Annotated in this window: 92 protein-coding genes (2 of these 92 running past the window's edge); 64 read left to right on the forward strand and 28 right to left on the reverse strand. The window is 69.8% G+C overall.

The window, feature by feature from the left end:
• Positions 1-54, reverse strand: the 5' portion of a protein-coding gene (locus tag LR394_RS13630; protein ID WP_269329099.1) for an FAD-dependent monooxygenase. 1,722 nt of this gene lie to the left of the window's left edge; the window shows 54 of its 1,776 coding nt (coding positions 1-54); the start codon lies at positions 52-54; its stop codon lies off the left edge, out of view.
• Between the two features lie 115 nt (positions 55-169).
• On the opposite strand from LR394_RS13630, the gene LR394_RS13635 reads away from it, so the two are divergent.
• Together LR394_RS13635 and LR394_RS13640 are read left to right on the forward strand one after the other, a co-directional pair.
• Positions 170-832 carry an IclR family transcriptional regulator gene (locus LR394_RS13635; RefSeq protein WP_407937052.1) on the forward strand — a complete coding sequence of 221 codons (663 nt, stop codon included), beginning with the start codon at positions 170-172 and terminating at the stop codon, positions 830-832.
• Positions 833-907: 75 nt separating this feature from the next.
• Positions 908-1,318, forward strand: coding sequence for a TIGR03618 family F420-dependent PPOX class oxidoreductase (locus tag LR394_RS13640; protein ID WP_231441665.1), 411 nt, complete (start codon positions 908-910; stop codon positions 1,316-1,318).
• 116 nt (positions 1,319-1,434) lie between these two features.
• Here LR394_RS13640 and LR394_RS13645 read toward each other — a convergent pair whose 3' ends face one another.
• The 3 genes from LR394_RS13645 to LR394_RS13655 form a co-directional block, all read right to left on the reverse strand.
• Positions 1,435-2,190, reverse strand: a complete 756-nt coding sequence (locus tag LR394_RS13645) for an SDR family NAD(P)-dependent oxidoreductase (RefSeq protein WP_231441668.1) — start codon at positions 2,188-2,190, stop codon at positions 1,435-1,437.
• 187 nt (positions 2,191-2,377) lie between these two features.
• The gene (locus tag LR394_RS13650) at positions 2,378-3,271 is read right to left on the reverse strand and encodes a zinc-binding dehydrogenase (protein ID WP_231441670.1); all 894 of its coding nucleotides are present in this window, start codon (positions 3,269-3,271) and stop codon (positions 2,378-2,380) included.
• A gap of 3 nt (positions 3,272-3,274) precedes the next feature.
• Positions 3,275-4,627, reverse strand: coding sequence for a DHA2 family efflux MFS transporter permease subunit (locus tag LR394_RS13655; protein WP_231441672.1), 1,353 nt, complete (start codon positions 4,625-4,627; stop codon positions 3,275-3,277).
• A 58-nt stretch (positions 4,628-4,685) separates the two neighbouring features.
• On the opposite strand from LR394_RS13655, the gene LR394_RS13660 reads away from it, so the two are divergent.
• Entirely contained in the window at positions 4,686-5,183 is a 498-nt protein-coding gene (locus tag LR394_RS13660; RefSeq protein ID WP_231441674.1) for a MarR family winged helix-turn-helix transcriptional regulator, read from the forward strand.
• A 23-nt stretch (positions 5,184-5,206) separates the two neighbouring features.
• Here LR394_RS13660 and LR394_RS13665 read toward each other — a convergent pair whose 3' ends face one another.
• Positions 5,207-5,917: a DUF6308 family protein gene (locus LR394_RS13665; protein ID WP_231441676.1), complete on the reverse strand. Its 711-nt coding sequence runs from the start codon at positions 5,915-5,917 to the stop codon at positions 5,207-5,209.
• A gap of 158 nt (positions 5,918-6,075) precedes the next feature.
• Between LR394_RS13665 and LR394_RS42925 the strand changes: the two genes are divergently transcribed.
• On the forward strand, positions 6,076-7,971 hold the full coding sequence (locus LR394_RS42925) for a DUF5635 domain-containing protein (RefSeq protein ID WP_231441678.1): 1,896 nt from the start codon (positions 6,076-6,078) through the stop codon (positions 7,969-7,971).
• 30 nt (positions 7,972-8,001) lie between these two features.
• Here the strand turns inward: LR394_RS42925 and LR394_RS13675 are convergent, their stop codons facing one another.
• Positions 8,002-8,868, reverse strand: coding sequence for an alpha/beta fold hydrolase (locus LR394_RS13675; protein ID WP_231441680.1), 867 nt, complete (start codon positions 8,866-8,868; stop codon positions 8,002-8,004).
• Positions 8,865-9,323, reverse strand: a complete 459-nt coding sequence (locus LR394_RS13680; protein WP_231441682.1) for a MarR family winged helix-turn-helix transcriptional regulator — start codon at positions 9,321-9,323, stop codon at positions 8,865-8,867. The genes LR394_RS13675 and LR394_RS13680 overlap by 4 nt, the downstream gene beginning before the upstream one ends.
• 69 nt (positions 9,324-9,392) lie before the next feature.
• On the opposite strand from LR394_RS13680, the gene LR394_RS13685 reads away from it, so the two are divergent.
• Entirely contained in the window at positions 9,393-9,815 is a 423-nt protein-coding gene (locus LR394_RS13685; RefSeq protein ID WP_231441684.1) for a VOC family protein, read from the forward strand.
• 89 nt (positions 9,816-9,904) lie between these two features.
• On the opposite strand, the gene LR394_RS13690 is transcribed toward LR394_RS13685, so the two are convergent.
• Positions 9,905-11,053, reverse strand: a complete 1,149-nt coding sequence (locus LR394_RS13690) for an acyl-CoA dehydrogenase family protein (protein WP_231441687.1) — start codon at positions 11,051-11,053, stop codon at positions 9,905-9,907.
• Between the two features lie 24 nt (positions 11,054-11,077).
• Positions 11,078-11,911, reverse strand: a complete 834-nt coding sequence (locus tag LR394_RS13695; protein ID WP_231441689.1) for a helix-turn-helix domain-containing protein — start codon at positions 11,909-11,911, stop codon at positions 11,078-11,080.
• Between the two features lie 9 nt (positions 11,912-11,920).
• Between LR394_RS13695 and LR394_RS13700 the strand changes: the two genes are divergently transcribed.
• Together LR394_RS13700 and LR394_RS13705 are read left to right on the forward strand one after the other, a co-directional pair.
• Positions 11,921-12,118, forward strand: a complete 198-nt coding sequence (locus LR394_RS13700; RefSeq protein ID WP_231441691.1) for a hypothetical protein — start codon at positions 11,921-11,923, stop codon at positions 12,116-12,118.
• Between the two features lie 136 nt (positions 12,119-12,254).
• Positions 12,255-12,551, forward strand: a complete 297-nt coding sequence (locus tag LR394_RS13705) for a hypothetical protein (protein WP_231441693.1) — start codon at positions 12,255-12,257, stop codon at positions 12,549-12,551.
• A 246-nt stretch (positions 12,552-12,797) separates the two neighbouring features.
• Here LR394_RS13705 and LR394_RS13710 read toward each other — a convergent pair whose 3' ends face one another.
• The 4 genes from LR394_RS13710 to LR394_RS13725 all read right to left on the reverse strand — a co-directional run bounded on the left by LR394_RS13710 (position 12,798) and on the right by LR394_RS13725 (position 15,970).
• Positions 12,798-13,505 (reverse strand): TIGR03943 family putative permease subunit, encoded by a 708-nt coding sequence (locus LR394_RS13710; RefSeq protein WP_231441695.1) that lies wholly within the window; start codon positions 13,503-13,505, stop codon positions 12,798-12,800.
• Positions 13,502-14,512 (reverse strand): permease, encoded by a 1,011-nt coding sequence (locus LR394_RS13715; RefSeq protein ID WP_231441697.1) that lies wholly within the window; start codon positions 14,510-14,512, stop codon positions 13,502-13,504. The genes LR394_RS13710 and LR394_RS13715 overlap by 4 nt, the downstream gene beginning before the upstream one ends.
• 36 nt (positions 14,513-14,548) lie before the next feature.
• Entirely contained in the window at positions 14,549-14,845 is a 297-nt protein-coding gene (locus tag LR394_RS13720; RefSeq protein ID WP_231441699.1) for an ArsR/SmtB family transcription factor, read from the reverse strand.
• A gap of 207 nt (positions 14,846-15,052) precedes the next feature.
• Positions 15,053-15,970 (reverse strand): DUF4253 domain-containing protein, encoded by a 918-nt coding sequence (locus tag LR394_RS13725; RefSeq protein ID WP_231441700.1) that lies wholly within the window; start codon positions 15,968-15,970, stop codon positions 15,053-15,055.
• Positions 15,971-16,180: 210 nt separating this feature from the next.
• Here LR394_RS13725 and LR394_RS13730 point away from each other — a divergent pair, with 210 nt between their 5' ends.
• Positions 16,181-17,257 carry an alpha/beta hydrolase gene (locus tag LR394_RS13730; RefSeq protein WP_231441702.1) on the forward strand — a complete coding sequence of 359 codons (1,077 nt, stop codon included), beginning with the start codon at positions 16,181-16,183 and terminating at the stop codon, positions 17,255-17,257.
• Between the two features lie 25 nt (positions 17,258-17,282).
• On the opposite strand, the gene LR394_RS13735 is transcribed toward LR394_RS13730, so the two are convergent.
• Positions 17,283-17,579 carry a CBU_0592 family membrane protein gene (locus LR394_RS13735; RefSeq protein ID WP_231441705.1) on the reverse strand — a complete coding sequence of 99 codons (297 nt, stop codon included), beginning with the start codon at positions 17,577-17,579 and terminating at the stop codon, positions 17,283-17,285.
• Between the two features lie 123 nt (positions 17,580-17,702).
• On the opposite strand from LR394_RS13735, the gene LR394_RS13740 reads away from it, so the two are divergent.
• From LR394_RS13740 to LR394_RS13810, 15 genes are all read left to right on the forward strand, one after another.
• Positions 17,703-18,623: a LysR family transcriptional regulator gene (locus tag LR394_RS13740; protein ID WP_231441707.1), complete on the forward strand. Its 921-nt coding sequence runs from the start codon at positions 17,703-17,705 to the stop codon at positions 18,621-18,623.
• Between the two features lie 24 nt (positions 18,624-18,647).
• On the forward strand, positions 18,648-19,583 hold the full coding sequence (locus LR394_RS13745) for a hypothetical protein (RefSeq protein ID WP_231441709.1): 936 nt from the start codon (positions 18,648-18,650) through the stop codon (positions 19,581-19,583).
• A gap of 87 nt (positions 19,584-19,670) precedes the next feature.
• A complete protein-coding gene (locus LR394_RS13750; protein WP_231441711.1) occupies positions 19,671-21,737 on the forward strand; it encodes a HelD family protein in 2,067 nt (688 codons plus the stop codon).
• Positions 21,738-22,012: 275 nt separating this feature from the next.
• Positions 22,013-22,570: an RNA polymerase sigma factor gene (locus LR394_RS13755; protein WP_231441713.1), complete on the forward strand. Its 558-nt coding sequence runs from the start codon at positions 22,013-22,015 to the stop codon at positions 22,568-22,570.
• Complete coding sequence (locus LR394_RS13760; RefSeq protein ID WP_231441715.1) at positions 22,563-23,594, forward strand: hypothetical protein; 1,032 nt, start codon at positions 22,563-22,565, stop codon at positions 23,592-23,594. The genes LR394_RS13755 and LR394_RS13760 overlap by 8 nt, the downstream gene beginning before the upstream one ends.
• A gap of 450 nt (positions 23,595-24,044) precedes the next feature.
• Entirely contained in the window at positions 24,045-25,031 is a 987-nt protein-coding gene (locus LR394_RS13765) for an ABC transporter substrate-binding protein (RefSeq protein ID WP_231441722.1), read from the forward strand.
• Positions 25,032-25,159: 128 nt separating this feature from the next.
• Complete coding sequence (locus LR394_RS13770; RefSeq protein WP_269329153.1) at positions 25,160-26,662, forward strand: sugar ABC transporter ATP-binding protein; 1,503 nt, start codon at positions 25,160-25,162, stop codon at positions 26,660-26,662.
• Positions 26,659-27,684 (forward strand): ABC transporter permease, encoded by a 1,026-nt coding sequence (locus LR394_RS13775; protein ID WP_231441726.1) that lies wholly within the window; start codon positions 26,659-26,661, stop codon positions 27,682-27,684. The genes LR394_RS13770 and LR394_RS13775 overlap by 4 nt, the downstream gene beginning before the upstream one ends.
• Positions 27,685-27,713: 29 nt before the next feature.
• On the forward strand, positions 27,714-28,718 hold the full coding sequence (yjfF, locus tag LR394_RS13780; protein ID WP_407937053.1) for a galactofuranose ABC transporter, permease protein YjfF: 1,005 nt from the start codon (positions 27,714-27,716) through the stop codon (positions 28,716-28,718).
• A 119-nt stretch (positions 28,719-28,837) separates the two neighbouring features.
• Positions 28,838-31,510 carry a glycosyltransferase gene (locus tag LR394_RS13785; RefSeq protein ID WP_231441729.1) on the forward strand — a complete coding sequence of 891 codons (2,673 nt, stop codon included), beginning with the start codon at positions 28,838-28,840 and terminating at the stop codon, positions 31,508-31,510.
• Between the two features lies 1 nt (position 31,511).
• On the forward strand, positions 31,512-32,948 hold the full coding sequence (locus LR394_RS13790; protein ID WP_231441730.1) for a radical SAM protein: 1,437 nt from the start codon (positions 31,512-31,514) through the stop codon (positions 32,946-32,948).
• Between the two features lie 215 nt (positions 32,949-33,163).
• Positions 33,164-33,715, forward strand: a complete 552-nt coding sequence (locus tag LR394_RS42930; RefSeq protein WP_231441731.1) for a peptidase inhibitor family I36 protein — start codon at positions 33,164-33,166, stop codon at positions 33,713-33,715.
• A 262-nt stretch (positions 33,716-33,977) separates the two neighbouring features.
• Entirely contained in the window at positions 33,978-34,337 is a 360-nt protein-coding gene (locus LR394_RS43630; protein WP_407937044.1) for a helix-turn-helix domain-containing protein, read from the forward strand.
• Entirely contained in the window at positions 34,337-35,635 is a 1,299-nt protein-coding gene (locus LR394_RS13805) for a type II toxin-antitoxin system HipA family toxin (protein WP_231441733.1), read from the forward strand. Before LR394_RS43630 ends, LR394_RS13805 begins: the two co-directional genes overlap by 1 nt.
• A gap of 146 nt (positions 35,636-35,781) precedes the next feature.
• On the forward strand, positions 35,782-36,273 hold the full coding sequence (locus tag LR394_RS13810) for an META domain-containing protein (RefSeq protein WP_231441734.1): 492 nt from the start codon (positions 35,782-35,784) through the stop codon (positions 36,271-36,273).
• Here the strand turns inward: LR394_RS13810 and LR394_RS13815 are convergent.
• Positions 36,228-36,896, reverse strand: a complete 669-nt coding sequence (locus LR394_RS13815; RefSeq protein ID WP_231441735.1) for a GNAT family N-acetyltransferase — start codon at positions 36,894-36,896, stop codon at positions 36,228-36,230. The genes LR394_RS13810 and LR394_RS13815 overlap by 46 nt on opposite strands.
• Before the next feature lie 143 nt (positions 36,897-37,039).
• On the opposite strand from LR394_RS13815, the gene LR394_RS13820 reads away from it, so the two are divergent.
• Positions 37,040-38,029 carry a lysylphosphatidylglycerol synthase transmembrane domain-containing protein gene (locus LR394_RS13820; protein WP_231441736.1) on the forward strand — a complete coding sequence of 330 codons (990 nt, stop codon included), beginning with the start codon at positions 37,040-37,042 and terminating at the stop codon, positions 38,027-38,029.
• Here the strand turns inward: LR394_RS13820 and LR394_RS13825 are convergent.
• Positions 38,026-38,181 (reverse strand): hypothetical protein, encoded by a 156-nt coding sequence (locus LR394_RS13825; RefSeq protein ID WP_231441737.1) that lies wholly within the window; start codon positions 38,179-38,181, stop codon positions 38,026-38,028. The two genes, LR394_RS13820 and LR394_RS13825, sit on opposite strands and share 4 nt — an antisense overlap.
• 113 nt (positions 38,182-38,294) lie before the next feature.
• On the opposite strand from LR394_RS13825, the gene LR394_RS13830 reads away from it, so the two are divergent.
• A complete protein-coding gene (locus LR394_RS13830; RefSeq protein ID WP_231441738.1) occupies positions 38,295-39,248 on the forward strand; it encodes an AraC-like ligand-binding domain-containing protein in 954 nt (317 codons plus the stop codon).
• A 56-nt stretch (positions 39,249-39,304) separates the two neighbouring features.
• Positions 39,305-39,736, forward strand: a complete 432-nt coding sequence (locus LR394_RS13835; RefSeq protein ID WP_231441739.1) for an SgcJ/EcaC family oxidoreductase — start codon at positions 39,305-39,307, stop codon at positions 39,734-39,736.
• On the opposite strand, the gene LR394_RS13840 is transcribed toward LR394_RS13835, so the two are convergent.
• From LR394_RS13840 to LR394_RS13870, 7 genes are all read right to left on the reverse strand, one after another.
• Positions 39,733-40,392 (reverse strand): ThuA domain-containing protein, encoded by a 660-nt coding sequence (locus LR394_RS13840; protein WP_231441740.1) that lies wholly within the window; start codon positions 40,390-40,392, stop codon positions 39,733-39,735. The two genes, LR394_RS13835 and LR394_RS13840, sit on opposite strands and share 4 nt — an antisense overlap.
• On the reverse strand, positions 40,389-41,069 hold the full coding sequence (locus tag LR394_RS13845; RefSeq protein WP_231441741.1) for a DUF624 domain-containing protein: 681 nt from the start codon (positions 41,067-41,069) through the stop codon (positions 40,389-40,391). Before LR394_RS13845 ends, LR394_RS13840 begins: the two co-directional genes overlap by 4 nt.
• Positions 41,066-41,947, reverse strand: coding sequence for a carbohydrate ABC transporter permease (locus LR394_RS13850; protein ID WP_231441742.1), 882 nt, complete (start codon positions 41,945-41,947; stop codon positions 41,066-41,068). The genes LR394_RS13845 and LR394_RS13850 overlap by 4 nt, the downstream gene beginning before the upstream one ends.
• The gene (locus LR394_RS13855; protein WP_231441744.1) at positions 41,947-42,864 is read right to left on the reverse strand and encodes a carbohydrate ABC transporter permease; all 918 of its coding nucleotides are present in this window, start codon (positions 42,862-42,864) and stop codon (positions 41,947-41,949) included. Before LR394_RS13855 ends, LR394_RS13850 begins: the two co-directional genes overlap by 1 nt.
• Before the next feature lie 21 nt (positions 42,865-42,885).
• Positions 42,886-44,184 carry an ABC transporter substrate-binding protein gene (locus tag LR394_RS13860; protein ID WP_231441746.1) on the reverse strand — a complete coding sequence of 433 codons (1,299 nt, stop codon included), beginning with the start codon at positions 44,182-44,184 and terminating at the stop codon, positions 42,886-42,888.
• A gap of 79 nt (positions 44,185-44,263) precedes the next feature.
• Positions 44,264-46,138, reverse strand: a complete 1,875-nt coding sequence (locus LR394_RS13865) for a DUF2264 domain-containing protein (RefSeq protein ID WP_407937045.1) — start codon at positions 46,136-46,138, stop codon at positions 44,264-44,266.
• Positions 46,126-47,136 (reverse strand): hydroxyacid dehydrogenase, encoded by a 1,011-nt coding sequence (locus LR394_RS13870; RefSeq protein ID WP_231441751.1) that lies wholly within the window; start codon positions 47,134-47,136, stop codon positions 46,126-46,128. The genes LR394_RS13865 and LR394_RS13870 overlap by 13 nt, the downstream gene beginning before the upstream one ends.
• A gap of 238 nt (positions 47,137-47,374) precedes the next feature.
• Between LR394_RS13870 and LR394_RS13875 the strand changes: the two genes are divergently transcribed.
• The 8 genes from LR394_RS13875 (at position 47,375) to LR394_RS13910 (ending at position 58,056) form a co-directional block, all read left to right on the forward strand.
• On the forward strand, positions 47,375-48,466 hold the full coding sequence (locus LR394_RS13875) for a substrate-binding domain-containing protein (RefSeq protein ID WP_231441752.1): 1,092 nt from the start codon (positions 47,375-47,377) through the stop codon (positions 48,464-48,466).
• Between the two features lie 48 nt (positions 48,467-48,514).
• On the forward strand, positions 48,515-50,377 hold the full coding sequence (locus LR394_RS42935; RefSeq protein ID WP_231441754.1) for a heparinase II/III domain-containing protein: 1,863 nt from the start codon (positions 48,515-48,517) through the stop codon (positions 50,375-50,377).
• Positions 50,378-50,621: 244 nt separating this feature from the next.
• Entirely contained in the window at positions 50,622-52,250 is a 1,629-nt protein-coding gene (locus tag LR394_RS13885) for an ABC transporter substrate-binding protein (protein ID WP_231441756.1), read from the forward strand.
• Between the two features lie 3 nt (positions 52,251-52,253).
• Complete coding sequence (locus LR394_RS13890) at positions 52,254-53,210, forward strand: ABC transporter permease (RefSeq protein ID WP_231441758.1); 957 nt, start codon at positions 52,254-52,256, stop codon at positions 53,208-53,210.
• Complete coding sequence (locus LR394_RS13895) at positions 53,207-54,076, forward strand: ABC transporter permease (RefSeq protein ID WP_231441760.1); 870 nt, start codon at positions 53,207-53,209, stop codon at positions 54,074-54,076. Before LR394_RS13890 ends, LR394_RS13895 begins: the two co-directional genes overlap by 4 nt.
• Positions 54,073-55,860 carry a gamma-glutamyltransferase family protein gene (locus LR394_RS13900; protein WP_231441762.1) on the forward strand — a complete coding sequence of 596 codons (1,788 nt, stop codon included), beginning with the start codon at positions 54,073-54,075 and terminating at the stop codon, positions 55,858-55,860. Before LR394_RS13895 ends, LR394_RS13900 begins: the two co-directional genes overlap by 4 nt.
• A gap of 5 nt (positions 55,861-55,865) precedes the next feature.
• The gene (locus tag LR394_RS13905) at positions 55,866-57,410 is read left to right on the forward strand and encodes a dipeptide ABC transporter ATP-binding protein (protein ID WP_231441764.1); all 1,545 of its coding nucleotides are present in this window, start codon (positions 55,866-55,868) and stop codon (positions 57,408-57,410) included.
• A 1-nt stretch (position 57,411) separates the two neighbouring features.
• Positions 57,412-58,056 (forward strand): GntR family transcriptional regulator, encoded by a 645-nt coding sequence (locus LR394_RS13910; RefSeq protein WP_231441766.1) that lies wholly within the window; start codon positions 57,412-57,414, stop codon positions 58,054-58,056.
• Here LR394_RS13910 and LR394_RS13915 read toward each other — a convergent pair.
• The 5 genes from LR394_RS13915 to LR394_RS13935 form a co-directional block, all read right to left on the reverse strand.
• Entirely contained in the window at positions 58,032-60,116 is a 2,085-nt protein-coding gene (locus tag LR394_RS13915) for an iron ABC transporter permease (RefSeq protein ID WP_231441768.1), read from the reverse strand. The genes LR394_RS13910 and LR394_RS13915 overlap by 25 nt on opposite strands.
• Positions 60,113-61,171 carry an iron-siderophore ABC transporter substrate-binding protein gene (locus tag LR394_RS13920; RefSeq protein WP_231441770.1) on the reverse strand — a complete coding sequence of 353 codons (1,059 nt, stop codon included), beginning with the start codon at positions 61,169-61,171 and terminating at the stop codon, positions 60,113-60,115. The genes LR394_RS13915 and LR394_RS13920 overlap by 4 nt, the downstream gene beginning before the upstream one ends.
• Entirely contained in the window at positions 61,168-62,019 is an 852-nt protein-coding gene (locus tag LR394_RS13925) for an ABC transporter ATP-binding protein (RefSeq protein WP_231441771.1), read from the reverse strand. The genes LR394_RS13920 and LR394_RS13925 overlap by 4 nt, the downstream gene beginning before the upstream one ends.
• Positions 62,020-62,096: 77 nt before the next feature.
• The gene (locus LR394_RS13930; RefSeq protein ID WP_231441773.1) at positions 62,097-62,948 is read right to left on the reverse strand and encodes a helix-turn-helix domain-containing protein; all 852 of its coding nucleotides are present in this window, start codon (positions 62,946-62,948) and stop codon (positions 62,097-62,099) included.
• A gap of 15 nt (positions 62,949-62,963) precedes the next feature.
• Positions 62,964-63,578, reverse strand: a complete 615-nt coding sequence (locus LR394_RS13935) for a TetR/AcrR family transcriptional regulator (RefSeq protein WP_231441774.1) — start codon at positions 63,576-63,578, stop codon at positions 62,964-62,966.
• A 107-nt stretch (positions 63,579-63,685) separates the two neighbouring features.
• On the opposite strand from LR394_RS13935, the gene LR394_RS13940 reads away from it, so the two are divergent.
• The 30 genes from LR394_RS13940 to LR394_RS14085 form a co-directional block, all read left to right on the forward strand.
• Positions 63,686-65,803: a 2Fe-2S iron-sulfur cluster-binding protein gene (locus LR394_RS13940; RefSeq protein ID WP_231441776.1), complete on the forward strand. Its 2,118-nt coding sequence runs from the start codon at positions 63,686-63,688 to the stop codon at positions 65,801-65,803.
• A 281-nt stretch (positions 65,804-66,084) separates the two neighbouring features.
• Positions 66,085-66,477, forward strand: a complete 393-nt coding sequence (locus tag LR394_RS13945; protein WP_231441778.1) for an MmcQ/YjbR family DNA-binding protein — start codon at positions 66,085-66,087, stop codon at positions 66,475-66,477.
• A gap of 111 nt (positions 66,478-66,588) precedes the next feature.
• Positions 66,589-67,224, forward strand: coding sequence for a hypothetical protein (locus LR394_RS13950; RefSeq protein WP_231441780.1), 636 nt, complete (start codon positions 66,589-66,591; stop codon positions 67,222-67,224).
• Between the two features lie 538 nt (positions 67,225-67,762).
• Positions 67,763-70,195, forward strand: a complete 2,433-nt coding sequence (locus LR394_RS13955) for an AfsR/SARP family transcriptional regulator (RefSeq protein ID WP_231441782.1) — start codon at positions 67,763-67,765, stop codon at positions 70,193-70,195.
• Between the two features lie 64 nt (positions 70,196-70,259).
• Complete coding sequence (locus LR394_RS13960) at positions 70,260-70,754, forward strand: DUF1203 domain-containing protein (protein ID WP_231441784.1); 495 nt, start codon at positions 70,260-70,262, stop codon at positions 70,752-70,754.
• 104 nt (positions 70,755-70,858) lie between these two features.
• Positions 70,859-71,605, forward strand: coding sequence for a 3-oxoacyl-ACP reductase FabG (gene fabG, locus LR394_RS13965; RefSeq protein ID WP_231441786.1), 747 nt, complete (start codon positions 70,859-70,861; stop codon positions 71,603-71,605).
• A 28-nt stretch (positions 71,606-71,633) separates the two neighbouring features.
• The gene (locus LR394_RS13970) at positions 71,634-72,590 is read left to right on the forward strand and encodes a beta-ketoacyl-ACP synthase III (protein WP_231441788.1); all 957 of its coding nucleotides are present in this window, start codon (positions 71,634-71,636) and stop codon (positions 72,588-72,590) included.
• A 53-nt stretch (positions 72,591-72,643) separates the two neighbouring features.
• On the forward strand, positions 72,644-72,889 hold the full coding sequence (locus LR394_RS13975; RefSeq protein WP_231441790.1) for an acyl carrier protein: 246 nt from the start codon (positions 72,644-72,646) through the stop codon (positions 72,887-72,889).
• A 32-nt stretch (positions 72,890-72,921) separates the two neighbouring features.
• The gene (locus LR394_RS13980; protein ID WP_231441792.1) at positions 72,922-74,265 is read left to right on the forward strand and encodes a condensation domain-containing protein; all 1,344 of its coding nucleotides are present in this window, start codon (positions 72,922-72,924) and stop codon (positions 74,263-74,265) included.
• On the forward strand, positions 74,262-75,266 hold the full coding sequence (gene sbnA / locus LR394_RS13985; RefSeq protein ID WP_231441794.1) for a 2,3-diaminopropionate biosynthesis protein SbnA: 1,005 nt from the start codon (positions 74,262-74,264) through the stop codon (positions 75,264-75,266). Before LR394_RS13980 ends, sbnA begins: the two co-directional genes overlap by 4 nt.
• The gene (gene sbnB / locus LR394_RS13990) at positions 75,260-76,267 is read left to right on the forward strand and encodes a 2,3-diaminopropionate biosynthesis protein SbnB (RefSeq protein WP_231441796.1); all 1,008 of its coding nucleotides are present in this window, start codon (positions 75,260-75,262) and stop codon (positions 76,265-76,267) included. The genes sbnA and sbnB overlap by 7 nt, the downstream gene beginning before the upstream one ends.
• An 11-nt stretch (positions 76,268-76,278) precedes the next feature.
• Positions 76,279-81,237, forward strand: coding sequence for a non-ribosomal peptide synthetase (locus LR394_RS13995; protein ID WP_231441798.1), 4,959 nt, complete (start codon positions 76,279-76,281; stop codon positions 81,235-81,237).
• Positions 81,237-82,133, forward strand: coding sequence for an ornithine carbamoyltransferase (locus LR394_RS14000; protein WP_231441800.1), 897 nt, complete (start codon positions 81,237-81,239; stop codon positions 82,131-82,133). The genes LR394_RS13995 and LR394_RS14000 overlap by 1 nt, the downstream gene beginning before the upstream one ends.
• Positions 82,112-83,434: an MFS transporter gene (locus LR394_RS14005; RefSeq protein ID WP_231441802.1), complete on the forward strand. Its 1,323-nt coding sequence runs from the start codon at positions 82,112-82,114 to the stop codon at positions 83,432-83,434. The genes LR394_RS14000 and LR394_RS14005 overlap by 22 nt, the downstream gene beginning before the upstream one ends.
• 84 nt (positions 83,435-83,518) lie before the next feature.
• Positions 83,519-84,448 carry a TauD/TfdA family dioxygenase gene (locus LR394_RS14010; protein ID WP_231441816.1) on the forward strand — a complete coding sequence of 310 codons (930 nt, stop codon included), beginning with the start codon at positions 83,519-83,521 and terminating at the stop codon, positions 84,446-84,448.
• A gap of 14 nt (positions 84,449-84,462) precedes the next feature.
• Positions 84,463-85,485, forward strand: coding sequence for a TauD/TfdA family dioxygenase (locus LR394_RS14015; protein ID WP_231441817.1), 1,023 nt, complete (start codon positions 84,463-84,465; stop codon positions 85,483-85,485).
• A 118-nt stretch (positions 85,486-85,603) separates the two neighbouring features.
• Positions 85,604-86,893 carry a sensor histidine kinase gene (locus LR394_RS14020; protein ID WP_231441818.1) on the forward strand — a complete coding sequence of 430 codons (1,290 nt, stop codon included), beginning with the start codon at positions 85,604-85,606 and terminating at the stop codon, positions 86,891-86,893.
• The gene (locus LR394_RS14025) at positions 86,881-87,558 is read left to right on the forward strand and encodes a response regulator transcription factor (protein WP_231441819.1); all 678 of its coding nucleotides are present in this window, start codon (positions 86,881-86,883) and stop codon (positions 87,556-87,558) included. The genes LR394_RS14020 and LR394_RS14025 overlap by 13 nt, the downstream gene beginning before the upstream one ends.
• Positions 87,555-88,334: a DUF4097 family beta strand repeat-containing protein gene (locus tag LR394_RS14030; RefSeq protein WP_231441821.1), complete on the forward strand. Its 780-nt coding sequence runs from the start codon at positions 87,555-87,557 to the stop codon at positions 88,332-88,334. Before LR394_RS14025 ends, LR394_RS14030 begins: the two co-directional genes overlap by 4 nt.
• A gap of 94 nt (positions 88,335-88,428) precedes the next feature.
• A complete protein-coding gene (locus tag LR394_RS14035) occupies positions 88,429-89,211 on the forward strand; it encodes an ABC transporter ATP-binding protein (protein WP_407937054.1) in 783 nt (260 codons plus the stop codon).
• The gene (locus LR394_RS14040) at positions 89,205-91,700 is read left to right on the forward strand and encodes an ABC transporter permease (protein ID WP_231441825.1); all 2,496 of its coding nucleotides are present in this window, start codon (positions 89,205-89,207) and stop codon (positions 91,698-91,700) included. The genes LR394_RS14035 and LR394_RS14040 overlap by 7 nt, the downstream gene beginning before the upstream one ends.
• Before the next feature lie 218 nt (positions 91,701-91,918).
• A complete protein-coding gene (locus LR394_RS14045; protein WP_231441830.1) occupies positions 91,919-92,119 on the forward strand; it encodes an MbtH family protein in 201 nt (66 codons plus the stop codon).
• A gap of 41 nt (positions 92,120-92,160) precedes the next feature.
• Complete coding sequence (locus LR394_RS14050; RefSeq protein WP_231441832.1) at positions 92,161-103,116, forward strand: non-ribosomal peptide synthetase; 10,956 nt, start codon at positions 92,161-92,163, stop codon at positions 103,114-103,116.
• Position 103,117: 1 nt separating this feature from the next.
• Positions 103,118-105,844: a non-ribosomal peptide synthetase gene (locus LR394_RS14055; protein ID WP_231441834.1), complete on the forward strand. Its 2,727-nt coding sequence runs from the start codon at positions 103,118-103,120 to the stop codon at positions 105,842-105,844.
• Complete coding sequence (locus LR394_RS14060; protein ID WP_231441837.1) at positions 105,841-106,638, forward strand: hypothetical protein; 798 nt, start codon at positions 105,841-105,843, stop codon at positions 106,636-106,638. The genes LR394_RS14055 and LR394_RS14060 overlap by 4 nt, the downstream gene beginning before the upstream one ends.
• Positions 106,635-107,351, forward strand: coding sequence for a thioesterase II family protein (locus tag LR394_RS14065; protein WP_231441839.1), 717 nt, complete (start codon positions 106,635-106,637; stop codon positions 107,349-107,351). Before LR394_RS14060 ends, LR394_RS14065 begins: the two co-directional genes overlap by 4 nt.
• Before the next feature lie 205 nt (positions 107,352-107,556).
• Positions 107,557-109,932 carry a hypothetical protein gene (locus tag LR394_RS14070; RefSeq protein ID WP_231441841.1) on the forward strand — a complete coding sequence of 792 codons (2,376 nt, stop codon included), beginning with the start codon at positions 107,557-107,559 and terminating at the stop codon, positions 109,930-109,932.
• 3 nt (positions 109,933-109,935) lie between these two features.
• Entirely contained in the window at positions 109,936-113,325 is a 3,390-nt protein-coding gene (locus tag LR394_RS14075) for a hypothetical protein (RefSeq protein ID WP_231441843.1), read from the forward strand.
• A complete protein-coding gene (locus LR394_RS14080) occupies positions 113,322-114,359 on the forward strand; it encodes a hypothetical protein (RefSeq protein ID WP_231441845.1) in 1,038 nt (345 codons plus the stop codon). Before LR394_RS14075 ends, LR394_RS14080 begins: the two co-directional genes overlap by 4 nt.
• On the forward strand, positions 114,349-115,343 hold the 5' portion of the coding sequence (locus LR394_RS14085) for a protein kinase family protein (protein ID WP_231441847.1). It continues 844 nt past the right edge of the window; 995 of the gene's 1,839 nt are visible here — the first part of the coding sequence; the start codon lies at positions 114,349-114,351; the stop codon falls past the right edge of the window. Before LR394_RS14080 ends, LR394_RS14085 begins: the two co-directional genes overlap by 11 nt.

The following is a 115,343-nucleotide window of genomic DNA, read 5'->3' on the forward strand; positions in this document are numbered from 1 at the left end:
AGCCGGCTCCACGCGGGGATCACCAGACACGTAGCCGCTGTGATGAAACTGCATCTCTGAGTACTCGCCGCCTTTGGCTAGTTCTATAATCGAACACTGAGACCGATTATTGAGACGTTGTGGAGACGGTATGTTTCCGCGAGATCGCGCGCAAGGGTTCGGAGGAGTTTTGGTGACCGACGGCAGGCCGGAAGCCCCTTTACAGACGCTGTCGCGGGGGATCACCGCGCTGGAGGTGCTGGCCGCAGCCGACGAAGCGCTGTCCATCGGCGAACTGGCCACCCGCCTCGGGCTGCACCGCTCGATCACCTACCGGATCGTGCGCACCCTCGAAGGGCACGGCCTGGTGGCCCGGGATGCGGCCGGGGACCTGGTGCTCGGCGCCGGGCTGGCCACGCTGGCCCGCAACGTCTCGCGCGACCTGCAGACCGCGGCGCTGCCCGAGCTCACCGTCATCGCCAACGAGCTGGGCATGACCGCGTTCGTCACGGTCCTCGATGCGCAGGAGATCGTCACCCTGGTCAGCGTCGAACCCCGCGCCGCTGTGGCCACCGTCGCCCAGCGTCCGGGTACCCGCCACGCCCTGGAGCGGGGAGCCCCGGGCCGGGCCATTCAGCGACTGGTCAAGCGCGAGGCCGGCGAACTGCCGTACGAGACCAGCCACGACGAGGTGACCCCGGGCCTGTCCTCGGTCGCCGTTCCTCTCGACATCCCCGGCCACCCGGCCGCCGCTCTGGCCGTGGTCTACCTGACCGGGAACGCCGTTGACGTTGCGAGCATCGGCACCCGCCTGTTCGAGGCGGCCGAACTGATCCGCAAGGACTTCCGCTAGAGCCTGTCAGCGCAGGTGTTCCTCGGCGAACCGTGATTTCATCCGTACACGCTTTACCGAACCAAGGAGATCACCATGCCCAAGGGTCAGCTACCGCCCGAGGTCGCCCAGATGTTCGCCCGCCCGAATCACGCCGTGATGGGCACGATCCATCCCGACGGATACCCGGTCACGGTAGCCACCTGGTATCTCCTCGAGGACGACGGCCGGGTGCTGCTGAACTTCGACGCCGCCCGCGCCCGGCTCAAGCACATCCAGGCCAACCCGCAGGTCTCCCTGACCGCGCTGGACCCGGACAACTGGTACACCCACGTCAGCGTGCAGGGCACGATCACCGAGTTCCGCGACGACGAGGGCCTGGCCGACATCGACCGCCTCTCCCAGCTCTACCAGGGTCAGCCCTACGGTGCGCGGGACCGGCCGCGGGTCAGCGCCTGGCTCACCGTTGACCGCTGGCACGGCTGGGGTGCCGCCGCTCGTAGCTGAAAGCTGAAAGCTGAAAGCGCACGAGGACGAACGCCTCGGTAGGGGGTTCGTCCTCGTTGTTGCCACCCGGCGGTCGTAGCAGTCCGCAGGTCGGATGCTCAGGTACCCGACTGCCGTCAGTGGCCCAGCGAGGCGCCGCCGTTCACCTGAATGATCTGCCCGGTGACGTGACGCGCGCCCGCAGAGGTCAGCCAGCGCACGGTCTCGGAAACATCGTCCGGCATGCCGGCCCGTCCTATCAGGGTCTGCCCGACCAGCGTCTCGTGCCGTTGCTCGGACATCTGGCCCTGGAAGAAGTTCGTCTCGGCGATGTATCCGGGCGCCACGACATTCACCCGGATTCCCTGAGGCCCGAGCGCGGCCGCCAGGTCGTAGGCGTACGGATGCAGCGCAGCCTTGCTGCCTCCGTACGATCCACTACCGGAACCGCGATACGCGGCAATGGAACTCAGCAGCACGATGCTCGCGCCCTCGGCCAGGGCGTCCAGTTCGCGCAGCCCTTCCAGCAGGGTGACTGCGCTCAGCACATTGGCCCGGAAGTTGGCCTCCCAGTGCCAGGCCGCCCACGCCATTCCTTTCAGATGGGTCTGGGCGTCCGCCGCCAGCGCCGCATTGGCCCCGGCCGCGGCCACGACGACGTCAAAGCGACCAGCCTGCTCGAGCACCGGCCGAACCTGCTCCGGCACCGTCAGGTCCACCGCCAGTGGTGTGACCGAGGTGGCACCGGCCGCCCGCGCCTGCTCGGCGACCTCGTCCAGCAGATTCTGGCGCCGGGCCAGAAGAGTCAGGTGATGACCTTCCCGCGCCAGGTCCACGGCGATCCGTGCGCCGATACCGCTGCTGGCGCCGGAAATGCAGATCCGCCGGGTCATGTGAGGTGCTCCGTTCGCGAGGTCAAACCTGCTGGTGTCTGTGGGTGGAAGAACGCGAACATTCTGCCGTATGCCCCACCGGACGAGTCGGTCCACGCTCCTGCTGAGTCTTCGCAGATCGTTCATGGAACGTCCCGCAGATCGGTCACGCTGTGGTTCGCAGATCGTTCACCTCCAAGTGCGCCGGTCAGGGCAACAGCAGGGATTTTCCGACGGCTGTTCGCTGCTCGATGGCGGCGTGCGCCCGGGCCGCCTCGTCGAGTGGATAGATCTGGCCGATCAGTGGTTGCAGCCTTCCCTCGGCCGCCCGGGCCAGGGCCCGCTCGGTCAGGTCGAAGCTGTCGCCGAGCTGGTCCAGCCCGATCACCTCGATCCGCCGACGCCGGGCCTGATCGGCGTCGATCTGGCCGAAGCGGCCGCCGGCGGCGCCGTGCTGCAGGTAGCGGCCGTGGTCGTTGACCCGGTCGAAAAGCTGGGGTGCGAGGTCGGCCCCGATGCCGTCGAAGACGACGTCGGCCTTCCATCCACCCTCTGAATAGGTCATTTTCGACTCGGCCTGCACGTGGCGAAGCTTGGCCGGGCTGCCGACCAGTCCAATCACCTGGGCCCCGGCCTCCTGCGCCAATTGCACCAGCAGGCTGCCCACGCCCCCAGCCGCTGCGGTGACCACGACCACCTCTGCGGGCTGGATCTGGGCCGCCTCGAACAGTCCCAGAGCCGTTCTCCCGTCGGCCAGGAGCGCAGCCGCAGTCTGAGAATCGACGTTGTCGGGGATCTCGTGCAGATCGGTGCGGTTGGCCAAGGCCATACTGGCGTAGCCGCCAGAACCACCGGTGCTGGTGACAACCCGCTTTCTGCCGGTGGCCAGGTTCACCAGGCCGGCAACTCCGTTGCCCAGAACCAGGGGAAACTGTGCCGGTGGCGCAATCGGGCTGCCGGAACGCCGCATGACGTCCATGAAGGTGATGGCGGCCACCTCGACCTGCACCAGCACCTGGCCTTCGCCGGGCCGCGGATCAGGAAGGTCGACCGGCTTCAGAACATCCGGACCGCCGGTGCTTTCGGCGACAACTGCGCGCATTGGCTATTCCCTTTTCTCGACCGGACTGGAAGGCAAAAAGCGGGTGACGACGAGAACAGCGACAGTGAGGACCAGGATCGCGGTGAATGCGGGGCCGAAAGTGGTTCCGGTTGCTCCGAGAATCAGCGCCGCCACCACCGTTCCCAACGATGCCCCGATGCGTTGTACCACGCTCAGCAGACTGGCTGCTCGGGGAATTCTGTCCTTCGCCACGTCACGGTAGCTCGCCGTCGAGGTCCCCGCCCCGATACCGCCGAACCCGGCTCCCATGACGAAGAGCGCACAACCAAGGACGCCGGTGGGCGCCTCATCGAACCAGGCGAACAGGGCCAGCCCGCCCACCAGGGCGGCAGCGCCGAGCGTGGCCACGATCCGCGGACCCGAACGATCGGCCCAACGTCCGGCGAACCACAACGCGAGCATCAGGCCAAGACCTTGCGGGGCCAGGAGCCAGCCCACCTGATCGACCTCGAACCCTCGAGCGCGCTGAAAGAAGAGCGGCATCAGCAGCATCGGGCCGTAAAGGCAGGCTCCGCTGAGGAAGACCAGCAGCGCGGCGATCGCGAACGACCCCTTCCGCAGCAAAGTCAGATCCACCAGCGCCTTTTCGCCCTGTGCCCGGGCGTGCCCGATGAAGGCGACCACCAGCACCGCCCCGATCGCCGCGAGACCCGCTGACATCGTCCATTGCTGGTCCGCGATCGAAAGCCCGGCCATCAGAAGGATCACGGCCGGTATGAGCAGAGCCAGCCCTCGCCGATCCAGCCGGGTGTCTGTCCTGGTGCTGTTCGGATGTAGGTGCCGATGGGCGAGCAGGATCGCGGTGACGCCGATGGGCACATTGACCAGGAAGATCCACCGCCAGCCCAGCGACGCCACGATGACCCCGCCGGCCACGGGCCCCAGCATCGGCGCCAGTTGCCCCGGTATCCCGACCAGCCCCATCGCCCGCCCGACCCGCCGCGGCCCAGCCTCGGCAGCCAGGATCGCCAGCACCAGAGGAAGAATCAGCCCGGCTCCCAGTCCCTGGACCACCCGGAACGCGATCAGGCTCTCGATCGACCAGGCCATCGAGCACAGGACGGATCCGGTCAGGAAAAGGCTCAGGGTCGCCAGCCAGAGCCGTCGCGTCCCGAAACGCTCGCTGAGATAGCCCATGGCCGGAATCACCGCGACCATGGCCAGCAGGTAGGCCGTGCCGACCCACTGTACCTGCGAGACTCCGGCCCGGAACGCCCGCGTCAGATCGTCGTAGGCGATGCTGACGATCGTGGTGTCGAGCAGCGCCGCCATCGCCCCGAGCAGCAGCACCCCGACCAGTCGGAGCAACTCGCGCTCCGAGGCTTCCGTTGGCATGCCAACAAAGCTAGCGACTTTTTGGTGGCATGCCAACAAACATTGCTAGCCTGACCAGGTGACCAGCTCAGAGGCGTCTTCCCGCCACGTCGGCACCTCCATCGCCGGCGCCCCGATCGGCTCCGCCTTGCTCCAGGCCCTGCGTGCCCACGCCCGCGTCGGAACCGAACTCCTGACCGCCGCCGGCGTCACGCCACCCCACGAGATCGTCCTCCTGTACCTGGCCGAGCACGGCCCCGTGCCGCAGACCGAATTGGTGCACTACCTGGCCCGCGACCGCTCCACGGTGACCGCCACCCTGCAGGCCATGGAACGCTCCGGCCTGGTCACCCGCAGTCCGTCGCCGACCGACAAACGCGCCATGATCGTCTCGATGACGGCCGCCGGGGCTGCGGCTGCACCCCAGGCCCAGGCCGCGTGGGAAGAACTGGAGCAGCGGACGATCGCCGGCTTGAGTTCCGCTGAGCAGCAGGAACTTCTGCGGCTGCTCAACCTCGTTCGCGATGCCCTGAACGCTCCGGCGACGGCCCCAGCGGCTCGATCTGTCCCTCGGTGATTGCCTGCGCCTGGCGTCGTGAGTCAGTCGGCTGCAGCACGGGGAGTTGGCAGGGCCCGTTGGCGCTGGACTGCCAGGCGCCGGCTCCGATCCGGGTCCTTGCCGTGCATCCAGGTCACGACGTCGATCGCGCGCAGCGGTGAGACCCGATGCGCAAGCCTGCCTTCGCTCACCAAGCCCAGCGCCCGACGCCACAGCTCCCCGTCGTTCGCGGTCAGTTGGTCGCGCAGTCCCCGCCAGTAGCCCTGGCTGCTGCGCAGACCGTATTCCTGCGCGACCACGGAATCCCAGATCGGTACCAAGGAGGGACGTTTGCGGGCCAGGAGTTTGCTGGCGAGGGTGCGGCCGACGCCGGGATAGTCCCGCAGGGTTTGCCAGATGCCGACCAGGGGTGAGCGCTGCCCTTCGAGTAACTCGTCGTCGGCATCGGGCAGGGCCAGGCTGTTGTCGATCTGGATCAGGTAGGAGCCGAGCAGATGGGCGTCGGTCTGGAGAATGGTGATGGCGGTCGGGGGTGGCACGGTGACCGAGAGCAGGCTGACGGCGACCAGGTCGAGGGCGGTGAACCGGAACGGGTCGGGGTCGGGCCCGCCCAGAGTCTGGAACAGGGCGCCGCTGTAGGGCGGGACACCTCCTGCGTCTGCTGGGCCGAAGTACGCCGTGAGCAGGGCGGCGGCGATCCTCTCGTTTCCTGCGTGCAGGGGCCAGGGCACGGTCAGCGCAGCGGTCCGCATACCTGCTGATGTCGACCTGGTACCGGCCCGGCTGAAGGTCCTTCACTTTCGGCGGGATCGAGAACGGACTGATGCTGGGGCGGTGTGGCGCTGGATCCGGAACTGGTCTACCCAATGGCTCTCCGGCTCGAGGGTCTGCGCTTGCTGAGGTACCGGGTGTGTCGAAGCGAGCCCAGTGGTCCCTGAAGCGGTCGGATGCACGCTGGATCGTCCTAGACTTTCAATTGGATGGTGCTTCAATTGAAAGTCTGGGAGTGGATGTGACCCTGCAGTCAGATGAGGAAGTCGTCGAGGATCGACGCCGACTTGTCGAGGCAGTCGAGCGAACTCTCGCGATCCTCAGCGCTGGGGCAGCGGCCGACAGTCTCGAGATCGAAGGACTCAACTTCAAGGAGGAGGCGGGCCGGCGCGGGCGTGGTGGTGTGCTCTTGCCCGGGCAGGAGCGGAGCGAGGCGGTTGCCACTCAGTTGGCCAACGAAGTCGCCTGTCTGGCCAACACTCCGTCCGGTGGCGCTCTCATAGTCGGCGTGGCCGACGACGGTACGGCGGTTGGTGCTACCTCCGATCGTGACTGGTTGCGCCAGCGAATTCATGAACGTGTCGACATCGCCCCAGCGATGGAAGAACGGTGGCTGCCTGATCGCACGCGCCTGCTGGTGCTCCTGGTGGCTGCGGCCCGCGAGCCCGTCGAGAACGTGTCCGGCAACCTCCGATGGCGGGTAGGAGCACGGTGTGCGCCGGTGGACCGGTCGGAATGGTGGCAGGAACGCTTGCGTCGGCAGGGTGCTGACCCACTGGCCAGCCGTAGCGACCGACGGGCTGGTGATGTCTCCAGCGATGCTTTTGCAGCTCTGCGGCGGCTGATCCGGGCCACGGAGGGCGCTGGGGGAGACTTGCTGGATCTGCCGCAGCGCGAATTCCTCACTCGCGTCGGGGTGCTGTTGCCCGATGGCCACCTGACGGCCGCTGGTGTTCATCTCCTGCTGCCCGCACCGAGGACCGTCATCGAGTTGGTAGCGCTGGACGTTCCGGGCGGGGACGTCACTGTGACCATGCCGGACCTGAGCGGACTCAGCCTGGTTGAGCAACTCGCCGACGTGGAAGCCCGATTGGAGTCGCTGGACCGCTCGGTGACTTTGGCACGGGGGTTGCGCCTGGGGACGGTACGTCAGATTCCCTGGCTCGCGGTTCGTGAGGCCGTACTGAACGCGGTGGTCCATCGTGACTGGCTGCCACGTGAACCGATCCATGTCTCGTGGGTGGAGGAAGACGCCAGCCTGGATGTCGTCTCGCCCGGGGGGTTCGCCGGCGGAGTCACTGATGCCACCGTTCTGTCGGCCCGGTACTCCCGCAATCCGGCGCTGGCTGACTTCGCCAGAGCACTTGGTCTGGTCGAGCGTCAGGGAGTGGGCGTTGACCGGATGTATCGCGAGATGGTGGCCCTGGGCCACCGCGCGCCCGTCATTCGGCAGGAACCGGGACCCCAGGTGCGTACCCGCTTGGTGGGAGGCCGTCCCCTGGACGCGATCCTGGCCGTGACCGGCGCCGTTGAGCCAGCCTCGCGCCGTCGTGATGTGAGGGTGTCACTGGCCGTGCATGCCTTGCTGCGTGATGGTTTCGTCGGCCCGAACAGCTTGGGTGAACTCCTGCAAGTGCCCGCGACGGAGGCCGCCGAAGCGCTGGACGTCGCCCTGGAGAGTTCGATCGACGGGGAGACACTCATGGTCAGCGGTAGCGGGGCAACCTTGCTGCCGGCAACCGTGGTCAGTCGCCGAGCTACCTCCGATCCCACAGCCCTGGCCCTCGCCCAGCGGCGGGGGCTCTTGCGGTGGTACCGCCCTGGCCCGGAAGACGCTCAGCGGCTGGTTCTGGCGTTCCTGGCCGAGGCGGCGCGGATCTCCAGCAGCGATCTCGCTCAGATCACCGGTCTGACCCAGCAAGGGGCCCTGCAGATGCTGACCCGCATGGCCAATGACGGTTTGCTGGAACGGGGCTCGGCCGCTCGCGGGCGGCACGCGCACTTCGTGCTCAGCTCGTCTGGGGACCGGTCCTGAGCAGGTAACGGGTTGGCTGTCGCAGGGTGCCTAGCCGGTGAAGAAGTCTTTCAGCTGGGACGCGACGCGCTCTGGTCCGTCACCTCGGGCCGAGTTCCAGGATCCCGCGTGGTCGAGGCCTTCGAGTTCGACAAGCGTTGCCTGGGGGAGGGTCTCGGCCAGGTCCCGGATCGCCTGTCGCAGGAATGCTGGGCTCTTGGTGCCGCCCAGCAGCAGCATCGGCGCCTCGATCGATGCGAAGGTGGACATTCGGCCGTCCTGACCGGCGACCGCGTTGAAGTCGTAGCGGATCCCGGGCAGAAGGTCCTGCAAACGCTGTTCTGAAGGTGCTTTCCGGGCATCCACGGCTAGGACGAGAGCCGCCAGTGTTCGTGCGGCAGGTCGAGGTAGCAGGCGCAATGGGGCCGGGGCGGTGCCCGAGGTCAGCAGTGAGGTGACGAGGGCGGCGGGCAGATCGCCCCGCTCGATCTCGGCGTTGAGTCGGCGGACCCCCTCCAGGGAGATTCCGTCTCGGTAGAAGGGCGGTTCGTAGACCGCGGCCCGGGTGATGCGTGGCAGTGTGCGCGTGGCCTCGAGTGTGATGACCGCCCCGGAACTGAGGCCGTAGACGAAGCTCGAGCCGGTGTGCTCGAGAAAGACGTCGATGTCTTCGACGTCCCGGGCGATGGTGTGCTGCTGTTCGTAGGGCCTCGGGCTGAGACCGCGACCTCGGCGATCGAGCGCATAGACCGTGAAGTGCGACGAGAGGGCCTGTGAAAGTTGGTCATACGTGTGGGCGGTACCCATGGCCCCCTGAACCAGCAGAATCCCGGGCCCTTGTCCTCGGCGCAACGCGCCGATCCGGGTGCCGTCCCGCGAGGTGACGTACACATCGTCCGCTGCTGTGGGCGTTCTCACTGAGGATCCTCTTCCCGCACGTACGTCTCGGTGGCGTCGCGAAACTGCTCAAGGACGTCTTCAAGCAGGTCGAGTTGCTCGGCGGTGCAGTTCTGGAGGATCGCGTTGAGTTGCTCGGCCAGCGGCGAGAAGAACGCGTTGGCATCGGTGTGCACAGCGGGTGCCGAGCGCAGCGTCACCAGGCGACGGTCGGCATGCCCACGTTCCCGGGTGATGTGCCCGGCACTCTCCAAACGGTTCAGCAGAATCGACGTCGCGCCGCTGGTCAGGCCGATGCGCTCGCCCAGGCGCGCAGGGGTGAGCGGGGCGCCGCGTTCCTCGGCGCGCAGGATCTCCACCACCGCCGCCGAGTCGGTCAGATGCATACCCATGCGGCGGGCGAACACGCGTCCGAGTTCGCTCTGGGCAGCCCCGTAGGCGCTGAGCCCTGCCACGATCCGTTCAGCCTGTTCCACCACGTACCTCCGCCATCTGCATGACAAGAGACTATGTCACAAAGTGTCTTTGTCGCATAGGCTTATGGCGTGAAGCTCAACCACGTGAATCTCTGTACCAGCGACGTCATCGCCCTGACTCGCACGCTCGTAGAGCATTTCGGCTATCGGCTCGTGGATTCGGGCATCGTTCACGGCTCGGACGACGCAAGCCGATTCGCTGCGGTCCTTGGCCCCGACGGCTCAGAACTGGTGATCACCCAGATCGCTCCCACTCCGGACGGTAGCCCGGCGTACCCGAAGGGCTTTCATTTTGGCCTGATGCAAGAGTCCCGGGAGGAGGTCCTGGCCAAGCACCGCGATCTCGACGCTGCCGGGTATGCCCCGGGGCCGATCAGTGACGGTTTCGAGGTCTGGGGTGCGACGTGGACGGCCTTCTACTGTCCTCTCGGTGACGGCTTGGAAGTTGAGGTCAACTACCGTACGCATTCCGTGCTGCTGGACGGAGAGTGAAGCGGGTCAGAGTCTTTCCAAACATCCGAGTGAGAGCCTTGATTCGCGTTCTGCGGCTGCCGAGCGCGAATCAAGGCCCATCGTCCATTTCAGAGGGCGAGCGAGACGGTGGGGGTCACGTCGAACGTGAGCCGACCGTAGTCCTCGGCCAGGATGTAGGGCGTGAAGAACGGGTGCCGGGTGCCAACGGCGATATCCCGCCAGAAGCGCTGCAAGGGATTGTCTTCCGCGAACCCGCTGGCCCCGTGCAGGTCGAGTAGTAGTTCCATGGCTTCGCGGCATTCCCGGGCGGCCGTCGTCAGCTCGATGCGCAACTGCGCCCGTTCCGTGACGGACATTTCGTCACCCTGAGGCAGGGCGTCGAGGACGTCGGCGACCCAGAGCGTGCGCCGCATCGCCGAATCAGTGCGTTGCAGGGCCTCGGTGAACCAGTACCGCCCGAGTGGGGAGTCAGCGATTCGGGTGTAGGTGGTCATGTACGGTGCCCGGCCGCCGGCGATCGCGTCCGCCACCAGGTCGCGTGCTCCGTGGGCGGCTCCGATCATCGGGGCGAGTGTTGCGAGGCCGCCCACGAACATCGCTTCCGGAGAGAGCGTTTGAGCCGGGCCATCAGCGTCTGGGTAGGCCACGAAGTGGTTGGGTACGAAAACGTCCTTGGCCACCAAGGTATGGCTACTCGTACCGGCAAGGCCGGCAGCTCGCCAGGTTCGTTCCACCGTGAGGTCGGAAGCCGGAACCAAGACCATGGCCACCGCCGACGTCGTGTCGGTCGGCAGGGGCACGGGGACCATGGCCAAGGACGCCACCTCGGAACCGGACGCCATCGCCCACCGCCCAGAGATCCGCACGCCACCCGGAACGCGGACCGCGTTGCTGTCCCGTGACATCACGTTGGAAGCGCAGAACACCGCGTCTGGATCGGCCAGAACAGCGTCTTGGGCTGCGGGGGAGAGCATCAGTCGGGCGCCACTCTTGTTGGCCGCGTTCAGGCCGACTACCCAGGCGGTTGACGGGCATCCCTTGCCGAGTTCGGCCAGAATCGCTACCAGCGTGTGCAGATTGGCTTCCTGCCCACCTGCGGCGCGGGGCACCGTGAGCGCGAACAACTGGGCGGCCCGCACTGCCGCCACACTCTCCGGTGCGGGCGTCAGGTCGCGTTCGGTACGTGCCGCGTTCGCCGCCAGCGTTGAGACCGTCTTGCGGGCAGCATCGAGCAACGCGTCGTTCATGCCGGTCATTTCGTCCTTCGTTGAGAGGAGAATTCAGCCCAATTGGCTGGGCTGAGTCAGGGTGGCGGCCAGGCGGATGGCATCGATCGAGCCGGGTTCCGCGGTGTAGACGATGGCGCGCAGGTCGCCTTCGGGGATGGTCAGGACGTCGCAGTCGACGGTGAACTCGCCGACGAGCGGATGGTTGGTGGTGGCCCGGTGGCGCCGATCGGGGTATTCCACCCGGGATTCCCACATGGCAGCGAACGTTTCGCTCACTGCCTGCAGATCAGCGACCAGGTCGGCCAGCCATTCGTCCTTCGGGTACCGCAAGGCCGTAGCCCGAAGGTCAGCGACGATGGCCTGTTCGAAACGCTTTTCGGTCAGGGCGGTGGGCCGGTTGTGCGCTGTATCGGCGGTGAAGGTCTGCCAGGCCAGATTGCGTTCGCGCCCGTCGGCTCTCATGGCGACCCCGCACATGGCCTCGCAGGCTGCGTTCCAGGCGAGCAGTGTCCAGGCGGCGTCCAGCACACAGATAGGCACGTCGCCGAGCCGGTCGAGCAGATGACGGGCGCCGTGGCCGATTTCGTGGGGTACCCGGCCTTCCCGGGTGGGCACGTGGCCGGCGAGTGAGCAGAGATACTCGTATTCGGTGCCGGACAGGCGCAGACTTCTGGCCAGGGCATGCAGTACCTGCGGCGAGGGCCGGCCCTGCCCTTGCTCGATGCGCTTGACGTATTCGGCGGAGACGCCGGCCTCGGCGGCCAGTTCGTCGCGACGCATCCCGGGGGTACGCCGGGGAGTGGTTGAGCCGATTTTGCCGGGCGGCGGTGTGGCCCGCTCACGCCAGCGCCGGAGCGCGGCTCCGAGTTCCTTGCCTGGTGTCACCCAAGAAGGATGACCGATGTCCGCATTTCCCGCCTGCCCCTAAAAGTACCAGCCTGGCTGGTCCGGGAGGCGTGGGTGGGCGGAAGTCTCAGCGTGAACGTGGCTGCGTCGCTGAGTTCGGCGCTGGTCGAAAGTCTTTGCCGGGCGGCCGGCGCCTCGGTGGCCTGGTCCTCGGAGACTGCCCTGGCCGCAACCGTCCGTTATTGAGAGCGACTCCCAGTTGCATGTTCATATTGCAATATCGACATGCGTCTGGTGAACTGTTGCCTCGCGCCGCGCATCGAGTCGGCGTCCGCCCCGGTTGTCCGGGGTGAAAAGCCGTACGACGAGAGGAAACGGTCCGATGAGCGTCACCGAGACCCACGCCGAGCACAGCATCGCCGAGCACCAGCACGGCGGCGACTGCGGCCACGAAGCCGTCCAGCACGGTGACCACGTGGACTACCTGCACGGCACGCACCGTCACGCCGAGCACGGCGACCACTACGACGAGCACGAGTCCGTGGCCGAGCACAGCACCGCCGAGCACACGCACGGTGGTGACTGCGGGCATGAGGCCGTCCAGCACGGTGACCACACCGACTACGTGCACGAAGGCCACCGCCACGCGGTGCACGAGGACCACTACGACGAGCACTAAGAAGCTCGCTCGGAGAGGATCCGGGATGGCGGCGCCGGCTGGACCATCGAGGCCTCGAGTTGAGGCGGGGCCGCCGTCCCGGATCCAGGCACCTCCGCCGTCCATTGATCGGGCGTAGTGCGGCCTTTAGCTCGCAGCTGCATCAGCGGCAAAGACATCGCCGCGGGGCACAAGCGACGTGACGTCTGGGATATTTACATCGGGTTCATGCGGCCTCGGTGGTGTCTGCGAGCCGGTCCGGTCGGCTCACTCGTAACCGTTGCGGGGAGCGGGGATCGCGGTCACGCGGGTGGCCGCCAAGGTGGGCGGCTGGCTCCCCGGATCGATCGAGGCGTCGTCCGGTTGCCACACGCCTTCGACCTCAACCCACTGGTCCCTCGCCGGCGAGGCCTGCCCGGTGACGGTGACGAGAATGGCGGCCGCATCGGCCGCGCAGCACTGCATCATCATCCGGGCCAGTTCCCAGTCCTGCTCTCCGGACCGGGACACGAAACCCACCAGCCGCACCGTGCGGCCCTCCAGGGACTTCGACTCGTCCCAGTAGGCCCGTTCGTTGAATTCGGCCAGGGTGAGTTCCAGGACATCGTCCTGGGCCAGTGCCTCGAACCCGGCCTCGATCTCTTCGTCGCTGCGGTTGTCCACCGCCGACACGTCGACCGCCCGCTGAGCCGAGTACGAGCCCAGCGCTGGTGGGGTGAGCGCCCCGATGCACAGCACGGGCAACAGCAGCAGCCACGTCGTCCGGGGCGCCGCCCCGTGCCCCTGCTCGTGGTGACCGCGGCGCAGGGCCATCAGCAGATCGGCCAGCCCGAGCAGCACGAGAACTGCTCCAGTGACGATCAGGGCCGGGCGCATGAACGGCTGCACGTAGCGTAGGTGCAGATCGGTCAGGCCCACGTGCGCAACCACGCACCCGAGCGTGACCAGGACCAGCCACTGCAGTTGCCGCCTCACAGCAGCACCGTACCGATGGCGACGGCGCAGGCCACGGCGACCACGAAGGTGGCCGGCGCGAACCGGGCCGCGAAAGCCCGTCCGAACGTCCCGGCCTGCATCGAGGCGAGTTTCACGTCGACCATCGGGCCGACCACCATGAAGGCCAGCATGGCGGTGGGCGAGAACTGGGTGAACGAGGCGGCCACGAAGGCATCGGCCTCGGAGCAGATGGCGACCGCCACGGCCAGCAGCGACAGCACGATCACCGACACCACCACCTGCCCGCCCAGGGTGGCCAGCCAGTCGGTCGGCACCAGCACGTTCACGGTGGCGGCGAGCATCGCGCCGAGCACCAGGAACCCACCGGCGTGGAGCAGATCGTGCTGCATCGCCTGCGCGAACGCCGAGGCCCGACCGTGCTGGTGGGCATCCTGGTTCAGCGAGGGCAGCCGTAACCATTCCGGGCGCCCGAACCGCAGCCACAGCCAGCCCATCGCGGTGGCGGCCAGCAGTGAGGCCACCAGTCGGGCCACCATCATCTCCGGTCGCCCGGGAAAGGCCACTGCCGTCGCCACCAGCACGATCGGGTTCACGGCGGGAGCCGCCAGCAGGAAGGCCAGGGCCGGGGCGGCCGGCAGGCCCTGGCGCATCAGAGCACCGGCCACCGGCACAGAGGCACATTCGCAGCCGGGCAGGACCACCCCGGCGGCGCCGGCGACCGGTACAGCCAGAGCCTGACGGCGGGGCAGGGCCGCCTGCAGCCATCGGGCCGGGACCAGCACGCTGATCACCGCGCCGAGCGTGACGCCCAGCAGCAGGAACGGCAGCGACTGCAGGGTGATCGAGACGAACACGGTGACCCAGGCCTGCGCGGCCGGGTGGTGCTGCCCCCAGTCCGCCAGCCAGAAGCGCCCCAGGGCGAGGGCGGCGAAACCGGCCACGACCAGGAGAGCGAGTAGGCCGGCCGGCTCACGGTACGGGGGCGCCGGAGCGGGACGGACCTGGGCCGGGTGCTGCTGGGGCATGAAGAATCCTGACGGGCGGTTCGACGGTCAAAGGGCCTACGGTTTGCTGCCTTCCAGGACGTGGGCGACGGCATCGGCGACCACATGGGTGACGTGGGTGTCGGCGATCTCGTAGGTGACCTCCTTGCCGCTGCGCACGGCGGTGACCAGGCCGCCCTGGCGCAGGGTGCGCAGGTGCTGCGAGACCAGCGGCTGGGACATGGCGGTCCGCTCGGCCAGTTCGCCCACGGTGCTTGGTTGCGCGCTGATCAGCCGCAGCAGCCACAGCCGGGACTCGTGGCCGAGGATCTTGAACAGCTGGGCGGCCTCCGCCAGTCCGGGTTCCGCCTGCACCGCAGTCACTCCATCGCATAAGCAGTTTGCAATGTGTCGCACTCTACCGGCCCGGCGACGCCGTGGGGAGAATGATAACGGTTCCCGATGGGATGCTGTGGAGAAGACGGGAAGTCCGCCGTGGTCGCTCGTCTGCTGGTGCGGCGTGGCACCCATGCCGAGTTGGCCACCGCACGGGCACACCGTTGCGATGGCGCAGGACAGTCCCTAAGGGCGGTCGTGGAGGAACCAGGCGTTGGTGTGGGCCAGATCCCAGGCCAGGTGGATCTGGGGCATGTCGAGGTTTCCGGCCAAAGAGAGCTGCTGCCGGGCGAGTTCCAGAGCTTCGGGCCCGAAGTCCGGGCGGCGTGTGGTGGTGAACTGGAGCATGGTGTCCCAGGACGCGACGAGTTCGGCGCCCCACCTCTCGTGCCAGTGCCGCAGGCAGGCGACCAGGGTGGCGGTGTCGTCCTCACCGAAGTAATACAGCCAGGCCATCGCGAGCCAGGGGCTGGTGGTGGGTAGCAGCGCCAACTGCACCCGACCGGGAACGTACCAATCGAGCGCGCCGGACGTCTTGAGCACCTGATCGCTGTGCAGTGGTGTGCTCAGGGCAGGGTCGCTGGTGATCTTCTCCAGCAGGTGGCGCTGAATGACGTCCAGCGTGGCCGAGGGCGTGATACCGGGGAGCAGGTCCCGGGCCACAGTTCGGGCGTCCCAGTCCGGTCCGGCCTGGTAGAAGTCCAGGAGGTGTTCAACGGTCTCCAGGTCGAGAGGTTCCTCGGGCTCGTCGGTGTCCCAACGGTTCAGCGGCGGCCACGGGTCCGGGTTGAGCGACGCTGCCTCAAGTTCGGGCAGTTCGTCCGGCCCGGGGCCGAAGAACTCAAGGTTGCAGTCATGGAGAACGTCGTCACTGACATCAGAGCCGTCGGCATGGATGCCGTAGTCGTCTCCGCTGACCGCGACCGGCCGCCGCCCCGTCACGGCCATGACGTCCCGGGCCGCCCGCCAGCCGGTGAGCAGGTCTTCCGGCTCGGGCCATTCGATCACCAGCACGTCGTCGCAGTCCGGCACCCGCTTGACCGGCAGTCCGTCCAGCGCCGTCCCGCGGAAGGCGGCCATGAGTTCGGCAGGGCTGTTCAGCACAGGCGGCACGGTACCTACTGGTCCAGGAAAACGTCCGTTCGCAACACGCAGATCAGCCTCGTGCAGCGTCCCGTCCTCGGCCGCGAGAATCAGCGTCAAGCGCTGGCATGGCGCGTATCACAGGCCCTTGTCCGAGGTGCGGACAGGAAGCGAGTAGTGGCGCAGCAGAACGCTTCCGTGAGGCTCGGTCTTCTCCAGGCGTCCGCCCCAGTGCTCGCGAGCAGTCCGGTGCGCTGCTCCAGCGACCTGCTGAAGCAACAGCCCTCGCCGCTGATCCGCAGCCAGGCCGAGTTCAAGGCCACCAAAGTCTTCAACCAGAAGCTGGCCGCGAACTGCCGTCGCCACACCGGGCCGGTGTACGACCACCTGGACACCCTGAGCACAGTCCGGGACCTGGACGCGCTCCGGCAGGCCCTCGGCGAGCAGAAGCTGACCTTTCACGGCAGCTCGTACGGCACCCTGCTGGGTCAGCAGTACGCGCAGCAGTTCCCCCGGCGAGTGCGGGCCCTGGTGCTGGAAAGCGTGGTCGATCACAGCCTCGGCACCCGGGCGTTCATGGACACCCAGGCCGGCACCGAGCAGGAAGCGTTCGAGCAGTTCGTGGCCTGGTGCGGGCGTACCGAGTCGTGTGCCCTGCACGGGCAGGACGTGAACGCCGTGTGGGACCGGCTGCTGGCCAGGGCTGAGGCCGGTGAGCTGGCGGGCCTGAGCGCTTTTGCCCTGACCGTGCAGGCCCAGAAGGCGTTCTACGAACCGGACTGGGCCGAGTTCGCCCAGCAGCTCGCCGATCTGAATCAGCCGGCCGTCACCAAGGCCCAAGCCGACGCCGAACCCGGGCCAGAACTCCAGACGTACCCGATGGCGGTGTTCTGCGAGGACTGGTCCCTGCCGGTGCGCGACCACGCCCAGTACGCCCAGCTGATGGAACGTATTGCCGAGCGGGCCCCGCAAATGCGTTACCCACGTTCGTTGCTGGCGCTCTCGACCTGCCTGGGCTCACCCCAGCCGGTCCGTAACCCGCAGCGGGACCTGCGGGTGAACGGTGCTCCGACGATCTTGCTGACCAACGCCCGCTACGACCCGGCCAGCGGCTACAACTGGGCCACCCACGTCGCCGAACAGCTCGGCGACCAGGCTGTGCTGCTGACCTACGACGGCTGGGGGCACGGCACCTACAACAGCAGCCCGTGCGCCCAGCAGGCGATCGACGACTACCTGATCAGGCTCCGGGTACCGGCGCCGGGCACGCACTGCCCGGCGATCGAACCCGCTGTGCCGCAGCGGTAACGGCCAGGAACCAGGGCCGGGGGGATCAGGAGGCCGGGACGAAGTCGGTGGCGTTGCAGCTGAGCTGCTGCGTCGCCAGCTTCGCGCGGCGGCGCTCGAGCAGTTCAACGACCACGGCGTGCAGGCCGATCGCCGCCCAGACCAGGTTCGAGGCGACGCTGGGCCAGGCCCCGTACATCGCGCTGCCGAGCGCACCCACGGTGCCGCCGATGCCGTTCAGAAGGGAGTAGCGCAGGGAGGTGGCGCTCCAGCGCCCCCGGCAGAGGAGGACGTAGGCCCCGAGGGTGCCCACCGTGCCCAGCCAGCCGAGCAATGCCGCCATTTCAGCAGCCCTTTCAAGCGTGAGGGAGGAGACCGGACCGCCGATCCCCGCCGATGACTATGAGGCTTCGCGGACTTCAGCACAATTGCAAATCACTGCACCGGACGTTTAGCGTTTCTGAACATGCGGATCGACCCCCGGCGGCTGAGGTTCCTCCTGGCCATCTCGCGTGAGGGCGGCGTGCTCGCGGCCGCCGACGAGTTGGGCCTGACGCCCTCTGCCGTTAGCCAGCAGTTGGCCAGACTTGAGTCCGAGACCGGGTTCGCCTTGGTGACGCGCACCACGCACGGGGTGCTGCTGACCGAGGCCGGGCATGCCCTGGTGGAGGCGGCCGAGGAGATCGAGCGGGCGCTGAACCTGGTGCGGGCCAAGCTGTTGGAGGACGAGATCGATCCGGTCGGAACGGTGCGGATCGGCATCTTCCAGACCTTCCTGCGGGTGGCGCTGGCCCCGAACCTGCCGGAGTGGAAGCGCCGGCATCCCCGGCTGCGCTTCGAGGTCTACGAGGAGGACCAGGAAGAGCTGCTGCGGATGCTCCGTTCAGGTGACCTGGACATGGTGACCCTGGAATTCGACGCCCAGCAGGCCTCGCCGCGCCTGCCCAAGAACATGACCGAGACCCCGCTGCTGGACGAGCCCTGGCGGCTGGTCGTGCCCTCCAACGTGGCGCTGCTGGACACGGTGGACATCGGCCGGCTCTCGCTGCCCTGGCTGGGGCTGGTCTCGGGTGCGGCCGGCGCGGAGGCCACGCACCGGGTGCGGCGGGCCCTGAACATCTCCACCCCGATGGTGCACACCTACCAGGACATCCAGACCGCGCTGGCGTTGGTCGGTGCGGGTGAGGGCATGGCGCTGGTGCCTTCACTGGCGCTGCTGGACGTCTCGCACCCGAACATCAGCCCGCTGGAGGTGCCCGGCCTGGGTACACGCCGGATCGTCCTGCGCCGCTTCGAGGGCCGCGGCGTCCCCGAGGCCGTGGATGTGGCGGCCTCCCTGATCCGGGAAGCTGCAGCGGCGGTCAGCCTGGACCACGCCGTGGTGTGACAAATGGTGCAATAGGCTCCAGAAGTGGCTTACTCTCAGCGGTTCCATTCAGCGATCGTCGACGGCCGACTATGCGCCTACCGCCTGACCGACGGCGTCGAAGGTGTCCTTGAGCCGGTACGGAGTTGGCTCCTGCCCGAGGCCGATACTGCGCTGGGACATGCCGTCACCGTCGATCTGCAGCGCGCCTACTACGTCACGCTCGATGAGATCGTCGCCCTGTCGGCGGACGGTGGGCAGGTGTGGCGTTCGAGCTTCGAGCCGAAGGCGACCAGCAAGTTCGGGCACTGGCCGGGCTGCTTGCTCTCACTGGGCGAGAGCGCGATCTGGGTCTACCGGCCTGACGCCATGGCGGGTCGCGACCGTTCCGACCAGTGGGTCGTCCTGGACAGCAGGACCGGTGCCGTCATCGCCCAGGCCGACCTGGAAACGGCCGGCCATGGGGGTGGGCAATTCCTGCATCGGGGTGATGGCAGCGTTCTGCTTGATGTCGGTGAGGGGCAGGACGGTTCGGCGCTGTACCGGGGATCGCTGACCGAGACGGGGATGGACCTTTTCGTCTACCCCTGGCGCGACCGCGTCCTGGTGGGCTTTTCGCCCGACGGTCAACGGTTCCTGACGGTCGAACATGGACAGGTCGACCTGAAGGTCCATGCCTACCCCCAGGGCGAAGTTCTGCTGTCCCTGTCGCTGGAGGATTTCGGGCACGGCGACGAGGAGGAGGTGTACGTGGACTGGAACGGCGGCTATCTCGACTCCGAGACGGTGATCCTGACGGTCACCGGGGAGGACGAGGAGAAGGAGTGGTTCCAGAGCTACCGGGTGGATACCCGCACCGGTGAGGTGAGGGGGGCGTTCGACACTCGCACCGACAATGCCGACGGCATCAAGTTTCTCGGCGACGGTACCTGGCTCACCGTGGGCCCGTCCGGTCACCCGGTCCGCCATTCGGATCGGTGAGCAAAGCACGCAAGCCGGGGCAGCGTCCCCCATTTTGCTCTGACCGTATGGCCGGGAATCTCAGCTGACGTGTGATACCTCAAGGGGATGCAGCCCACCGCCGTCACCGAAGAACAGCGCTTCCTCGACGCTGCCCTTGCCCGTCAGGCCCAGATCCTCCGGCAGATCGAGCAGGAGATCGGGGACGCGGCGCAGGAGCGCACGGAAGCTGTTCGGGTGCGGGGGCTTCAGCAACGTCACAAGGAGATTCTCCGGGCTCAGGACGGGTTGATTTTCGGACGTCTGGACGCTCTGGACGGCGTGGTCCGGCACATCGGCCGCCTGGGGGTGCGCGAAGGCGACGAGGATGCTGAGCCCCTGGTGCTGGACTGGCGGGCGCCGGCAGCGCGAGCGTTCTACACCGCCACTCCGGTCGACCCCCAGGGGCAGGCCCGCCGTCGGCATGTTCGCACCAGTGGGGCAACGGTTCTCGACGTCAATGACGAGCCTTTGGACGGCGGCGCGCAGACGGATCTGGTGGGGGAGGGCGCTCTGCTGGCGGCGCTGGGTCAGCGTCGTACCGGGCAGATGAGCACAGCCATTGCCACGCTGCAGCGTGAGCAGGACGACATCATCCGGGCCGACGCCAGTGGTCCGCTGATCGTTCAGGGCGGTCCGGGTACCGGCAAGACGGTCGTCGCACTGCACCGGGTTGCCTACCTGCTGTTCACCTACAGCCAGATCAGTGAGCAGGCCGTGCTGGTGCTGGGCCCCTCCGCGCGGTTCCTCGACTACATCGCGCAGGTGCTGCCCGCGCTGGGCGAGACCGCCGTGGTCTCGGCGACCTGCGACACCTTGCTTCCGGGGGTGGTGGTCGGGCGCGAGGAGTCACGGCGGGTCTCGGAAATCAAAGGACGGGGTTTGTGGCAGTCGGCGCTGCAGGCTCACGTTGCGTCGCTGCAGCCGGTGGAGCGGGACCTGACGGTGCGCTGGGAGGGCGAGGAGTACACCCTGGGCACCGCCCAGGCACTGCGCGCTTCGTTGCCGGGGCGCTCGTATCACGCGGCGCGGGCGGTCTTCACCGAGCACGTGCACCGGCTGCTGACCGACGCGGTGGTGCACCGGCGGGAGGCGATCATGGCCTCGATGGAGGACGGCTTCGAGGACATCCTGAGCGGTCTGGACCGGAAGAAGGGGGCCGAGCAGGACGTCGGCCCGGCTACCCGCGCCTCCAGCCAGGACGTGGACGGAACGCTCTCCGAGGACGAGGTCGAGGAACTGCGCGACCGGATCAGTGCCAGCCCCCAGGTGACGGACGCGGTGGTCCAGTGGTGGCCGTCGCTGGATGCGGGGGAGGTGTTGCGGGAACTGCTTGAGGACGCTTCCCGCCTCACCTTCTTGCCCGCGGGGGAGGCCGCGCTGGTCGCCGCGGAGCCCTCCGGCTGGGCCTCCAGCGACATTCCCCTCCTGGATGCTGTGGCCGACCTGCTGGGTGACGTGGCCGTGGAAAGGCTGCAGGGGGAGTTCGTGGCGGACCGGGCGCGGCGGCAGCGGGGGTGGATCTACGGTCACGTGGTGGTGGACGAGGCCCAGGAACTGTCAGAGATGCAGTGGCAGATGGTGGTCCGACGCTGCCCTGCCCGTTCGATCACCGCGGTCGGCGACATCGACCAGGCCGAGGCCTCGCACCAGCACACCAGCTGGGCTCAGGCGGTCGAGAGTTCGTTCGGTGAGCGCTGGAGCGCAGCCGAGCTGACCATCTGCTACCGCACCCCCAGCGAGGTCATGGACCTCACGGCGCCGGTTCTGCAGAAGGCCGGCAGCCACAACACCCCACCCCGCGCCGTCCGTTCCTCCGGCGTTGCTCCCTGGCAGAAAACAGTGGACGCGCAAGACCTGCCCACCGCCGTCAAGAACGCCGTCCAGGAACTGCAGCACCGTTGGGCCGGCGGCACGGTCGGCGTCGTAGCCCCGGCCGCCCGCCTGGCCGAGCTCACCGCGGCCGCCCCCACCGACGTCCCCTGTTTGAGCGCGCCGCAGGCCAAAGGTCTGGAGTGGGACGCCGCGCTGGTGGTCGACCCGGACGGCATCGCCGCCGAGCCGCGCGGCTGGAACGGGCTGTACGTGGCGCTGACCCGGTGCACCCAGGAACTCGGCCAGATCGTGCTCGGCTAGGGCCTGTCCTGTGGATCTTTGCCTACTGCGGGGCACCCGGGACGCCGTCTGGACGCGTCCGGCGTGGCCCCACGCAAAACCATTGCGAGGGGCCCCACCGGCCACGCCCAGCCGACGCCCCGGGCACCTCCTCGCTACGGCCATGATCCACAGGACAGGCCCGAGAAAAATCCGGCTCGGGCCGTAACACCGGGGCCGGTGCCGGACCTTGACCGGTGACAAGGGACGCACCGATGGCCAGGAAAGGCAGTTGTCTACCGTGAGCAAGACTCGTCATGGGTGATCAGGACGATTTCGAGGAACTGTTCCAGCGGCACTACCCGAAGGTGCTGGCCTACGCCTCCCGCCGGACCGAGGCGTCCCGGGCCCATGACGTGGTGGCCCAGACGTTCACCGCGGCCTGGTTGCACTTCGACCGGTTGCCGCCGGAGCCGTTGCCGTGGCTGTACCGCACGGCTGCCAACCACCTGGCCAACGAGAACCGTTCCTCCCGGCGGCAGGAGCGCCTGGCCGCCCGGCTCCGGGGACGCCGTAGCACTCCGGTGCCGGACCCGGCCGTGCAGGTCGTGGAGGACGATCACCTGCGTGCTGCTCTGCGCGCCCTGGACCCGGTCGGCCGCGAGGCACTGCTGCTGATCAGCTGGGAAGAACTGGACTACGCCGACGCGGCCGCCGCCATGGGCTGTTCGGTGGCCACGTTCCGGGTCCGGGTGCACCGGGCTCGCCGAAAACTCGAACAGCTGCTGGCGATGGACCCCATCGGCCAGGAAGCAGCCGATCTCGCTGTTACGCCAACGATTCCCGCGCATCCCGGAGGAGCGTCCGATGCCTGACCCGAACGTCCTCGATCGTCTGCGGGCAGCCAACCCGTACCAGGAGCTCCCGGCGCCCGACCTCCGGGCCGACGCTCTCCTGCACCGGATCGTCTCCTCACGGCGTTCCGAAAAGCGTTACCGTCCGAAGCTCTGGCGGCCGGCCGTCGCCGGCCTGATGGCGGTCGCGCTGCTGTTGACCGTGCTGCACATCTCGGCCCCGGCCGAACTCCCGGTGATCCGGACCGGTGACGCCCACACGGCCCTGATCGCCGCCGCCGAGCGGGCCGGTGACAACGAGGCCAGGACGGAGTACCGCGTCGTCGCCGAAAGCTCCGTCGTCCTGCACCACGCCAACGCCGGGCGCGAGTACGACGTGCGCCTCACCTATCCGGTCACCACTCAGGTCGACGACGGCGGTAACCACCGGAGCCTGAGCTTCGGGACCATGAAGCTCACCCCGCTCACCGCTGCGGATGCGCAGGCCTTCCAGGCCGACGGTTCTCCCGAAGTGGACTCCGGTCCGGACGCCCCCGCCAGCCCGGGCAACGAGCAGATCCTGCCCGGATTCGACGAGAACCTCATCTTCGAAGGCGATCTCGAGCAGATGCCGACCGATCCGGTGGCTCTGCGGGAGGCCATGCTGGACTGGGTCGCCGACCACGGTGAGTGGTGGACCCACCTGCCCGGCCTTGCCCAGCGTCCCCAAGATCCTGCGGCCTGGCTGTTCCGGGAAGGGACCAAGATCCTGAGCAACGACTACGATCTGGAACCGGCCCGCCGGGCCGGCATCTATCAGATGATGGCCGGGCTCCCGGGCGTGCGGACGGTCTCCGGTACCGATCCGGCCGGGCGTGAGGCGATCGGCCTGGTGATCACCGAGAAGACCGGTAGGTACGGGACGATGGAATGGCAGCTCTACCTGAACCCGAAGCGGGACGAGGTGCTGGCGATCCAGTCGGTGGTCAAGGAGCCGGGCTCGGAGAACTTCTACCTCACGGCCGGAACCGTCTACTCCAGCTACGTGGTCAAGGAACTCTCCTGATCTGAGGAGATCGGTCGGTGCGGATCGCGCACCAGACCTGAGCGAAGTCCCGGTCCTGCGGAGCGGTCCGGACCGGCCGATCCCCGGCCGCTCTGGAGGGCCGGAAAGCTGAATGCTCTGCGCGCCAATACTCCTGGGTCTCGGGAAGGGCAACCAGAATGCCGGATGTTGCGCCGTGCGGTCCGGAACCGATATTTCCAAATAACACTCCCGACCGGGGTGAGGCGATACCCAGGTCCGGCTCTAGGTGTTTCAATTCGGCCATTGACGCAGCTGCACCGAGCGACGACACTCCATGAACGAACCGGCCGATGGCCGGGGAACGGGGGACCCGGTCATCGGCCGGATTCAGTCGCCGAAAAGTTTTCGAACGCCATCGTTTCCCACATCGCCGCGACCAAAAGTGTGAACGTTAACAACGATGTTGACGTGGTCCCCAGGAGGTAGGGAATGTTCAAGAAGCGGGCCGGTGCCCTGCTCGCGGCGGCGCTGCTGGTGTCGGCGCTGGCTGCCTGCGGTGACGACGAGGGCGGCGACGCCGGGGGCGGTGGCGGGGACGGCAAGCTGGTCCTCGGGTTCGCCCAGGTCGGCGCCGAAAGCGGCTGGCGCACGGCGAACACCAAGTCGATCCAGGAGTCGGCCGCCGAGGCCGGCTACGAGCTGAAGTTCTCCGACGCCCAGGGCAAGCAGGAGAACCAGATCAAGGCGATCCGCTCGTTCATCACCCAGCGGGTCGACGTGATCGCCTTCTCGCCGGTGGTGGAGTCGGGCTGGGACACCGTCCTCAAAGAGGCCCAGGACGCCGAGATCCCGGTGATCCTGACCGACCGGGCGATCGACTCCCCGGACGAAAGCCTTTACGAGAGTTTTATCGGATCGGATTTCGTTCTCGAGGGTGAGAAAGCCGGGGAATGGCTCGTCGAGGAGTACAAGGACGAGACCGAGCCGGTCAATATCGTTGAACTCCAGGGAACGCCCGGGGCGGCCCCGGCCAACGACCGCAAGGCCGGATTCGCCGAGGTCATCAAGGCCGACCCGAAGTTCAAGGTGATCGCCTCGCAAACCGGTCAGTTCACCCGGACCGACGGCAAGCAGGTGATGGAGACGTTCCTGAACTCGAACGACGACATCGACGTGCTCTACGCCCACAACGACGACATGGGCCTGGGCGCGATCGAGGCGATCGAGGCGGCCGGGCTGGAGCCGGGCAAGGACATCAAGATCATCACGGTGGACGCGGTGAAGGACGGGATGACCGCGCTGTCCGAGGGCAAGATCAACTTCATCGTGGAGTGCAGCCCGCTGCTCGGGCCGCAGCTGATGGAGCTGGCCCAGACCGTGGCCGACGGCGGCACGGTGGAGAAGCGGGTGCTCACCGAGGAGACCACCTTCACGCCCGAGCAGGCGAAGGAAGTCCTGCCCGAGCGCCAGTACTGATCCGGATCCCGGTATGAGCGTGCACGGCCGGCGGATCACCGCAGGCCGTGCACGCTCATGACCAGGTCCTGCGAAGGAGCATGGCTGTGGTTGAGCAGAGCCCGGTGACCGGCGTCCCGGTGCTGGAGATGTCCGGCATCCGGAAGGTATTTCCCGGTGTGGTGGCGCTGGACGGCGTGGACCTGCGCCTGCAGCCCGGCGAGGTGCACGCGCTGATGGGTGAGAACGGCGCCGGGAAATCCACCCTGATCAAGGTTCTCACCGGGGTGTACGACATCGACGGCGGGCAGATCCGGCTGGCCGGGCAGGACGTGCACTTCTCCGGGCCGCTGCCGGCCCAGCAGGCCGGGATCAGCACGGTCTACCAGGAGGTGAACCTCTGCGCGAACCTCTCGGTGGCCGAGAACATCCTGCTCGGGCGCGAGCCCCGGCAGTTCGGCCGGATCCGCTGGGGCCAGACCCGCCGCCGCGCGCGAGAACTGCTCCAGCGCCTGGACCTGGATCTGGACGTGTCCGCCCCGCTGGGCGCCTACTCGCTGGCCATCCAGCAGATGGTGGCGATCGCGAGGGCCGTCGACATCGATGCCAAGGTGCTGATCCTGGACGAGCCGACCTCCAGCCTGGACGCCTCCGAGGTGGCCCAGTTGTTCGCCGTGATCCGGCGGCTGAAGGCGCAGGGGGTGGCGATCGTGTTCGTGTCGCACTTCCTGGACCAGGTGTACGAGATCGCCGACCGGATGACCGTGCTGCGCAACGGCCGGCTGGTGGGGGAGTACCGCACCGCCGAGCTGCCGCAGATGGAACTGGTCGCCAAGATGATCGGCAAGGACCTGGCCACCCTGGAGGACCTGGAGCAGCAGCCCCGGGAGACGACCGCGAGGATCGAGCGCGGCGAGGCCCTGGTGCAGGCCGAGGACCTGGGCCGCAAGGGCGGCATCGAGCCGTTCGGGCTGAGCATCCACCCGGGTGAGATCGTCGGCCTGGCCGGTCTTCTCGGCTCGGGCCGGACCGAGCTGGCCCGGCTGCTGTTCGGCGCTGACCGGGCCGACGAGGGCCGGCTGAAGGTCGACGGCAAGGCCGTCACGTTGCGCAGCCCACGCGCGGCGATGAACCGCGGGATCGCCTTCTCCTCGGAGAACCGCCGCACCGAGGGCATCGTCGGCGACCTCAGCGTCCGCGAGAACATTATCCTGGCCCTGCAGGCCTCGCGCGGCTGGATGCGCCCGATCTCCCGGCGCCGGGCCGACGAGCTGGTCGGCAAGTACGTGAAGGCGCTGGACATCCGCCCGGCCGATCCGGACCGCCGGGTGCGCGACCTCAGCGGCGGCAATCAGCAGAAGGTGCTGCTGGCCCGATGGCTGATCACCGAGCCCCGGCTGTTCATCGTGGACGAGCCCACCCGGGGCATCGACGTCGGGGCCAAGGCCGAGATCCAGCGGCTGGTCGCGGAACTGGCCGACGGCGGGATGGCGGTGCTGTTCGTCAGCGCCGAGCTGGAAGAGGTGCTGCGGCTCAGCCACAAGATCGAGATCCTGCGCGACCGGCGGCTGGTGGAGGAACTGGAGAACACCGAGGCCGTGGACGCGGACCGGATCATGCAGACCATCGCCGGAGGGCAGTCCCCGTCATGAGCAAGAACCTCCTGAGCCACCGGCTGTTCTGGCCGTTCGCGGTGCTGGTGCTGCTGCTGGTGCTCAACATCTTCTTCTCCAACAACTTTTTCCGGATCACCGTGCACGACGGCCACCTGGTCGGCACCCTGATCGACATCGCCCGCCGCTCCGCCCCGCTGATCCTGGTCGGGGTCGGGATGACCCTGGTGATCGCGACCGGCGGGATCGACCTGTCGGTGGGCTCGGTGATGGCCGTCTCCGGCGCCCTGGCCTGCCTGCTGATCGGCGACCTGAGCGATCCGCACAGCGTGGCCGGGGTCCTCGGCGCGGTGCTCCTGGCCCTGCTGCTGTGCCTGGTCCTGGGCGTCTGGAACGGGTTCCTGGTCTCGGTGATCGGGATCCAGCCGATCGTCGCCACCCTGATCCTGATGGTCGCCGGGCGGGGCCTGGCCCAGCTGATCACCGACGGCCAGATCCTCAACGTCAGCTCCGACCCCTACCGGGTGATCGGCGCCGGGTACTTCCTGGCCCTGCCGGTCTCGGTGCTGATCGCCGCCGCGGTGGTGCTGATCGCCTCACTGCTGACCGGCCGCACCGCGCTGGGCCTGCTGCTGCAGGCGGTCGGCGGCAGCCCGGCCGCCAGCCGCCTGGCCGGCATCCAGGCCCGCGGCCTGACCTGGCTGGTCTACGTGATCGCGGCGGTCTGCGCGGGCATCGCCGGGCTGATCTACAGCTCCAACGTGGCCAGCGCCGACTCCAACGCCGCGGGCAACCTGATCGAGCTGGACGCCATCCTGGCGGTGGTGATCGGCGGCACCGCGCTGACCGGCGGGCGCTTCTCGCTGTCCGGCACGGTGCTCGGCGCGGTCCTGATCCAGACCCTGAACGTGACCACGGTCAGCATGGGCATCCCGGTCGAGGCCACCCTGCTGTTCAAGGCGATCGTCGTGGTCGTGCTCTGCCTGAGCCAGTCCCCGGCCTTCCGCGAACGGGTGTTCAGCCGACGTAAACCCGCGCTCACCAAGGAGGCCGCCGCGTGACCGAGACCAAAGGCGACCCGGACATCGACCTGGGCGCACAACCGTCCTCAAACACGGGCCGGACCCGCAGCCTGAACCGGCGGCACGTACCCGTCCTGGCCACCCTGAGCCTGCTGGCCTTCATGTACGGCCTGGGCGTGATCAACTACGAGGGCTTCGACCACCCCCAGGTGGTGCTGAACGTCTTCGTCGACAACGCCTTCCTGCTGGTCGTGGCGGTCGGCATGACGTTCGTGATCCTGACCGGCGGGATCGACCTGTCGGTGGGCGCGGTGGTCGCCCTGACCACCACCCTCGCGGCCACCCTGCTGGAAGCGGGCTGGCCGGCCGGTGTGGTGCTGCCCCTGGCCCTGCTGCTGGGCACCGGCCTGGGGCTGTCGATGGGCGCGGTGATCCACTACTTCAAGGTCGAGCCGTTCATCGCCACCCTGGCCGGGATGTTCCTGGCCCGCGGCCTGGCCCTGCTGATCGACCGCAACTCCATCCCGATCACCAACGAGTTCTGGGTCAGCGTGGCCCAGCAGCGCATCCGCTTCGACCGCGGCGTGTTCATCTCTTCCAGCGTGATCCTGGCCCTGGTGGTGGTGCTGATCGCGGCGATCGTGCTCACCTGGACCCGGTTCGGCCGCTGCGTCTACGCGATCGGCGGCAACGCCGACTCGGCCCTGCTGATGGGCCTGCCGGTGGCCCGCACCAGGATCGCGGTGTACGGGATCAGCGGGTTCTGCGCCTCGCTGGGCGGCGTGATCTACAGTTTCTACACCCTCTCCGGCTACAGCCTGCACGGCAACGGCCTGGAGCTGGACGCGATCGCCGCCGTGGTGATCGGCGGGGTGCTGCTGGCCGGCGGCTCGGGCTACCTGTTCGGCACCGTGCTCGGCGTCCTGGTCCTCGGCCTGATCCAGACCATCATCACCTTCGAGGGCACGCTGAGCAGTTGGTGGACCCGGATCGTGGTGGGCGCGCTGCTGTTCGCCTTCATCGTGCTGCAGCGGGTGGTGACCGGGGTCAGCGCGGTGCGCTCAGGCCCCTGAACCCGGAGGGCGGAACCACATCCGGCCCGATCCGGGCATTTCGATATGCCAAAGAGCTCACAAACAGGTTAAAAAGGATCTCCTAGGGTGACAACGATGTGGCCTTGAGGAGACCGGCGATGCCTGAACCTGTGCTGTGGTGCGTGTCGTTCGACGGGGCGCCGCTGTCCGGTGTCGTGGTCGAGTCGCTGAAACTGGCCGACGCCTTCCGGCGCCGAGGCCACCGGGTGCTGCTCGACATCGGCTACGACATCAAAGCCGACAAGGGACGCTTCTTCTCGCCGTACACCGACGAGGCCGCCTGTCTGCCGGGCTGGGTAGAACTGGTCCGGATCGACGGGATCGACCGGATCCCCTGGTACAACCCCGCCTTCGTACGCTCCACGCTGGCCGCGATACCCGCCGGCCACCAGCCCGACGGCTGCTACGAAGCCGTGGTCGAGGCGCTGACCCGGCGGATCGTGGCCACCTGGCAGCGCCACCAGGTCACCGCTGTCCTGGTCGAGAACGGCACCCTGCCGGAGAACATCGCCTACACCGAGGCGCTGTACCAGGCGATCGAGCGCTACGGCCCCACCCTCGGAGCGCCCCGACCGTACGTGCTGTGGCGCGATCACGACCTGATGTGGAACAGCGAACCCTCCTCCGGCAAGTACGGCCAAGCCCCCTACGCCCTCACCCCCAAGCCCCGCAACTCCCCGTACATCCGCTACCTGGCCCTGCACGAGGAGGCCCGCCGCCGCACCCTGGAATGGGCCCCGCACCTGAACAACCTGCAGGTACTGCCCAACACCTTCGACTTCGAGCACACCGCGGTCGGCGCCGGCTTCCGCGAGAGCTACGGGGTACCGGCCGAGGCCGCGCTGATCGCCCGCTGCACCCGCCTGATCCCGCAGAAACGCGCCGACCGCGAGATCGAGTTGCTGGCCCGCCTGCGCCACCGGATTCACGACCGGCCGGTCTACCTGTTCCTGGCCGGCGACACCGCCGAACACCCACCCACCGTCATGGCCCTGCGCGCCCAGGCCGAGCGACTGGGCGTGGCCGACCGGGTCATTTTTGGCGGCCGGCTGGCTCCCCGCGACCTGCCCGCCGGCGACGGGTACACGGTGGCCGACCTGCTCGCCGAGGCCGACCTGATGTCGTTCCTGACCTCCTACGACTACGAGAGCTACGGCAACCCGATCGGCGAGGCAGTGGCATCCGGCGTGCCCTACCTGAGTACCCGCTACGCCCTGTACGACACCGTCTACGGCCGAAAAGGACTGCAGGCGCCGGTCCTCGAGATCACCCCCGACGATCACGCCCCGCTCACCGGCGCATTCGTCGACGAAGTCGTGGCGCTGCTGACCAACCCCCTGCTGCGTAGCCGCGTCGTCATGAACAACACCGCACAAGGCGCCCGGTACTTCGCCCAGAGCAAGGCCGCCGAGGTGGTAGATCAACTGCTAACTGGGGACGTTCACGGCGCCGAACGCTCGCCGGTGTACGGAGTCGCTGGTCAGCTTTCTGTGCCACCTCTGGGCGCCACCACCCGGATGACGGTGGTGATCCCGGTCCGCGACGAGGCCGCCAACCTGCCGGCGGTGATCACCTCGCTCGCCGGACAACAAGGACCCGACGGACCCCTGGACCGTTCGCTGTTCGACGTCCTCTTGGTCGACAACAACTCGCGCGACCAAACCGTCACGCTGGCCCAGGAACTCGCCGCCCATCATCCCGGATTCCGGCTCTGGGTGATCGGCGAACCTGAGCAAGGAGTCTCCTGCGCCCGCCGCACCGGCATGCACCTGGCCGCCCGACGGGCCCAGGAACGCGACGGCGACGACACCACGCGCCGCTTCTACCTGGTCTCGGCCGACGCCGACTGCCGGGTGGCGCCGGACTGGCTGTGGGAACTGCTCAGGGCCATGGACAGCGACAAGGCCGCCATCGGGGTGTGCGACTACTACTACGACGCAAGCCACTTCGTCGGACGTCCGTTGCTGTGGGACGCGATCGACCGCACCATCCGCAGCCGCCGGGTGGCCTGGTCCAGATTCGGCGGCTTCCCCGACGGCAAGGGCTTCGCCGTGGACCGGCGCTCCTACCAGCGGGTGGACGGCATCGAACTGTCCTACCAGCTGGAGAACGGGCGCTTCGTCAGTCATCTTTCGGACGACTGGGACTTCGGCATCCTCATCCGGGCCACCGGCGACGACATCGTCTATGTGCCCGGCTCGCGGGTGGAGATCAACCCCCGCCGGGTGGACCATGCCATCGACGAGGTGGTGGCTGGGCAGGCGTACGGTTCCGGCGGCATCATCACCATGCGCGACATCCGGGTGGCCGGACCGGGTGGCCGGGACCTGACCCAGGCGGAAGCGCTGCAGGCATGGGAGTTCTCGATCAAGGACTTCATGCCGAAGAACATGATCCTGGCCGCCGTCCTCACCCCCTCGCTGCTGGACGACGAGGGGGTGATCGACCTGCTCTCACCGGCGCTGGCCAAGGCGATGGCCGCCCGTATCCCGCAGATCACCGCCGAGACCGGCCTGGTCGACTACACGCCCATCCACTCCTACAAAACCCCCTGTTTCCGGCTGTATTTCGAGTTCGCCGAGGAGCTGTTCGCCCGGCTGCGGGCCAAGGTCGGCCCGGAGATCGGTTACCCGCCCCCGCTGCCACCGTGCCTGCAGGAAATTCGCGACACCGGCGACGAGGAACGATTCCGCGAGTTCGTGCGGCACTACTGCGAGGACCGCGAATCCGGCGAGGCGCACGACTACTTCGGCAACGGAGGAGTTTTCTGATATGGACGCCCTGGAATCGCTCGCCCACCTGGACCCCGCCTACCCTCGGCCGCTGGTCTCGGAGCTGCTGGCCGCCCCCGAGAACGAACGGCTGCTGGACTACGTGGCCAACGACCCGTTCGGCGCCCACGTCTTTCCCGGTGACATCCCCGACGTCTCACCCGAGGCGTTCCTCGACGACCTGGACGCCCAACTCGCCGACACCCGTCCGATCCATCTCTGGTCCTACATCCCGACCTGCAGCTACCGGTGCCGGTTCTGCCAGTACCCGGTGGTCATCGTCAAGGGCCCGGATGACGTGACCAGCGAAAAGGTCGACCACTGGGTAGAACTGAACATCCGCGAGGCGCAGATGTGGCTGCAGCGGGTGCCCCACCTACGAGAGGCGCCGGTGGGGGAGTTCAACGTCTTCGGCGGAACCCCCTCACTGATGGGCCTGGACTCGGTCTCCCGGCTGCTGACGTTCTACCGCGAGAACTTCGGCTTCGGGCCCTCCACCACGATCCGTTTCGAGGGTGACCCGACCACCCTCACCCCGGACCTGCTGGCCCGGCTGCAGGACCTGGGCTGCGACAAGGTCTCCTGCGGCGTGCAGTCTTTCGACGACCAGGTGCTGAAACTCAGCGGGCGCGAGCACACCGAGGCCGAGTGCCACGCCTTCCTCGACGCCACCCGCAAGCTCGGCTACGACTGGGTGACCATCGACCTGATGTACGGCCTGCTCGACCAGAGCGTGGCCGGTGTGGAACGCGACCTGGAACAGTTACGCCGCCACCAGGTGCCCGGCGTGGTCTGCACCAAGCTGCACCTGCGCTCGTACACCGACACCCGCACCGGCGTAGCGGGCGACCGCCCGGCCGCCTGGCAGTTCCCCGCCTACCGCAACCGCCTGGCCGAGGCCGGTCACCACTGGCCCAGCCTGGGCGAGCAGTACCAGATGCGCGAGATTCTGGCCTCCGGGCTGCGGGCCGACGGCTACGGCGAGCACCCGACCATGTACTTCCACCGCGGCGACAAGCCCCCGGAGACCTGGAAATCCATCATGGTCGACCAGGACCGCCAGGACGCCGAGGTCGCGATCGGCCTGGGTGGCAGCTCCAGCTGCCGCCGATCGGAAGCGATGACCGAGGTCAACGCGGTGAAGTACCGGCAGATGGTCGAGGCCGGCCGGCTGCCCCTGGCCTCGGCAACCCGCTTCGGACCTACCGCCACCGAATCCCGGGCGATCAAGATGGCCCTGTCTACCCTCCAGCCCGTGCGCGACGACCTGCACCGCGAGAGGTTCAACGGACGTTCGTTGTTCGACGACCCCTGGTCACAGCGCTGGGACGACCTGCAGCGCCGCGACCTGGTGACGGTGGACCGGGCCGAGGGAATCGTGCGGCTGACCGAACCGGGTGAGGTGCTGGTCGAGGGCATCATGAACACCGAATTCTGACCATCTCGACCCGGTTTAGTGGTGTTGACCGGTCGAACCGGGGCATTGTTCGACTTTCCGAACGCACTATTGAGACTGGGAGTTTCTGTAATTGAGAAGTTCCCCTTCGGGCAATTCTTGGTATTGGCCAGGGGTTCTTCATTTGCGCGCCGGCGCGGTCTCCAGTACTCCTTGAAGGGCGTCAAAAGACGGCGCTACTTCTTGAGGGGGAACACGTGAACATTCATCGATTCGCACGTCGTTCGGCCAAGATTGCAGCATTGGCAGTGACTTTCTCGGCGACCGTGGGTGGGGGATTCGCTCATGCTTCCACGTCTGCCGCTTCGAAGCTTGACCGTGAGGTTCAGGCCGTGATTTCCGAGTTCGGGGGAACGAAACTGTCGGCGAACCAGGTCGCCTGGGACGACGGCGCCGTGGTGATGACGCTGCCCAGGCCGGGGGAAGAGCGTGCCCTGGCCGATGGTGAAAAGCGGTCGGCGGCCGGTGAGGCGAATTGCTCCGACGGCTATTCCTGCCTGTACGAACACGCCAACTGGGATGGCCGCAGACTGCAGTTCTTCACCTGTCGGTACGAGAACCTCTCGGACTACGGGTTCCAGGATCAGACCTCGTCCTGGCACAACAACCAGAACACGAAGGCGTCCGTGGTGGAGAACTTTCTGGCGCTGGGGATCTACGAACCGCTCTGGACCGCGCAACCGAAGACAGCCAGTTCCCAGGTCGCAGATGCCCAGAACGAAAAGGCAGACCGTCTGCTCGTCTGTTGACCACTGGCTGACGACACTCCAGATCCCGTCCACCGTGGTGCGAATTCGTCCCGCACGCGGTGGGCGGGATCCTGCCTGGTGCGTGGACAGCCTGGAGATAGAAATTGGAGAACCGCTGGTCTCATTCATGCTGTCGGTCCGCGCTCAAATGTCGGCGATCGACCACATCACGAATGTCGGAGTACGACAACTTTCCAGAGTGTCGGCGAACGCCTACACTGGCCACGCCTGAAGACAACGTCTGCGTGTGAAGGATCCATCGATGCGCGTCGCGACCGTACGAGACGTCGGTGTGCTTGCGAGGAGGTTCCGGCGCGAGCAGGGCCTGACACAGGCAGACCTCGCTGAACGGGTAGGCGTTGGGCGCGAGTGGATCGTGCGCCTCGAGAGCGGACATCCCCGCCTGGAAGCCCAAAAGGTTCTGGACACCCTTTTCGTCCTTGGTCTTGTCCTCGATGTAGGTCAACCATCCCTCGCCGCTGAAGCCGGAGGGCAGTCGGGCGCCCCGAGAACACCGCGAACGGATCGCGAAGCAACGGCGTCGGCCGTTCATCCTCTCCGTAGTCCCAAGGAGGATGCCCTCGACCCGTTCGAGGCACTGTTCTCGCGACGGGCACGTTGATGGCAGGCGACCAGCAGCTACGGGTCTTCCTCGACGGGGCCCTGATCGGCGAGGTGCGGCAGACACCGCAAGGAGCCCTGTCCTTCGCGTATGACGAGGAGTACCGGGCCGAGCCAACTGCAACGCCACTTTCGTTGTCGATGCCCCTCGACGCCGAGAAGCACCCGAACAAGGTGGTCAGCGCTTATCTCGATGGCCTGCTCCCCGACTCCGAAGCAGCCCGCCGACGCTGGGGCCAGCAGTACGGAGCGAACCCGAGGAACCCATTTTCGCTCCTGCGACACGTCGGTCGCGACGCCGCGGGTGCGGTGCAGATTCTTCCGCCTGATGCAGAAGCATCCGACGCCGCCGATCAGACCGGCGATATTGAATGGCTCAGCGACGACGATTTCGCCGCGCTCGCACATGATCTCGCCGCGCACGGTGAAGACTGGGATCCAGGTCGATTCGGCGGCCGATGGAGTCTGGCCGGCGCGCAGCCGAAGATCGCGCTGTTCCAGGACCCAAAGACCGGTGCCTGGGGTATCCCCCGGGACTCGACGCCCACCAACTGCATCATCAAGCCCGCCCTACGCGCCTTCCAGCGTCACCACGTCAACGAGGCGTTGTGTCAGCGAACTGCCCACCATGCAGGGCTCCTGACCGCCGAAGTGAGCTTGGTCGAGGTTGCCGATGTCCACGCCGTCATCTCGCACCGCTACGACCGTGACCAGGACAGCACAGGACGGTGGCACCGGGTTCACCAGGAAGACCTTTGCCAGGCCCTCTCGGTTCACCCCAGCAAGAAGTACCAGTCCGACGGCGGGCCCGGCGTAGGCGCCGTCGGCAGGCTGTTTCAGAAGCTTTCCGTCGACGACCGAACCGTCTCCGCAGAGCGCTTTTTCAAAGGGTTGGCTCTCAATGTCCTCATCGGTGGTACCGACGCTCACGCCAAGAACTACTCGCTCGTCCTGATCGGTAGCCGCGCCCAGATCGGCCCCCTGTACGACGTGGCCTCCGCCGCTTGCTACCCACAATATGTCGGCCTGGACTCCTCCATGAAGATCGGCGAGCACTGGCGGTTCCTCGACATCGGGATCGCCGACTGGAAGCGAGCAGCCAAGCAACTCGGCCTGCCGGGCGATCAAGCCATCAACTGGGTCGAGGAACTACGCACCAACCTGCCTGGGGCGCTGGAGCGTGCTGTTGCTTCACTGCCCCCGAACGTTCAGGTCGAAGCCAACGCCATGGCCGAACGTATCGCCGAGCACGTCGCTGGAACCTGGCGCCCCGACCAGACCGTGATTCGCCCCACCTGATCCGGCTTGACGGGCAGTCGCCCAGGCCATCGATCAGATCCACGTTCTGGAACTCGATTTCCGCAGTCGGGTCTCGGTCCTGGCCGGCTGCACGGAACCGGGCCCGGGTCGGCTGCGTCCAAGGGCGGCGAACACGGGAGGATCTGATGAAGAAGACCTGGATGGTCATGCCGGCGCTGCTGGCCGTGGTGCTGGCCGGTTGTGGTGCGGACAGTTCTGGTGATGCGGTGACGCCGCAGGATGCTGAGCCGGCGCTGGAGGAGCAGATCCTGGGCGTGTGGTACCCGTGGGACATTCCCTCGTACGAGCCCTCGAAGTTCGGGGTGCAGACGTTCGGGGAGGCCTCGGTGGAGTTCAAGGACGACGGGACCTGGTCGGGCAGCGACGGCTGCAACGGGCAGAGTGGTGAGTACGAGGTCGCTGCGGACGGGAAGTTCTCGGCGTCGGAGCCGGGGGTGCAGACCATGATCGGGTGCGCCAACGTGCCCAACGCTTCGGTGCTGCATTCCTCGTTCAAGGCCGAGATCGTGGACGGTGTGCTGGTTCTCAGCAGCCAGAGCGACCAGGTCAACGGGCGTTACGTGCGTGAGCCTCAGGCCGGGCCGTCGCCGACGGCTTCGGCGGTTGCGGAGAGCTGAGCGTTCTCGGCCCGGTCGGCAGCCGGGCGGAGCATGACCTGGGACTGAGCGCCGGGCAGCAGGTTCACGGTGGCGACGGTGACGAAGCCGTGGCGGGCGTACAACCGGGCGCTGCCGGTGGTGGTGGCCTCCAGCGCCGCGGGGGCTCCGGCCTGGTCGATCTGGGCCAGGCGGTAGCGCAGCAGGGCCGAGCCGATGCCCTGCCCCTGTCGTTCCGGGTCGGCGGCGACGTCCTGCAGGTACCAGTGCGGCTCGCGCGGCCGATGCGCCCGGACCGCCCGCTCCTGCTGCAGGCCGCGGCCGAGGGAGCCGCCCAGCAGGTTGCCCAGCGCCCAGCCGATCCGGGCGGCCTGGCGGCGCCACCACGGAGTGGGGCCCTGCTCGATCCGGGGTGCGGACCAGCGCAGGGCGCCGACCACACGCCCGTTCTCGTCCACCGCGACGTCCAGCGGCCGCGGGCCCGGGCCGGCCAGGTCGGCGTGCATGATCCAGCGGATGGTGCGGGCGCGGTGCCGGGTCCGGGGCATCAGGGCGACCCAGACCGGGTCGTGCTCGAAGGCCCGGGCGAAGAGGTCGGCGGCGGCAGCGATGTCATCGGTGGTGGCGGGTCTGACGTGGACCATGCGAAGAGTCTACGAACCGTTCGGTCGGCTGAGCAATCCGTTTGGTCGGCTGAATGACGCCGGTCGCAACTGTTCGCCCATCGGTACGGTGCCGTTCCCGGCCCGTCGGGTTGAGTTCAGCCGGTCGACGTCATCCTCGACAGGTGTTCACCGCTACCCCTCGCGGCCTGCTGCACGGCGCCGGCGCGGCGCTCGGCGCAGCGGCCCTGGCCTGGATGTTTCCCGCGGTCATGGGGACTGGCTGGAGCGAGATCACCGGCACCCTGCTGGCCCTGGACGCCTGGCCCCTGGCCGGGCTGATCGTGCTCTGGGCCCTGGGAAAGCTGGCCCACTCGGTGGCCCTGAGCGCAGCCATGCCCGGCCTGGACTGCCGCCGCGCCCTCACCCTGAGCCTGACTGGCAGCGCGGTGGCCAACGTCCTGCCCCTCGGAGGCGCCGCCGGCATCGCGCTGAACTACCGGATGAGCCGCGGCTGGGGTTTCGCGCCGGCTGCGATCGCCGGCTACACCGTGGTGGTCAACCTCTGCGACGTCATGGTCAAGCTCTTCCTGCCGCTCACCCTGATCCCGCTGGTCCTCGGCGGCCACCTGCCCCCGCCGTTCTCCGGTTCGCTGATCGTCTCCAGCGTGCTCGTCCTGGCTCTGGCCGGGCTGACGGTGATCACTCTGCTCGCTGCGCCGGAGCCACTGCGCCAACTCAGCCGCAGCCCGTGGTGGCAGCGGATGCTCTCCGGCGCCGAGCAGGTCGCGGCCGCGGCCCGGACCACGATCGGCCGATCCTGGGCCCGGCTGGTCGCGGGCATGTCCACCTACTCGGCGTTGCTGCTGCTCCTGCTCACCGCCTGCCTGCAGATCTCCGGCGCCGACGTGCCACTCGCCCTGATCCTGGCCGCCTTCAGCGTGGAGCGGCTGCTCACCCTGGTCGGCATCACCCCGGCCGGATTCGGCGTGGTCGAGCTCGGCCTGGCCGGAGTGCTCATGCTGGCCCCGGCCGCCTCCGGCGCCGACGTGGCCTCGGGGATCCTGCTCTACCGCCTACTCACCGTCGGGATCAACATCCCGGTGGGCGGGGCCCTGCTGGCGGGATGGCTCTGGCGCAATCAAGCACCTCGACCACTGGCCGTCACCGGCTAAAAAGCAATGAAGAACCCGGCGGTGAAGACGAGCAGCCCGACGATCGCCGGGACCTCGCCCGATGCGCCGATGAACTGAGCCACGGCGGCCCAGGCCAGGCACGCTGCTCCGGTGACCAGCAGAAGCAGCCCAGCGGATCTCTTCGGACGCATGGCGGCGATGCTAGGGCCTGTCCTGCGGACTTCGCCTACTGCGTGGCAGGCCCTGGCAACGGCGTTTCGGCCGGTGGGCCAGGTGAATCCCGACGTACTACGCTGGAACGGACATGCTCATCACCAGCCCCAACGTCTGGGCCGCCCAGCTCGCGACCGCCGACCTTCCCCCACTGCGCAGCAACATGCCCGCAGACAAGGAGTTCCGTGGGCGGATGGTGAACGGCCACCTCGGCCCGGTCCAGCTCGCCGGTTTCGAGACGCCGCCCGGTGACTGCATCCGCGACCCGGAGATCCTCCGGCCCGAAGACCAGCAGCTCTGCCAGGTGGACCTGATCCTGGCCGGTGAGGTGCAGGTCGAGCACGAAGGCCGCAACAGTCGGCTGAATCCCGGCGACTTCGTGGTGACCGACCCGTCACGGCCCGTGCGGATCCGCAGCACCCGCTCCAGCCACCTCAGCGTGCTGATCCCGCGCACGATGCTCGAGCACCGCACCCGCGACCTCGGTAACGCGGCCGGAAAACGGCTTTCGGGAGCCCACGGCTCCGGCGCCCTGCTGATTCCGTTGGTACAGGCCGCCGTCCGTTCGATCGACACCTTCACCGAGCCCGAGGCGAGCCGGACCGCGTCGGTGCTCGCCGACGTCCTCAGTTCGGCCCTGACCGGACAGCTGGAGAACCAGAGCACCCCGGAAGAGGTTCTGCGCGTGCGCGTGCGGGCCTACATCGATGCGCAACTGCCCGAGCCCGGACTGAATCCGGCCTCGGTGGCGGCCGCGCATCACATCTCACTCAGCCGCCTGCACAAGCTGTTTCGTGATCAGCCGCACACGGTGGCCGCGCTGATCCGCCGCCGTCGGCTGGAGAAGTGCCGGAGCGAGCTGGTCCGGGCCGGCGCCGGGGTGGCCGCGGTGGGCGCCCGCTGGGGTTTCACCGATCCCGCCCACTTCAGCCGGGCCTTCAAGGCAGCCTACGGCACCTCCCCGCGGGACTTTCGCGACCTGCACGCCGACGGGGGACGGATGTCCAAGCAGCTGGGCACGCATCGTCATGGTGGTGCCGGGTAGGAGCCACCACGATGGACGCTCGTTGCCCGGTTCCGAGTGAGAAGAGCGTTCGAAAGATGGATCAGTCGGTAGAGGCGTTGGCGGCCATTCCGGTCCGGATGGGTCAGGCCTGGGACCGCGGGGACGCGGCCGGTTTCGCGGCGGACTTCGCCGAGGACGCCGAGTTCGTGGCCTTCGACGGCACTTTGCTGAGCGGGCACGAGGCGATCGTGGCATTCCACCAGCCGCTGTTCGACACCGTGCTCAAGGGCACCCGCCTGGTGGAAAACCAGACCGTCCTGGCCCGGATCGTGCAGCCCGGCGTGGGGTACGTGCACAACCGGCTCGGGGTGGTGATGGCGGGGGAGAGCGAGCCGCTGCCGTCCCGTAACTCCATGCAGTTGTTCGTGATGCAGTGGCGCGACGACCGGTGGCAGGTCGTGGTCTCGCAGAACTCTCGGATCGTCACCCTCGAACGCCAGTTGCAGCTGGACACTCTGGAGAGCTAAGAGTGAAGCAACCAGGCAACCTCGGCGCGCAGCAGCGTGAGCCGATCCGGTTGCCTGGTTGCCCGCACGTCGTGACCGAGACCGTCGTAGATCACCCGGCCGTGCTGGGCAACCCAGGCCACCGGGTGCGTCTTCCCCTCGAACTCGGTGGTCACCAGCACGGTCGAGGTGTCGCTGACCTCCAGCCGGCAGTACCGCTCGTCGTCCGTAGTCAGGGTTTTCAGATCGGGAGCAGCCGGATGCCCACCGGCTACTGCGAACTGGGCCGGGCCCCGCGGCGGGTGCATGGAGGTACCAACCACCCAACGCCCACCCAGCAGCGAGGCCCAGCCCGACGCGTCCCCAAAGGTATTGGCCGCAGCGTGCAGTCCCAGCAGGGGAGACCCTTCCGCGACCAGTGAAGCCAGTCGGTCGTGGAACGGGACCCAGGACGCGTCGTCCCCGTCGAAATCCGGATCGATCCGGCCCCGGCCGGCGCAGACCACGATCAGGGCGCCAGGTTCGACGTCGTCCAGGGCAGTGCGGTAGGTGCCCCGTAGTTGTGCTTCCACCCCAAGATCAGCAAGCACAGAACGGATCTGGTCGGCCACCGCGGCGTCGTCGTGCCACGGGTCGTCGTACCGGCCACGTCCGACGAGGATCACGGCTTGCGTCATTCAGGCTGCTCCAGAATCGGGCGGAGGGTGAACCGGCAACCGGCCCACACTACGTACAGCAAGGGGGCCAGTGCCAGACCCAGCCCCAGCGCTGGACGAGCGGCGACGAGGGTGGCCAGAAGAGCCAGCACCACCAAGGAGAACGCCGTGAGGTACCAGCGCCGCAGCGCCAGATACACGCTGGCCCGGGCCAGGTGCCGCACCCGCAGATCCGGACGTTCGGCCAGCGCGACCAGCACGTGCAGCGTGACCACGAGCACCAGCAGCGCCAGCACGGCCAGCAGCGGCAGCGTCACCGCACCCAGCAGCGTGCCGGACAGGGCGTACACGTCGACCGCCAGGACCACCCAGGCCGCCGAGGCCATCGCGCCGGTCCGCAGCGCAGGCCTCAGGGCCCGCCGCCAGCCTCGCCCGAAAGTCGCCAGCACAGTGGTGTTCCCGTCATCGGTGAACGAGCGGAAGACCGCCGACGCCGCCACGGTCGCCGGAGCTCCCAGCGGGGCCAGCAGCGCCAGAAGCGGCCAGCTGTGCACCGGATTCGTGCTGATCACCACCGTCAGGAACGGCAGCGTGGCCAGCCCGAAGAGGAAGCTGGTGCCGAGGAACACCCAGACCGTGCCGATCACGTACGCCCAGGTCTCGTGCCGCGCGGGCGAGGCGGGAAGGACGGCGCTCATCCCTTGATCCCGGTGGTGGCGATGCCCTGGACGAAGTACTTCTGGCCGAGGGCGAAGACGATCGCGATCGGCAGGACCGACAGCACCGAGCCGGTCATGATCAGCGCGTACTGGGCGTTGTACTGCCCGATGAACGTCTTCAGGCCGATCTGGATCGTCCACAGGTCCGGGTCGCGCAGGTAGATCAGCGGCCCGAGATAGTCGTTCCAGACGTTCACGAAGGTCAGCAGGGTCAGCGAGGCGATCGCCGGGATCGACAGCGGCAGCATGATCCGCCGCCAGATGCCGTACTCGGACAGCCCGTCCAGCCGCGCCGCCTCGGACAGCTCCTCCGGCACGGTCTCGTAGAACTGCTTCATCAGGAACACCCCGAAAGCGCCGAACGCCTGCAGCGCCACCATCGCCCAGAGGGTGTTGGAAAGGTTCAGTTTCGAGAACAGGATGAACTGCGGAATCATGTACGCCTGCCAGGGCACCGCGATGGTGGCCAGGTAGGCCAGGAACAGCACGTCGCGGCCCGGCCAGCGCAGCCGGGAGAACCCGTACGCGGCAAAGCTTCCGGTCAGCACCTGCAGGAAGGTGATCACCACCGACAGGATCAGGGTGTTCTTGACCCAGGTCAGCATGTCGGACTTGGTCCAGATGTCCACGTAGTTGCCGAACTGCCAGTCCGGGACCCAGCGGATCGGCACGGTGAAGACGTTGTTGTTGGTCTTCAGCGAGGACAGCACCATCCAGAAGAACGGCGCCAGCACGCCGATCGCCGCGACAGTGAGCGCGATGTAGCCCAGCACGCGCCAGAAGCTGATCCTGCGCCCGGGTCCCGCAGCGGCGGGTGTGCGCAGATCCGGGGTGACCCGGGTGTCGGTGAGGCTCATCAGGCATTCCTCCGGCGGTTGACCAAGAACTGCACCAGCGTCACCGAGACACAGATCAGGAAGAGGACGACGGAGATGCTGGAGGCGTAACCGAACTGGTTCTGCACGAAGCCCTTCTGGTAGATGTACTGGCTCAGCACCAGCGTCGACTGCCCGGGCCCGCCCTGGGTCATCACCAGGATCAGGTCGAACACCTTCAGGCTGCCGATCGTGCAGATCACGCTGATGAAGAAGGTGGTCGGGCGCAGACCGGGCAGGGTCACGTGCCGGAACCGCTGCCAGGCGCCGGCCCCGTCGATGGTCGCCGCCTCGTACAGCTCTCGCGGAATGGTCTGCAGCCCGGCCAGGAACAGCAGCATGTAGAAGCCCAGGTCCCGCCAGACCCCGACGATGATCACCGAAGGCATCGACCAGTCGGTGGAGGTGGTCCAGCCCGGAGGGTCGGCGATCCCGGCCGCTGCGAGCAGCTGGTTGATCGGGCCGGAGTCGGGGCTGAACATCATGTTCCAGACCGCCGCCACGGCCACGATCGAGGTGACGTAGGGGAAGAACGCGGCGGTCCGGAAGAACCGCACGCCCCGCAGCCGGGTGTTCAGCAGCAGCGCCAGGGCCAAGGACAGGGCCATGGTCACCGGGACGTGAACACCGGTGTAGTAGAGGGTGTTGCGCAGTGCCGTCCAGAAGCTGCTGTCGTTCAGCAGCCGCTCCAGGTTGGCGGTGCCGGTCCAGTTCGCCCGCCCGAACACGTTCCAGTCGGTGAACGAGAGGTAGAACAGCGCCAGGACGGGCACCAGGGTGAGCACCGCGAAACCGATGAAGTTCGGCAGCACGAAGCTCAGGCCGATCAGGGTGTTGCGGCGGCGCAGCGCGCCCGGCCGGGGTGGGCGGGCCGCGCGAAGCTCTTTCGTGAGGGCCATGTCTGCCTCCGAGGACGACGATCAGTTACCGATCTGGTTGCCGAACTCCTGCTTGGCCTTCTCCAGAGCGCCGGTCACGTCGCTGCTGCCGGACATGATCGCGGTGTGCGCGTCGGTCAGGATCGTGTTGATCGTCGCGGTGTTCTCCGAGACCGGCACCTCGGGCCGGATCACGTGGTTGGTGAACGTGGAGCGGGACAGCTCGTCGGTCGGCACGCCCTCGACCGAGAAGAGCGACTCGGCCACGGTCTCGCTGGTGTTGGCCGGGGTGATGCCGATCTCGGCCAGGGTGGAGGCACCTTCGGCGCCGGAGATGTAGGTCAGGAACTCCTTGGCCGCAGCGACCTTGTTCTCGTCGATCCCGGCGTTGATCCCCATCCCGGTCGGGCCGCCGAAGGTCACCGGTGCGTCCAGGGTGGAGGTGTCGACCTGCGGGGCGGGCGCGAAGCCCCACTCGAACTTCTCCGCGTCTCCCGATTCCTGCTGGGCGATCAGGGTGCCGATGTACCACGAGCCCATCAGCATCATCGGGACCTTCTGGGTGCCGAACTCGCTCTGGTACGTCAGGCTGTTCGTGGTCGCGGTGTTGTAGTCAACTGCGGCGCCGGACTCCTGAAGTGCTAGGGCCCGCTGGTAGAACGGCTCCATGAAGGCGAAGTTGCCGGCCAGGAAGTCCTGGTAACCGTTCGCGCTCTGGGCGTTGGCGAAACCCTGCACGGCCGAGGGCCAGACGTGGTTGTACGTGCCCGCGTCCGCGCCGTCCGCGGTCGAAAGCTGCTGTGCCGCCTGGGCGAAGTTGTCCCAGGTCCACTGCCCGTTCGGGAGCTCGGCCTTGGCCTGCTCGAACATGTCCTTGTTGTAGAACAAGTACCAGCCGTCCTCGCGGTACGGGATGGCGTAGGAGGCGCCGTCCACGGTGTACGGCTCCACCGCGGTCTTCACCGTCTCGTCCAGGCCCTCGGCAACGTCCGAGACGTCCAGGAGCTGACCGCCACCCTGGTACGTGGAGAACGTGCACAGGCACTTGATCGGGTACAGGTCCGGGGCCGAGCCGGCGGACAGGTCCGCGGTCATCTGGGTGTCGTAGTTGGCCGCGTCGTATTCCTTGATCTCGACCGTGACGTCCGGGTTCGTCTTCTCGAAAGACTCTGCGAGCAGCTTGAACTCGGGGGTGGTGGCGATGCTCCAGCCGGCCACCGTCAGGGTGACCGGCCCGTCGGCGTCGGCGCTGTCCCCGGAACTGCAGCCGGTCGCGGTGAGGGCGGCGACGGCGAGAAGGGCGGCGAACCTGGTCGGCCGGGAACGGCTCGAGTGATCCATGTCTCTCCTTTGAGATGGCTGTTGCAGTTCAGAGCAAATGGGGGACGTTCACGCGCCTTTGGGCGGCGATCCGTGCCGATCAGTGGGGGAGGGTGTGGTGCGAGCGGGCCGCATCCGGCCAGCGCACCGAAACCTCGGCGTTGTTCAGCAGTACCTCGGGGGTCCTGGCGTCCGGTTCGCCGGTGAGGGTGATGACGGCTGCCTGCCAAAATCCCGGCTGTACGTCGAGTTCGGCCCAGGGGACACTGACCTCGGAAGCCAGCGGGCTGGCGTCCTTACGTACTTGGTGCCCTTGATCTTTCGGGGTGACGAGCTGGACGTCCACCCGCGAGGTCAGGGGATCGGTGGCCGGCCATCCGGCCACGCGCACCGCGGTGACGTCCTCGGCGGCCTGCTCCACCCGTACCAGCCGCACTTCCCAGGGCCCGCGGACCAGCGAGCAGATCGTGACCTCGCCGATCGTTCGGTGCTCGCCCTGGATGCCGTTGGAGTGGCCCGCACCGGGTCCGCCCAGATCCACCTCACCGTGCACAATCCGTTGCGGGCCGGAGGAACTCAACTGGCCGACGTGCCCAGTGCCCTCGTCCACCGGAACGAGCGTGGGGCCGTCCTCAATGATCTGCATGCCTGCCCGGTGCGCAACCTGACCGTCGGCCAGCATCAGGGCGGCGCACTGATCGAACGGCTGCGCCCACGAGGCCACATCCAGCGGAGGGAGCGTGGCCGTGGAGTAGCCGATCCGGGTGTACAGCGGTGAGTCGCCCGCGTTCGTGCCCGGAAGATCCTTGTCGGTACCGTGATTCAGTACGCGGACAATGCCGTCGCTGTTGGTTCCGTGAACCAGCCAGCCCGGAGCCTTGATCGCCCGCAGGGTGTCGCCGGTCTCGATCGGCAGGGGTTCCTCCGGGGTGGACCACACGGGATGCTCTGCCGGAAGCGAGATTCCGAGCATGCCCTTGCTGGCCCAGTACGGTGATCCCGTACCGGAGTACGACTGGCCCAGGGCCCGCCAAGGACCGAACCAGCCCATGGTGAGCAGGTTGTCCGCATCCGGGGCGTCGTGGTCGACGAAGTGCTGGACGATGCTCGAGGCGGCCCGCTTGAGCTGCCCGCGCGGCACGGACGGGACCTCGGCCAGGACACCGGTCCAGAACGGGGCCGCGGCGGCGAACCGGTAGATCAGGCTGCGGCCCTGCAGGAGCGGTCCGCCGTCGGCGCCGACCAGATGAACCGCGTCCTGCAGGAACCGGTCCAGCTCGGCGACGTCTCGCTCGCGGCGCGGGGCGGCCAGGTCTTCGGCGCCGGCCATCCGGGCCCACAGCGTCGGGTACAGGTGCAGGGCCCAGCCGGCGTAGTGGTCGTAGGAGCGGTGCCGGCCGTCGGAGAACCAGCCGTCCGGGCGTCGAAACGATTCATGCCGGGCCAGGTCTGCCTCGATGTCCTCCAGTGACCACGGCCCGCCGACCGAACGCAGGAACGTCTGGACCACCACGCGGAACCACAGCCAGTTGTTCTGCGGGTAACCGGTGTCCCCGACCACCTCGGCGAAGTAGGCGATCACCCGTTCCTGCACGCCGGAGTCCAGCCGGTCCCAGATCCAGGGCCGGGTCAGGTCCAGGACCAGCGCCAGTGAGGCGGCCTCGACCTTGGCCTGCCCGTGTTCGGAGGGCCGGACCCAGCGCTCGTCCGAGTGCGGGTCCGTCCCGGCGGCAATGCCCTGGGCGTACCACTCGGCCAGGTTGAGGGGATCCTCGCCCTTCTCGCCGGCCAGCCGGAAACCGGCCATCAGGAACGTCCGGGCGAAGCCTTCCAGCCCGTCGATCGCGGTGCCGTAGCCGCCGGCCGGGCCCGGGAACGTGATTCTGCCGTGCCGAGGAGAACCCCAGGGCCGGGCGGCCAGCAGCATCCGGTCGGCCAGGCCGGTCCATTCCGTGCGCGTCTTCAAGCGATCCACTCCAACTCTGCAGCGGTAACCGGGGTCAGGAAGTCCTTGCCGAGGGCGAAGCGTTCGAGTTCGGTGATCGCGTGCGCGGACATCCGGCGCACCTCCGAGCCCAGCGATCCGGCCAGATGCGGGGTGATCATCACGTTCGGCAGGCTCAGCAGCGGGTGGCCGGTGGGCAGCGGCTCGGGATCGGTGACGTCCAGCACCGCGTGCAGCCGTCCGGCGGCGCATTCGCGGGTCAGGGCCTCGTGGTCCACCAGGGTTCCGCGCGCGGTGTTGATCAGGGTGGCGCTGTCGGGCATCAGGGCCAGTTCGGGGGCGCCGATGATGTGGCGGGTGTTCTCCAGGGCGGGGGCGTGCAGGGTCAGGATGTCGCTGCGGGAGAGCAGTTCTGGCAAGGGGACGAGTTCGGCACCGGCGGCGGCGACCGCGTGCGGGTCGGCGAACGGGTCGGTGACCAGCACTGCGCTGGTCTGCAGGAGGCCGAGCATCTCCACCACCCGCCGCCCGATCCGGGAGAATCCCAGAACGCCGACGACCCGGCCGTAGTTCGACAGATCCTCCCGGCCCCGGATGTCCGGCCAGGCCAGTGGCCCCTCGATGCGGGCCCGAGAGGACAGGGTCCAGGCTTGTTTTCCGGCCATGATCACCGCGGCCAGGGTGAACTCGGCCACCGGGACGGCGTTGATGTCGGCCGCGGCGCTGACTGCGATGCCGCGCTGCCAGACGTGGTGTCCCAGCAGGTCACGCACGCTGCCGGCGGCGTGGATGATCGCCCGCAGTTGGGGCGCGGCCTGCAGGTGCTCGGCGGTCAGGGTCGGCGCGCCCCACGAGGTGATCAGGACGTCGGCGGCAGCCAAGGCCGAGCGGGCGCCGGGGGAGTCGAATGCGGTGATCGGCTCGGCGCTCACCAGATCGGCCAGCTCTTGCAGCCGTTCTTGCTCCGACGGCCCGAACTGCGAGGACGCGGCCTCGTGGTCCATCACCAGCAACGTGCGTGGCCTCATCGCCGCCCACCGCTTCTCTCAGCACAGCCTGTGCGTGTTTGTTTCGGTGCGAAACTGCGCGTTTGTGGTTCAAGTTGCGCGTGTTGACATCACAGCGACCACGAGCCGAACTTGTCAAGAGTTATCTGGATATGGGCAAAATCGAGCACTGCGGAGCTGGCCCGGAGCTCGGCCGCGGCATCTGATATGTTCACAAACGATCACGAACGCGCACGCTCGTGCGCCCAGGGGAGGACGCTTGAGTGCGGGACCTGAACCCGATCGCCCGCTCCTGGCCATCGATCGTCAGCAGCAACTGCTCGATCTGATCCATCAGCGGGGCACCGTCCGGGTCGCCGATCTCGCCGCAGAACTCGATGTGGCCGCGGCGACCATCCGCCGCGACATCGCCACCCTGGCCGCCGACGGGCGGGTGCATCGGGTCCACGGCGGCGCCACCGCCTTGCGGGCCGAGACCGCTGCGGAAGCTTCGTCGAGTTCCCTGGCCGGCCTGGGCATGCTGGTGCCATCGCTGGACTACTACTGGCCGGGCGTGGTGCGCGGCGCCGAGCAGACCGCCCGGGACGCCGGGATGCGGGTCATGCTGCGCGGCTCCTCCTACACGAGCGACGACGAGCGTCCCCACCTGGTCCGCCTGCTCGAGCAAGGGGCCTCGGCGCTGCTGGTCTCGCCCTCGGTGGTGGGCGCGCAGATCGCCGAAACCATTGCCTGGATGAGCGAACTCACGGTTCCGGTCGTGGTGGTGGAACGGCCGAGCCTGGCCGATCTGGGGCCCGCCCCGTTCGAGCAGGTCTACTCCGACCACGCTTTCGGCGGCGCCCAGGCCGTGCGGCACCTGGCCTCGCTGGGGCACCGCCGGATCGCCTTCGCCGCTGCGCCGGACAGCCCGACCGGCCCTTCGGTGCGCGAAGGCTGGTCCCGGACCTTGGACACCCTCGACGTGCCCACCTCCTCCCGGGTGGATCTGGGCATCCCCAAGGACGGGCTGAAGATCTCCGAGGCCGCCCTCGACCAGGTGATCGAGCAGATCCAGGCCCAGGGCTGCACCGCCGCCCTGGTGCACGCCGACGCCCAGGCCATCGCCCTGGTCCAGCGCCTGGAAGAGCATGGCTACTCGGTGCCCGCCGACCTTTCCGTGGTGGCGTACGACGACGAGTTCGCCGGCCTGTTCAGCCCTTCGCTCACTGCCGTCCGCCCGGCCCGGGCCGCGATCGGCCGCGCCGCCGTGGAGTTGGCCATCTCCCGCCTGCGGGATCCGGAGCGGCCGATCCACCGCACCGCCATCCTGCCCACCCTGCACGTTCGCGAATCCAGCGCCCCACTCACCTGATCACCGGTACCCAGCGCCGTCGATGCCGCTAGGAGAGTGTCAACCACCGTGCCCGATCGTTTCCACGGCCCGCTCGCCGAGGCCTGGCCTGCCGCCGGGCATCTTCAGGCTATCCTGCTCCCACCGGAGGAATGCCTGCCCGTGCGCTCCCTCGGCGACGCCGACCCCACCACCGTGGCGGACCTGCTCACCCGCGCCGAGCAAGATCTTGGCCAACCCTGGCCCCACACCCTGGCCCACGCTGCCGCCCGCTACGTCCGCGACGGCGACCGCGAGGAGTACCAGGAGCAGATCTTCGCCCGCCAGCATCGCCTCAGCCGCGCCGTGGTGGCCGCTGCCGTCACCGAATCACCGCACTGGCTGGACGAAGTCGCCAACGGCGTGGTGCTGCTGTGCGAGCAGAGCTCCTGGTGCTGGCCGGCCCACGACGACACCTGGCCCCGCCACCACTCCGTCCTGCCCACCGTCACCGACCCCTACCTGGACCTTGGCGCGGGCGAGGTCGTCGGCCAGCTGGCCTGGATCGACCAACTGCTCGGAACAGCAATGGACGAGCGGTACCCCGGCCTGCGCGCGCGGGTGCGGCACGAGACCCGGATCCGGGTGATCGAGCCGTTCCTGCGCCGGCGCGACTGGCACTGGATCGGCCTGGCCGGGAACGTGCACAACTGGAACCCGTGGATCCACGGCAACGTCCTCGTCACCGCGCTGCGCCTGGTCGACGATGGCGAACTACGCTCCACCGTGGTGGATCTGGCCATCCAGGGCCTGGACCGGTACGTGGCCGTGCTACCGCCCGACGGAGCGATCGACGAGGGCTATGCCTACTGGTGGAACGGCGCCTGCCGAGCCGTCGAAGCGCTCGACCTGCTCCGGCACGCCACCGCCGGGCAACTGGACGCCACCGGAATTCCCTCTCTGCAGCAAACTCTGGCTTTCCCGCACCGCATGCACCTGTCCGACGACTGGTACCTCAACCTCGCCGACGGCCAGGCCCGCCCACCCACGGATCAGCCCTGGCACGCCCTGCACCGCGCCGCCCGAGCCAGCGGCGACGAAGCGGCCGCCCGTCACGCCGCCGCCCATCGCATCCCCGGCACGCCGATAGCCAACGAACGCGAAGGCCTCGGCCGACTGCTGCGCGCCCTGGTCGACCAGGATTGGGCCCAGGCCACCGCCGAATCATCCCCGCTACCAAGGGATGTCTGGCTCCAGTCCATCCAGCTTCTCGTGGCCCGCCCCACCGAAGGCTCCGCTCACGGCCTCACCCTGGCGGTCAAGGGCGGCCACAACGACGAACACCACAACCACAACGACGTTGGCCAGGTCGTCATCGCCGTGCACGGCATCCCGGTGGTGGTCGACGCCGGCCGCCCGACCTACACCGCCCAGACCTTCGGCCCCGACCGCTACCAGATCCCCACCATGCACAGCGACTGGCACAGCGTGCCCCAGATCCGCGGCACCGCCCAGCACCACGGCCGCCAGTACGCCGCTCGCCACGTCGAACCCACCATCGTCGAAGACGGCGCCGGCCTGAAACTTGACCTCGCCGCCGCCTACCCCGGCCACTCGCAGGAAACCTGGCTCCGCACAGCCTACTTGGACCGCTGGGCCGAAATCGTGGTGATCAACGACGAATGGAACCTCACCCCCGGCCCGCAACACTCTCTGGTGCGCTACCTCCTCGCCGGCGACGTCCAGCTCGCCCCCGGACAAGCCACCATCGGCGACCTCGCCCTTTCCTGGGACCCGGCCGTCCCCGCCACCCTGGACGTCCTACCGCTGGAAGACCCCATGCTCTGCGACGTCTGGGGCGACCACCTCACCCGCCTGTCACTGGACGTCGGCCCCGAAAGCCAGGGCACGCTCAGCGTCATCGCCCGATTGGTCCCCGCCGCCCTGAGGTGATCGCCTCTGGAACTCCTGGTTCTCGGCTTATCGGGAAGACAAAACCACTCTATGACGTGCTTTGTCTTCCCGATAAGCGGGAACGGCGACAGCGGGGGAGACCGCTGGGTGGGTAGGGGGCGGATTGGTCGGCCGCTGGGCGCAAGGTGAACGCCAAACGCAACGCGGACGAAACGAAGCCGGTCTAGCGTCTCGGATTGTATACGTTCCGGATTTCCCACCGGCCGTCCCCGGAGGTGCTCACATGAGGGTTCGCGTCTTGTGCGCAACCGCCGCCCTGTTCCTGCTGACCGGTTGTGTTGCGGTGCAGCCGGTCGAAGCCCCGCCCGAGCGCGAGGACGTCACCGGCGTCGCGATCGGGACCAGAGCCGTCGCCGAGGGCGGTGATCTGGTGATGGCGCTGTCGGCCGAGCCCGACCAGCTCGACCCGACCACCTCGTCCTCGCTCTACACCCGCTACGTGATGAACGCGGTCTGCGAGAAGCTGTACGACATCGACGCCGAGGGCAACCTGGTGCCGCAGCTGGCCACCGAACTGCCCACCATCTCGGACGACGGGCTGAAGGTCACGATCCCGGTACGCACCGATCCGGTGTTCGCCGACGGAACGCCGTTCGATGCCGATGCGGTCGTCACCACGCTCAAACGCAACCTGACACTCGAGGGCTCCTCCCGCAAGAGCGAACTCGGCCCGGTCGCGGACATCAGCGCGCCCGATCCGCAGACGGTCGTCGTCACCTACGAGACGCCGTTCTCGCCTCTGGCGGCAGCGCTCGCCGACCGGGCCGGAATGATCATGTCCCCGACCGCTCTGGCCGAGACCGGCGAGAACTTCGGTGAGCATCCGGTGTGCGTGGGACCCTTCCGGTTCGTCGAACGGGTGCCCCAGACCTCGATCAGCGTCGAGCGGGATCCGCGCTACTACGCGGCGGACGAGGTCCACCTGGACACCATCACGTACCGGATCATGGCGGACGCCAACATTCGGGCCGCCAACCTGCGCTCGGGAGACGTGCAGGTGGCCGACAGCCTGTCGCCGCAGGATGTGGACGCGCTCACCAGGGAGAAGGACGTCGGTCTGCTGCAGACCGGATCGTTCGGGTACCAGGCGGTGACCTTCAACATCGGCAACACCGAGGGCACCGGCAAGCAGCCGGGGCAGATCGAGACCCCGCTGGCCACCGATCCGCGCGTGCGCCAGGCGTTCTCGCTCGCGGTCGACCGCGCTGCCCTGGTGAACTCCGTGTTCAACAACTGGTACGACCCCGCGTGCTCGTTCATCGCCCCGGACAGCACCTACAGCACCGAGGCCAGCGAAGCCTGCCCCACCTACGACCCGGAGCAGTCCAAGCAGCTGCTCACCGAGGCCGGGCTCGAACTGCCCTACCGGTTCACGCTTTCGGTCTCCAACACCGCCGACTCACTGCGGCTGGCCCAGGCGTTGCAGGCCAGCGTGGTCGAAGGTGGTTTCGAGATCGAAATTCAGCCGGTGGAGTACTCCACGCTGCTGGACCTGCAGTCCAGCGGCGGTTTCGAGGCGGTGCAGCTGGGCTGGTCCGGCCGGGTCGACCCGAACGGCAACACGGCCAGCTTCCTCAGCACCGCCGCGGGCAACAACTATTCCGGCTATTCCTCGGACGAGGCGGACGAACTGATCCGGGCCGCAGCTCAGGCCACGGACCCGGACGAGCGGGCCGAGATCTACGGCCGGCTGGTGGAAGTCGTCCAGCGGGACAACCCGATCGTGTACGTCTACCGGACTCGCAGCATCACCGGTTACACCACGACCGATCCGGGCGTCGCGGGGATCGAGACCTATGCCGACGGAGTGGTCCGGCTGTCCCGAGCTGCCTTCCTGGAAGGAGGGAACTGAATCATGGCGCATTTCTTGCTGACCCGGTTGTGGCAGAGCGTAGTGACGCTCGTGCTGGCTTCCATGGTGGTGTTCGCCGGGGTGCGGGCGCTTCCGGGCGACCCGGCCCTGGCGGCGGCGGGCGAGGAAGCCACCCCGGAGATGGTCGCTGCGGTGCGGGCGCAGCTGGGCCTGGATCAGCCGCTCTGGGTGCAGTACTGGCGTTTCGTCAAGAACCTGCTCTCCGGTGACCTTGGAACCTCGGTGCGCACCGGAACGCCGGTCAGCGAACTGATCGGCGCCACGTTGCCGGTCACGGCCTGGCTGACGGTGTACGCGCTGGGGTTCGCGGTGGTCGTGGGGCTGATCGCAGGCACCGTCGCCGCGGTCCGCCGGGGCACGGTGACCGAGTTCGGGCTGAACACGCTCTCGGTGGTGGGACTGTCGGTGCCGAGCTTCTGGCTGGGCCTGCTGGCGATCCTGTACCTCGCGGTCGGGCTCGGCTGGTTTCCGGCGTCCGGCTACGTCTCGCCCGTGGAGGATCCGCTGCGGGCGCTGCATCATCTGACCTTGCCGGCGGTGATCCTGGGCACCGGTATCGCGGCGGTCGTGATGCGCCAGACCCGGGCCTCGATGCTGGCCAACCTGGAGGCCGACTACGTGAGGACGGCCCGGGCCAAGGGGGTTTCGCAGGCGCGGGTCGTGGTCCGGTTCGCCCTGCGCAACTCCCTGGTCGTGGTGGTGACGCTGGTCGGGCTGCAACTGGGCGGGCTGATCTCCGGGGCCGTGGTGACCGAGCGGATCTTCGGTCTGCCCGGGTTCGGAAAACTCACCCTGGACTCGGTCTTCAGCCGTGACTACCCGGTGATCGAAGGAGTCGTCCTGATCGTGACTTTCGCCTACATCATCATCAATCTGGTGGTCGACGTGCTCTACAGCATCCTGGACCCGCGGATCCGGGTCACCGGAGCGAACTCGTGAGCGCCCCGGTCGTCGAGGCCGACCTGGGCTCCAGCCGGGGACGGGTGCTGCGGCATCTGCTGCACAACAAACTCGGTGTGGCGGGCGGGGTTGCGCTGCTCCTGGTGGCCGCGGCAGCTCTGCTGGCCCCGTGGATCGCGCCGTACTCGCCCACCCAGGTGCACTTCGAAACCCCGCTGCAGCAGCCCCGAACAGTCGGTTTCCCGCTCGGTACCGACGATCTGGGCCGCGACATCCTCTCGCGCATTCTGTACGGCACCCGGGCCTCGCTGCAGGTGGGCATTCTCGCCGTGGCGTTGTCGATCGTCGTCGGTGCCCCGCTCGGGCTGGCGGCGGGCTACTGGCGGTGGCTGGACGGCATCGTGTCGCGGCTGACCGACCTGACCCTGGCGTTCCCGTTCCTGATCCTGGCGGTGGGGCTGGCCGCGATCCGTGGGGCGAGCCTGTCGAACGCCGCGATCGCGCTGGGGATCGCGCACGTCCCGCAGATGATCAGGGTGGTCCGGGCCGAGACCCTGCGGCTCAAGGGCGCGGAGTACGTCCTGGCGGCGCGCAGCCTGGACGCCTCCGGGGTGCGGATCCTGGCCACGCACATCCTGCCCAACGCGGTACCGTCGATCATTGTGCAGGCCACGGTCATCATGCCTGCGGTGGTGATCGGTGAGGCCCTGCTGTCGTTCCTCGGCCTGGGTATTCAGCCGCCCACCCCCAGCCTCGGCATCATGCTGTCGGACGCCCAGCAGTACATCTTCCGGGCCCCCTACGCGGCGCTCTTGCCCGGCCTGGCCATCATGGTGATCTGCCTGGCCTTCAACCTGTTCGGCGACGCCCTGCGTGACGCCCTCGACCCGGGAGGACACCGATGACCTTCACCCCGCCCATCGCAGAGACCACCCGCCCGACCCTGCAGGGCACCTTCGGGATGACCGCGAGCACGCACTGGATCGCCACCGCGGTCGGGCAGTCGGTGCTCGAGCGCGGCGGGAACGCCTTCGACGCAGCCGTGGCGGCGGGGTTCGTGCTGCACGTCGTCGAACCGCACCTGAACGGGCCGGGCGGAGACCTGACCGCGGTGTTCGCCACGGCCGAGAACCCGCAACCCGTCGTCCTGAACGGGCAAGGACCGGCCCCGGCGGCCGCGACGATCGCCCACTACCGTTCCGAGGGACTCGATCTGGTGCCCGGCGCCGGCGGACTGGCCACCGCCGTCCCCGGTTCGGTGGACGCCTGGATGCTCCTGCTGTCCACCCATGGCACCTGGGAGGCCGCCGACGTCCTGGCTCCCGCCATCGCTTATGCCCGCGACGGGCACCCGGTGCTGGCCCGGGTGGCCAGCACGATCACCTCGGTCGCGGATCTGTTCAGAGATCACTGGACGACGTCCGCGGCTTTGTGGATGCCGGACGGCCGGATCCCGCAACCGGGAGAGCAGGTGAAGAACCCGGCGTATGCCGACACGCTGGAGCGGCTCCTGGCGGCGGGCCAGCACGAACCGACCCGGCAGGCCCGGATCGAGGCTTTCCGGCGGGAGTGGCGCGAGGGTTTCGTGGCTCGCGAGGCCGTGGAGTTCCTGCGGGCCCCGCACCGCCATTCCTCCGGGACCGACCACGCCGCCGTGATCTCGGCCGAGGATTTCGCCGGTTTCCAGGCCGGTTTCGAGGAACCCACCACGATCGAGTTCCGCGGCACCACGATCGCCAAGACCGGGCCCTTCGGTCAGGGGCCGGTCCTGCTGCAGGCCCTGCGCATCCTGAACGGCTTCGAGGACGGCGACCTCGATCCCTCGACCGAACGAGGTGCCCACACCGTCCTTGAAGCACTGAAACTCGCCCTCGCCGACCGCGACGCCTACTACGGCTCCGAAGCCGACCCGGACGTCCTCAAGCACTTGCTCTCCCCGGAGTACGCGGCCACCCGCCGCGATCTGATCACGGACCGGGCCTCGCACGAGTTCCGTCCCGGCGAAGTGCCGGGGGTACAGCCGTTCCGGCCTCCGCTGGAAACGAAATCCGTGGACGCGGTGGGCGTGGGGGAGCCGACGGTCCAGGCGACAGGGACGACGCGCGGCGACACCTGCCACGTCGACGTGGTCGACCGCTGGGGAAACATCGTCTCCGTCACCCCGTCCGGGGGCTGGCTGCAGTCCTCCCCGACGATCCCCGCCCTGGGGTTCTGTCTCGGGTCGCGCCTGCAGATGACCTGGCTGCAGGAGGGCGCACCCTCGTCCCTGACGCCCGGTCGCCGGCCACGGACCACCCTTACCCCCACTTTGCTGCTGCGTGACGGCGTTCCGGTGTCGGCGCTGGGAACCCCGGGTGGGGATCAGCAGGATCAGTGGCAGTTGCTGTACCTGCTGCGCACGCTGGTTGGCGGGTACACCCCGCAGCAGGCGATCGACGCGCCTGCCCTGCACACGACGTCCATGCCGGGGTCGTTCTGGCCGCGGACGTGGACGCCCGGTGGAGCGGTGGTGGAAGACCGTATGGGAGACGCTGTCATCGCCGGTTTGCGAGCGCGTGGACACGTGGTCACGGTGGCCGGGGGCTGGACCTTGGGACGTTTGTCAGCAGTCGAGCGCGACCCCGCCACGGGTGTTCTCCAGGCGGCGGCCAACCCGCGTGGCGCCCAGGGTTACGCGGCAGGGAGGTAGAAAACGTGTCGTTGCTGAAGATTGAAGGGCTGGACGTTGCTTACGGCTCCAGCGCAGTTGTTCACGGTGTAGACCTGGAAGTTGGCCGAGGGAGGCGGGTTGCGGTCGTCGGGGCTTCCGGCTCGGGGAAGTCGACGACCGCAGCCGCAGCGATCGGTCTGCTTCCCGGGCGCGGGCGCATCACCGGGGGCCGGGTTCTGCTCGACGGGGAGGACATCACTCCTGCCCTGCAGGGCAAGGATGAACGGCGGGTCCGGCGGCTGCGCGGACGGCAGATCGGGCTCGTACCGCAGGACCCGATGTCCAACCTCAACCCGTCCGCCCGCATCGGCCGTCAGGTGGCCGAAACGCTGACTGTGCACGGCCTGGCCCGAGGCGCCGCAGCTCGCTCCCGGGCCGTGGAACTGCTGGAGGAGGCCGGCATTCCCGACGCCGCCCGCCGGGCCAAGCAGTACCCGCACGAGTTCTCCGGCGGTATGCGCCAGCGCGTCCTGATCGCCATGGCGCTGGCCGCCGAGCCGGAACTGCTGATCGCCGACGAACCTACGTCCGCGCTCGATGTCACCGTGCAACGGCAGATCCTTGACCATCTCGAACGCCTTACCGCCGCCCGCGGTGCCTCCCTGCTGCTGATCACCCATGACCTCGCGCTCGCCGCCGATCGGTGTGACGAGGTGGTGGTGATGTCCGAGGGCCGGGTGGTGGAGACCGGCCAGGCTTCGCGGGTGCTGCGCGAACCGGCGCACGAGTACACGCAGAAGCTGGTCGCCGCGGTTCCCGGCTTCGGTGCTGCGCGGGCGGAGGTGGCCGAGACGCGGGAGGTGCTGCGCGTCGAGAACCTGGTCAAGGAGTACCGGGTGCGGGGCCGGCGCGAGCGGATGCGGGCGGTGGACGATGTCTCGTTCGTGGTCCGGGCGGGCACCACGACGGCGGTGGTCGGGGAGTCCGGCTCGGGCAAGACCACCACCGCGCGGATGGTGCTCGGGCTGGAGACGCCTACGTCGGGCCGGGTGGTGCTGGACGGTGGGCGACGCGACATGCAGCCGGTGTTCCAGGACCCGTTCGGTTCGCTCGATCCGACCAAGACCGTGGAGCGGCTGATCGACGAGCCGTTGCGGGTGTTCTCGGTCGGGGACGGGCGTTCACGTCGCGAGCGGGTGGGGGAGTTGCTGGACCAGGTTGCCCTGTCGCGTTCGCTGGCGCAGCGTCGGCCGGTGGAGTTGTCGGGTGGTCAGCGGCAGCGGGTGGCGATTGCGCGGGCTCTGGCGCTGAACCCGAAGCTGGTGGTCTGTGACGAGGCCGTGTCGGCGCTGGACGTCCTGGTCCAGCGGCAGGTTCTGCAGTTGCTCGAGCGGCTGCAGGTGGAGCTGGGTGTCAGTTACCTGTTCATCACCCACGATCTGGCCGTGGCCCGCAGCATCGCGCACGACGTCCTGGTGATGCGCCGCGGGCAGGTGGTCGAAGCTGGCAAGATCAGCGACGTGTTCGACAACCCTCAGCATCCGTACACCCGCGAACTGCTCTCGGCCATTCCCGGCCGCGCCGCCTGAGGTGGGCGCCGCTGCCGAGCGCGTCACCGAGGCGCTGCGCCAGGACGTCCTGACCGGCGTCCTGGCGCCGGGCTCGCGCCTGACCGAAGCTGCCCTGGCCGAGCGTTACGGGACCTCGCGCGTCCCCGTCCGGGAAGCCGTCCGTGCTCTGGCCGCCGACGGTTTCCTGGAGCTACGCCCCAACGCCGGGGCCACCGTCGCCGCGGTTCCCGTGGACGACCTGGCCGACCTGTACGCGGTGCGCCGGGTCGCCGAGGGCATCACCGCGTCGCGCTGCGCCCAGCGGGTGGCCGCCGGCCGGGCCGAAGGGCTGGTGGCCGAACTGTCCGGCATCGTGGACGCGGGGTTCGAGGCTCTGGCCCAGGACCGTCCCGCCGAGGGGGCGCGCCTGAACGCCGAGTTCCACGCCGCCGTCGCCCGTGGGTCGCAGGCCCAGAGCATGACGATGGTGCTGCGGCGGGTGAGTGAGCGGATCCAGTGGGCCTACTCGACCACCGTTGCGCAGCAGGGCAAGCGGGCCTGGACCGAGCACCGGCAGATCGTGGTGGCGATCGCGGCCGGTAACGAGGTCCGGGCCGGGCAGGCGATGGAACGGCACATCGAGCGGTCCCGGGCGAGTTTTCACACCGGGGTGCGCGAGCGGTAGAGCAGCCAGACGAAGTAGGGGGCTCCGATCAGGGCCATCATCAGCCCGGCGGGGATCTGGGAGGGGGCGATCAGGGTCCGGCCCAGGGCGTCGGCGATCACCACCAGCAGGGCGCCGAGCAGCATGGCGACCGGGATGATCCGGCCGTGGCGCACCCCGACCAGGGCCCGGGCCAGGTGCGGGGCGACCAGGCCGACGAAGCCGACCACGCCGATCGCGACCGTGCTCACCGCGGCGGCGGCCGCGGCGACGATCAGCAGGACCAGCCGGGCCTGTTCCCGGCGCACCCCGAAGATCTGCGGGGTGTCCTCGTCGATCGCGAGAAGGTCGAGCTGGCGGCGCATCCCGTAGACCAGTGGGGTCGCGGCCAGCAGCAGGACCACGACCGGGATGACGTCGGCGAAGGTCCGGCCGTAGGTGGTGCCGGAGAGCCAGGTGAGGATGCGCGGGGTGTCGTACGGGTCAGCGCGCAGCAGGAAGAAGGTGCTGAGGCTGGTGACCGCGTAGCCGCAGCCGATGCCGATCAGCAGGAACCGGTCGGGCAGGAATCCGCCGCGCCAGGACAATGCGGAGATCACGGCGAAGGTGCTCAGCCCGGCGCACAGGGCCAGGACGATCAGGGCCGGGCGGCCGCCGAGCCCGCTGGTCACCACGATCACGGCGCCGAGGCCGGCGCCGGCGGTGATCCCGAGGATGCCGGGTTCGGCCAGCGGGTTGCGGACCGTGCCCTGGACGACGGTGCCGGCCAGCGCGAGGGCGGCCCCGGCGGTGGCGGCCGCGGCTACCCGGGGAGCCCGGTCGTCCAGGGCCAGGGAGATCAGGTTCGGGGCGGTGCCCTGCAGCCACAGCACGATGTCGCCGATGCGCAGCCACAGGCTTCCGGCCAGCAGACCGGTCAGCGCGGCGGCCACCAGCAGGACTGTGGCCACGACGGTGACCAGGACGAAGCGGCTCTGGGAGCGGACGGCGACGTAGGCTCGCGGGACCGAGCCCATGTCGCGCAGCCGCAGCGCCAGGACGACGATCACCAGGGCGCCCAGCAGGGACGTCGGGATGCCGGTCGGGATGGACGCGGCGGCCTGGGCACCCATGATCGCCCGGAGGACGACGTCGGCCAGCAGGACCAGCAGCGCGCCGGCCAGGGCGCAGGCCGGGATCAGGAAACCGTGACGGCTCAGGGCCCCGACCCGGTTGGCCGCCAGGCGTACCGCCACCGGGGCAGCCAGGCCGACGAACGCGAGCGGGCCCGCCAGCGTGACCGAGACGCTGGTCAGGGTCACGGCGCAGAGCACGGCCACGATCCGGGTGGTGCGGACCGGGACGCCGAGCGAGGAGGCGGCGTCGTCACCCAGCCCCAGCACGTCCAGGCGGCGCGCGAGCAGGAGGGCGATGACGAGGACGACGGCGATCACCGGGGCGGCCCGGGTCGCGGCGTCGAGGTTCAGCTGGGCCAGGGAGCCGCTGCCCCAGGCGTACAGGCCGGTCGTGCCCTCGCGGAACAGGATCAGCAAGGTGGCGGAGGCGGCGTCCAGGGCCATGGCTACCGCGGAGCCGGCCAGGATCAGGCGGGTGGAGGCGGCGCCTGATCCGGCGCCGGCCAGGCCGAGCACCAGGGAGGCGGCGAGGATCCCGCCGCAGAACGCGACGGCGCTCGAGGCCCACAGCGGGGTCGTGATCCCGAAGGCGGCGAACGCGACCAGCGCGAAGTAGGCCCCGGCGGTGACGGAGAGGGTGTCGGGCGAGGCCAGGGGGTTGCGGGTGACCGACTGCAGCAGCGCTCCGGCGGTTCCCAGGGCGAGGCCGACGGCGATCCCGGCCAGGACCCGGGGCAGCCGGGAACCGGTCAGCACCTCGGTGATCGGGACGCCCCCGACGCTCTCGCGGGCTCCGAGCAGGTAGCGCAGCAGGTCCCAGAAGCCGACGCCCGAGGTTCCCTGGGTGATGTGCCCCAGCCCGGTCACGAAGACGACGACGAGCAGGGCGGCGAGCACGGCCGCCCCGCTCGCGCCGCGGCCGAACCCGATCCCGGGCAGCGGCCGCGGCGCGGCGGTCTCGCTCACTTGGCGGTCAGGATATTCACGTAGGCGTCGATGGCCTGCTCGTTCGACTTCGGGCCGCCGGCGCCCCAGACGCTGTTCGGGAAGGCGTGTGCGCGGCCTTCCTTCACGGCCGGCAGGGTCTTCCAGATCGGGCTCTTCTCCAGCTCGGTGACGTAGTTGTCGGCCGTGCCGTCGTTGGCGTAGAAGAGCGTGGCGTCGCCGACCGGGATCAGGCCCTCGATGTCGGTCTGGGCCAGGCCGTAGGACTTGTCCACGCCGCCGCTGCCGTAGGCCGAGTTGATCTCGTCGGTCCAGGCCGAGGTCATCCCCAGGGCCTCACCGATCTCGGTGAACAGGGCGCCCTGGCCGTAGGGGCGGATCACCACGTTGCCGCTCTCGATCCAGCCGTCGAAGAACAGGAAGTCGGTGGCCGGCACGTTCGCGGCGGTCAGCTTCTCCTTGGCCTCGGCGAAGTGCTGGTCGAAGTCCTTCAGGACGGCGTCGGCCCGCTCGGTCCGGCCGGTGGCCTGCCCGATCATCGAGAAGACCTCCTTCATGTTCTCGATCTGGCCGGAGGCGTCGGCGCCGACGGTGGCCAGCACGGGGACCCCGCGCTTCTCGAGCTTCTTGAGCAGCTCGTCGTCGGCCTGGTAGACCTCCATGACGATCAGGTCGGGGTTGCTGGCGTAGAGCGCGTCCAGGTCGGGCTCACCGCGCTCGCCGGCGCTGGCCACGCTGTCCGGCAGCGTCTCGGCGGTGACGTACTGGGCGTACCCGTCGATCGAGGCGGCCGCGACCGGGGTCACGCACAGGGTGAGCAGGTCCTCGGTCTGCTGCCACTCCAGCACGGCGACCCGCTCGGCCGGCTTGTCCAGCTCGACCGTGCGGCCGATGCCGTCGGTCATCGAGACCGGGCCGGTCGAGGTCGTCGTGGTGTCGTCGGCGCAGGTCTGCGACGCGGGAGCGGCGGTGCCACCGGAGGCTTCCTCGACGTCGGTGGTGCCGCAGGCGCTCAGGGCCAGGGCGATCGCGGCCAGGGTCGCGGCGCCGGCGGTGCGGCGGTTGAGGGAGATCATGCGAGCTTCTCTTTCGGGGTGGCAGGGAGGTCGCGGACGGCGGGGTGCCGTCCGACGGGGTCGATGCGCAGGCGTCCGGTCTGCGGGTCGGTCTCGACGTCGACCCGCAGGCCGTAGACCTCGCTGAGGTGCTCGGTGGTCAGCACCTCGCGGGGGCCACCGGCGGCGTGCACGCGCCCGGCGTGCAGCAGCACGATCGAGTCGGCGATCCGGGCGGCGTGGTCCAGGTCGTGCAGCACGATGCCGACCGCGACACCGCGCTGGTCGGCGAGATCGCGGACCAGGTCGAGCGTTTCGATCTGGTAGCGCAGGTCGAGGTGGTTGGTGGGCTCGTCGAGGAGAACGACGCCGGTCTCCTGGGCGATGCAGGCGGCCAGCCAGACCCGCTGCATCTCGCCGCCGGACAGCTCGCCGACCGGCCGTTCGGCCTTGTCGGCGGTTCCGGTGGCCAGCATCGCCTGCTCGATCGCCTCGCGGTCGTGGGCCGAGGGCCCGCTGAAGCGCCGGCGGTGCGGATGGCGCCCGAAGGCCACCACCTCACTCACCGTGAGCCCGTGCGGAGCGTGCCGGGACTGGGTGAAAAGGGTGACTTTCTGGGCGAACTGCCGCACCGTGAGCGCGGAGACCGGCTGCTCGCCGAGCAGCACGGCCCCGTCCTCGAGGCGGTGCAGCCGGGCCAGAGCCCTTAGCAGCGTGGACTTTCCGCTGCCGTTCGGCCCGACCAGGGCGGTGATCCGCCCGGGCTCCAGCGTTACCGACACCCCGTGGACCACGGTGGTCCGGCCGTAACGGAGGACGAGCTTCTCGCCGCGCAGAACTGCGCCGGCGGGCGCACCCAGTGTGGGCATCGTTCGGGCTCCGTGTAGGTAGGTGTGCCTTACCTAACGGAGAGTAGGGCCGATCGGGACTGTCGACAATCCCGTGCTCAGGACAGCTGATAAAGGTTTTCGGACAGGGTTTCCTTGGCCAGGAGACCCGGCGTCACCTTCATCACCCGCCGGAAGGCCGCGATGAAGGTGCTCGGGTGCGAGTAGCCGAGCTGATCGGAGACGTCCTGGACATCCGCCCCGGCCGAGAGCAGGGCCAGCGCCTGGTGCACGCGCAACGCCTGGCGCCACTGCGCGAACGACAGCCCGGTGCTCTCCCGGAAGGCCCGGGTGATCGTCCGGTCGCTCATCCCCAGCAGCGTGGCCCACTCGGCCAGGCCCCGGTCGTCGGACGGGTCGCGCAGTAGGGCCTCGGCGATCGCGTCGATCCGGGGGTCCCCGGGAAGTTCCAGGGCGAACTGGCGCTCGGTGGCCTCGATCACATCGAACACGACCGCTTCCGTCCGGGCCCGGGCCTGCTCGTCCAGATCCTTGCGGGCCAGCCGCAGCAGCAGCGACTCCAGCAGCGGGGTGACGGTGATCGAGGTCGGCCCGGAGTACCCGATCGGAGTACGTTCGGGAACGAAGAAGGCGTCGTGCAGTTGTGCCGCCGCGGTCACCCGGCCCCCGTGGACCACCCCGGCCGGCAGCCACAGGCCGAAACCGTTCGGCACGGTGAAGATCCGATTGCCGATCCGGGCGGTCAGCGTCCCGCCCCGCACCCAGACCAGCTCGTGCATCGGATGCGAGTGCGGCGACCACTCCGCCGCCACCTTGTGCGCCTCGGACTCGGCCACGATCGCCTGCGGCGAGGGATCACTCACCGGCACCGCCGCCCCCGGCCGCAGCACCGTGCCGCGATCACGTCGCCAGGCGCCCAGGCCGAGATCGTCAGGGGCCGAGGCAGTCATGCGCCGAGCATACGTTCAGCCCCGCAGGTACCGGGTGATCATGTCGGTGAGCTCGTTCTCCAGCGTCTCGACCGGGGCGGTGCGCGGTGCCGCCATCAGCTTGTGGGTATTGATCTCCACGGTGAAGACGATCAGTTCGGTGGCGGTGTCCAGGTCGCGCACCCGAACGTCCGGATGCCGGGCCAGCAGGTCGCGGATCTGCTGGGTGCGGTCCTGGCCGTGGCGCTCGATCGTGTCCAGTAACTCCTGTGACAGCGAGGCCTCCTCGATCATGATCCGCAGCAGCTGCGGGTCGTCGCGATGGTGCTCGATGGCATCGCGCACCATCGCCCGCACCAGCTGCTCCAGCGTGCCGGGCGCGAGGTCCACCTCCTCGGCCCCGGTCCAGACGCCCCGGTCGATGTGCCGGATCAGCAGGCTGGCCAGGATCGCGTCCTTGTTGGGGAAGTACTGGTACAGCGACCCGATCGAGACCTGGGCCCGCTCGGCGATGCGATTGGTGGTGCCCGCGGCGTAGCCGTACTCGGCGAAAACGTGAGCAGCCGCGGTGAGGATGCGCTCTCGGGTCAGCTCGGCGCGCACCTGACGAGGCGTGCGACGTGCCTGAAGACGGCGATCGGCCGAGGGCATCGGCGGTCCTTCCTGGGCGGGCAAAAGCGAGTACCGGAAAGCTGAGCTATTGCTCACAATAGTGCCATGAACTGCGAAAACCTGATGGAGGACGGGGTGGCTGGCGGATGCTGACGGCAACCGGAGGGCCGGCGGCCCGGGTGCGTACGGTCGCCGGGCTCGAGGATCGCGTCGGGGCGGCGCCATCGGTGATCAAGCTCAAGGAACTCGGCTTCCTGGACGAGGGTTGCCGTTCGGTCCTGGCCGCCAGCCCGATCGCCGCCTTCGGCTACCGCAGCGAAGACGGCTCCAGCACAACCACCTTCGTCGGTGGGGCGCCCGGATTCACGCGAGTTCACTCGTCCCAGCGCATTTCCTTCTCCCTGGCGAACGGGAGCCGGCCGACCGGCGCGGTCTCCCTGTTCTTCCTGCTGCCGGGAGTCGGCGAGGTGCTGCGGGTCAACGGCACGGTTGCGGCGGTGAAGGGCGAACGCGTCAGCATCGAGGTCGCCCAGGCCTACGTGCATTGTGCCCAGGCGGTTCTGCGCGCCCGGCTGTGGCAGCCACCGGCCCCGGCGTCCAAGGCCGGCCCGGTCTCCGGCTCGGGGCCGCTGACCAGCCCGGATGTGGCCGAATTCCTGGCGGCAGCACCTTTCCTGGCCCTTTCGTCCTGGGACCAGGACGGTGGCAGCGACACCAGCCCGCGCGGCGATCAGCCCCTGGTGGCGCGGATCCTGGACGGGCGCACGCTGATCATTCCAGACCGCAAGGGCAACAAGCGGGCCGACACCCTGCACAACCTGCTTCAGGACGAGCAGCTTTCGCTCGCCGCCCTGGTGCCGGGCCGAACCGGCGTGCTCCAGGTACGCGGGCGCGGCATCATCACCACCGACGCCGAGCTGCTGAAGCCGCATGCGCTCAGGGGCGTCTCACCCCACGCGGCCCTGCTGATCGAGGTGGAGCACGCCGAGGTCAGCAGCAACGACGCGGTGCGGGCGGCACGGCTGTGGGACCCGCAACGGCAGGTACAACCGGGCGCTGTGCCAGACCTCATGGCGCTGGCCAGTCGGCACCTGGCCACCAACCTCGCCACAGCCGGCGGCGGCGGTCTGCCCGCGCTGCTGCTGCGACTGCTCGGATCGATCCCGGGCTTCGAGCGGCTGATCCGCCGGATCATGAACCAGGCCTACCGATCCGGCCTGGTCAAGGAGGGCTACGAGCAGATCACGACCGGACCTTCGCCGCAGGACGCGGTGAGCCCGCTGCGGCCGGTGCGGATCGTCCAGGTGCACCGCGAGACGCCCAGCACGGCCCGGATCACGTTGCAGGACACCGGAGAAAACCCGGCACCATTCGACTTCCGGCCCGGGCAGTACTTCACCCTGGTGGCCGACGTGGCCGGACAATCGGTGCGCCGCGCCTACTCGGCCTGCTCGGTACCGGGCACGGACCAGCTGGAGATCGCCGTGAAACAGGTTCCTGGCGGCTTGCTCTCCACTCATCTGCACGCTCTGGCCGCGGGCGCTTCCCTAGGGCTGATCGGCCCGTCCGGTTCCTTCCACAGCGGGGCGCAGCCGGACGGCGAGATGCTGCTGATCGCGGCGGGCAGCGGGATCACCCCGATGATCAGCCTGATCCGTACCCACCTGCCGAAGCGGCCGATCGCCCTGCTCTACTGCAGCCGCAGCGAGGCCGAGATCATCTTCGCCGACGAACTGGCCCGGCTCGAGCGCGAATTCCCGGGACAGTTCTCCGTGACTCACGTGCTGAGCAGCCGGGACGGCCGGCTGGACGCGGCCGGGTTGCAGGCCTGGATCACCCAGCAGGCGCCGGGCCCGCAGGCGCACTACTACGTCTGCGGTCCGCAACCGCTGACCGACCTCGTCCAGGACGCGGTGAAGGACCGGCCCGAGCGGGTGCACCACGAGCAGTACACCAGGGGAGCGCTGGGCGAGATCCCCCGGGAACCGCAGCCACTCCTCGTTCGGAGCGGCGAAAAGACCCTGGGAGACAAGACGGTCGAGCCGGGGCAGACTCTGCTGGACGCGGGTCTGGCGGCCGGCCTGCCGATGCCCTACTCGTGCACGATCGGCAACTGCGGTGACTGCCGGGTGCGCCTGATCAGCGGGCAGGTCGCGCTCGCCGAGCCGAACTGTCTCACCGAGGCCGAGAAGGCGGACGGCTACGTGCTGACCTGCGTGGGCCGTCCGCTCTCCGAGGTAGTTCTGGACATCGCCGAGTCCTAGGTCGTGTTTTGGACGTCCATACCTACACCGGGCACCTCCTCGCTACGGCAGCGACGTCCAAAACACTCCCTAGCGACCACGTCGAAGTACGCCCAAAGGTTTACCGGGCGTTGGGGGTCGCGTCACCTTCCGGGAAGTCTGGCTGCGGAATTGAGGACGGTGGGGAGGCTCCCGATTTGGCGGCACCTGTAGCGGTGGCCTGGGTTACGGACGTTTACGGACGGCGGCGGTCCGGGCGCGCCGACGTGGCCGATGCTGCGGCGCGCTCCTACGCTGACGGCGTGGCCCACCCCCAGATGTTCGATGATGCTGATCCGTTCCTGGCCCGCGTCCGGGAACTGGCGCTCGGCTTCCCCGACGCGGCCGAGAAGGTCTCGCACGGACGTCCCGCGTTCTACACCACCAAGGTCTTCGCCTACTACGGCGGGTCGGTGCGCGAGGACGGCCAGTGGCAGCCGCACGACCAGGCCGTTCTCGTGCTGGCCGAGCCGGAGACCCGGGCGGCGCTGGAGCAGGATCCGCGCGGATTCGTCCCGGCCTATCTGGGTCCTTCCGGCTGGATCGGCCTGGATCTGCAGGGCCGGACCGACTGGGCGGAGGTGGCGGAACTGCTGGAGGAGTCGTACCGGCTCACCGCCGGAGTGCGCCGGGTGGCCCGTCTCGACGACCGTTGACGGCACGGTGCGGGCGGATCGGCGGTTCGGAGTCATCCCATGTAACGCTCGGTGCTGTTACGTGACAGAATGGAGTCGGGTCGACGCTCGATGTTCCAACCGGGGGCCGTCATGTCTGAGCCCGCAGAACTTCCCGGCCGGCCGGGGCCGGACCGACGCACGTCCGGCGCGCGGATCTGGATGCGGGACGAGCGTTTTCGGCTGCTGATGGGGCGGATCACGCCCGGTGGGCTGATGCTGGCGGGGGCCGGGATCGCCTGGCAGCGGCCGGATGCCGTCGGCTGGTTGATCACCGGGGCGCTGGGGCTGGCCGGGGCAGGGCTCGAGGCCTGGCGGACCTGGCTGGCCTACCGGTACGCGATCGCCGAACTGCGCCACGCCGACCGGGTGCAGGAGCGGGCGGGCGCCCTGGAGCACCGGCGGCTCGATCTCGGTGACCGGGATGCCGCCCGTCGGCACGAGGTGGAGATGCTCGCGCATGCCCTGCACGACGCCCACCGCGCCGCCCGCCTGGCGAAGGTCGGCGAGGAGCGGGTCGCCGAGCTGGCCCGGATCGAGGAGGTCGAGGATCTCTGGTCGACGCCGGTGCCCGAGCGCTCCGCCTCGCTCACCATCGACCTTCGGGAGATACCGGCTTCGGACGGGGCGGCCGGCCCGTCCGGCATCGGCAGCTCGGTGCCGATGCCGCTCCCGCGACGGCCGCGCGGAGCCGACCGCTATCGCGGTCCGGATTCCGGAGTCCCGTGAGGTTGGCTGTCCGTCAAGCCTTTTGGTGGTGAATTCCAGGGTGGGTGCTGTAACAGTGCGGTAAAAGCCAGGAATGGATGCAGTGGCCGTTCTGGCGTGGTGCGCACGAGCGTCCTTTGATGTTTGAAGGTGGCGACAAAGTGGCTACTGGGGAGGAAGTTTCTACTGGCCAGTTGTCCAATGGTGGGCCGATTTTCGATGCCGTCGCTGAAGTTGCGATTACGTCGTTCGCGGGTAGTGAACATCGGCCCGGTGGTGTGGGACGATGGAAGTCCGCACGCAGGGCCGTGATCCGCAGCCCCGTCGCGAAAGATCAACTAACCAGGTGTATCAGGCGGGATGTATCCGTCTCATTTCATCGAAGACCTGTGGGGGCAGGGGCTGCGCCGGTGCCAGGGGCGAGCCGTTCTCGGGCAGAACGGGATTCGCCGGACAGGTCGCACCGGTGCTGGTGACACGGTGCGCCAACGCACCGCACAACCGCAGCCGAGGTGGCGCGAAGGATGTCCGAGACAGTCTTCGCGCGGGGAGGATCACGATGAGGGAAGGCGCCGGGCGCCTGAAGGTCTACCGGGAGAACGGCAGCCCGGACAGACCCGCGGACGAAGGGGGCGAAGGGCAGGCCGAGTTCCGGATCCTGGGACCGGTCGAGGTCTGGCTGGACGGGGTGCAGCACTCGCTGGACGGTTCCAAACAGCGCACCGTCCTGGCGTCGCTGCTGCTGGCCCGGGGGCGGATCCTGACCGACGAGCGGCTCAGCTCGCTGCTGTGGGGGGAGGAGCCACCCACCACCGCGGCCGCGCAGCTCTACACGCACGTGTCGCGGCTGCGCAAACTGCTCGGTACCCGGGCGACGATCCGCCGGCACCGGCCGGGCTACCTGATCGAGGTCGGCCCGGCGCTGATCGACCACGTCGAGTTCGAGCGGCTCAGCGCCGCCGGGCAGAGCGCCCTGCAGGCCGGCTCGCACGAGGAGGCCTCGACCACGCTGGCCCGGGCCCTGCGGCTGTGGCGCGGCCCGGCCCTGGCCAACGTCACCGAGCACCTGTCCGAGCTGGGCCTGCCCGGCCTGGAGGAGGCCCGGATGGTGGCCCTGGAGAGCCGGCTCGAGGCCGACCTCGCCCTGGGCCGCGCCGACCGGCTGCTGGCCGAGCTGACCAGCATGGTCACCCTCTACCCGTTGCGCGAGCGGCTGCGCGGCCTGCTGATGATCGCGCTGTACCGGTGCGACCGGCAGGCCGATGCGCTCGGCGCGTTCCACGACGGGCGCACCCTGCTGGCCGAGGAACTCGGGGTCGACGTCGGCCCGGTGCTGACCGGCCTGTACCAGGAGATCCTCAGCGGTGAGCCGGAGGTCGGCCCGGTCACCGAACTGGAGCGCGTCCCGCTGCGGGTGAGCGGTGCCGAGCCGGTGGTCAGCGACCCTCGCCCGGCCACGCTGCCCTCCCCGGCCGCGGACTTCACCGGCCGCGAGGCCCAGGCCCGGCAGACCGCCGACCTGCTCACCCCGGCCCAGGAGACCGGCCGCTCCGGGATCGCGATGATCACCGGCATGCCCGGCGTGGGCAAGAGCGCGCTGGCCGTGCACACCGCGCACCGCTGCCGGGACACCTTCCCCGACGGCCAGCTGTACGCCGACCTGCGCGAGCCGAACGGCGCCCCGGTCGACAGCGTCCAGGTCCTCGGCTCGTTCCTGCGCTCGCTCGGGATGCCCGAGGCCGAGGTGCCGGCCGAGCGGGCCCAGCGGATCCGCTGCTACCGCAGCCTGCTGGCCGACCGGCGGGTCCTGGTCGTGCTCGACAACGCGGCCAGCGACCGGCAGGTGCGCTGCCTGCTGCCCTCGGGCCCGGGCTGCAGCGTGCTGATCACCAGCCGGGCCCCGCTGACCACCCTGGAGGGCACCCAGCTGGTCGACCTGGACCCGCTGGACGAGCCCGAGTCGGTGGCCCTGCTGGGCGCGATCATCGGTGCGGCCCCGGTGGCGGCCGAGGCCGAGGCGGCGGCCGAACTGGCCGGCCTGTGCGGGGGCCTGCCCCTGGCGGTCCGGGTGGCCGGGGCCCGGATCTCCAGCGGGAGCCACCATTCCCCGGGCCGGCTGCTGAACCGGCTGCAGGACGAGTCCGCCCGCCTGGACCAGCTGCGGCTGGGCAGCATGGACGTGCGGGCCAGCCTGGAGAGCGCCTACTGGGACCTGGACCCCCGGGCCCGGGCCGCGCTGCGCCGGCTGGCCCTGCTGGACGTGCCCGACTTCGCCAGCTGGGTGGCCGCGGCGGTGCTGGAGGTCAGCGAGGAGGACGCCGAGGACGTGATGGACGTGCTGGTCGGGGCCCGGCTGCTGCACGTGGTCACCGACCAGCCGGACCCTTCCGGCGGGATCCGCTACCGGCTGCACGACCTGGTCCGGCTGATGGCCCGCGAGCGCGCGATGGGCGAGGAACCGGCGATCGAGCGCAAGGCGGCGATCGACCGCGCGATGGGCGCCTGGCTCTCGGTCGCCACCGAGGCCGACCGGCGGCTGACCGGCGCGCCTCGCCCGGGTGCCCCGGCCCCGCCGGGCCCGGCCAGTCGCTGGCGGCTGGGCGCGACCCACGTGCGGGTGCTGCTCACCGATCCGCTGAGCTGGTTCGACCAGGAGGAGGGGGCGCTGCTGGCGGTGCTGGAGCAGGCTGCCCGCACCGGCCGCGCCGCGCACGCCTGGGAGACCGCGCAGAGCCTGTCCGGGTACTTCGGCCACCGGCACCGGCACGAGGACTGGCGCTCCAGCCATCAGCGGGCCTGGACGGTGGCCCACTCCAGCGGCGACGTGCTCGGGCAGGCGGTGATCCTGCAGGGCCTGGCCGAGTTGTCGGCGGCGCTCGGCGATGCCGGGGCCGAGCGCGGCTACGCAGGTCAGGCCGAGGTGCTGCACCGGGTGCTGGACGCCCGTCCGGAGGCGGGCGGGCGCAGGAGCACCGCAGTGGGGTGGACCTGAGTACACCCCCGGTGCGGTAACTCGCACCATTGCTGGGAACAGCTGACGGGCCTACCGTTTCAGGGTGCCGAGTTACCGTGTGCAGCCGATCGAGCCCGACCTCGCCTGGAGGGTGCGGGCCACCCTGCGCTCACCCGGATACGACTATCCGGCCTACGTCGACCTGGCCACGGCCGAAGGCCCCTGCCGGGTCTGCCTGAATCCTTTCCGCTCCGGCGCCGACCGGGCCGTCTGGTTCGTCTACGACCCGGCCCGGGGCCGGGGCCCGGGGCCCGTCCCCGGCCCGGTACAGATTCACGAGGAAGGCTGCCAGGCCTACCGGAGTATCACCCCCAGCCCCGTCACCGGGCTGGACCCGGCCCTGTTGCGGTCAGGCTGCGGCCTGCTGCTGCAGGGCTTTTCCGCGTGCCCGCAGGGCGGCGGTACCGCGCTCGAGTCCGCGGACGGGGCCGATGCGCTGGGCGCCGCCCTGACCCGGCTGTTCGCCGAGCCCTCGATCGAGTACGTCCACGTGCGCCGGGCCGACGACGGGTGTTTCCTGTACGAGGTCACCTGCTAGGAGACTGCGCGCAGGTTCCGGTCAGAGCAGAGAAGACAAGGCCGGGATAGAGAAGATATAGATCCCGATAGAAGCGGGATAGGGCCCGGGCAGAGGCTTTCGCCATGCCTGATGGACATCGACCGGTCGCCCTGGTCACCGGAGGATCGCGGGGGATCGGCGCCGCGATCGTGGACCGCCTGGCCGTCGACGGATACGACGTGGCCTTCTGCTACTCGGCCAGCACGCAGGCCGCGGCCCTGGTGGCCGAGAAGGCCCGCGCGCACGGCGGCCGGGTGCTCGAACGCCGGCTCGACGTCTCCGACGGGCCCGCGGCCCAGGAGTTCGTCGCGCTCACCGAACGCGAGCTCGGCCCGGTCAGCACCGTGGTCACCTGCGCGGGCATCATCCGGGACCGGCCGCTGGCGCTGATGGACGACGAGAGCTGGGACGACGTCCTGCGGATCAACCTGGACGGCACCTATCACGTCTGCCGGGCCGTGGTCCGCAAGCTGATCCGCCGTCGCCAGGGCAGCGTCATCACCGTCTCCTCGGTCTCCGGAGTCAGCGGAAACGCCGGGCAGACCAACTATTCCGCCTCCAAGGCCGGGATCATCGGCTTCACCCGGGCGATGGCCAAGGAGGTCGGCCGCTACGGGGTGCGGGCCAACGTGGTCGCCCCCGGCCTGATCGAGACCGACATGATCGCCGGGATGCCGCAGACGGCCGCCGACGGCCTGCTCGGGCAGATCCCGCTGGCCCGCTTCGGCCAGGCGCACGAGGTGGCCGGCACGGTCTCCTTCCTGGCCTCCGGGCAGGCCTCCTACATCACCGGCCAGGTGATCCAGGTCGACGGCGGCATCGCCGTCTGAAACTCCGTTCCCAGCAGGAGGAACAGTCATGCCGCAGCACTACGAGTCCCGGATCAGCGGGGTCGCCGCCTACCGGCCGGCCCGGCTGATCAGCAACACCGAGATCTCGGCCCGGACCACGGTCGCCCCGGAATGGATCGTGGAACGCACCGGCATCCAGACCCGGGCCCACGCGGGGCCCGAGGAGGACCTGGTCACCATGGCCGTCGAGGCCGGGCAGAAGGCGATCGCGATGGCCAGCGCCGAACCCGGCGACATCGGCCTGGTGGTCCTGGCCACCGCCACCCGGCGCCAGCGGATCCCCGGCATCGCCCCGCAGGTCGCCAGCCGGCTCGGGCTGAGCACGGCCGGGGCCTTCGACCTGAACGCGGTCTGCGCCGGCTTCACCTACGCCGTCGCGATGGGATCCAACGCCGTCCGTTCCGGCGAGACCCAGCACGCCCTGGTGATCGGGGCGGAACGGGTCAGCGACTGGATCACCCCGGACGACCCGGACACTTTCGTCATCTTCGGCGACGGGGCCGGTGCGGTCGTGGTCTCACGCTCCGCGGAATGGGGTGTGGGGCCCTCGATCTGGGGCAACGACGGCGACCGGCACGCGGTCCTGGCGATGACCGAGGACGAGTCGGGCAGCGAGTACGTCGGGATGAACGGCCCGCTGGTGTACAAGTGGTCCACCTCCGCGATGCCCGACGCCGCCCAGCGCGCCTGCGTCGCCGCCGGCGTCACCCTCGCCGACATCCAGTGGTTCGTGCCGCACCAGGCCAACTGCCGGATCATCGACACCCTGGCCCACCGGCTCGGCCTGCGCGAGGACCAGGTGGTCCGCGACGTGGTCGAGGCCGGCAACACCTCGGCGGCCTCGGTGCCGCTGGCCCTGTCCCGGCTGTACGAGAGCGGGCGCACCTCGCCCGGAGACCTGGTGCTGCTGCTGGGTTTCGGGGCCGGGCTGACCTACGCCGGGCAGGTCGTCCGGATGCCCTGAGCAGATCCGTCCCTAGGCAGTTCCTTTCACCATCAACCATCAAGGAGACCACCATGAACAACGACCAGATCCTCGGCGAGATCGCCCGGCAGATCCGGATCCTGATGCCCGGCCTGCAGGGCCAGATCCGGATGGAGACCGTCTTCGAGGAACTCGGGATGGACTCGCTGACCCGGGTCGACCTGCTCTCGGCGGCCGAGATGTCCTTCGGCATCGAGGTTCCCGACGACGAGGTGGGCTCGCTGGTGCGGGTCCAGGACCTCGTCGACTTCGTGATGTACAGCCAGGCCGCCGCCTGAACGACACCAACCTCGACGGACGGAGCCAACCGGTGGAACTCGTGGAACACCGCCTGACCGTGGGCCAGCAGAAGCTGTGGCTGCTGCACTCGATGGTCCCGCACAGCTCGGCCTACAACACAGGTGGGGCGTGCCGGTTCAGCCCCGGCCCGGACCTGCCGGTCCTGGAGAAAGCGGTGCGGGCCGTGGCCCGGCGCCACGACATGCTGCGCTCGCGGTTCGTGGAACGGGACGGGCAGGTGGTGCGGACCGTCGTACCGGCCGGGCCGGAGCACTCGCCGCTGCGGGTGGTCGACCTGGGCGACGCGGACGAGTCGGAACTGCTGCGGGCCGCCACCGCCGCGTCCCGGCAGCCGTACGACCTGAGCAACGACGGCCCGTTCCGGGCCGTGCTGCTGGGCCGTCCCGACGATGCGGTGCTGCTGCTCGGCACCCACCACATCGCCTCCGACGCCACCTCGCAGTGGCTGATCTGGCGCGACCTGATGGACGCCTACGAGGCCTACGCCACCGGCCGGGGCCCGGCCTGGATGCCGGCGCACACCGGCTACCACGACCACGTGGCCCGGGAGGAGGACCTGCTGGCCTCGGCCCGGGGCACCCGGATGCGGGAGTACTGGCGCCAGGTCACCGACGGCGCCGCCGAGGTGCGCCTGCCGCTGGACCAGCCCCGCCCGAACACACCGTCCTTCCGCGGGCAGACCGCCACCCGGCAGATGCCCGAGTCGCTCACCCGCACCGTCCGCCAAACCGCGGCCCAGGCCGGGGTCTCGTCGTTCGCGCTGCTGATGGGCGCCTTCCAGATGCTGCTGCACCGCTACACCGGCCAGCGCGACTTCAGCCTGGTCTGCCCGGCCTCCACCCGCCGGCACGGCAGCGCCGAGGTGGTCGGCTACTTCGTCAACCCGATCACGCTGCGGGCCCGGATCGGCGAGAGCGCCACGGTGGCCGAGGTCGTCCAGGAGGCAGCCGTCCAGCTGCGCAACGGGATGGCCCGGGCGGCCTGCCCTTACGAGCACGGGGCGTTCCGGGTGGCGATGACCATGGTCCCGGCCGACCGGCTGGGTGGGCGGATGCAGCAGCTGTACGACCACGGGGTCGATCTGGCCGGCCGGCGCCTGACCTACTTCGACGTGCCGCACATGGAGGGCCAGTGCGACCTGTCGGCCGAGATCACCGAGGGGGCGGACCGGTTCACGGTGGCCTTCCGTTACGACACCGACCTTTTCGAGCCGGGGACGATCGAGCGGATGCTCGAGCAGTACCTGACTCTGACCGAGCACGCCGCCCGCGGCCCGCAGGGCCAGGCCGACCGGGTGCCGATGGTCGAGGCCGACGAACGGATGCGTCTGCTGGCTCTCGGGGGTGCGCGATGAGGGCACCGGTGGAAGGGGTGCTGGGCGCGGTGGGCGACACCCCGCTGGTCCGGCTGACCCGGCTGTCCGACGAGCTCGGGATCAGCGCCTACGCCAAGCTGGAGCGGTTCAACCCCGGCGGCAGCGTGAAGGACCGCACCGCGATGAGCATGCTGCGCGCGGCGATGCGGGACGGAGTGCTGGTGCCCGGCCGCTCCACAGTGGTCGAGTCCAGCTCCGGCAACCTGGCGATCGGCCTGGCCCAGTTCTGCCTCTACCACGGGCTGGACTTCGTCTGCGTGGTCGACGCCAAGACCACCGCCGCCAACGTGCGGCTGCTGCACGCCCTCGGCGCCCAGGTCGAGGTGATCACCGAGCCGGACCCGGAGACCGGGGAACTGCTGCCGGCCCGGCTGCGCCGGGTGCGGGAACTGGCCGCCACCCTGCCCGGGGCGTTCTGGCCGAACCAGTACGCGAATCCGCTGAACGCCCGGGCCCACCACGAGACCATGCACGAGATCGCCCAGGCCCTGGACGGTCACGTCGACTACGTGCTCTTCCCAGCCGGCAGCTGCGGCACCCTGGTCGGCAGCGCCCGCTATCTGCGGGTGAACGGCCTGCCCACCAAGGTGGTCGCGGTCGACGCGGTCGGCAGCGTGCTGTTCGGCCGGGCCGAGGGCCGGCGACTGATCCCCGGCCACGGCGCCTCGGTACGCCCACCGCTGCTGGACACCACCCTGGCCGACGACGTGGTCCGGGTCACCGACCTGGACTGTGTGGTGAGCTGCCGCCGCCTGGCCCGCTCCGAGGCGATCCTGGCCGGCGGCTCCTCCGGCGCCGCCGTCGCCGCCCTGAACATCCTGGCCCAGCGCATCCCGGCCGGCTCGCGCTGCGTGATGATCTTCCCGGACGGCGGGGACCGCTACCTGGACACCATCTACTCCGACGAGTGGGTCAGCCGGCACTTCGGTGACGTCTTCGACCACTGGCGCCCGGCCCAGCCGGTGGGGGCAGCATGCTGATCATCGACCACGCCAGCGTCCGCAAGATCCTGCACAACCGCGAACACGAGCTGATCTCGCTGGTCGGGCGGACCTACGCCGAGCACGACCGGGGGCGCAGCGCCCTGCCACACTCGATCTTCCTGCGCTTTCCCGACCAGCCGGCCGACCGGATCATCGGCCTGCCCGCCTACCTGGACGGCCCGCCCCGGGCCGGGATCAAGTGGATCTCCTCGTTCCCCGGCAACATCGAGACCGGTCAGGAACGGGCCAGTGCCGCGATCATCCTGAACTCGATGAGCACCGGGCACCCGCAGGCCCTGGTCGAGGGCTCGCTGATCTCGGCCCAGCGCACCGCTGCGAGCGCCGCTCTGGCCGCCCGCGAGCTCAGCGTCCCGGGCGCCCGGGACGGCCTGGTCCTGATCGGTTGCGGCGTGATCAATCTCGAGGTGCTCCGGTTCGTCCGGGCGGCCCTTCCGGAACTGTCCCGGGTGACGGTGTACGACACCGACCCGGCCCGCGCCCAGGCCTTCGCCGCCAAGATCAAGGGCCTCACCGTCGGGGTGGCCGGGCACCTGGAGCAGGCACTGCAGGCCGACCCGCTGATCAGCCTGGCCACCAACGCCGCCACCCCGCACCTGGACCTGACCGGCGCCGACCCGCAGACCACCGTGCTGCACGTCTCGCTGCGGGACCTGAGCGTGGAGACCGTCCTGGCCGCCGACAACGTCGTCGACGACACCGACCACGTCTGCCGCGAACGGACCTCGCTGCACCTGGCCGAGCAGCAGACCGGTTCCCGCGACTTCGTCACCGCGACGATCGGCGGGCTGATCCGGGGCGAGGGCCCGTCCGTGCGCACCGACGCGGGCCGCCCCCGGCCGGTGATCTTCTCCCCGTTCGGCCTGGGCGTGCTCGACCTGGCCCTGGCCGACCTGGTCGTCACCCGGGCCCGGCAGCAGGGGCTGGGCGTGGCGGTCGATGACTTCCTGCCCGTCGCAACCCCACAGACCGTGCACTGAAAGGACTTTCGATGAACTCCTTGGTCACCAGCTCCGCCGGTCCGGCCGTGAAGCGCGGGGACGGCGACCAACTACGGGTGCTGCTGCCCGGCCTGGTCGCCGAACGGATCGACAGCGACCCGGACGCCCCGGCCGTCACCTTCGGCGGCCGCAGCACCGACTACGCCACCCTCGGGGCCCGGGCCGCGGCCGTGGCGCAGCGCCTGCGCGCTCGCGGCGTGCGCCGGGGCGACCCGGTCGGCGTGTGCCTGAACCGACACCCCGACCTGGTCGCGGCCCTGCTCGGGGTCTGGTGGGCGGGGGCGGCCTACGTGCCGCTCGACCCGAACCACCCGGACGATCGGCTGGCCTGGATGGCCGCCGACGCCGGCGTCCGGGTCACCCTCACCCACAGCGACCTGGCCGGCCGGCTGGAGCGCGAGGTCGAGATCCTGGACGACCTGACCGCCACCGCCACCGACGAGCCGGTCAGCGTGCTGCCGGTGACCGCCGAGGACGCGGCCTACATCATGTACACGTCCGGTTCGACCGGGCGGCCCAAGGGCATCGTGATCAGCCACGGCGGCATCGCCAACCGGGTGCTGTGGACGGTGCGCACCCACGGCCTGGGCCCGGGCGACCGGGTGCTGCAGAAGACCTCCACCGGTTTCGACGCCGCGGTCTGGGAGTTCTTCGCCCCCCTGGTCAGCGGCGCCACCGTCGCCCTGGCCCCGCTCGGCGCCGAGCGCGATCCGCAGCTGATGGTCGCGGCGATCGCCGAGCAGGACATCACCGTGCTGCAGGGCGTGCCCTCGGTGCTGCGCCGCCTGGTCGCCGAACCCGCCTGGCCCAGCTGCAGTTCGCTGCGCCTGGTGTTCTCCGCGGGCGAGCCCCTGGACGGTGGCCTGGCCCGGGCGCTGGGTGCCGACGGCCGCGCCGAGGTGTGGAACACCTACGGCCCGACCGAGTGCTCGATCGACGTGAGCGCGCACCACAGCGATCCGGCCGCCCCCGACGGCCCGGTACCGATCGGCCGCCCGTTGGAGAACGTGCGGATCCTGTTGCTGGAACCCAGCGGCGACCCGGTGCCGATCGGGGTCCCGGGCGAGATCCACGTGGGTGGCGCCGGTCTGGGCCGCGGCTACCTGAACCAGCCCGCGCTGACCGCCGAGCGGTTCGTCCCTGACCCGTACGGCGAGCGCGGCGCCCGCCTGTACCGCACCGGCGACCAGGCCCGCTGGCGCCCGGACGGCAGCCTGGAGTTCCTCGGCCGCCTGGACGACCAGGTCAAGGTCAACGGGGTGCGGATCGAGCCCGGTGAGGTGGAGGCCGCGCTGCTCGGGCATCCGGCGATCGAGGACGCGGCCGTCCTGGTCGAGGAGCACGAGCAGGGCAAGCGGCTGGTCGGCTACCTGGCCGGGACCGCGCTGCCCACCGTCGAGGCGGTCCGGCTGCACCTGCGCGAGCGGGTGCCCGAGGTGATGATCCCGGCCCGGTTCGTCCCGCTGGCGCAGTTCCCGCTGAACACCAGCGGCAAGACCGACCGCAAGGCGCTGGCCGCGCTGGCCCCCGTGACCCGACGCAGTGTGGGCCCGCGCAACGCCGCCGAGGAGCTGATCGCCGAGATCTGGCGGGACCTGCTCGGGGTCGAGGAGGTCGGGGTCGAGGACGACTTCTTCGCCCTCGGCGCGACCTCGCTGGACGTGACCCGGCTGGCCACCCGGCTGCGGGCGCGCTGCGGCCGGGTGGACCTGCCGGGCCTGTTCGGCACCTTCACCCTGGCCGGCCAGGCCGCCCTGATCGGCCCCGCCGAACCGGAACCGATCAGCGTCCGCAAGGTCGATCGCACCGGCCCGCTGCCCCTGTCACCCGGCCAGCACCGGCTGTGGTTCCTGGACACCCTGCACCCCGGCAGCCCGGAATGGGTGGCCCCGCTCTTCCTGCGCCTGCCCGGCCAGGCCGACGAGCAGAACGTCCGCCAGGCCCTGCGCCACCTCGAGGAACGGCACGAGTCGCTGCGCACCCGCTACCCGGTGCGCGACGGTGAGCCCACGCAGGTGGTGGGGCCGGCCGGTGAGATCGAGCTGCGCCTGGAGCAGGCCCCGGCCGAGAAGCTGGCCGGGCTCTTCGCCGAGCAGTTCGCCCGCGGGTTCGACCTGGCCACCGGCCCGCTGTGGCGGGCGCTGCTGGTGGACGTGCCCGAGCAGGACCCGGTGCTGCTGATCACCGTGCACCACATCGCCTCGGACGGCTGGTCCACCGCCGTGCTGGAGCGCGAGCTGCGGGCGCTGCTGGCCGGCGAGCAGCTGCCGGACCTGCCGGTGCAGTACGCCGACTACGCCGTCTGGCAGCGCGAGCACCGCACCGACGAGGCCCTCGCCGACGACCTGGCGTTCTGGCGGGCCGAACTGGCCGGCGCGATGCCGACCGAGCTGCTGACCGACCGTCCCCGCCCCGCCCGCCGCAGCGGCGCGGGCGCCGGCGTCCAGGTGCGCATCCCACCCGCCCTGGCCCAGACCGTCGGGGAGTTCTCGCAGGCGCGCGGTGTCACCCCGTTCATGACCCTGCTGACCACGCTGGCCGCCCTGCTGTCGCGGCACACCGGCTCAGGCGACGTGGTGATCGGCACCCCGGTGGCGGGCCGCGACCGCGAGGAACTGGGCGGCGTGGTCGGGTTCTTCCTGAACTCGGTGGTGCTGCGCTGCCGCCTGGACGAGGACCTGGACGGCACGGGCGCCCTGGAACGGATCAAACGCACCTGCGCCGGGGCGTTCGCCCACCAGAACGTGCCGTTCGAGCGTCTGGTCACGGAACTGCAGCCGCAGCGCGACCTCTCGCGGACCCCGCTCTACCAGGTCGCTTTCGACCTGCAGGAGGAGGGGGCGACCACGATGACCGCGGACCGGGCGGTGAACAAGGCGTTCCAGCAGTCCTGGAAGGTCTCCAAGACCGATCTGACGCTGTTCGTGCGCCGGGACGCCCACGGCGGCCTGGACGCCGCTTTCGAGTACTCCACCGAGCTTTTCGACCAGTCCACGGTGCGCCGGCTGGGCGAACGGTACGTGCGCCTGCTGCGGGCCATCGTGACCGAACCGGACCGCCGGCTCTCGACACTGGAACTGATGCCCGACGCCGAGGCCCGGCAGGTGCGGCAGTGGTCGGTCAACTACGGGCCGCTGCCGCGGACCTGCGTGTCCGAGGACGTCCGGGCGGCCGGGGCGATCAGCCCTGAGGCGGTGGCCGTGGAGTGCGGGACGCGCTCGCTCACCTACGCCGAGCTCGAGGCCCAGAGCAACCGGATCGCGCATCGGCTGAGCGATCTGGTCAGCGGTGAGGCGACGGTCGCGGTCCTGCTGGATCGGGGTCCCGAGCTGATCGCCACCATGCTCGGCATCTGGAAGGCCGGGGCCGCCTACGTGCCCCTGGACCCCTCGTTCCCGGCCGCCCGGATCGCCGACATGCTGCACAGCGCCGGCACCACCGTGGCGATCACCGCAGCGGAATACGCGGACCGGTTCCCGGCCCAGATCAGGACTTTGGGACCGGAGGACGCCGACGGCTGCCCCGACACCCCGCCGGAGATCGAGCCGCACCTGGACCAGCTGGCCTACGTCATCTTCACCTCCGGCTCCACCGGGCGGCCGAAGGGCGTGGCCGTCACCCACCGCGGGCTGGCCAACCACGTGCACTGGGCCGCCCGCGAGCTGGCGGGTCAGGGCGCGGGCGGGGCCCCGCTGTTCTCGTCGGTGGCCTTCGACCTGGTGGTGCCCAACCTGTGGGCGCCGCTGGTGGCTGGGCAGCGGGTCTGGATGTACCCGCAGCCGGCCGAACTGGACGGTCTCGGAAAGGCTTTGACCCAGGCCGGGCGCTTCAGCTTCGTCAAGCTGACCCCGGGGCACCTGGAACTGCTGGAGCACCAGCTCACCCCGGCCCAGATGGACCGGCTGGCCGAGGTGATCGTGGTGGCCGGAGAGGCGCTGGCCGGCCCGCTGGCCCAGCGCTGGCGCAACGTGCTGGGCGACGGCCGGCTGATCAACGAGTACGGCCCGACCGAGGCGTCGGTGGGCACCTGTGTGCACCCGGTCGTGGGCCGGGTGGAGACGGACGTGGTGCCGATCGGCCGGCCGTTGCCGAACCTGACCATGCATGTCCTGCACGAGGACGGCCGTCCGGCCCCGATCGGGGCCGCCGGTGAGCTCTGGGTCGGGGGAGTCGGGGTGGCCCGCGGGTACATCGGCCGGCCCGACCTGACCGCCGAGCGGTTCGTCCCTGACCCCTGGGGATCGTCCGGGGCCCGGCTGTACCGCACCGGTGACCTGGCGCGGTTGCGGGGCGACGGGGCGGTGGAGTTCCTGGGGCGCGCCGACGACCAGGTGAAGATTCGGGGCTACCGGGTCGAGCCCGGGGAGGTCCGGGCCTGGCTGCTGGAGAACCCCGAAATCAAGGACGCGGTGGTCCTGGCCGACGGTCCCCTCACCGACCAGAGGTTGCTGGCCTACTACGTCCCGGCCGGCCCGGCCGGGCCCGGTGACCTGGCCGCCTACTGCGCGCAGCGCCTGCCGGCCTACCTGATCCCGGCCGATTTCGTTGCGGTGGAGTCGATCCCGCTGACCGCCAACGGCAAGCTCGACCGTTCGGCCCTGCCGCAACCCGGCCGGCCGGACCAGGTGGCCCGCACCGCGCCGCGCAACCCGGCCGAGGAGCGGGTGGCGCAGATCTGGGCCGAGGTGCTCGGCGGGGCGCCGCAGGACGTGGACGTGCACACCAGCTTCTTCGCCGCCGGTGGGCACTCGATCCGCGCCGTGCAGCTGATCGCCGAGCTGAAATCCGCCTTCGGGGTGCAGTTGTCGATCCGCGCCGTGTTCGAGCGGCCTACCGTGGCCGAACTGGCCGAGGAGATCGAGGCGGCGATCGTCGCCGAGATCGGGCAGATGTCCGCCACCGACCTGATGGCCCAGATGAAGGACCCGCTGGAGGAAGGAAACTCCTGATGCGTCATCTGATCTCGATCGCCGACCTGAGTGATGCCGAACTGCAGGACATCGTGGCCCGGGGCGCCGCGTTCGCCGCGGGCGAGCGCTCCCGGGCCCTGGCCGAGGCGGTGATCGGCGTGTACTTCCGCAAGACCTCGACCCGTACCCGCACCGCGTTCTCCAGCGGAGCCCTGCGGCTGGGCGCCCAGATCATCGCCTACGGCCCGGAGGATCTGCAGACCAACACCGGTGAGACGCTGCAGGACACCGGCCGGGTCTTCGCCCGGATGCTCGACGGCCTGGTCGCCCGGACCGCCGCGCCCACCGCCGAGCTGCGCGCCTGGGCCGGCCAGGACCGGATGGCGGTGGTCAACGCGATGACCACCGAGGAGCACCCCACCCAGGCGCTCACCGACCTGACCACGCTGCTGCAGCATTTCGGCCGGATCGAAGGGCTGCGGGTGCTGTACCTGGGCGAGGGCAACAACACCGCGGTCGCCCTGGCCCGGGCCCTGCCCCGCTTCCCCGGCGCCTTCCTGGACCTGCGCACCCCGGCCGGTTACGGGGTGCCGCGGGAGGTGGTCGCGGCGGCCGGGGCGGGGGTGCGCCAGCAGCACGACCTGGACGGGCTGGACTCTGACTACGACGTCATCTACACCACCCGCTGGCAGACCACCGGCACCAGCAAGCCCGACCCGGACTGGCGCACCCGCTTCGCCCCGTTCCAGGTCGGCGAGCAGCTGTGGCGCACCAGCCCGAAAGCCGTCTTCATGCACGACCTTCCGGCGCACCGAGGTGAGGAGGTCACCGCGCCGGTGCTGGACGGCCCGCACAGCATCGCCTTCGACCAGGCCGGGAACAAGCTGTACAGCGCCATGGCCGTCCTGGAATGGTGCCTGGCCGGTTCCCGGTGACCCTCGCCGAGCCCACCGCCCGGCCGGTACCGGAACAGCAGCCGGAGCCGGAGGTCCCGCTCGGGCGCAACCGGCAGTTCCTGCGGATGTGGGCCGGCTCGGGCGCGGCGGTGCTGGCCGAGCGGTTCAGCGCGGCCCCGTTCACCTTCGTGGTGATCTACGAGGGGTACGCCAAGAGCCTGGCCGGGCTGGTCGCTTTCGCGGCGTTGCTGCCGCAGCTGCTGGTCCAGCTGCCGGCCGGGGTCCTGGTCGACCGCTGGGACCGGCGCCGGGTGATGATCGTGGCCGACCTGGTGCGGCTGGCCGGGGTCGCCTCGGTGGCGGTGGCGCTGATGCTCGGGCACGTCTGGATCTGGCACCTGGTGGCGGTGGCCTTCGTCCAGGGCACCTTCACCGTCTTCTACACCCTCTCCGAGCGGGCCGCGGTCCGGTTCGTGGTGCCGAAACACCAGCTTCCGGACGCCCTGGCCCGCAACGAGGCCCGGGGGCGGGCGGCCGCGCTCGGCGGGCACCCGGCCGGCGGCACACTCTACGAAATCACCCGCTGGGCCCCGTTCACCTCCAGCGCCGTGCTGTATCTGCTCTCGCTGCTGGCGATCGTGTCGTTGCGCGGGCCGATGCCGCCGCCCGAACGCCAGCAGCCCCGGTCCCCGTTCGCCGAGGCCCGCGAGGGACTGGCCTGGGTCTGGCGGGAGCGGGACCTGCGGATCGCTCTGGCCCTGATCGCCGTCAGCAACATGATCTTCCAGGGCATCATCCTCTCGCTGCAGTTCATCGCCAAGGACGGTGGCCACTCACCGCTGTCGGTCAGCCTGATCCTGGCCGCCGGAGGGATCGGCGGCCTGGGCGGGGCCCTGCTGGGCGGACGCTGGATCCAGCGCTCGGGGATGGAGCGCATCATGGTGCGTACCTACCTGGCCTGGGCGCTGGTGCTGCCCGGGATGGTCCTGACCAACGACCCGTGGCTGCTCGGCGGTCTTTTCCTGCTGATGTCCGGGATCGGGGCCGCGGTCACCGTGGCCGGCACCGTGCACCAGATGCGGGTCACCCCCGAGCGGCTGCAGGGCCGGGTCGGCAGCGTCGTGTTCCTGATGGTCTCCGGCTGCAGCGCGTTCGGCGCCCTGGGCGCCGGATACCTGCTGCAGGAGACCGGAACCCACACCTCGATGCTGGTCTTCGCGGCCGTGATGGCCCTGCTGGCGCTGATCGCCGTGCTGGTCTTCGGCCGCCCGCGGCGCCCGCGCGGCCGGCACCTGGCCCCACGGCCCCCGCGCTCACGGCGCGGGCGGCACTGCTGGTGAGCGATATCGGAAACGTATAGACGCGGGTGAGAACTTTCCGGTGTCCGGTAGAGATCACGCTCAGAGAAAGGGTCTTCACCGATCATGAGCTGGCAGCCACACGAGATCACGCCCGAGACCGTCGCCGCCCCCGCCACCGCGGCGGGCCTGGTCGACCACCTGCGCGCCGAGGCCGCGCTGGACCACCTGCTGACCGAGCACAAAGCCCTGGTGTTCCGCGGTTTCGGGGTCACCCCCGAGACCCTGGAGAGCGCCATCGACCTGCTCCTGCCGAACCGGCTGGCCTACGTGCACGGCAACTCGCCCCGCACCAAGGTGGGCAAGAACGTGTACACCTCCACCGAGTACCCGCCCGAGTACACCATCTCCATGCACAACGAACTGTCCTACGCCGCCACCTGGCCGGCCCGGCTGATGTTCTTCTGCGAGGTCGCCCCGACCACCGGCGGCGCCACCCCGATCGTCGACGGCACCGCCTGGCTGGAGGCGCTGGACGACGAGGTGCGCGACGCGTTCGCCGCCGGGGTGCGCTACACCCAGAACCTGCACGACGGGCTGGGTCTGGGCAAGAGCTGGCAGGACACCTTCGAGTCGACCGACCGCGACCAGGTCCAGGAGCTGCTCACCGACTCCGGCGCCACCTGGGAGTGGAAGCGCGACGGGGGGCTGCGCGTGCACATGGTCCGCCCCTCCACGATCAAGCACCCGGTGAACCACAACGAGGTCTGGTTCAACCAGTCCGACCAGTGGCACTCGGCCGCGCTCGGCGACGAGACCGCCGCCGCCCTGGCCAGGATCATGCCCGAGGACGAGCTGCCGCAGTCGGTCACCTTCGCCGACGGCAGCCCGATCCCCGGCGAGTACGCGATCCAGGTCCGCGACCGGGGCCTGGAGGTGGCCGTGGACGTGCCCTGGAACTCCGGCGACCTGATGCTGATCGACAACATCTCGGTCGGCCACGGCCGCCGCTCGTTCACCGGCCCGCGGCGGGTCCTCGTCGCGATGTCCGACTGAGGCCGGGGCACCTGATGAGCGAGCAGACGATGCTGCCGGCCCTGGTCGAGCACGACGGCAGCGCAGCCTCGGTACTGGAACGGATCTCGGGCGATCGCCCGGCGCTGCGCCGCCGCCTGGTGGAGCGCGGGGCCGTGCTGCTGCGCGGCTTCGACATCGGGGGAGTGGACGGCTTCGCCGAGGTGGTGCGCGCCTTCTCCGGCGACGACCCGCTGACCTACGCCGAGCGTTCCTCACCCCGGCACAGCATCAAGGGCGACATCTACACCTCGACCGACTACCCGCCGGCCGAGGAGATCTTCCTGCACAACGAGAACTCCTACCAGGCGGTCTGGCCGCGCACCCTGTTCTTCCACTGCCTGCGCGAGCCGCTGACCGAGGGCGCCACCCCGCTGGCCGACATCCGCGAGATCTGGCGGCTGGTCGACCCTTCGGTGCGGGAGGAGTTCACCCGCCGCCGCTGGCGTGTGGTGCGCAACTTCCACCCCGGCTTCGGGGTGCCCTGGCGCGAGGTGTTCGGCACCGCCGACCGCGCGCAGATCGAGCAGTACTGCCGCGAGCGCGGTATGCAGGCCGAATGGCTGGGCCGCGACTCGATGCGCACCACCGCGGTGCGCGAGGCCGTCCACACCCATCCGGTCTCCGGGGAACCGGTCTGGTTCAACCACACCACGTTCTTCCATGTGAGCACCCTGAGCACAGAGGTACGGGAGGGACTGTTGGGCATCTTCGACGAAGCAGATCTTCCGACCAACACGTACTTTGGGGACGGTGGCCGAATACCGGACGACGTGATGGAGCACCTGCGCGCCTGCTACCGGCAGGCCTCCCGGCGCTTCGACTGGCGCCAGGGCGACGTCCTGGTGGTGGACAACATGGCCGCCGCGCACGGCCGGGAACCGTTCACCGGTCCCCGCCGGATCGCGGTGGCCATGGCCGAACCGTCAACCGCAGCCAACACCGCCACAACAGCCACAGCAGCCACCAAAGCCCCGGCCGAGGTGCGGTTACCGCAGCCGGCGCCGGTCACCGGCTGAGGGCTGATGCAGTGTCCGGCCGACGCGACGGCACAACCGGGGGTGGTGCTGGGTACAGGGTGGAAACGGGTACTGCCGTACTCGCGGGTCCTACGCCCGGTTGCCTACCTTCGAAGACATGGATGAAGGGGAAGTGCAGACGGTGAGCGGACGGCAGACCGCGCTCACCGTCCTGCGCGGCCCGTTGCGCCGCGAGGCCTGGCGGGACACCGCCTATCTGTGCGTCAACGTGCCGCTCGGCATCACCGGGGCGGTCGGGGTGCTGCTCCTGCTCACCCTGACCGCCACCCTGGCCGTGACCGTGATCGGTGCCCTGATCAGCCTGGGCGTCCTGCTCGGGCTGGTCCGGGTCCTCACCGACCTGCAGCGCTCGCGGCACCTGGCCTTCCGGCAGATCCCGATCCCGCCCGACGAGCGCGACTACGCCGGACGGGGGTGGTTCGGCCGCCGGGCCACCGACCTGCGCTCGGAGGGGTTCTGGCGCCAGGTCGGCTACCACCTGCTGTCGGCCTTCTTCGGTGCCGGGGCGCTGCTGGTCGGGCTCGGCTGGGCGGCCGGGGTGACGCTCACCCTGCTGCCCGCCTACGCCTGGTGGGTGCCGCTGGGCGGGCCCTACGCCAGCGACCTGCGCCTGGCCCTCGCCCAGGTCGGGCTGTTCCTGGTCGGCGTGGTGGTGCTGCTGGCCACCCCGCTGCTGGCGATCGGCCTGGCCGAGGTGGACTCGCGGGTCTCGCAGGCGCTGCTCGGGCAGAACCGGCGGCTGCAGCTGGACCGCCGGCTCACCGCCGTCGGGGCCAGCCGGGCGGCCGCGGTCAGCGCCGCCGACGCCGAGCGCCGGCGGATCGAGCGCGACCTGCACGACGGCGTGCAGCAGCGGCTGATGTCGCTGGCGATGAATCTGGGCATTCTGCGCACCGCGCACCCGGACCTGGCCGAAGGCACCCGGCTGGCCGTGCAGGACGCCCACGAAGAGGCCAAACTGGTGCTGTCGGAGCTGCGGGACCTGGTCCGCGGACTGTACCCGGCGGTCCTGGACGACCGCGGGCTGGACGCGGCGCTGTCCGGGATCGCGGCCCGCTCGGCGGTGCCGGTCCGGCTGCAGGTGGACCTGCCCGAGCAGCGCCCGCCGATCGCCCTGGAGGCGGTGGCCTACTTCGTGGTGGCGGAGACCCTGACCAACGCGGTACGCCATTCCGGGGCCACGGCCGTCGACATCGATGTGCGGATGGCCGCCGACGTGCTGCGGGTACAGGTCACCGACGACGGCTGCGGTGGGGCCCGGCCCGGCGGCGGGTCCGGCCTGAAGGGCCTGAACGACCGGGTGACCTCGGTCGACGGCACGCTCGACATCGACAGCCCCACCGGGGGACCGACCACGATCACCGCGGAGTTGCCGTGCGCGTTCTGATCGCCGAGGACTCGGTGCTGCTGCGCGAGGGCCTGGCCAAGCTGCTGGAGATGAACGGCCTGGCGGTCAGCGCCGCCGTCGGGGACGCCGAGGCCCTGCTGGACTCGGTCGCCCAGGACCCGCCCGACCTGGCCGTGATCGACGTGCGGATGCCGCCCGAGATGACCGACGACGGGCTGCGGGCCGCCCTGCAGATCCGCCGCGAGCAGCCCGGCGTCGCGATCGTGGTGCTTTCCCAGAGCGTGGAGGAACGCTACGCCAACGAACTGCTGGCCACCGGTACCGAACGGGTCGGCTACCTGCTCAAGGACCGGGTGGCCGACGTCCAGGAGTTCGTCGACGCGGTCCGCCGGGTGGCCGGTGGGGGCACCGCCCTGGACCCGGAAGTGGTCTCCCAGCTCCTGCTGCGCCGCCGTAGCCCGATCGAGTTGCTCTCCCCGCGCGAGCGCGAGGTGCTCGAGGTGATGGCCCAGGGGCGCTCCAACGCCGGTATCGCGGCCGCGCTGACGATCAGCGAGAGCGCCGTGGCCAAGCACATCAACGCGATCTTCACGAAACTCGACATCACCGGGGGCGAGGAGGACCACCGCCGGGTACTCGCAGTGCTGCGGTACCTGGGGGCGCAGGACTCCACGGATCCCACGAGCGGCGGAGGCCGACGATGAGTACACAGCTGAGGGCCGCCTGGCTGGCCGCCGGAGCGGTCGTGACCGTGATCGTCCTGGTCTCGATGGGCCGGGTGTTCGCCGGGGCCGCCGTGACACCCGAGCGCACCGGTGACGAGCAGACCCTGGTGCACACGGTCAGCAAGGTCGTCATCGATTCCAACGCCGGCGACGCCGTGCTCACCACCGGCCCGGCCGGCCAGGTCACCCTGGAGCGCGAGACGGTCTCCTCGATCGGCGCCAGTCCGGAGGTGGACCAGCGCTGGGAGGGCGACGTGCTGCACATCCAGGCCCGCTGCCCCGAGGGTGGGGTGGCCGGGATCGGCGACTGCGCGGCCGATTTCACCCTGGAGGTGCCCGCCGACGCCGACGTCGACCTGCGCACCGAGGCCGGCACGCTGAGCGTCACCGGGATCACCGGTGACGTCAAGGCGGCCAGCGACGCCGGCGACATCGAACTGTCCGGCCTGGGCGGCGGCATCCACGCCCGCACCGAGTCCGGGAGCATCAACGGGCGCGACCTGAAGTCCGCCCGCACCGACGTCGAGGCCCAGGCCGGCGACGCCCAGCTGCAGTACGTCGCGGCACCGCGCGAGGTCCGGGCGGTGACCAGTGCCGGGGACGTCTCGGTCCTGGTCCCGTCGGGGCCCTACGCGGTCGTCGCCAGTTCGCAGTCGCAGGAGGCGACGGTGGGCTTCACTCCCGATCCGGACGCCGAGTCCACGATCACGGCCACCGTGCAGGCCGGCAGCGTCGAGGTCGGTTACACCGACTGACCGTCCGAACGTCTGACCGGGTGAGCGTGCGACCCGGAGTCCGTCAGCATCGACCAGTGGGGGAATCATGCGAGGCAAGAGCAGCGAGCAGATCATGGAAGAACAGCCGGGTGCCCGGGCCGAGCGCGGTTTCGCGCCGCAGGCCGTGCAGATCACCCAGCTGAGCCGCACCTACCGCACCGGCGGCACCGTCGTGCGGGCCCTGGACGAGGTCAGCATCGCCTTTCCGGTGGGCAGTTTCACCGCGATCATGGGCCCCTCCGGTTCCGGCAAGTCCACCCTGCTGCAGTGCGCGGCCGGGCTCGACCGGCCCGACTCCGGGCAGGTGACGATCGGTGGCACCGACCTGACCGGGCTGGACGAGACCGCGCTGACCCTGTTGCGGCGCGACCACATCGGTTTCGTGTTCCAGTCGTTCAACCTGCTGCCCTCTCTGAGTGCCACCCAGAACGTCGAGCTGCCGCTGCGGCTGGCCGGCGTGCGCCCCGACCGGGCCACCGTGGCCCGGGCGCTGGCGGCGGTCGGCCTGGCCGACCGTGCCGGGCACCGGCCCGCCCAGCTCTCCGGCGGCCAGCAGCAGCGGGTGGCCATCGCCCGGGCCCTGGTGGCCCGACCGGCGGTGCTGTTCGCCGACGAGCCGACCGGCGCGCTCGACGCCGCCACCGGCAAGGAACTGCTGGCCACCCTGCGCACCCTGCTGCAGGACCCGGACGCCGGGCTGGACAGCATCGTGATGGTCACCCACGACCCGGTGGTCGCCGCGCACGCCGACCGGGTGGTCTTCCTGGCCGACGGCCGGCTGGTCGGCGAGCTGCTGCGGCCCACCGCCGCGCAGGTGGCCGCGCGGATGACCGGACTGGAGGCGGACCGGTGCTGACCGTCGCCGCGCAGACCCTGCGGGCCCGCTGGGTCGGCTTCAGCGGCAGCGTCGTGGCCCTGGTGCTCGGCGTCGCCCAGATCGCCGCGGTCGGCCTGCTGCTGTGCGCCAGCATGTCCCGGCCCGACCGCGCCCCGGAACGCTTCGCCGCCGCCCCCGCCGTGGTCTTCGCGACCGACCCGGAATGGAACCCGGTCCACCACGACCTGCACCAGCGCCCGCTGCAGGAGGCCCAGGGCGTGGACCCGGCCCTGGTCCGGGACCTGCGCGCCGACGGCCCGGTCACCCTCGACCGCAGCTTCGAGGTGCGCCTGCCCGACGGCCCGGAGAACGGCCTCGGCCATCCCTGGGAGGTGGCCCGTTTCGGCGGCTACCAGCTGACTTCCGGTGCCGCCCCGACCGGTTCGGACCAGGTCGTGGTTCCGGAAGGTACCGGCCTGAACGTCGGTGCCCGGACCAACGTCTGGACTCCGGAAGGCGCCCGGACGTACACCGTCAGCGGCCTTTCGAACGACGTCGGCTACGAGGACGCGGTGTTCTTCAGCACCGCCGAGGCCGCGCGGATCTCGCCGCGGATCCAGGCCGTGGTCCCCAGCGCCCCGCTCGCCCAGGTGGAGCAGACCACCGGCGACCGGGCCGAGGTGCTCACCGGCCAGCGCAAGCACATCCTGGACGAGAGCCGGGCCCAGGACCTCGAGGACATCGACAACACCGTCACCCTGCTGCCGGTGATGGCCGGCGTCGCCGGGCTCACCGCGGTCTTCGTGGTCGCCTCCACCTTCGCCTTCACCGTGGTGCAGCGCCGTCGTGAGATCGCCCTGCTGCGCGCCGTCGGGGCCACCAGCAAGCAGGTGCGCCGGATGGTGCTCGGCGAGGCCGCCCTGGTCGGTGCCGGAGCTTCCCTGGCCGGCTGCGCCCTCGGCCTGGCCGGGGCGAACGTCCTGGCCGGCTGGCTGCACCGGCTGGGCATCGCGCCGGAAGGGTTCGGCATCCACGGCCCCTACCTGACACTGGTCGTGCTCCCGCTGGTCGCCGCGTTCGTGACCGGGGTGCTGATGGCCGTGCTCGGCGTGGTCGTGGCGGCCGGGCGAGCCGCGCGGATCCGCCCGCTGGAGGCGCTGCGCGAGGCCGACGCCGACGACTCGGCCGGCCAGCGGGGCCGCCGGGTGATCGCCGGGCTGGCCCTGGTCACCGCCCTCGGCGTGATGGCCTGGATCGGCTGGCTCAACCCGGCCATCACGCTCTCGCCGAACAGCTACGTGCCGATGCTGCTGGTCCCGGTGATCGCGTTCGCCCTGCTCGCCCCGGTGGCGGTCGGCCCGCTCACCCGCCTGCTGATGCGGCCGCTGAGCGGATCCCGGCACGCCGGGCCGATGCTGGTGCGCGAGAGCGCCCTGACCGCCCGCCGCCGCACCGCCGCCACCGCCGCCCCGGTCCTGCTCACCGTCGGGATCGCGACGTCTCTGCTGGCCGCCACCGGCTCGATCGGGATGGCCCGCGACAACGGGGTCCGCAACCGCGTCGACGCGCCGTACACGATCTCCCCGGACCAGGCCCCGGGCGTCAGCCTCAGCGACATCGACCGGATGCAGGAGAGCCTGCCCGGCGGTCAGGTCGTCGCCCCGGTGCACACCACCGTCTACACCCAGGACGAGGACGAGTGGGAGGAGAACGAGGCCGAGGTGATCTACGGCGGGGCGCTGAGCAGCGTGCTCGACCTGCCGATGGTGGAGGGCTCGGCCGAGAACCTCGACGCGGACGGTTTCGTGGTGCCGCAGATGTGGAACTACGAGGTCGGTGAACTGGTTCCGGTGAACCTGGGCCACGGCGATCCGGTCGAGCTCACCGTCACCGGCGTGTACGAGGCGCTGCGCGGGGACGACATCGGCTACCTGTCCGGCGATCACGCGGCCAGCACGGCCTACGCCTCCAACGGCATGGCCCGGCGCGCCTTCGTGGTCCCGCCGGCCGGGATGAGCCAGGAGCAGGTGCAGGCCGCGCTGGGTGAGCTGGCCACCACGGCCGGGCTGAAGCTGCAGCCGACCGCGCAGTTCGAGGTCGCCGAGGACGCCGCGGCCCAGCACCTGATCGAGGTCCGGCAGCGTTCGGTCGCGGTGATCGTGGTGCTGTTCTGCTTCATCGCGGTGCTCAACACCCTGCTGATGGCCACCGCCGACCGGCGCCGCGACCTGGCCGTGCTGCGGATGGCCGGCGCCACCCCCCGGCAGGTCCTGCGGGTCTTCGCCGGGGAGTCGGTCCTGGTCGGCGTGATCGGCGTGGTCCTGGCGCTGATCGCCTCCGGCCTGAACCTGATCGGGCTGCGGTTCGCGCTGAGCGACATGTTCGGCACCACCGCGATCCAGATGCCCTGGCTGCCGGTGATCGGGATCACCGCGGTCGGGCTCGCCCTGGCCGTGCTCGGCGCGGTGCTGCCCGCCCTGGCCGCCGGGCGCGGACCGGCCGCGGCCCGGGCCGGTCTCCGCGAATAAGGCCTACCCGAAGAAGGGCTGCCTGAACAAGGCCTGCGCGAACCAGAACAGCCCCACCAAGGACGACGGCGGTGCCGGGACCGGAAGGTCCCGGCACCGCCGTCGTTTTGGCGGATCCGAGCTCGATATAGGTCGTGTATAGCCCCCTCCGGGACTCTGTCTGCATCGGGACGTCCGGCGTCCCTTCCCCAAGACCGCAGACAGACAAGGAGCCCGCGATGAGCAACGAGCCCCGTTTCCAGGTGGTGCTGAACGACGAGGAGCAGTACTCGGTCTGGCCGGCCGGGCGGGACCTGCCCGACGGCTGGCACGCCGAGGGCACCGAGGGCCCCAAGGAGCAGTGCCTGGCCCGGATCAGCGAGGTCTGGACCGACATGCGCCCGCGCAGCCTGCGGGAGCGGATGGCCGCACAGGCCTGACCTTTTCAGCATCCATCGGCACACGGCCTGAGGGCGGGAACATGAGCACGGACGAGTTGGAGACCATCGACACGGTCGAGGCATCGGCCGCGACCGCAGTGGAGTCGGCGCGCCAGGAGTTGCTGCGCCGCCGGCTCGGCGGCCTGCGGGTCGAGCAGTCGGCCCGGGCCGAGCCGGACGAGATCGTCCGGGCCGACCGCACCGCCCCGCTGCCGTTGTCCGCCGGGCAGCAGCAGATGTGGTTCCTCAGCCGCCTGGAGCCGGAGAGCTGGGAGTACGTGGTCCCGCTGGCGGTCCGCCTGCACGGCCCGCTCGACGCCCAGCGGATGCGCCGGGCGCTGAGCGGCATCGTCGCCCGGCACGAGGTGCTGCGCACCCGGTACGTGCTCGATGGCACCGCCCCGGTCCAGGTCGTCGACCCGCCCGCCGACCTGGACCTGCCGGTCGACGACGTGTCCGGCCGGCCCGAGAGCGAGCAGGAAGCGCTGGGCATCGCCCGGCGCGAACCCGGCCGGCCGTTCGACCTGGAGCAGCAGTGGCCGTTGCGGGCCCGGCTGATCCGGCTCGGCCCGGTGGAGCACATCCTGGTCGTGGTCTTCCACCACATCGCCTGCGACGCCTGGTCGGTGCGGCAGTTCGCCCAGGAACTGGGCGTCCTCTACGGCGGCGGAGCCCTGCCCGCGCTGGCCGTGCAGTACGCCGACCACGCCGCGCACGAGCGCGCGTTCCTGACCGGAGACGGCCTGGAGCGCCAGATGTCGTACTGGCGCAACGAACTCGAGGGCATCGGCACCCTCGCCCTGCCGACCGACCGGCCCCGACCGGCGGTGCGCAGCAGCGAGGGCGACGCGGTCCGCTTCGAGATCGGCGCCGAACTCTCGCAGCGAACCGCCGACCTCGGGCGGCGCTACGATGCCACCCCGTTCATGGTGATGCTCACCGCCTTCCAGGTGCTGCTGTCGAGATACACCGGAAGCCAGGACATCCCGGTCGGAACGGTGATGTCCGGCCGCGGCCGGCCTGAGCTGCAGTCGCTGATCGGCTACGCCATCAACAGCCTGGTGATGCGGGCCCGCTGGCAGGGCGAGGCCGGTTTCGGCGACCTCCTCACCCGCTCCCGCAGCACCGTCCTGGGCGCCTTCGACCACCAGGCCGTGCCGTTCGCCCGACTGGTCGACGAACTCCAGCCTGAGCGCGACCTCTCCCGCAGCCCGCTGTTCCAGGTCGCCTTCACCATGCACGAATCCCGCCAGGACGCCTTCGCCCTGTCCGGCCTGAGCGCGCAACCACTGGAGAACACCTCCCGGGTGTCCCGTTTCGACCTGACCCTGCAGATCACCCAGGACCCCGACGGCGGGCTCAGCGGATCACTGGAATTCGTCAGCGCACTGTTCGACCGGGCCACCATCACCCGGATGTCCCGGCACCTGATCCGGCTGCTCGAGCAGGCCTGCGCCGACCCGATCTCCCCGGTCTCCCGGCTGGAGCTGCTGGACGGCGAGGAACTGGCCCTGGTCACTCCCGCCCCCGCAACCGGAACCTCACCGACGTCCACCATTGTGGACGTTTTCGAGCAGCAGTGCGCGAGAACCCCCGATGCGGTGGCGGTCGTGAGCGGCCGGCACGAACTCACCTACGCCGAACTGAACGCCCGCGCCAACCGGATCGCCCACCTGCTGCGCTCGCGCGGCGTCGGCGTCGAGGAGCCGGTGGGACTGTGCCTGGAGCACGGACCGCAGCTGCTGCCCGCTCTGCTCGGCATCCTGAAGTCCGGAGCCGCGTACCTGCCGCTGGACCCGGCGCACCCGGCCGACCGGATCGCCTACATGGTCTCCGACTCGAAAACCCGCCTGGTGATCACCACCGGCGCCCACGCGTCCCTGATCGAGACCGCCCCGCTGCTCCTGCTGGACCGCGACGAGCAGCTCCTGGCCGCCCAGCCGGACACCGACCCGGCACCGGTGAACCGGCCGGAGAACCTGATCTACGTGATCTACACCTCCGGCTCCACCGGGCGGCCGAAGGGCGTCACGCTCACCCACGCCAACCTGCACCGGCTGCTCACCACCACCGAACGGCACTACCACTTCGGCCCGGACGACACCTGGGCCCTGTCACACTCCTACGCCTTCGACTTCTCGGCCTGGGAACTGTGGGGCTCGCTGGCCACCGGCGGCCGGCTGGTCGTGGTCTCGCACGAGGAGCGCCGCTCGCCCGAGGAGTTCCTCGACCTGCTGCTGCGGCACCGGGTCACCGTGCTGAACCAGACCCCGTCCGCCTTCCGCGGCCTGGTCGATCTGGCCGCCGCCGCAGACCCGCGGATCGACGAACTCGACGTCCGGGTGGTCATTTTCGGCGGTGAGAAGCTGATCATGCCCGACCTGGCCCCCTGGGTGGCCCGACGCGGCCCGGAGCGCACCGAGCTGGTCAACATGTACGGCATCACCGAGACCACCGTGCACAGCACCTATCACCGGGTCACCGGCGCAGACCTGGTGCCCGGCAGCGGGAACCAGGTCGGCTACCCGCTCGACGACACCTCGATCTTCCTGCTCGACAAGGCCGGCCAGCCGGTGCCGGTCGGGGTGACCGGCGAGATCCACGTCGGTGGGCCCAGCGTGGCCCGCGGCTACCTGGGCCGCCCGGACCTGACCGCGCAGCGCTTCGTGCCCGACCCGTACGGCCCGCGCGGCGCCCGGCTCTACCGTTCCGGAGACCTGGCCCGCCGCTGCCCGGACGGCAGCCTGGAATTCCTCGGCCGCGCCGACGACCAGGTGAAGGTACGCGGCTTCCGGATCGAGCTCGGCGAGATCCGCTCTGTGCTGCAGAACCACGAAACCGTCCGCGACGCCGTGGTACTGGTGCGCGAGGACGTCCCGGGCGACAAGCGCATCGTCGCCTACACCGTTCCGGAGGCCGGGGCCGTCCCGAACCCGGCCGAGCTGAAGACCTTCCTGAACCGCCACCTGCCCGAGTACATGGTGCCCAGCGCATTCGTACCGGTGAGCGGGATCCCGCTGACCAACAACGGCAAGGTCGACAAGGCCGCGCTGCCCACCCCCGGCCGCGCCGCCCTCGCCAGCGCCCAGGAGTACGTGGCCCCCCGCACCTCGGCCGAGGAGCAGATCGCCCGGGCCTGGCTGGAGGTGCTCTCCGTCGACCGGATCGGCGTCGACGACGGGTTCTTCGAGATCGGCGGCGACTCGATCGCCGCCGTCGCGCTGGTCGGGGCCCTGCGCAAGAGCGGTGTGAACGTCAGCGTGCGCGACGTCTTCGAGCACCGGACGATCGCCCGGCTGGCTTCCCACGTCTCCCAGCAGGACGCCCTCGCGGCAGAAACCGGCATCGAGCCGTTCGCCCTGGTCCGCCCCGAGGACCAGGCACTGCTGCCCGAAGGCCTGAGCGACGCCTACCCGCTGGCCCAGGTGCAGCTGGGCATGGTGGTCGAGATGCTCGCCGACACCAGCCGCCGGGTGTACCACAACTCCACCTGCTTCCGGATCATCGACGACCAGCCGTTCTCCGGCGAGGCCTTCCGCACCGCCGTCGCCCACGTCCTGGCCCGGCACGAGATCCTGCGCACCGCGTTCGAGCTGGAGCGCTACTCGGTACCGATGCAGCTGGTCTACACCGAGACCGAGCCCCCGGTCGGCTGGCGCACCCTGACCGGCGGGGACCACGAGGCCGACCTGCGCGCGTTCATGGCCCAGGAGCGCTCCCGGCTGTTCGACCTCACCCACCCCGGCCTGGTGCGGTTCTTCGCCCACGAGACGCCCGGCGAGGGCGGCTGGTGGATGACGCTCACCGAGTGCCACGCCGTGCTGGAGGGTTGGAGCCACCACTCGCTGCTGATGGAGCTGGTCTCGGTCTACCGGCAGGTGCGTGACGGCCGGCCGGTCACCGCGCCCGAGCCGGCCGCCGTGCGCTACGCCGACTTCATCGCCGCCGAGCTGGCCGCGCTGGAAGGCGAGCAGGACCGGGCCTACTGGCAGGGCGTCGTCGAGGACCACGAGCGCCTGACCCTGCCGGACGTCTGGGCCGAGGCCCCCGACGCGGTCGGTGTGAACCGGACCTGGGTGCTCTACCGCGACCTGGAGCCGCAGCTGCGGCAGCTGGCCGCCGGGCTCGGCGTATCGATGAAGACGGTGATGCTCTCCACCCACCTGAGCGTGATGAGCCGGATCACCGACGCCCCGGCCTTCCACTCCGGCCTGGTCACCAACGCCCGCCCGGAGGCCCAGGGCGCCGAACGGGTGGCCGGGGTCTACCTGAACCCGCTGCCGTTCCCGTTCCGCCGCGAGCAGGCCCGCACCTGGGGCGAGACGCTGCAGCAGGTCTTCGCCACCGAACTCGAGCTGTGGCCCCACCGGCGCTTCCCGATGGGCGCCATGCAGCGCGAGTTCAACGACGGAAACCGGCTGCTGGACGTCCGGTTCAGCTACCAGGACTTCCGCCAGGTCGACGCCGACGTGATCGACTACGCCGCCACGATCGACGACAGCCCCACCGAGTTCCCGCTCGGGGTCTCCACCCGCGCCGGGTTCCTGGTGCTCACCGCCCAGAACCGGTACATCGCCCCGGACCGGCTGAAGGCGCTGGGCGAGAGGTACCGCAGCGTGCTCGAGGCCATGATCGCGGACGGTCCGGACGGCCGGGTCGTCGTTCCGGCCGGTGCCGCGGACTGGGGCGTGGGCGAGCAGCCGCTCAGCGGATCCGGGGTCAGCGTGCTCACCGCGGTCGAGGGCACCGCACTGCGACGCCCGAAAACCGCTGCGGTCTGGTGCAACGGCGAAAGCCTGAACTTCGCCGACCTGGACGCCCGCGCCGCGAAGATCGCCGGGCTGCTGGAAAAAACTGGAGTAGGCCGAGGCTCGGTGGTCGGGGTGTTGCTGGAGCGCGGCCCCGACCTGATCGCCGCCCTGCTCGGCGTCTGGAAGGCCGGCGCCGCGTTCGTCCCGCTGGACGAGGCCTTCCCGGCCGACCGGGTGGCCTACATGCTCGCCACCGCCGGCGCCGAGGTGGTGCTGACACAGGACGCCTACACCGACCGTTTCGACTGCCAGGTGCTCACCCTCGACCAAGCGAAAACGCCGATCAGCCAGCGGATCGCGGCGGATCCGGACGAGCTGGCCTACGTGATCTTCACCTCGGGCTCGACCGGCCGGCCGAAGGGCGTGGCCGTCACCCACCGCGGTCTGGCCAACCACGTCGCCTGGGCCACCTCCGATCTGGCCCTGCGCGGGCCGGGCGGTTCGGCGCTGTTCTCGTCGGTGGCCTTCGACCTGGTGGTCCCGAACATCTGGGCCGCGCTGAGCACCGGGCAGCCGGTGCACGTCATCCCGCCCTCGGTCGATCTGGCCGAGCTGGGAACGGCTTTGGTGAGTTCGCTGCGGGCCGCCAACTCCTCCGGCTTCAGCTTCCTCAAGATGACGCCCGGGCACCTGGAAGTCCTGGGCCGGCAGCTGGAGGACGCAGTGCTGGCCGACCTGGCCGCGGTCACGGTCGTCGCCGGTGAAGCTCTCCCGGGAACGCTGGCCGAGCGCTGGCGGGGGCTGCTGGGCGACGGTCGCCTGATCAACGAGTACGGGCCCACCGAGGCCTCGGTGGGCACCTGCATCCTGCCCATTACCGGCAACCCGGGCACGGGCGTGGTGCCGATCGGGCGTTCGCTGCCGGGCATGCGGATGTACGTGCTGGATCAAGACCTTCAAACAGTGGACGTCGGTGTGCCGGGGGAGTTGTACGTCGGTGGTGTGGGGGTGGCCCGGGGCTACATCGGCCGTCCCGATCTTACCGCCGAGCGTTTCCTTCCGGATCCCTTCACCGGCGGTCGGATGTACCGCACCGGAGACCGGGTCCGCTGGGTCTCCGGCCCGGATTCGGCACTGGTGGTGGACTTCCTGGGGCGGATGGACGACCAGGTGAAGGTCCGGGGCTACCGGATCGAGCTGGGTGAGGTTGCCGCTGTTGCTCAGCAGTGCCCGGGTGTGGGTGAAGCGGTGGCGGTGGTGGACGGAACTGGTGCGGACGCTCGTCTGGTCTGTTACTTCACCGGGCCCGAAGCGTCCATGGTTGAGAAGTTCTGCCGTGATCGCCTGCCCGAGTACATGGTCGCCTCGGTGTTCCTGCGGCTGGACGAGATGCCGCTGAACCGCAACGGCAAGATCGACCGCAAGGCCCTGCCCGCGGTCGAAACCCCTCAGGAACACGAGTACATCGAGCCCGCGAACGATCAGGAAGCACTGATCGCCCGGATCTGGTGCGAGGTGCTCGACGTCGACCGGGTCAGCGTGGAGGACAACTTCTTCGCCGTCGGCGGCCACTCGATCCGGGCCATCGCCCTGGTCGGCGCGCTCCGGGCCGCGGGCCTGCCGGCGCAGGTGAAGGACGTCTTCGAACTGCGCACCGTCCGGGCCCTGGCGGCCGGGCTGAGCCCCGAAGCAGCCGCGGAGGAGAACGAGTGTGTCCAGCCGTTCTCGCTGATCGGTGACGGCGACCGGTCGCTGCTGCCCGACGGCCTGACCGACGCCTACCCGCTGGCCCAGGTGCAGCTCGGCATGCTGGTCGAGATGCTGGCCGACGACAGCCGCAACCGCTACCACAACACTGCCTCCTTCCGGGTCCGGGACGGCCGTCCGTTCCGGGTCGAGGACCTGCAGCGCTCGGCCGCAGCGGTGCTCGAGCGGCACGAAATGCTGCGCACCTGCTTCGATCTGGACCGCTACTCGGTCCCGATGCAGCTGGTGCACGCCACCGCCGTCATGCCGGTGCAGGTACGGGATCTGCGGGGGCTGAGCCGGGAACAGCTCGAGGAGGATCTGCGGGTCTTCACCGGGCAGGAGCGGGCCACCCTCTTCGACCTGCAGCAGGCCCCGCTGATGCGGATCACCGCGCACGTCGAGAGCGACGAGGCCTGGTGGATGTCGGTCAGCGTGTGCCACCCGATCACCGAGGGCTGGTCGCATCGCGCACTGCTGATGGAGCTGGTCGAGGGGTACCTGCAAGAAGCCGGAACCCCGACCGGGGAGAAGCCCGGCGTTCGTTACGCCGACTTCGTCGCCGCCGAACTGGAGTCCCTGAACGGCTCGCAGGACCGCGAGTTCTGGCAGGACACCATCGACGAGCACGAGCGGTTCGTCCTGCCCGAGGGCTGGGGCTCCGGACACGGGAGCCACGTGATCCGGGTGCCGCTGGAGGATCTGCGCGAGCGGCTGCAGGAGCGGGCGGCGCAGGCCGACGCCTCGCTGAAGAGCGTGCTGCTGTCCGCGCACCTGGCCGTGCTCGGCCGCCTGAGTGACCTCGCCTCCTTCCACACCGGTCTGGTCTGCAGCGGCCGGCCCGAGGTGCTGGGCTCGGAAAAGGTCTACGGCATGTACCTGAACACGGTGCCGTTCCCGCACCGCCGGGTCGCGGGCAGCTGGGGCGAGCTGATCCGGCAGACCTTCGCCACCGAGGCCGGGATCTGGCCGCACCGGCGCTTCCCGATGCCCGAGATCCAGCGGATGGCCGGCGACGGAAGGCTTCTGGACACCCGGTTCAGCTACCTCGATCTTGATCGGGCGCAGGGCGAGGACCGGGTCGACGCCGAATCCGGGCTGGGCGAGGGCGCCACCGAGTTCGGCCTGGCGGTGGCGGCCCGCGGCAGCGAGATCCTGCTGACCGTCGATGCCGCCCGGCTGTCCCTGAGCTCGGCCGAACGCCTGGCCGCGGCCTACCGCTCGGCTCTGCAGGCGCTGGCCTCGGAAGGGCTGGAAAGCCCAGTGGCGGTAACGGGACTGACGGTGGACGTCAGTGTGGGCGAAGGCCTGCCGCCGGTTCCGGGCGCTGCGGTCAGTGTGCCCGCGGCGATCGCGACCACCGCAGCCCGGATGCCCGGCCTGACCGCCATCTGGTGCGACGGCGCGCGAGTCGGCTTCGGTGAGCTCGAGGTGCGGGCCTCCCGCCTGGCCCACCATCTGCAAAGCCTGGGCTGCGGGCGCGGTTCGGTGGTCGGCGTGCTGCAGGAGCGCGGTCCGGCCCTGATCGTCAGCCTGCTCGCGGTCTGGAAGACCGGCGCCGCGTACGTTCCTCTGGACAGCACGTTTCCGGCCGACCGGGTCGAGTACATGCTGCAAACCGCGGGCGCACAGCTGGTTCTCACCCAGCAGTCGCTGGCGGATGCCGCGGCGGCCTTCCCGGCCGTGGTGGTGGACGGCGCCGATCAGGTGGCGATCGCAGCGGCCTCGCCCGAGCCGGTCCAGGCCGAGATCGATCTGGACGAGCTGGCCTACGTCATCTTCACCTCCGGTTCGACCGGGCGGCCGAAGGGCGTGGCGGTGCCGCACCGGGGTCTGGCCAACCACGTCGCCTGGGCGGTGCACGAGCTGGCAACCGCGGGGACGGGTGGCGCGGCGTTGTTCTCGTCGGTCGCCTTCGACCTGGTGGTGCCGAACCTCTGGGCCCCGCTGATCGCCGGCCAGCCGGTGCACGTGGTGCCGGAATCCGTTGACCCTTCGGAACTCGGTCAGGCCCTGCAGGATTCGCTGAAGGCCGGTGGGCAGGCCGGTTTCAGCTTCCTGAAGCTCACTCCGGGGCACCTGGAGGTGCTCGGCCGCCAGCTCGAGGACGACGTTCTGGCGCGGTTCGCCGGCTTGATCGTGGTGGCTGGTGAAGCCCTTCCGGGAGCGCTGGCCGAGCGTTGGCGGGGCCTGCTGGGTGACGGCCGGCTGGTGAACGAGTACGGGCCCACGGAGGCGTCGGTCGGCACCTGTGTCCTGCCGGTGGCCGGCTCGCAGGGATCGGGGGTGGTGCCGATTGGGCGTTCGCTGCCGGGGATGCGGATGTATGTGCTGGATGAGGATCTTCAAACGGTGGACGTCGGTGTGCCGGGGGAGTTGTACGTCGGTGGTGTGGGGGTGGCTCGGGGGTACGTCGGCCGTCCCGATCTGACCGCGGAGCGTTTCTTGCCGGATCCTTTCACTGGCGGTCGGATGTACCGCACCGGAGACCGGGTCCGCTGGGTCTCGCGCCCGCCGGTCGATGGTGATCCTTCGGGATCGACTTCGCCTCTGGTAGTGGACTTCCTGGGCCGGGTGGACGACCAGGTGAAGGTCCGGGGCTACCGGATCGAGCTGGGTGAGGTCGCCGCTGTTGCCCAGCAGTGCCCGGGTGTGGGTGAAGCGGTGGCGGTGGTGGACGGAACTGGTGCGGACGCTCGTCTGGTCTGTTACTTCACCGGGCCCGAAGCGTCCGTGGTTGAGAAGTTCTGCCGTGATCGTCTGCCGGAGTACATGGTGGCGTCGGTGTTCCTGCGGCTGGACGAGATGCCGCTGAACCGCAACGGCAAGATCGACCGGAAGGCCCTGCCGGCCGCCGAGGTCGAAAGCACCTTCGTCGCGCCGGCCACGGAACGGGAGGCGCTGATCGCCCGGATCTGGTGCGAGGTGCTCGACGTCGACCGGGTCAGCGTGGAAGACAACTTCTTCGCCGTCGGCGGTCACTCGATCCGGGCCATCGCCCTGGTCGGCGCGCTCCGGGCCGCCGGGTGCGAGGTTCAGGTCAAGGACGTGTTCCAGCACCGCACCGTGCGCGCCCTGGCCCGGGTGGTCCGGGCCGCGCAGAGTGCCACCGGTCTGGTGGTGCCGCCGTTCTCGATGGTCAGCGAGGCCGATCGTTCCCGGCTGCCGGAGGATGCGACCGACGCCTACCCGCTGGCCCAGGTGCAGTTGGGCATGATCGTGGAGATGCTCGGCGACGAAGCGCAGCAGCGCTACGTCAACGCGTCGACGTTCGTGATCCGCGACGGCCGGCCGTTCCGGCCCGAGGCCCTGCAGCGGGCGGCCGAGACGGTGGTGGCCCGGCACGAAATGCTGCGCACATCAATTCATCTCGACGAGTACTCGGAGCCGCTGCAGGTCGTGCACCGGAACGCCGCGATCGCGGTCCGAGTGGTCGATGTGCGCGGCCAGGACGAGGAGTCCGCGGTCCGTGAGTGGCTGCGGGCCGAACGTTCTGCCGCCTTCGACCTCAGCACCCCGCCGATGCTGCGGATCGGGGCCCTGATCACGGACGGGGACTCGTGGCGCCTGGCCTTCACGCACTGCCACGCGATCACCGAGGGCTGGAGTCAGCAGAACCTGCTGATAGAGGTGCTCGAGCTCTACCGTTCCTCCTGCGAGGGAAAGAAACTGGCCTGGAGCGCACCGGCCTCTCGGTACGCCGAGTTCATCGCGGCCGAACGTCAGGCCCTGGCCGATCAGGACGATCGCGCGTTCTGGCAGGACGTGGTGGACCGGCATCGTCGCTTCGCTCTGCCGGAGGGCTGGGGCGATCCCGCCGACGCCCCTCGCCAGCAGATCAAGCTGAGGATCGAGTTCCGGGACCTGGAGCCGCAGCTGCGGGAACTGGCTCGCAGCGAGCAGGTCTCGTTCAAGAGCGTGCTGCTCTCCGCCCACCTGAAGGTGCTGAGCCAGCTCACCGGTGAGCAGGCCTTCCACGCCGGGCTGGTCAGCAGCGGCCGCCCGGAGAGCGAGGGCTCCGAACGGGTCTACGGCATGTTCCTGAACACCCTGCCGTTCCCGTACGAGCGCAGCGCGCTCAGCTGGCGCGACCTGGTCCGGCAGACCTTCGACACCGAGGCCGCGATCTGGGGCCACCGGCGCTTCCCGCTGCCGGAGATCCAGCGGATGGCCGGGGACCGCCAGCTGTTGCCCGTGATGTTCAACTACACCGACTTCCAGCAGGTCGTCGACGGGGAACGGGTGGACGTGCGCGGCGGGTCCTCGGACGGCGCCAACGAGTTCCTGATGTCGGTGAACACCCAGCCCGGTCAGCTCACGCTGCGCCTGGTCAACCACGCGGTGGCCCGGGCCGGGGCCGAGCAGATCGCCGCGATGTACCGCACGGTCCTGGAGGTCATGGCCGCCGACCCGGACGGCCCGGCGCAGCCGGCGCTGGTCTCCGAGGCCGAGCGCAACCGGCTGCTGCACGAGTTCAACGACACGGACGTGGAGTGGTGAGATGACTCTGACAACGGAACGGCCGCGCGTACGGGGCCCGGTCGCCAGCCTGGCCGCCTGCTTCACCGAGCAGGCCGCCCGCACCCCGCAGGCCACGGCGGTGCTGGTCGGCGGTCGCCGGATCAGCTACGCCGACCTGGCAGCCGAATCGGCCCGCCGGGCTGGGGCGCTGGCCCGGGCCGGGGTCGGGCCTGACCAGGTGGTGGGGGTGATGCTCGGGCGCTCCGAGCACGCCCTGGCCGCGATGCTGGGCGTCTGGCGGGCCGGCGCGGCCTACCTGCCGATCGACCCGGCCCTGCCGCCGGACCGCATCGATTACATGCTGGCCACGGCCGGTGTTCAGGTGGTGCTCACCGAGAGCAGCCTGACCTCCCGCCTGCCGGAGGCATTCACCGGCCGCACCGTCCTGATCGGCGATTCGGGTCCCGAGCCGGAGCCCCTGGACGACCGGGACCTGCTGGCCTACGTGCTCTTCACCTCCGGCTCCACCGGACGGCCGAAGGGCGTGCAGATCAGCCGCCGGGCCCTGATCAACCTACTGTTCTCAGTCCGGGCCCGGCTGAACGCGGGGCCCGGGCACGTCTGGCTGGCCGCCACCTCGTTCTCGTTCGACATCTCGATGGCCGAGCTCTGGCTGCCGCTGATCACCGGCGGCACCGTGGTCCTGGCCACCGACGAGCAGGTGCACGACCCGCTGGCCCTGTGCGGGCTGCTCTCCAGCCACGGAGTGACCCACCTGCAGGCCACGCCCTCGGGCTGGCGCCTGCTGCTGGCGGCCGGCTTCGGCGAGCGCGCGGTCACCGCGATCACCACGGGGGAGGCCTGCCCGCGCAGTCTGGCGGTCGAGCTCAGCCGCCGGGTGCCGGTCCTGCACAACCTGTACGGGCCCACCGAGACCACGGTCTGGTCGACGGGCTGGCCCATTCCGGTGGGCAGCGACGGTGGCGTGGCGATCGGCCGGCCCCTGCACAACACCCGGGCCTACGTGCTGGGCGCCGACCTTGAGCCGGTGGCCCCGGGGGCCGTCGGTGAGCTGTACCTGGCCGGTGACGGGGTGGCGCGGGGTTATGCGCGTCGCCCGGACCTGACCGCGGAACGCTTCGTGCCGGAGCCCTTCGGCCGTTCCGGTGCCCGGATGTACTGGACCGGTGACCTGGCCCGGATGCGGCCGGACGGTGAACTGGAATGCCTGGGCCGGGTCGATCACCAGGTCAAGCTGCGCGGCCACCGGATCGAACTGGGCGAGATCGAGGAGTGCCTGCGGCGTCATCCGGAGGTGGGCGATGCGGTGGTCGTGCTCAAGGAGGACCCGGAGGGCGACAAGAGCCTCGTCGCCTACGCCACCGGCGGCTCCGGCCTGCGCGAGTACCTGGGCCGGGAGCTACCGGCGTACATGGTTCCGGCCGCGGTCGTCGTGCTGGCCGAGTTGCCGTTGCTGCCCTCCGGCAAGGTGGACCGCAACGCCCTGCCTGACCCCTCCGGCGCCGACTACGAGGAGGCGGCCGAGCACGTCGAGGCCCGGACCAGGACCGAACGGCTGATCGTCCAGCTCTGCGCCGAGACACTCGGCCGGGGCCGGATCAGCGTGCAGGAGAAGTTCTCCCGCCTGGGCATCGACTCACTGCGCATCGTCACCCTGCTCGGCGCCGCCCGCCGCGCAGGCCTGAAGGTGCAGCTGAAGACCTTGCTGATGTCCGAGAACATCGAGCAGCTGGCCGCGAACATCGACCGGGCCCCGCGTTCGCTGGTCTCGTTCGGCCTGCGGCAGGCGCTCGAGGAGAACGACGTTCCCGGGGCGAGCCTGGCCGTGATCCGGGACGGTGAGATCGCCGAGCTGAGCACGGCCGGGGTGGTGACGCCCGGGGGAGCAGCGACGACCGAGCAGACCCGCTTCCACGTCGGGTCGATCAGCAAGCACGTCAGCGCCTGCCTGGCCCTGCGCCTGGTCGACCGGGGTCTGCTGAACCTCGACCAGGACGTCAACATGCACCTGCGACGCTGGCCGGTGCCGGGCGGATTCGGGCCGGTGACCGTGCGGCACCTGCTCGCGAACCGCTCGGGACTGTCCCCGACGCCGTCCGTCTGGTATCCGCCGTCGGCGACCACACCGTCCCTCATTGATCTGTTGCAGGGAAAGACCACCGAACAGGACGACCCGATCCGCCGGGACAGCGCTCCGGAGAGCACTTTCCAGAAGAACGGCTCGCACTGGGCGGTGCTGCAGCTGCTTCTGGAGGACCGCACCCGGACCGCCTTCGCCGATCTGGCCGACGAGCTGGTCTTCGGCCCGCTCGGCCTGACCGGCAGCACCTTCCGGCACGACTTCGACGACCGGCCGAGGGCTCTGGGCCACGACGCGATGGGCCAGCCGTTGGACGGCGGCTGGCGTACCCGGCCGACGACGGCCGCCAACGGCTTGTGGAGTACCGCCGCGGACCTGGCCCGGATCGCCGTGGACCTCCGGCACGCCTACCGCGGAGAGCCGGCCACCCTGCTCTCGCCCGGGGCGGCCCGGCAGATGCTCACCCTGCAGCATCCCGGCAGCTTCTACGGCCTGGGAACCGTGCTGGACGACAGCGAGTTCGGCCATGCAGGCGAGGTACCCGGCTTCCGGGCTATCAGCATGACCGGGATCGAGTCCGGCACCGGCTTCGTGGCCCTGACCAACTCGGACGCCGGCAAGGCCGTCCTCACCAGCACCGCCGACCTGATCAGGAGCGCCCCGTGACCCAGACCAGCGAACGCCTGATCGTGAAAGTGACCACCCCCGTGAATCACCCGGTGTTCCAGGGGCACTACCCCGGCTTCCCGCTGGTGCCGGGCGCCTACCTGGTCGACGTGGTCAGCCGGGCGTTCCCGGACAGGTCCGAACTCCTCGAGGTCGAGCAGTGCCGGTTCGTCGGCCCGACCTTTCCCGGTGAGGAGATCGTCGCCGACATCACCGCGGACGGCCCGCTGTACAGCGCCATGGTCACCGCTGCCGGACGGCCTTCGGCCCAGATTCGTTTCCGCCGAGGAACCTTTGAACCGGCCGGGACCTCCTCTGCCGTAGAGGATCTGCCGGTGATTCTCGACCGGGCCGCGATCGCCGGGATCGTGCCCCACCGCCCCCCGATCCTGCTGGCCGATCAGGTCAGCGAACTCGTCCCGGGCCGGCGGGCGACGGTTCACCACACCGTGCCGGACGAGCCGGTCTGGCTCGAGCCGGTGGGCGAATTCCTGCCCCCGGCCCTGCTGCTGGAGTCCTGGGCCCAGGCGGCACTGGTCATGCTGCTCGCCGAGAACCCGCACCCGGACGTGAACGTCGGCGGCGTACCGGTGGCGGGAACGGCCGAGCGGGTGACCTTCGGGCCGCGAGTGCGCCCAGGGATGCGGATCGACCACGAGATCACCTTCGTCCGTAACCTGGGCGGCATGAGCATCGTTCGCGGCGGCAGCCGGGTCAACGGCGTCCCGGTGCTCGAGATCGGCCGTCTGGTGACCACTCTCGCCTCCATCGAGCAGCTCCTGGTGGTGTCGTGACCTGGGTGCGTCAATGGCCGGCCCGCAGCACCCGCGCCCGCCGGTTCGTCTGCTTCCCTCCGGCGGGCGCCGGGGCCGGGTTCTACCGGGACTGGGCCCCGGCGCTGCCGGCCGACTGCGAGCTGTGGTCCGTGCAGTACCCCGGCCGGGAAGACCGTTTCGGCGAGCCGCTGATCGCCGACCTGCAGACCATGGCCGACCAGATCGCCGCCGTGCCGGGCCTGCTCGACGGCACCCCGCTGTGGCTGTTCGGGCACAGCATGGGGGCGCTGCTCGCGTACGAGGTGGCCCGCCGGATCGAGCCCGCCGCACCCCTGCAGCGCCTGGTCGTCTCCGGCCGGATCGCCCGGCGCCACCAGAAACCCGGAACGCTCTACCAACTGGACGACGACGCCTTCTCCGCGCAGGTGCTCAAGCTCGGCGGCGTTCCCGAGGTGCTGCTGGCCGACCCGGAGATGCGAGCCGTGCTGCTACCGATCATGCGCTCCGACTACCAGGCCGTCGAAACCTACTCGGCCCAGCCGCATCCGCCGCTGCAGACCCCGGTCCTGGCCCTGGCCGGCACCGACGACCAGCACGCCCCACCGCCCGCGATGGAGCACTGGTCGGACATCACCACCGGCCCGTTCCGGCTGGCCGCGCACCCGGGCGGGCACTTCTTCCTGGTGCCCGAACTCCAGAACGTGCTGCGCGACGTCCTGGCTCCACTGTGACGGGAGGACGAGTCGCGCTCGCCGGCGATTAGGTGATTTCCCCCTGGCCAGCGGCCCTATCTGATCATTTGGTGTCGTCATCGCGGGGTATCGCCGGGAGCGGCTGCCCCATTGGCCGATGAATTGCACAAAGCTGCATGCGGCGGCTTTAGGACTGTTTTAATGCTCGCGTCCGGTAGGTCGGGTTCCATCAACCGGGAGCGACATGAGCGCTCAGCAAGATCTCGTCCGCCTGCGAGACTCCGCCGCCCAGTGGGCCGGCCGGGTGCTCGGCCATCCCGCCCATCAACTCCTCGACCCTCGCCTCGTCGCTGACATCGGGCGGCACCTCGAACTCCTCGAACAGGCCGCGCTGGCTCCGGTGCGGGTGGGGTTCGCGGGCGGGTTCAGCACCGGTAAGTCCGTATTGCTGGGCGCTCTGCTGGGTCTGGGCGACCTGCTGCCGGCCAGCGCCCCGGCCACCACCGCCGTGATCACCGAGATCCACCCGCGCCCCGGCCCCGACGTGCTCGTGGACGAGCGGGCCGAGGTCCGCTTCCTGAGCCGGCGGCAGGTCGAGGAGTACCGCGACCGGCTGGTGTCCGGCCTGGCCGCCGAGTCGGGACGTCCGGCCCCGTCCGACCGGGCTTCCTGGCCCGCGCTGACCGACTGGTGTCGGGAAATCCTCTGGCCCACCGGCCTGGTCGAGACCCGGGTCCGCGAGTTCCTGGCCCTGCGGGACGCTGCGATCAGCTTCGACTGGCTGCCGGATCGCGAGCCGCTGGACCTGGAATGGGCCACGGTGCGGCGGAATCTGGTGACCATCGAGCTGGACAACGGCCCACCGAACTGGATGCTGCCCCCGCCGGCCCGGATCCCGACCACCGGATTCGATCCCGACATCCTGCGTCGCAGCAGCCGTCTGGTCGAGCGGGTGGTTGTGGGAGTGCAGGTGCCGGAACGGTTCTGGCCCTTGGAGCGCACCCGGATCGGTGACGACGTGGTGTTGCTGGACACCCCGGGCCGGGGCGGTACGTCGGCCAAGGTCCGCGACGACCTGCTGCTGATCAACGAGATGCCGGTCCTGGACGCGCTGGTCGTGATGTGCGATCCGATGCGCCCGGACGCGGACGACGTGCAGCAGTTGCTGCGGGAGTTCGTCGCCGCCGGAGGTGAGCGTGGGCTGGTCGTGATCAACCGGTTCAATCTGGCCGAGGTCGGCCAGAGCGCGCTGCAGTCCGGGACGGGCCCGATCACCGAGGCCGACCTGCTCGCCGATCCGGCCTACGCCACCTTGCGGGCGGTCTGGCAGACGGCCACCTCGCTGGGGACGGACACTCCGGCGGCCGCTGCGGAGACAGCGATCACCTCGGTGGTGGCGGCCTGGGCGCTGGGGCGGACCCAGGACCGGCCGCCGGTGCCGCTGCCTGCGGGAAAGACCGAGGCGGAATGGAAACAGGAGATTGCGGAGCAGGCCGGCCGGTGGCGAGAGCTGGCCTCCCGGATGCAGCCGGCCCACGGAACTCTGGCCACGGCGCTGACCGACTACGCGGCCGACGGCGGACTGGCCCGGTTGCGCGGGTTGCTCAGCACACAGACGGTGCGGGTGGGGGTGGCGCGCAAGAGTGCTCGGGTGCGCCGTCTGCACGACGAGCTGGAACAGTTATGTGCGACGGCGATGATTCCGTTGCGGGAGTGGGACGCGAGCGTCGAGGACAGCGAGACGCAAGCCCGGCACAGGCTGGAACAGCAGTTCATCGACGCCAAGATCAGCCTGAATGTGACGCTCGAGCGCTGCAACGTGGATGTCTTCACCCAGACCTTCACCCTCTCCGGCGGGCGTAGTGGTCCTGAGGAGGTCAACCGCCGGGTACTGGAGGACGTCTTCGGCTGGACTGCGTGGGGACGCTTGTGGGACAGCGTGCACAGCCAGGAGTTGCGGGGTGGCGGGTCGGGGATGCCCCGTACGACGGACGCGCTGCTGCCCGCCTTCCGTGAGTCGGTGGAACGGGCTCACCTGGTCGGGGTCGAGGTGGCCGACCGGATGGTGGCTCGCTGGGCCGCGGTCCGGGAACGGGAAATGGCCGATCAGCTGGACGATCTCATCGACGTCTTCGAGGCGATCGGTCCGGTGCTGGATGAGCGTCATCAGCCGGTACGGGACTGGCTGGGCGATGCGGTCCAGACCGAGTGGCTCCTGGACCCGGCCGAGGCCCCTGAGCCCCGGGAAACCGCGGCGCCGGAGCCGGCCCGGACTGCGGACGAGCTTTTTCCCCTGCGGCTCGGCCGTGGCCTTCCCTGGGCTGACGAGCGGACCGGCGACCAGCAGCGACTGCATCAGATGCAGATCATCCGAGTGCGCAACGAACTGGCGGCTGCGGCGGTCCGGGCCGGTCACCGGGCTCTGGCGGGTCGGCTCAAGGAACTGGTGAGCAGAGTGCGCCGACTGCTCGACGGACACCAGAACGCCTGGTTCGAGCTGACTGACCTTCAGAAACGGGTGGTCGACACCGCCTACCCGAGCAAGATCCAGGCCGAGGCCACCTCGCCCGAGCCGCACCGCGACGACCCGATCAAGCCGCAGCCCCGGAAGAAGGTCTGAGCCATGGCGCTGGAGATCGGTTTCAGTTCCCCGAACCTGTCGGCCGGTTCGGACCCGCAGCAGGGTCTGCAGCTTCCGATGATCGCGGGCCGAGTGTGCCTGCCCGACCTGACCCTGACCACCACCGACGGCCGGGCCGCCTACCTGGACCACCTGGCGGTGACCGGCGCCGGAGAATCGGCGACGGCGACCGCCCTGGCCGAGTCGTGGCAGGCCTCGGACCGGGCGATCAACCCGGTGCTCAGGATCCCGGCCACCTGGACGGCGGTGGCCGGGCCCGGGCCGGTCGAGCTGAGCATCGTGGTCAGTTACCGGGAGCAGGACATCGCGGGCAACTGGCTGCGTCCGGAGATGACCCCACCGGCCCGGCGCACCGTGCGGGTCGCCTGGGGACCGGGTGGCGCAGCGGGGAAACCGGCCACTCCTGAACCCGCCGAGGCCACAACCGCAACCCAGAACGAAACCGCAGCCTCGGAGCCGGAATCGGTACCGGACCCGTCCGTCGGCACTGCTCGGCCCTCCACCGAGGTGCACCACGGCATCGCTGCGATCGACTTCGGAACCACGGCCTGCACGGTCACCTTGTGGGACGAGCAGCACGCCCGGCAGCCGGTGCTCCCGGAAAGCCAGGCCCAACTGCTGCGGGACGAGACGATCGCCCTGCTGAGCGCGAAGGGCCCGCTGACCCTGAACGGGGCGTGGGAACAGCTCACGCAGCGGGTGGCGGCCACGGTTCAGCCGTCCGGTGGCGATCTGCAGTCCCTGGTCGCTGCCCTGAGCCGCGGCACCACCAGCAACAGCAACCTGCTCCAGGAGACGTTGAAGGCACTGGAGAGCCAGAGCCAGTACACCGCCCGCCCGTCTCTGCGGGCCTGGCTGACCGAGTCGCTGCACCGGATGTACGCCCAGACCTTGGCCGCCCCGGCGCCGGAACACTGGCAGCTGTGGCTGGTCCCGTTCGGGGTCAAGGACGAACCGCAGGTGCCGGCCACGGTCAGCGTCAGCCGCACCAGCAAGAAGGTGGAGCAGGTCGGGCAGCCGATCGACGACCCGGACGGCGAGAAGGTGGTGCTGCCCAGCCTGAAACGGCACTTCGGCCGGGACGAGGCCCGCGAGGTAGCCGAGCTCGGCCTGGCCACAGACGAGGTCATCGCCGAGGCGATCGGCTGGCTGATCGGCCGGACCAACGAGTTCATCCTGGGTACCGAGGGGCTGGACCATCACCGGCTGAACCGGGTGGTGTGCACCTACCCCACCGCGATGCCCGGCGCGGCCCGGCGCCGGCTGCAGCAGCTCGTCGCCTCCGCCGCCGGGGTGAACGAGGTGAACATCCGCTACGACGAGGCGATCGCGGCCGGGTTCTACTTCCTGATGCGCGACATCGGCAGCGATCGGGAGCTCGGGATCGAGGCGTTGTGGGCCCGGATGCGCCCCACCGAGAACCCGGGCGTCCGGACCGAGAACCTGCTGGTGGTGGACATCGGCGGCGGCACCACCGACATCGCCCTTTTCACGATGAACCTCCAGGACGCCACCCCGCACCTGGCCGATGTGCCGCCGCACCGCAGCGGCCGGTACTACCGGATCAGCCCCGAGCTGCGCGGCAGCAACGGCTGGGCCAACCGGGGCGGGGACTACCTGACGTTGTGCGTCTTCCACCTGCTTAAGGCCACCGTCGCGGATGCTCTGCTGCGCAGCTACCCGCAGGAGGCCACCGACGCCGGGCACTGGCTGGACGAGCGGATGAAGCAGCTGTCCAAGATTGGCGAGTGGTGGGACGACCAGAGCAGCCGCTACCGGCCGGGCTCCCTGATCGAGGCCGAGTTCACACATCTGAAGGACAACCTCTGGAAGAAAGGTTCCATCACCGGGCCTGCGCATCGTGCCGTGGTCGAGCAGGTGGTGCCGACCCGGTGGCGCGACGCGTCCGAGGAGCCTGCGGCCCAGAGGCGCCGCTCGGCCTTCAACCAACTCTGGCGACTGGCCGAGGCAGCCAAGATCGGTCCTCTGGGGAACGGCCGTGACTACACCGTGCCGCAGCCTGAACTGGCCTCGCTGATAGGGTTTCTGACCGGCCAGACGCTTACCGCCGACGTCGGCCGGCTGCGGACGGAGCCGCTGGGTGCCACCACCTTCGCCGAGGTCGCCGGCGTACTGCTGAAGAAGCTGGCGAATCTGGCCGCCGCGCTGGTGAACGGGCGGTTCGAGGGCAGTCCGCAGCGGATCGACCGGCTGGTGTTGACCGGCCGGGCCAGCAGCCTGGACCTGGTCCGCGAGGTGTTCGGCGAGGTCTTCGCCGAGAGTGCGGCCCGGCACGGCCTCATCGAGTGGGACCCGACCGCGCTGCAGGTGGACCAGCGCGGAGCCAAGAGCGCCACCTCGATCGGGGCAGTCTGGGCCGAGCGGATGCGGTTGCTCAGCCGCCGTCCGGAGAACGCCGAGGACGTGGCCCGGGCCGGGAACCTGGAGATCCGGGTCGAGGTCGACAATGTGTTCCAGACTCTGCCGGCCACCTTCACCGTGACCCGCAGCAGTTCCTACGAAACGGTTTTCCAGGCGAACCAGGAGTTCGAGGTGGAGTCCGGTGACCGGCGCCGCCTGGAGTACCCGCTCAAAAGCGTGCCCCGGGTCCTGAACATCCACCGGAAGATCGACGGGGACGACCCGATGTTGTGGGGATCCTTCGACCCTGCACAGACGGCCCGGAACGAAGGATACGAGCCGGCCATTCCTTCGCCCGATGCCAAAGAGTCCGATGACCTCTGGCTGGCCCGGATCCAGTCCAGAGTGGAGATCAACCCGCACCTCGAACTCACCCTGCACCTGTGGAACGTCGGCGACAACCCGGCGCTGAGCGGGCCGGCCCAGGTGGTCGACGGGCCGGCCACACCGCTGACGGCCGAGAAACCCACGAACCTGCTGGATCTGGCCCGGCGCCTGAGGGTGCGGATCGGGAACGCCGACGACCGTCTCGGGCGGGTGGTGTTCCCCGGTGACGGCGAGCTGACCTGGACTCACGTGTTCGCCGAGTCCGAGAACCCCAAGTCGCCGCTGCGGCGGGGTCTGGTGAGCTCGCAGCCGCTGCCCAGGGCCGGCTCCGAGGGCTGGCAGTTCTTCCTGACCTCGCTCGCGGACCGTGAGCCAGGGCAGCCCGGCGAACGAGTGGACGAGCGGGTCGCCTCACCCGCGGTCGCCGTACTGAACGGGGCCACCGGCTGGTACGCCAGCCTGGACGAGGCCGGGCAGTTGCGGGTGCATCCCGGGAAGCCGCGCTACCTGAAGGCCTCCAGTCTTCGCGAGATGGACGACAACCCCGGCGCGGTCTTCTCCACCCCGATGAGTGCCCGGGGCGGCGAGGACGAGTCCTCCGACCCGTTCAACGGTCTGCAATGAGCACGTCCGGGTTGTCGCTGGAGGAGGCCCTGAGAGATCTGCTGTTCCAGCAGGACCTGCGGGTGGGCGTGGTGGTGCGCAGCCATCTGGTCGGGCTGCGCGCCGCCCTCGCCGAAGAGGCTTTGCCGCCTGCTCATCCGAGCCGGGACGCCCTGGACACAGTGCAGCGGGAACTGGCGAAACTGCTCGGGTTGCCCTCGGGCAACAGGGTAAGGGTCGGGCCACCCCCGGAACCCGCAGAGAGCCCCGTAGGCCAGCCGTTCGACCCACCACCACCGCTGCCGACCCAGCCGATTCAACCTGTCCCGAGCGTCCCGCCCGGTGTGCTGGCCCTGCGCCAGTCAGCAGCCGAGGCCGAACGTCTGCGCGCCGACATCCCCTCCTCCGGACCCTGGACCGACATCCCCAGCCTGGACGAGCGTCTGGCGATCGTGGCGGCGCAGCCGGAAGGCGCGCCCGGGCTGCGGTTGTCTCCTGACGCTGCGATCCCCGGCGACATCGCCGACACCTTGCAGCTACGGCCCGGAGACTACGGCCCGGACCACCGCCTGGCCGTGGCCGGCGCCCAGCTCCTCGCCCTCGCCCCGCTCGATCCGGACCTGCGCGACCACCTGCCGTCGTCACCGACGTCATCCGCCCGAAACCCGGCCCGTCCGGCCGACCTGGCCGCTCTACGGGCCGATCTGATGGCCCGCCTGTACGAGTACGCGGCCCAGACCGAACCCCAGGCGAAGCTGCTGGGCATGCTCCGCGTGGCCGAGGCTCTGAGCTCGGTGCGGCATAACTTCACCCCGCCGGACGACAGCTGGTGGTCGGCCTGGCACCGGCGGGTCCAGGACGAGGTCTACGAGTTCTCCCGGCACGTGAGCGGCGCCCAGCTGACCGTGCTGTCCGGGCCGTACCAGAGCATCAAGGACCAGACCGACAACGACGCCCTGGTCAGCGGCCCGCGCGGCACCGTCTACGCCTGCCTGCGGATGTGGGCCAGGATCGGCGAGAAAACCTATCCAGGGCGGGTTCTCGTTGCCGGATGAACACCGGCGACTGAGCGCGCACCAGTATCTGGCCGCCCTGAAAGACCCGGCCGGAGCCTTCACCGATGCCCGGCTGCGCACCGCCCGCCCCGTGCGCGGAACCCGCAACCAGCCGGTCCAGCGCCTGGGACAGCACGCCGTCGTCTACCGGCTGAAAGTACCGGACGGGACGCAGTACGCCCTGCGCTGCTTCTTCCGGCCCAGCGACGCGCACCAGGACCGCTACCGGATCCAGGCCCGGCTGAAGCACAGCCATCAGGCCCGGCAGGTACCGGAACTGACGGTCTGGGAGTACCTGCCGCAGGGCATGACGGTCGAGAACGAGCCCACCCCGGTCCTGCTCGGGCCCTGGCGCAGCGGGGTCAGCCTGGACACCGCGATCCAGCAACGCCTGGACCAGCCGCAGCAACTGCGCATCATCGAGGCCCGCTGGGTGGACCTGATCCGGCGTCTGGACAGTTCCGGCATCGTCCACGGCGACCTGCAGCACGGCAACGTCCTGGTCGATCCGGCCGTGGACGGGTCCGGCCTGTACTTGGTCGATCCGGACAGCCTGTGGACGCCGGCGCTGGCCCGGGTGCCGCCCCCGGCCGAGGCCGGGCATCCGAACTACCGTCATCCGCAGGCCTCCGTGGCCCAGTGGGGGCCCGGCGGCGACCGCTTCAGCAGCCACGTGATCGACCTGTCGCTGCTTGCCCTGGCCGCGCAGCCGCACCTGTGGGAGAGGTACCACGACGACCACAATCTGATCTTCACCGCCGAGGACCTGCAGGCCCCCGGAACCACCCGGCTGTGGCGGGAACTGTCCGACTCGCCCGACCGGACGGTCCGGGAACGAGCAGCCCGGCTGGCCGAGTTGTGCCGGGCCTCGGCCCAGAAACTCCCGCTGCTGATCAGCACCGTCAAACCGGTCGAGCAACCGCCCGTCACGGTGAACGCCACCCCACCACCCGCACCACCGCAACCGGTTCCGAAGACCCAGCC

Origin of the sequence: Kineosporia babensis, from assembly GCF_021129305.1 — a bacterium.
Taxonomy (GTDB): domain Bacteria; phylum Actinomycetota; class Actinomycetes; order Actinomycetales; family Kineosporiaceae; genus Kineosporia; species Kineosporia babensis.

Excerpts from the sequence above, each read along its gene's own strand:
- LR394_RS13640 (WP_231441665.1), top strand. The coding sequence starts at position 908 with ATGCCCAAGGGTCAGCTACCGCCCGAGGTCGCCCAGATGTTCGCCCGC.
- LR394_RS13645 (WP_231441668.1), bottom strand. The coding sequence starts at position 2,190 with ATGACCCGGCGGATCTGCATTTCCGGCGCCAGCAGCGGTATCGGCGCA.
- LR394_RS13650 (WP_231441670.1), bottom strand. The coding sequence starts at position 3,271 with ATGCGCGCAGTTGTCGCCGAAAGCACCGGCGGTCCGGATGTTCTGAAG.
- LR394_RS13655 (WP_231441672.1), bottom strand. The coding sequence starts at position 4,627 with ATGCCAACGGAAGCCTCGGAGCGCGAGTTGCTCCGACTGGTCGGGGTG.
- LR394_RS13665 (WP_231441676.1), bottom strand. The coding sequence starts at position 5,917 with ATGCGGACCGCTGCGCTGACCGTGCCCTGGCCCCTGCACGCAGGAAAC.
- LR394_RS13690 (WP_231441687.1), bottom strand. The coding sequence starts at position 11,053 with ATGACCGGCATGAACGACGCGTTGCTCGATGCTGCCCGCAAGACGGTC.
- LR394_RS13700 (WP_231441691.1), top strand. The coding sequence starts at position 11,921 with ATGACCGATGTCCGCATTTCCCGCCTGCCCCTAAAAGTACCAGCCTGG.
- LR394_RS13705 (WP_231441693.1), top strand. The coding sequence starts at position 12,255 with ATGAGCGTCACCGAGACCCACGCCGAGCACAGCATCGCCGAGCACCAG.
- LR394_RS13715 (WP_231441697.1), bottom strand. The coding sequence starts at position 14,512 with ATGCCCCAGCAGCACCCGGCCCAGGTCCGTCCCGCTCCGGCGCCCCCG.
- LR394_RS13735 (WP_231441705.1), bottom strand. The coding sequence starts at position 17,579 with ATGGCGGCATTGCTCGGCTGGCTGGGCACGGTGGGCACCCTCGGGGCC.
- LR394_RS13740 (WP_231441707.1), top strand. The coding sequence starts at position 17,703 with ATGCGGATCGACCCCCGGCGGCTGAGGTTCCTCCTGGCCATCTCGCGT.
- LR394_RS13750 (WP_231441711.1), top strand. The coding sequence starts at position 19,671 with ATGCAGCCCACCGCCGTCACCGAAGAACAGCGCTTCCTCGACGCTGCC.
- LR394_RS13755 (WP_231441713.1), top strand. The coding sequence starts at position 22,013 with ATGGGTGATCAGGACGATTTCGAGGAACTGTTCCAGCGGCACTACCCG.
- LR394_RS13760 (WP_231441715.1), top strand. The coding sequence starts at position 22,563 with ATGCCTGACCCGAACGTCCTCGATCGTCTGCGGGCAGCCAACCCGTAC.
- LR394_RS13765 (WP_231441722.1), top strand. The coding sequence starts at position 24,045 with ATGTTCAAGAAGCGGGCCGGTGCCCTGCTCGCGGCGGCGCTGCTGGTG.
- LR394_RS13770 (WP_269329153.1), top strand. The coding sequence starts at position 25,160 with ATGTCCGGCATCCGGAAGGTATTTCCCGGTGTGGTGGCGCTGGACGGC.
- LR394_RS13775 (WP_231441726.1), top strand. The coding sequence starts at position 26,659 with ATGAGCAAGAACCTCCTGAGCCACCGGCTGTTCTGGCCGTTCGCGGTG.
- LR394_RS13785 (WP_231441729.1), top strand. The coding sequence starts at position 28,838 with ATGCCTGAACCTGTGCTGTGGTGCGTGTCGTTCGACGGGGCGCCGCTG.
- LR394_RS13790 (WP_231441730.1), top strand. The coding sequence starts at position 31,512 with ATGGACGCCCTGGAATCGCTCGCCCACCTGGACCCCGCCTACCCTCGG.
- LR394_RS43630 (WP_407937044.1), top strand. The coding sequence starts at position 33,978 with ATGCGCGTCGCGACCGTACGAGACGTCGGTGTGCTTGCGAGGAGGTTC.
- LR394_RS13805 (WP_231441733.1), top strand. The coding sequence starts at position 34,337 with ATGGCAGGCGACCAGCAGCTACGGGTCTTCCTCGACGGGGCCCTGATC.
- LR394_RS13810 (WP_231441734.1), top strand. The coding sequence starts at position 35,782 with ATGAAGAAGACCTGGATGGTCATGCCGGCGCTGCTGGCCGTGGTGCTG.
- LR394_RS13815 (WP_231441735.1), bottom strand. The coding sequence starts at position 36,896 with ATGGTCCACGTCAGACCCGCCACCACCGATGACATCGCTGCCGCCGCC.
- LR394_RS13825 (WP_231441737.1), bottom strand. The coding sequence starts at position 38,181 with ATGCGTCCGAAGAGATCCGCTGGGCTGCTTCTGCTGGTCACCGGAGCA.
- LR394_RS13830 (WP_231441738.1), top strand. The coding sequence starts at position 38,295 with ATGCTCATCACCAGCCCCAACGTCTGGGCCGCCCAGCTCGCGACCGCC.
- LR394_RS13835 (WP_231441739.1), top strand. The coding sequence starts at position 39,305 with ATGGATCAGTCGGTAGAGGCGTTGGCGGCCATTCCGGTCCGGATGGGT.
- LR394_RS13840 (WP_231441740.1), bottom strand. The coding sequence starts at position 40,392 with ATGACGCAAGCCGTGATCCTCGTCGGACGTGGCCGGTACGACGACCCG.
- LR394_RS13845 (WP_231441741.1), bottom strand. The coding sequence starts at position 41,069 with ATGAGCGCCGTCCTTCCCGCCTCGCCCGCGCGGCACGAGACCTGGGCG.
- LR394_RS13850 (WP_231441742.1), bottom strand. The coding sequence starts at position 41,947 with ATGAGCCTCACCGACACCCGGGTCACCCCGGATCTGCGCACACCCGCC.
- LR394_RS13855 (WP_231441744.1), bottom strand. The coding sequence starts at position 42,864 with ATGGCCCTCACGAAAGAGCTTCGCGCGGCCCGCCCACCCCGGCCGGGC.
- LR394_RS13860 (WP_231441746.1), bottom strand. The coding sequence starts at position 44,184 with ATGGATCACTCGAGCCGTTCCCGGCCGACCAGGTTCGCCGCCCTTCTC.
- LR394_RS13870 (WP_231441751.1), bottom strand. The coding sequence starts at position 47,136 with ATGAGGCCACGCACGTTGCTGGTGATGGACCACGAGGCCGCGTCCTCG.
- LR394_RS13885 (WP_231441756.1), top strand. The coding sequence starts at position 50,622 with ATGAGGGTTCGCGTCTTGTGCGCAACCGCCGCCCTGTTCCTGCTGACC.
- LR394_RS13890 (WP_231441758.1), top strand. The coding sequence starts at position 52,254 with ATGGCGCATTTCTTGCTGACCCGGTTGTGGCAGAGCGTAGTGACGCTC.
- LR394_RS13900 (WP_231441762.1), top strand. The coding sequence starts at position 54,073 with ATGACCTTCACCCCGCCCATCGCAGAGACCACCCGCCCGACCCTGCAG.
- LR394_RS13920 (WP_231441770.1), bottom strand. The coding sequence starts at position 61,171 with ATGATCTCCCTCAACCGCCGCACCGCCGGCGCCGCGACCCTGGCCGCG.
- LR394_RS13925 (WP_231441771.1), bottom strand. The coding sequence starts at position 62,019 with ATGCCCACACTGGGTGCGCCCGCCGGCGCAGTTCTGCGCGGCGAGAAG.
- LR394_RS13930 (WP_231441773.1), bottom strand. The coding sequence starts at position 62,948 with ATGACTGCCTCGGCCCCTGACGATCTCGGCCTGGGCGCCTGGCGACGT.
- LR394_RS13935 (WP_231441774.1), bottom strand. The coding sequence starts at position 63,578 with ATGCCCTCGGCCGATCGCCGTCTTCAGGCACGTCGCACGCCTCGTCAG.
- LR394_RS13940 (WP_231441776.1), top strand. The coding sequence starts at position 63,686 with ATGCTGACGGCAACCGGAGGGCCGGCGGCCCGGGTGCGTACGGTCGCC.
- LR394_RS13950 (WP_231441780.1), top strand. The coding sequence starts at position 66,589 with ATGTCTGAGCCCGCAGAACTTCCCGGCCGGCCGGGGCCGGACCGACGC.
- LR394_RS13955 (WP_231441782.1), top strand. The coding sequence starts at position 67,763 with ATGAGGGAAGGCGCCGGGCGCCTGAAGGTCTACCGGGAGAACGGCAGC.
- fabG (WP_231441786.1), top strand. The coding sequence starts at position 70,859 with ATGCCTGATGGACATCGACCGGTCGCCCTGGTCACCGGAGGATCGCGG.
- LR394_RS13970 (WP_231441788.1), top strand. The coding sequence starts at position 71,634 with ATGCCGCAGCACTACGAGTCCCGGATCAGCGGGGTCGCCGCCTACCGG.
- LR394_RS13975 (WP_231441790.1), top strand. The coding sequence starts at position 72,644 with ATGAACAACGACCAGATCCTCGGCGAGATCGCCCGGCAGATCCGGATC.
- sbnA (WP_231441794.1), top strand. The coding sequence starts at position 74,262 with ATGAGGGCACCGGTGGAAGGGGTGCTGGGCGCGGTGGGCGACACCCCG.
- sbnB (WP_231441796.1), top strand. The coding sequence starts at position 75,260 with ATGCTGATCATCGACCACGCCAGCGTCCGCAAGATCCTGCACAACCGC.
- LR394_RS13995 (WP_231441798.1), top strand. The coding sequence starts at position 76,279 with ATGAACTCCTTGGTCACCAGCTCCGCCGGTCCGGCCGTGAAGCGCGGG.
- LR394_RS14000 (WP_231441800.1), top strand. The coding sequence starts at position 81,237 with ATGCGTCATCTGATCTCGATCGCCGACCTGAGTGATGCCGAACTGCAG.
- LR394_RS14010 (WP_231441816.1), top strand. The coding sequence starts at position 83,519 with ATGAGCTGGCAGCCACACGAGATCACGCCCGAGACCGTCGCCGCCCCC.
- LR394_RS14015 (WP_231441817.1), top strand. The coding sequence starts at position 84,463 with ATGAGCGAGCAGACGATGCTGCCGGCCCTGGTCGAGCACGACGGCAGC.
- LR394_RS14020 (WP_231441818.1), top strand. The coding sequence starts at position 85,604 with ATGGATGAAGGGGAAGTGCAGACGGTGAGCGGACGGCAGACCGCGCTC.
- LR394_RS14030 (WP_231441821.1), top strand. The coding sequence starts at position 87,555 with ATGAGTACACAGCTGAGGGCCGCCTGGCTGGCCGCCGGAGCGGTCGTG.
- LR394_RS14035 (WP_407937054.1), top strand. The coding sequence starts at position 88,429 with ATGGAAGAACAGCCGGGTGCCCGGGCCGAGCGCGGTTTCGCGCCGCAG.
- LR394_RS14045 (WP_231441830.1), top strand. The coding sequence starts at position 91,919 with ATGAGCAACGAGCCCCGTTTCCAGGTGGTGCTGAACGACGAGGAGCAG.
- LR394_RS14050 (WP_231441832.1), top strand. The coding sequence starts at position 92,161 with ATGAGCACGGACGAGTTGGAGACCATCGACACGGTCGAGGCATCGGCC.
- LR394_RS14055 (WP_231441834.1), top strand. The coding sequence starts at position 103,118 with ATGACTCTGACAACGGAACGGCCGCGCGTACGGGGCCCGGTCGCCAGC.
- LR394_RS14070 (WP_231441841.1), top strand. The coding sequence starts at position 107,557 with ATGAGCGCTCAGCAAGATCTCGTCCGCCTGCGAGACTCCGCCGCCCAG.
- LR394_RS14075 (WP_231441843.1), top strand. The coding sequence starts at position 109,936 with ATGGCGCTGGAGATCGGTTTCAGTTCCCCGAACCTGTCGGCCGGTTCG.
- LR394_RS14080 (WP_231441845.1), top strand. The coding sequence starts at position 113,322 with ATGAGCACGTCCGGGTTGTCGCTGGAGGAGGCCCTGAGAGATCTGCTG.